Annotated in this window: 103 protein-coding genes, 2 tRNA genes and 1 pseudogene (1 of these 106 cut by a window edge); 74 read left to right on the top strand and 32 right to left on the bottom strand. The window is 70.2% G+C overall.

Annotated features, from left to right (window positions below):
• Positions 1-567 precede the first annotated feature (567 nt).
• Both AFR_RS45635 and AFR_RS40335 read left to right on the top strand, forming a co-directional pair.
• Complete coding sequence (locus tag AFR_RS45635) at positions 568-789, top strand: FmdB family zinc ribbon protein (protein ID WP_023562616.1); 222 nt, start codon at positions 568-570, stop codon at positions 787-789.
• Between the two features lie 1,547 nt (positions 790-2,336).
• Entirely contained in the window at positions 2,337-4,982 is a 2,646-nt protein-coding gene (locus AFR_RS40335) for a winged helix-turn-helix domain-containing protein (protein ID WP_041841512.1), read from the top strand.
• A 131-nt stretch (positions 4,983-5,113) separates the two neighbouring features.
• On the opposite strand, the gene AFR_RS40330 is transcribed toward AFR_RS40335, so the two are convergent.
• The gene (locus AFR_RS40330; RefSeq protein WP_023562614.1) at positions 5,114-5,650 is read right to left on the bottom strand and encodes a phospholipase; all 537 of its coding nucleotides are present in this window, start codon (positions 5,648-5,650) and stop codon (positions 5,114-5,116) included.
• A gap of 185 nt (positions 5,651-5,835) precedes the next feature.
• Here AFR_RS40330 and AFR_RS40325 point away from each other — a divergent pair, with 185 nt between their 5' ends.
• Positions 5,836-6,852, top strand: coding sequence for a potassium channel family protein (locus tag AFR_RS40325; RefSeq protein WP_023562613.1), 1,017 nt, complete (start codon positions 5,836-5,838; stop codon positions 6,850-6,852).
• Here the strand turns inward: AFR_RS40325 and AFR_RS40320 are convergent.
• Together AFR_RS40320 and AFR_RS40315 are read right to left on the bottom strand one after the other, a co-directional pair.
• Positions 6,849-7,895 (bottom strand): 2-oxoacid:ferredoxin oxidoreductase subunit beta, encoded by a 1,047-nt coding sequence (locus AFR_RS40320; protein WP_023562612.1) that lies wholly within the window; start codon positions 7,893-7,895, stop codon positions 6,849-6,851. The two genes, AFR_RS40325 and AFR_RS40320, sit on opposite strands and share 4 nt — an antisense overlap.
• Positions 7,888-9,666 (bottom strand): 2-oxoacid:acceptor oxidoreductase subunit alpha, encoded by a 1,779-nt coding sequence (locus AFR_RS40315; protein ID WP_238547430.1) that lies wholly within the window; start codon positions 9,664-9,666, stop codon positions 7,888-7,890. The genes AFR_RS40320 and AFR_RS40315 overlap by 8 nt, the downstream gene beginning before the upstream one ends.
• Before the next feature lie 274 nt (positions 9,667-9,940).
• Here AFR_RS40315 and ndhC point away from each other — a divergent pair, with 274 nt between their 5' ends.
• The 5 genes from ndhC (at position 9,941) to AFR_RS40290 (ending at position 12,723) form a co-directional block, all read left to right on the top strand.
• Positions 9,941-10,318: an NADH-quinone oxidoreductase subunit A gene (gene ndhC / locus AFR_RS40310; protein ID WP_023562610.1), complete on the top strand. Its 378-nt coding sequence runs from the start codon at positions 9,941-9,943 to the stop codon at positions 10,316-10,318.
• 83 nt (positions 10,319-10,401) lie between these two features.
• Positions 10,402-10,944, top strand: a complete 543-nt coding sequence (locus AFR_RS40305) for a DivIVA domain-containing protein (protein WP_023562609.1) — start codon at positions 10,402-10,404, stop codon at positions 10,942-10,944.
• Positions 10,941-11,438: an SRPBCC family protein gene (locus tag AFR_RS40300; RefSeq protein WP_023562608.1), complete on the top strand. Its 498-nt coding sequence runs from the start codon at positions 10,941-10,943 to the stop codon at positions 11,436-11,438. The genes AFR_RS40305 and AFR_RS40300 overlap by 4 nt, the downstream gene beginning before the upstream one ends.
• 34 nt (positions 11,439-11,472) lie before the next feature.
• Complete coding sequence (locus AFR_RS40295; RefSeq protein ID WP_023562607.1) at positions 11,473-12,099, top strand: DNA-3-methyladenine glycosylase I; 627 nt, start codon at positions 11,473-11,475, stop codon at positions 12,097-12,099.
• 66 nt (positions 12,100-12,165) lie between these two features.
• Complete coding sequence (locus AFR_RS40290; RefSeq protein WP_023562606.1) at positions 12,166-12,723, top strand: hypothetical protein; 558 nt, start codon at positions 12,166-12,168, stop codon at positions 12,721-12,723.
• 48 nt (positions 12,724-12,771) lie between these two features.
• Here AFR_RS40290 and AFR_RS40285 read toward each other — a convergent pair whose 3' ends face one another.
• The 3 genes from AFR_RS40285 to AFR_RS40275 form a co-directional block, all read right to left on the bottom strand.
• On the bottom strand, positions 12,772-13,569 hold the full coding sequence (locus tag AFR_RS40285) for a S1 family peptidase (protein WP_023562605.1): 798 nt from the start codon (positions 13,567-13,569) through the stop codon (positions 12,772-12,774).
• Positions 13,570-13,651: 82 nt separating this feature from the next.
• Positions 13,652-14,485 (bottom strand): enoyl-CoA hydratase-related protein, encoded by an 834-nt coding sequence (locus AFR_RS40280; RefSeq protein WP_023562604.1) that lies wholly within the window; start codon positions 14,483-14,485, stop codon positions 13,652-13,654.
• Positions 14,482-15,294 carry a PaaX family transcriptional regulator gene (locus tag AFR_RS40275; RefSeq protein ID WP_023562603.1) on the bottom strand — a complete coding sequence of 271 codons (813 nt, stop codon included), beginning with the start codon at positions 15,292-15,294 and terminating at the stop codon, positions 14,482-14,484. The genes AFR_RS40280 and AFR_RS40275 overlap by 4 nt, the downstream gene beginning before the upstream one ends.
• A 290-nt stretch (positions 15,295-15,584) precedes the next feature.
• Here AFR_RS40275 and AFR_RS45630 point away from each other — a divergent pair, with 290 nt between their 5' ends.
• Together AFR_RS45630 and AFR_RS40270 are read left to right on the top strand one after the other, a co-directional pair.
• Positions 15,585-15,752, top strand: coding sequence for a DUF3117 domain-containing protein (locus AFR_RS45630; RefSeq protein WP_015625691.1), 168 nt, complete (start codon positions 15,585-15,587; stop codon positions 15,750-15,752).
• A gap of 85 nt (positions 15,753-15,837) precedes the next feature.
• Positions 15,838-17,241, top strand: a complete 1,404-nt coding sequence (locus AFR_RS40270; protein WP_438829961.1) for a leucyl aminopeptidase family protein — start codon at positions 15,838-15,840, stop codon at positions 17,239-17,241.
• Between the two features lie 144 nt (positions 17,242-17,385).
• On the opposite strand, the gene AFR_RS40265 is transcribed toward AFR_RS40270, so the two are convergent.
• Positions 17,386-17,994 carry an O-methyltransferase gene (locus tag AFR_RS40265; protein WP_041843354.1) on the bottom strand — a complete coding sequence of 203 codons (609 nt, stop codon included), beginning with the start codon at positions 17,992-17,994 and terminating at the stop codon, positions 17,386-17,388.
• A 259-nt stretch (positions 17,995-18,253) separates the two neighbouring features.
• Between AFR_RS40265 and AFR_RS40260 the strand changes: the two genes are divergently transcribed.
• Positions 18,254-19,522, top strand: a complete 1,269-nt coding sequence (locus AFR_RS40260) for a S1C family serine protease (protein ID WP_041841510.1) — start codon at positions 18,254-18,256, stop codon at positions 19,520-19,522.
• Between the two features lie 77 nt (positions 19,523-19,599).
• Positions 19,600-20,040, top strand: coding sequence for a twin-arginine translocase TatA/TatE family subunit (locus AFR_RS40255; RefSeq protein ID WP_023562599.1), 441 nt, complete (start codon positions 19,600-19,602; stop codon positions 20,038-20,040).
• Between the two features lie 3 nt (positions 20,041-20,043).
• Here AFR_RS40255 and AFR_RS40250 read toward each other — a convergent pair whose 3' ends face one another.
• The 3 genes from AFR_RS40250 to AFR_RS40240 are packed head-to-tail and all read right to left on the bottom strand — an operon-like array spanning position 20,044 to position 23,036.
• A complete protein-coding gene (locus AFR_RS40250; RefSeq protein WP_023562598.1) occupies positions 20,044-21,195 on the bottom strand; it encodes an Mrp/NBP35 family ATP-binding protein in 1,152 nt (383 codons plus the stop codon).
• A gap of 21 nt (positions 21,196-21,216) precedes the next feature.
• On the bottom strand, positions 21,217-21,750 hold the full coding sequence (locus AFR_RS40245; RefSeq protein ID WP_023562597.1) for a DUF1003 domain-containing protein: 534 nt from the start codon (positions 21,748-21,750) through the stop codon (positions 21,217-21,219).
• Positions 21,747-23,036, bottom strand: coding sequence for a magnesium transporter MgtE N-terminal domain-containing protein (locus tag AFR_RS40240; protein ID WP_023562596.1), 1,290 nt, complete (start codon positions 23,034-23,036; stop codon positions 21,747-21,749). Before AFR_RS40240 ends, AFR_RS40245 begins: the two co-directional genes overlap by 4 nt.
• A 33-nt stretch (positions 23,037-23,069) precedes the next feature.
• Here AFR_RS40240 and AFR_RS40235 point away from each other — a divergent pair, with 33 nt between their 5' ends.
• Complete coding sequence (locus tag AFR_RS40235; RefSeq protein ID WP_041841508.1) at positions 23,070-23,942, top strand: PhzF family phenazine biosynthesis protein; 873 nt, start codon at positions 23,070-23,072, stop codon at positions 23,940-23,942.
• 96 nt (positions 23,943-24,038) lie between these two features.
• Here the strand turns inward: AFR_RS40235 and AFR_RS40230 are convergent, their stop codons facing one another.
• The gene (locus AFR_RS40230; protein ID WP_023562594.1) at positions 24,039-24,539 is read right to left on the bottom strand and encodes a hypothetical protein; all 501 of its coding nucleotides are present in this window, start codon (positions 24,537-24,539) and stop codon (positions 24,039-24,041) included.
• Positions 24,540-24,559: 20 nt separating this feature from the next.
• The gene (locus tag AFR_RS40225) at positions 24,560-25,258 is read right to left on the bottom strand and encodes an HAD family hydrolase (protein ID WP_023562593.1); all 699 of its coding nucleotides are present in this window, start codon (positions 25,256-25,258) and stop codon (positions 24,560-24,562) included.
• Between the two features lie 126 nt (positions 25,259-25,384).
• Between AFR_RS40225 and AFR_RS40220 the strand changes: the two genes are divergently transcribed.
• Entirely contained in the window at positions 25,385-26,326 is a 942-nt protein-coding gene (locus tag AFR_RS40220; protein ID WP_041841506.1) for a DMT family transporter, read from the top strand.
• A 44-nt stretch (positions 26,327-26,370) separates the two neighbouring features.
• A complete protein-coding gene (locus AFR_RS40215; RefSeq protein WP_023562591.1) occupies positions 26,371-27,006 on the top strand; it encodes a hypothetical protein in 636 nt (211 codons plus the stop codon).
• Here the strand turns inward: AFR_RS40215 and AFR_RS44410 are convergent.
• Complete coding sequence (locus AFR_RS44410; protein ID WP_023562590.1) at positions 27,003-27,620, bottom strand: DUF4190 domain-containing protein; 618 nt, start codon at positions 27,618-27,620, stop codon at positions 27,003-27,005. The two genes, AFR_RS40215 and AFR_RS44410, sit on opposite strands and share 4 nt — an antisense overlap.
• A gap of 129 nt (positions 27,621-27,749) precedes the next feature.
• On the opposite strand from AFR_RS44410, the gene AFR_RS40205 reads away from it, so the two are divergent.
• Positions 27,750-28,694, top strand: coding sequence for an SDR family NAD(P)-dependent oxidoreductase (locus tag AFR_RS40205; protein WP_023562589.1), 945 nt, complete (start codon positions 27,750-27,752; stop codon positions 28,692-28,694).
• Positions 28,695-28,746: 52 nt separating this feature from the next.
• Here AFR_RS40205 and AFR_RS48535 read toward each other — a convergent pair whose 3' ends face one another.
• From AFR_RS48535 to trxA, 4 genes are all read right to left on the bottom strand, one after another.
• Entirely contained in the window at positions 28,747-29,253 is a 507-nt protein-coding gene (locus tag AFR_RS48535; RefSeq protein WP_023562588.1) for a DUF4190 domain-containing protein, read from the bottom strand.
• A 144-nt stretch (positions 29,254-29,397) separates the two neighbouring features.
• Positions 29,398-29,805: a CoA-binding protein gene (locus tag AFR_RS40195; RefSeq protein WP_041841505.1), complete on the bottom strand. Its 408-nt coding sequence runs from the start codon at positions 29,803-29,805 to the stop codon at positions 29,398-29,400.
• Between the two features lie 1,252 nt (positions 29,806-31,057).
• Positions 31,058-33,037: an intein-containing Rv2578c family radical SAM protein gene (locus tag AFR_RS40190; RefSeq protein ID WP_023562586.1), complete on the bottom strand. Its 1,980-nt coding sequence runs from the start codon at positions 33,035-33,037 to the stop codon at positions 31,058-31,060.
• Positions 33,038-33,151: 114 nt separating this feature from the next.
• Positions 33,152-33,514, bottom strand: coding sequence for a thioredoxin (gene trxA / locus AFR_RS40185; RefSeq protein WP_023562585.1), 363 nt, complete (start codon positions 33,512-33,514; stop codon positions 33,152-33,154).
• A gap of 466 nt (positions 33,515-33,980) precedes the next feature.
• Between trxA and AFR_RS40180 the strand changes: the two genes are divergently transcribed.
• The 8 genes from AFR_RS40180 to AFR_RS40150 all read left to right on the top strand — a co-directional run bounded on the left by AFR_RS40180 (position 33,981) and on the right by AFR_RS40150 (position 40,478).
• Complete coding sequence (locus tag AFR_RS40180) at positions 33,981-34,643, top strand: TrmH family RNA methyltransferase (protein ID WP_023562584.1); 663 nt, start codon at positions 33,981-33,983, stop codon at positions 34,641-34,643.
• 137 nt (positions 34,644-34,780) lie between these two features.
• Positions 34,781-35,404, top strand: coding sequence for a DUF6758 family protein (locus AFR_RS40175; RefSeq protein WP_041841504.1), 624 nt, complete (start codon positions 34,781-34,783; stop codon positions 35,402-35,404).
• Between the two features lie 130 nt (positions 35,405-35,534).
• Positions 35,535-35,693 carry a hypothetical protein gene (locus AFR_RS47205; RefSeq protein ID WP_023562582.1) on the top strand — a complete coding sequence of 53 codons (159 nt, stop codon included), beginning with the start codon at positions 35,535-35,537 and terminating at the stop codon, positions 35,691-35,693.
• A gap of 9 nt (positions 35,694-35,702) precedes the next feature.
• The gene (locus AFR_RS40170; RefSeq protein WP_041841503.1) at positions 35,703-36,593 is read left to right on the top strand and encodes a PH domain-containing protein; all 891 of its coding nucleotides are present in this window, start codon (positions 35,703-35,705) and stop codon (positions 36,591-36,593) included.
• A 44-nt stretch (positions 36,594-36,637) separates the two neighbouring features.
• Positions 36,638-37,489: a PHP domain-containing protein gene (locus tag AFR_RS40165; protein WP_023562580.1), complete on the top strand. Its 852-nt coding sequence runs from the start codon at positions 36,638-36,640 to the stop codon at positions 37,487-37,489.
• A 51-nt stretch (positions 37,490-37,540) separates the two neighbouring features.
• Complete coding sequence (locus AFR_RS40160; RefSeq protein WP_023562579.1) at positions 37,541-38,158, top strand: MarC family protein; 618 nt, start codon at positions 37,541-37,543, stop codon at positions 38,156-38,158.
• 89 nt (positions 38,159-38,247) lie between these two features.
• Complete coding sequence (locus tag AFR_RS40155) at positions 38,248-39,081, top strand: RecB family exonuclease (RefSeq protein ID WP_084298520.1); 834 nt, start codon at positions 38,248-38,250, stop codon at positions 39,079-39,081.
• A 614-nt stretch (positions 39,082-39,695) separates the two neighbouring features.
• Entirely contained in the window at positions 39,696-40,478 is a 783-nt protein-coding gene (locus AFR_RS40150) for an IS5/IS1182 family transposase (protein WP_023562577.1), read from the top strand.
• A 634-nt stretch (positions 40,479-41,112) separates the two neighbouring features.
• On the opposite strand, the gene AFR_RS40145 is transcribed toward AFR_RS40150, so the two are convergent.
• Together AFR_RS40145 and AFR_RS40140 are read right to left on the bottom strand one after the other, a co-directional pair.
• Positions 41,113-41,955, bottom strand: coding sequence for an oxygenase MpaB family protein (locus AFR_RS40145; protein ID WP_023562576.1), 843 nt, complete (start codon positions 41,953-41,955; stop codon positions 41,113-41,115).
• A gap of 45 nt (positions 41,956-42,000) precedes the next feature.
• On the bottom strand, positions 42,001-42,435 hold the full coding sequence (locus AFR_RS40140; protein WP_023562575.1) for a Fur family transcriptional regulator: 435 nt from the start codon (positions 42,433-42,435) through the stop codon (positions 42,001-42,003).
• Between the two features lie 204 nt (positions 42,436-42,639).
• On the opposite strand from AFR_RS40140, the gene AFR_RS40135 reads away from it, so the two are divergent.
• Entirely contained in the window at positions 42,640-43,119 is a 480-nt protein-coding gene (locus AFR_RS40135) for a DUF2231 domain-containing protein (protein ID WP_023562574.1), read from the top strand.
• 45 nt (positions 43,120-43,164) lie between these two features.
• Here the strand turns inward: AFR_RS40135 and AFR_RS40130 are convergent, their stop codons facing one another.
• Positions 43,165-43,497, bottom strand: coding sequence for a hypothetical protein (locus tag AFR_RS40130; protein ID WP_023562573.1), 333 nt, complete (start codon positions 43,495-43,497; stop codon positions 43,165-43,167).
• A 58-nt stretch (positions 43,498-43,555) separates the two neighbouring features.
• On the opposite strand from AFR_RS40130, the gene AFR_RS40125 reads away from it, so the two are divergent.
• Positions 43,556-43,738 (top strand): hypothetical protein, encoded by a 183-nt coding sequence (locus AFR_RS40125; protein ID WP_023562572.1) that lies wholly within the window; start codon positions 43,556-43,558, stop codon positions 43,736-43,738.
• Positions 43,739-43,744: 6 nt separating this feature from the next.
• On the opposite strand, the gene AFR_RS48250 is transcribed toward AFR_RS40125, so the two are convergent.
• The 3 genes from AFR_RS48250 to AFR_RS40110 form a co-directional block, all read right to left on the bottom strand.
• On the bottom strand, positions 43,745-43,987 hold the full coding sequence (locus AFR_RS48250) for a hypothetical protein (protein WP_023562571.1): 243 nt from the start codon (positions 43,985-43,987) through the stop codon (positions 43,745-43,747).
• A gap of 409 nt (positions 43,988-44,396) precedes the next feature.
• Entirely contained in the window at positions 44,397-44,759 is a 363-nt protein-coding gene (locus tag AFR_RS40115) for an FmdB family zinc ribbon protein (RefSeq protein WP_023562570.1), read from the bottom strand.
• A 70-nt stretch (positions 44,760-44,829) separates the two neighbouring features.
• Positions 44,830-45,435, bottom strand: coding sequence for a 5-formyltetrahydrofolate cyclo-ligase (locus AFR_RS40110; protein WP_023562569.1), 606 nt, complete (start codon positions 45,433-45,435; stop codon positions 44,830-44,832).
• Positions 45,436-45,516: 81 nt separating this feature from the next.
• Here AFR_RS40110 and AFR_RS40105 point away from each other — a divergent pair, with 81 nt between their 5' ends.
• The 12 genes from AFR_RS40105 to AFR_RS40050 all read left to right on the top strand — a co-directional run bounded on the left by AFR_RS40105 (position 45,517) and on the right by AFR_RS40050 (position 55,863).
• Positions 45,517-47,625 (top strand): diguanylate cyclase, encoded by a 2,109-nt coding sequence (locus tag AFR_RS40105; protein ID WP_041841500.1) that lies wholly within the window; start codon positions 45,517-45,519, stop codon positions 47,623-47,625.
• A gap of 51 nt (positions 47,626-47,676) precedes the next feature.
• Positions 47,677-48,591 (top strand): UTP--glucose-1-phosphate uridylyltransferase, encoded by a 915-nt coding sequence (locus AFR_RS40100; protein WP_148308348.1) that lies wholly within the window; start codon positions 47,677-47,679, stop codon positions 48,589-48,591.
• Positions 48,588-49,898 carry a molybdopterin molybdotransferase MoeA gene (locus AFR_RS40095; protein ID WP_023562566.1) on the top strand — a complete coding sequence of 437 codons (1,311 nt, stop codon included), beginning with the start codon at positions 48,588-48,590 and terminating at the stop codon, positions 49,896-49,898. Before AFR_RS40100 ends, AFR_RS40095 begins: the two co-directional genes overlap by 4 nt.
• Positions 49,898-50,536, top strand: coding sequence for a GNAT family N-acetyltransferase (locus AFR_RS40090; RefSeq protein WP_023562565.1), 639 nt, complete (start codon positions 49,898-49,900; stop codon positions 50,534-50,536). The genes AFR_RS40095 and AFR_RS40090 overlap by 1 nt, the downstream gene beginning before the upstream one ends.
• Positions 50,537-50,677: 141 nt before the next feature.
• On the top strand, positions 50,678-51,460 hold the full coding sequence (gene sepX, locus AFR_RS40085; RefSeq protein WP_023562564.1) for a divisome protein SepX/GlpR: 783 nt from the start codon (positions 50,678-50,680) through the stop codon (positions 51,458-51,460).
• An 83-nt stretch (positions 51,461-51,543) separates the two neighbouring features.
• A tRNA-Ala gene (locus tag AFR_RS40080) sits at positions 51,544-51,617 on the top strand.
• A gap of 98 nt (positions 51,618-51,715) precedes the next feature.
• Positions 51,716-52,267 (top strand): hypothetical protein, encoded by a 552-nt coding sequence (locus AFR_RS40075; protein WP_041841498.1) that lies wholly within the window; start codon positions 51,716-51,718, stop codon positions 52,265-52,267.
• Between the two features lie 12 nt (positions 52,268-52,279).
• On the top strand, positions 52,280-52,852 hold the full coding sequence (locus AFR_RS40070) for a dihydrofolate reductase family protein (protein ID WP_023562562.1): 573 nt from the start codon (positions 52,280-52,282) through the stop codon (positions 52,850-52,852).
• 37 nt (positions 52,853-52,889) lie between these two features.
• A complete protein-coding gene (locus tag AFR_RS40065) occupies positions 52,890-53,279 on the top strand; it encodes a VOC family protein (protein ID WP_041841497.1) in 390 nt (129 codons plus the stop codon).
• Between the two features lie 74 nt (positions 53,280-53,353).
• On the top strand, positions 53,354-54,115 hold the full coding sequence (locus tag AFR_RS40060; RefSeq protein ID WP_023562560.1) for a phosphodiesterase: 762 nt from the start codon (positions 53,354-53,356) through the stop codon (positions 54,113-54,115).
• Between the two features lie 77 nt (positions 54,116-54,192).
• Positions 54,193-54,558 (top strand): VOC family protein, encoded by a 366-nt coding sequence (locus AFR_RS40055; protein ID WP_023562559.1) that lies wholly within the window; start codon positions 54,193-54,195, stop codon positions 54,556-54,558.
• 81 nt (positions 54,559-54,639) lie between these two features.
• Positions 54,640-55,863 carry a GAF domain-containing sensor histidine kinase gene (locus AFR_RS40050; RefSeq protein ID WP_023562558.1) on the top strand — a complete coding sequence of 408 codons (1,224 nt, stop codon included), beginning with the start codon at positions 54,640-54,642 and terminating at the stop codon, positions 55,861-55,863.
• Between the two features lie 47 nt (positions 55,864-55,910).
• Here AFR_RS40050 and AFR_RS40045 read toward each other — a convergent pair whose 3' ends face one another.
• From AFR_RS40045 to AFR_RS40035, 3 genes are all read right to left on the bottom strand, one after another.
• Positions 55,911-58,352 (bottom strand): bifunctional polysaccharide deacetylase/glycosyltransferase family 2 protein, encoded by a 2,442-nt coding sequence (locus AFR_RS40045; protein WP_023562557.1) that lies wholly within the window; start codon positions 58,350-58,352, stop codon positions 55,911-55,913.
• Positions 58,349-59,218, bottom strand: a complete 870-nt coding sequence (locus tag AFR_RS47345; protein WP_023562556.1) for a superantigen-like protein SSL4 — start codon at positions 59,216-59,218, stop codon at positions 58,349-58,351. The genes AFR_RS40045 and AFR_RS47345 overlap by 4 nt, the downstream gene beginning before the upstream one ends.
• Before the next feature lie 582 nt (positions 59,219-59,800).
• Positions 59,801-61,390: a dolichyl-phosphate-mannose--protein mannosyltransferase gene (locus tag AFR_RS40035; RefSeq protein WP_023562555.1), complete on the bottom strand. Its 1,590-nt coding sequence runs from the start codon at positions 61,388-61,390 to the stop codon at positions 59,801-59,803.
• Positions 61,391-61,463: 73 nt separating this feature from the next.
• Between AFR_RS40035 and rsmI the strand changes: the two genes are divergently transcribed.
• Positions 61,464-62,348, top strand: coding sequence for a 16S rRNA (cytidine(1402)-2'-O)-methyltransferase (gene rsmI, locus AFR_RS40030; protein ID WP_238547195.1), 885 nt, complete (start codon positions 61,464-61,466; stop codon positions 62,346-62,348).
• On the opposite strand, the gene AFR_RS40025 is transcribed toward rsmI, so the two are convergent.
• A complete protein-coding gene (locus AFR_RS40025; RefSeq protein WP_023562553.1) occupies positions 62,342-63,607 on the bottom strand; it encodes a hypothetical protein in 1,266 nt (421 codons plus the stop codon). The genes rsmI and AFR_RS40025 overlap by 7 nt on opposite strands.
• Before the next feature lie 110 nt (positions 63,608-63,717).
• Between AFR_RS40025 and metG the strand changes: the two genes are divergently transcribed.
• Both metG and AFR_RS46530 read left to right on the top strand, forming a co-directional pair.
• The gene (gene metG, locus AFR_RS40020; protein WP_023562552.1) at positions 63,718-65,514 is read left to right on the top strand and encodes a methionine--tRNA ligase; all 1,797 of its coding nucleotides are present in this window, start codon (positions 63,718-63,720) and stop codon (positions 65,512-65,514) included.
• A gap of 183 nt (positions 65,515-65,697) precedes the next feature.
• Entirely contained in the window at positions 65,698-67,005 is a 1,308-nt protein-coding gene (locus AFR_RS46530; RefSeq protein ID WP_023562551.1) for a PKD domain-containing protein, read from the top strand.
• A gap of 58 nt (positions 67,006-67,063) precedes the next feature.
• On the opposite strand, the gene AFR_RS40005 is transcribed toward AFR_RS46530, so the two are convergent.
• Positions 67,064-68,098: a hypothetical protein gene (locus AFR_RS40005; RefSeq protein WP_023562550.1), complete on the bottom strand. Its 1,035-nt coding sequence runs from the start codon at positions 68,096-68,098 to the stop codon at positions 67,064-67,066.
• 102 nt (positions 68,099-68,200) lie between these two features.
• On the opposite strand from AFR_RS40005, the gene AFR_RS40000 reads away from it, so the two are divergent.
• On the top strand, positions 68,201-69,109 hold the full coding sequence (locus AFR_RS40000; RefSeq protein WP_023562549.1) for a TatD family hydrolase: 909 nt from the start codon (positions 68,201-68,203) through the stop codon (positions 69,107-69,109).
• Here AFR_RS40000 and AFR_RS39995 read toward each other — a convergent pair.
• Positions 69,094-69,513 carry a hypothetical protein gene (locus AFR_RS39995; protein ID WP_023562548.1) on the bottom strand — a complete coding sequence of 140 codons (420 nt, stop codon included), beginning with the start codon at positions 69,511-69,513 and terminating at the stop codon, positions 69,094-69,096. The genes AFR_RS40000 and AFR_RS39995 overlap by 16 nt on opposite strands.
• Before the next feature lie 82 nt (positions 69,514-69,595).
• Between AFR_RS39995 and rsmA the strand changes: the two genes are divergently transcribed.
• The 6 genes from rsmA to AFR_RS39965 all read left to right on the top strand — a co-directional run bounded on the left by rsmA (position 69,596) and on the right by AFR_RS39965 (position 74,827).
• On the top strand, positions 69,596-70,495 hold the full coding sequence (rsmA, locus tag AFR_RS39990; RefSeq protein WP_041841495.1) for a 16S rRNA (adenine(1518)-N(6)/adenine(1519)-N(6))-dimethyltransferase RsmA: 900 nt from the start codon (positions 69,596-69,598) through the stop codon (positions 70,493-70,495).
• Positions 70,496-70,548: 53 nt separating this feature from the next.
• A complete protein-coding gene (locus tag AFR_RS39985) occupies positions 70,549-71,067 on the top strand; it encodes a Uma2 family endonuclease (RefSeq protein WP_238547194.1) in 519 nt (172 codons plus the stop codon).
• Positions 71,064-72,011: a 4-(cytidine 5'-diphospho)-2-C-methyl-D-erythritol kinase gene (locus AFR_RS39980; protein WP_023562545.1), complete on the top strand. Its 948-nt coding sequence runs from the start codon at positions 71,064-71,066 to the stop codon at positions 72,009-72,011. The genes AFR_RS39985 and AFR_RS39980 overlap by 4 nt, the downstream gene beginning before the upstream one ends.
• Positions 72,012-72,019: 8 nt before the next feature.
• The gene (locus AFR_RS39975) at positions 72,020-73,825 is read left to right on the top strand and encodes an ABC-F family ATP-binding cassette domain-containing protein (protein ID WP_023562544.1); all 1,806 of its coding nucleotides are present in this window, start codon (positions 72,020-72,022) and stop codon (positions 73,823-73,825) included.
• A gap of 76 nt (positions 73,826-73,901) precedes the next feature.
• The gene (locus AFR_RS39970) at positions 73,902-74,369 is read left to right on the top strand and encodes a DUF4383 domain-containing protein (RefSeq protein ID WP_023562543.1); all 468 of its coding nucleotides are present in this window, start codon (positions 73,902-73,904) and stop codon (positions 74,367-74,369) included.
• On the top strand, positions 74,369-74,827 hold the full coding sequence (locus AFR_RS39965) for a DUF4383 domain-containing protein (protein ID WP_023562542.1): 459 nt from the start codon (positions 74,369-74,371) through the stop codon (positions 74,825-74,827). Before AFR_RS39970 ends, AFR_RS39965 begins: the two co-directional genes overlap by 1 nt.
• Positions 74,828-74,871: 44 nt before the next feature.
• Here AFR_RS39965 and AFR_RS39960 read toward each other — a convergent pair whose 3' ends face one another.
• Positions 74,872-75,471 carry a TetR/AcrR family transcriptional regulator gene (locus tag AFR_RS39960; RefSeq protein ID WP_041841494.1) on the bottom strand — a complete coding sequence of 200 codons (600 nt, stop codon included), beginning with the start codon at positions 75,469-75,471 and terminating at the stop codon, positions 74,872-74,874.
• A gap of 378 nt (positions 75,472-75,849) precedes the next feature.
• Here AFR_RS39960 and AFR_RS39955 point away from each other — a divergent pair, with 378 nt between their 5' ends.
• From AFR_RS39955 to AFR_RS39840, 24 genes and pseudogenes are all read left to right on the top strand, one after another.
• Positions 75,850-82,908 carry a type I polyketide synthase gene (locus AFR_RS39955; RefSeq protein ID WP_023562540.1) on the top strand — a complete coding sequence of 2,353 codons (7,059 nt, stop codon included), beginning with the start codon at positions 75,850-75,852 and terminating at the stop codon, positions 82,906-82,908.
• 5 nt (positions 82,909-82,913) lie between these two features.
• Positions 82,914-87,923 carry a type I polyketide synthase gene (locus tag AFR_RS44395; protein WP_023562539.1) on the top strand — a complete coding sequence of 1,670 codons (5,010 nt, stop codon included), beginning with the start codon at positions 82,914-82,916 and terminating at the stop codon, positions 87,921-87,923.
• An 11-nt stretch (positions 87,924-87,934) separates the two neighbouring features.
• Positions 87,935-88,237 carry an acyl carrier protein gene (locus AFR_RS39945; protein WP_023562538.1) on the top strand — a complete coding sequence of 101 codons (303 nt, stop codon included), beginning with the start codon at positions 87,935-87,937 and terminating at the stop codon, positions 88,235-88,237.
• The gene (locus AFR_RS39940; protein ID WP_023562537.1) at positions 88,234-88,998 is read left to right on the top strand and encodes an alpha/beta fold hydrolase; all 765 of its coding nucleotides are present in this window, start codon (positions 88,234-88,236) and stop codon (positions 88,996-88,998) included. The genes AFR_RS39945 and AFR_RS39940 overlap by 4 nt, the downstream gene beginning before the upstream one ends.
• A 14-nt stretch (positions 88,999-89,012) precedes the next feature.
• Positions 89,013-89,942, top strand: coding sequence for a sulfotransferase (locus AFR_RS39935; RefSeq protein ID WP_023562536.1), 930 nt, complete (start codon positions 89,013-89,015; stop codon positions 89,940-89,942).
• Positions 89,939-91,648: a hypothetical protein gene (locus tag AFR_RS39930; protein WP_041841492.1), complete on the top strand. Its 1,710-nt coding sequence runs from the start codon at positions 89,939-89,941 to the stop codon at positions 91,646-91,648. Before AFR_RS39935 ends, AFR_RS39930 begins: the two co-directional genes overlap by 4 nt.
• Before the next feature lie 82 nt (positions 91,649-91,730).
• Positions 91,731-93,467, top strand: coding sequence for a hypothetical protein (locus tag AFR_RS39925; RefSeq protein ID WP_238547193.1), 1,737 nt, complete (start codon positions 91,731-91,733; stop codon positions 93,465-93,467).
• 45 nt (positions 93,468-93,512) lie between these two features.
• Positions 93,513-94,445 carry an extracellular catalytic domain type 1 short-chain-length polyhydroxyalkanoate depolymerase gene (locus tag AFR_RS39920; protein WP_052359910.1) on the top strand — a complete coding sequence of 311 codons (933 nt, stop codon included), beginning with the start codon at positions 93,513-93,515 and terminating at the stop codon, positions 94,443-94,445.
• Positions 94,446-94,613: 168 nt separating this feature from the next.
• Positions 94,614-94,684, top strand: a tRNA-Gln gene (locus AFR_RS39915).
• A gap of 73 nt (positions 94,685-94,757) precedes the next feature.
• Positions 94,758-96,370 (top strand): annotated as a pseudogene (gene glmU, locus AFR_RS39910) (bifunctional UDP-N-acetylglucosamine diphosphorylase/glucosamine-1-phosphate N-acetyltransferase GlmU).
• Positions 96,334-97,314, top strand: coding sequence for a ribose-phosphate diphosphokinase (locus AFR_RS39905; RefSeq protein ID WP_023562531.1), 981 nt, complete (start codon positions 96,334-96,336; stop codon positions 97,312-97,314). The pseudogene glmU and the gene AFR_RS39905 overlap by 37 nt, the downstream one beginning before the upstream one ends.
• A 295-nt stretch (positions 97,315-97,609) precedes the next feature.
• Positions 97,610-98,242: a 50S ribosomal protein L25/general stress protein Ctc gene (locus tag AFR_RS39900; RefSeq protein WP_023562530.1), complete on the top strand. Its 633-nt coding sequence runs from the start codon at positions 97,610-97,612 to the stop codon at positions 98,240-98,242.
• 69 nt (positions 98,243-98,311) lie between these two features.
• Entirely contained in the window at positions 98,312-98,899 is a 588-nt protein-coding gene (pth, locus tag AFR_RS39895; RefSeq protein WP_023562529.1) for an aminoacyl-tRNA hydrolase, read from the top strand.
• A gap of 139 nt (positions 98,900-99,038) precedes the next feature.
• Positions 99,039-100,838 (top strand): sugar transferase, encoded by a 1,800-nt coding sequence (locus AFR_RS39890; protein ID WP_023562528.1) that lies wholly within the window; start codon positions 99,039-99,041, stop codon positions 100,836-100,838.
• Between the two features lie 41 nt (positions 100,839-100,879).
• Positions 100,880-101,764 carry a 3'(2'),5'-bisphosphate nucleotidase CysQ gene (locus AFR_RS39885; RefSeq protein WP_023562527.1) on the top strand — a complete coding sequence of 295 codons (885 nt, stop codon included), beginning with the start codon at positions 100,880-100,882 and terminating at the stop codon, positions 101,762-101,764.
• A 47-nt stretch (positions 101,765-101,811) separates the two neighbouring features.
• Positions 101,812-102,723, top strand: a complete 912-nt coding sequence (gene cysD, locus AFR_RS39880; RefSeq protein WP_023562526.1) for a sulfate adenylyltransferase subunit CysD — start codon at positions 101,812-101,814, stop codon at positions 102,721-102,723.
• Positions 102,723-104,021: a sulfate adenylyltransferase subunit CysN gene (gene cysN, locus AFR_RS39875; RefSeq protein ID WP_023562525.1), complete on the top strand. Its 1,299-nt coding sequence runs from the start codon at positions 102,723-102,725 to the stop codon at positions 104,019-104,021. Before cysD ends, cysN begins: the two co-directional genes overlap by 1 nt.
• 157 nt (positions 104,022-104,178) lie before the next feature.
• Positions 104,179-105,156 carry a LacI family DNA-binding transcriptional regulator gene (locus tag AFR_RS39870; protein WP_023562524.1) on the top strand — a complete coding sequence of 326 codons (978 nt, stop codon included), beginning with the start codon at positions 104,179-104,181 and terminating at the stop codon, positions 105,154-105,156.
• A gap of 116 nt (positions 105,157-105,272) precedes the next feature.
• Positions 105,273-106,784: an arabinosylfuranosidase ArfA gene (arfA, locus tag AFR_RS39865; RefSeq protein WP_023562523.1), complete on the top strand. Its 1,512-nt coding sequence runs from the start codon at positions 105,273-105,275 to the stop codon at positions 106,782-106,784.
• The gene (locus tag AFR_RS39860) at positions 106,781-108,115 is read left to right on the top strand and encodes an ABC transporter substrate-binding protein (protein ID WP_023562522.1); all 1,335 of its coding nucleotides are present in this window, start codon (positions 106,781-106,783) and stop codon (positions 108,113-108,115) included. Before arfA ends, AFR_RS39860 begins: the two co-directional genes overlap by 4 nt.
• A 5-nt stretch (positions 108,116-108,120) precedes the next feature.
• A complete protein-coding gene (locus tag AFR_RS39855; protein WP_023562521.1) occupies positions 108,121-109,071 on the top strand; it encodes a carbohydrate ABC transporter permease in 951 nt (316 codons plus the stop codon).
• Between the two features lie 2 nt (positions 109,072-109,073).
• Positions 109,074-109,901, top strand: a complete 828-nt coding sequence (locus tag AFR_RS39850; RefSeq protein WP_023562520.1) for a carbohydrate ABC transporter permease — start codon at positions 109,074-109,076, stop codon at positions 109,899-109,901.
• Between the two features lie 4 nt (positions 109,902-109,905).
• Entirely contained in the window at positions 109,906-112,041 is a 2,136-nt protein-coding gene (locus AFR_RS39845; RefSeq protein WP_023562519.1) for a glycoside hydrolase family 43 protein, read from the top strand.
• Positions 112,035-113,057, top strand: coding sequence for a glycoside hydrolase family 43 protein (locus AFR_RS39840; RefSeq protein ID WP_063749564.1), 1,023 nt, complete (start codon positions 112,035-112,037; stop codon positions 113,055-113,057). Before AFR_RS39845 ends, AFR_RS39840 begins: the two co-directional genes overlap by 7 nt.
• Before the next feature lie 2 nt (positions 113,058-113,059).
• Here AFR_RS39840 and AFR_RS39835 read toward each other — a convergent pair whose 3' ends face one another.
• Positions 113,060-113,257: a hypothetical protein gene (locus AFR_RS39835; RefSeq protein WP_023562517.1), complete on the bottom strand. Its 198-nt coding sequence runs from the start codon at positions 113,255-113,257 to the stop codon at positions 113,060-113,062.
• A gap of 54 nt (positions 113,258-113,311) precedes the next feature.
• Here AFR_RS39835 and AFR_RS39830 point away from each other — a divergent pair, with 54 nt between their 5' ends.
• Together AFR_RS39830 and AFR_RS39825 are read left to right on the top strand one after the other, a co-directional pair.
• Entirely contained in the window at positions 113,312-113,635 is a 324-nt protein-coding gene (locus tag AFR_RS39830; protein WP_023562516.1) for an ArsR/SmtB family transcription factor, read from the top strand.
• Positions 113,632-114,111 carry an SRPBCC family protein gene (locus AFR_RS39825; protein ID WP_023562515.1) on the top strand — a complete coding sequence of 160 codons (480 nt, stop codon included), beginning with the start codon at positions 113,632-113,634 and terminating at the stop codon, positions 114,109-114,111. The genes AFR_RS39830 and AFR_RS39825 overlap by 4 nt, the downstream gene beginning before the upstream one ends.
• On the opposite strand, the gene galK is transcribed toward AFR_RS39825, so the two are convergent.
• A protein-coding gene (gene galK, locus AFR_RS39820; RefSeq protein WP_023562514.1) for a galactokinase crosses the window boundary here: on the bottom strand, positions 114,108-114,741 show its 3' portion. It continues 503 nt past the right edge of the window; only the last 634 of its 1,137 coding nucleotides appear in the window; the start codon falls outside the window, past its right edge; it ends in the stop codon at positions 114,108-114,110. The genes AFR_RS39825 and galK overlap by 4 nt on opposite strands.

Genomic DNA, 114,741 nt, shown 5'->3' with positions numbered 1-114,741 from the left:
CACTGCTTGCTTCTGCGGCGCCGTCGCCGAGCGAACTCTCCGCTGCTGCGGGGGCGGCCCTGCCCGGCTTGCCCCCTGCTGCAGTGGCGGGCTCATCAGGCGCTGAGGTAGCGCCGGCCTTGCCGGGACCATCGACCGGCTCGCCGCCCGGCGTCGAGCCCTTGTCGGTGGGTGCCTCGGGGCCGGCGTCCAGCGCCGGTGCGGGCGCTTCCGCTGCCGCGATCCCCGACTTACCCGAACGAGTCTCCCCAGGCGTAGGGCCGTCAGTCACGCCAGAGCCGGCCGCCGAGGATCCCTCGCTCGCCGAAGACGGCTGCCCGGAGGTGCGCTCGACCGTCTCGGGAACATCCTCAGGCGCAGCCCCCGAGCTCCCCAGAGGCCCGCCGAGATGCGGCGCCGGGGGTCGCTTCCCGCCCCGCGCCGAGGGTGTCTCCTGCCCGTCAGCCACGCGCACGAGACTACCGGGCGACGGCCAGTAGCGACCCCATGGACCTGGTCCGATATGTGCAGGCCACCAGGTGGGATGCGGGGCAGCAAAGTGTCATACCCAGCCCATACGCTTTGAAGATGCCGCGTTATGACTATCGGTGCCGCGCCTGCGGTGACACCTTCGAGATGAACCGGCCGATGGCCGAGTCCGCCGCCCCGGCCGCCTGCCCTCAGGGCCACGCCGACACGGTCAAGCTCCTCTCCACAGTCGCCGTAACCGGCCGCGGCGGAGCCATGCCCCCCGCCCCAGCCAGAGCCGCCGGCGGCGGAGGCTGTTGCGGCGGCGCCTGCGGCTGCTGACCCTGGCGCCGGTCACCCACCTCCGCTGCGACCCACCTGCAGGTCCTGCTGACCGGCCCGCCAACTTGCGCCATGGGGCTGCTCAACCGGGCACCAACCGGCCTGCCGGCTGACTCGCATGGGTCTCGCCGGTGCTCTGCGGGTGCAGCGGCCGAGCGCTACTGGACTGCGGGCGGTGGCTGCTGACTGGGCTGGTCCGGATCGAGCAGGCCTCGTGGGTGGCTCGGCCGAGGGGGCGGGCACGCGGGTGGCTCGGCCAAGGGGTCGGCACGTGGGCGGGTTCGATCGAGGGGTCGGGTTCGTGGGTGGCTTGGCCGAGGGGTCGGGTTCGTGGGTGGCTTGGCCGAGGGGTCGGGTTCGTGGGTGGCTTGGCCGAGGGGTCGGGTTCGTGGGTGGCTTGGCTTGGCCAAGGGTCGGGCTTGTGGGTGGCTTGGCCGAAGGGTCGGGCTTGTGGGTTTGGCTCGGTCACGGAATCGGGTTGTGGTTGGGCAGCGGCCTAGGTTGTGGTTCGCCAGCCGGACTCCGAGGTGATGTGGGGGTGCGCAAAGCGGATCTCACGCCTCTTGGGCAGCTCGCAACCGTGGTGGTCACGGGAGGACTGCCAGGGCTCTGCCCGGCTTCGACGGCAAGCCCGCCGGCGAAGCGACGTCGGCAGGCCCAATTACCGGCCGCCCCATGGACCGTTCCAAGCGCAGAACCCTTCAGTTGTCCCGCGGTGGATTGGCAGCGCGTGCCACGACGCGTACTCCGACGTGGCCGGGCTCCTGGTGGCAACCGCGGTTGTCTCAACCTCAGCCGGGACTGACGGGTCTGAGTGGTGCCGGCCTGGATGCCAGCCCGGGACCGCCGCGTGTCAGTCAACTCAGACCGCAGTGCCAGGCCGCCGAGGACCCCAGCGACGACCAGTTTGTGACGGGTTCGGTCCTGGAACCGGGGCCAGACCTATTCACTCTGGTCTCGATCCAAACTCCGGATCTGATCCTCGGACCGCAGACCCTGGGTTTCCAGATCTTGGACCTCAGCTTCTGGCAAGTGCAGAAATCGAATCTCGTGTCCCGGTAAGACGCCACATCGGGGCTATGGAAGACCTGAACAGGGCTATGCAGTCCAACCTGAGCGGGTCGGCAAGCCTCGGTTTCAGGCCACAGCTCGCCGGCTGGGCTGACCGGTTGTCGGGGACGATCGGTCCGTTCGGCAGGTATCAGTGGGGCGGGCCGGTGGATCTCTTGTTCTGTCGAGATTGGGCGGTTCATAGACGTGACGCTGTGGTGATTGTTCGGTGACCTCGTGGAGTCGCACAACGGTGACTCTTGCGGGGACGTACGAACGGGTCGGCGGAAATGACCTTCTGCAGCGCAACTAGAACGTGAACCGCGTCGTTACGTCACGCGTAGTGCCGTGCGTAAACGTCGATGACCACGACCGTGGGTCGCCCTTCCGGGGTCGGCGTGGCGGGAGGACGGTTACCGACCGTTCCTACGATGTGCCGTGTGATTGCGGTGCGGCAGCATGAAGCGCGACTTCCCAAGGGGGCGGAGGTTCTCACCGTGTCGGGACGGACCGAGCTGCCGAGTGGGCTTGTGACCTTCATGTTTACGGACATCGAGGGGTCTACGAGGCTCGCCCGGATGCTCAGCGAGGGTTATGGAAGCGTTCTCAACGCCCATCGAGACCTGGTGCGCGCTGCTCTGCGTAATCACGCCGGCGTCGAGCTTTTCACGGAGGGTGACTCCTTCTTTGTAGCCTTCAGCGATGCTGCGGATGCCGTTGCGGCCTGTGTGGAAGCGCAGCGGGCGTTGGCCGCGCATTCGTGGCCGAGCCCTGACGCGGCGCCTCGCGTTCGGATGGGGTTGCACACGGGCTGGGCGACACCGGGCAACAACGAGTACACCAGCGCGGAGGTCCATCGTGCTGCGCGGGTTGCGTCCGCCGCCCACGGTGGTCAGATCCTGTGTTCGGAAGCGACAGCCCTGGCCGTCACCACCTGGTCCACCGACCTCGTGTTTGCCGGAGCACAAGGCGGAAGAGCAGGCGGAAGAGCAGTAGGAGCGACAGACGTCGACTTCCTCGACCTCGGCCCTTTCCGCCTCCGCGGGTTCGATGACGCGGAACGCCTCTTCCAGCTGGTCGCACCCGGCCTGGGCCGCGATTTCCCCCGTCCGCGGACCCCTTGCGCACCGGCGCACAATCTCCCGGCGCCGGTCACCGGGTTCATCGGGCGGCAGGCCGAGCTGGCCGAGCTGCGGGACCTGGTCGGTAAGCACCGGCTGGTCACTGTGGCCGGTGCGGGTGGTGGCGGCAAGACGCGGCTGGCGCTGGCCGCCGCGGAGGAGCTGCTCACCGCGTACCCGGACGGGGTCTGGGTGGTGGATCTTGCCGCGGAGCTGCCGGAGGCGGCGCTGGCGGCTGCGATGGGGGTTCGGGCCGAGCCGGCGCGGCCGTTGCTGGACTCGATCGTGGAGCGTTGTGGTTCCGGTCGCACGCTGATCGTTCTGGAGACCTGTGAGGCGCGGCAGCCGGCCGCGCGGGAGCTGGTGAGGCGGCTGCTGGCCGGTTGCCGGCGGCTGGATGTGCTGGCGACGTCGCGGGTGCCGCTCGGTGTGCCCGGTGAGCTGGTCTGGCGGATTCCGTCGCTGGCGCCCGCCGATGCTTTTGCCCTGCTCGTTGCGCGGGCCGAGGCCGCACGGGGTGGCCGGCCGAGCGGGAGTGACGAGGCCGCCGACCTGGCGCGGATCGCGTCGAAGCTGGACGGTGTTCCGCTGGCGATAGAGCTGGCCGCCGACCGGCTGCGGCTGTTGTCCCCGGCGCAGCTCGCCGGCCGGCTCGACGATCCGATCGCCGCGCTGGACGCCGGGCGTCTCGACTCGCATCGGCACGGGAGCCTGACCGGCAATTTGGACTGGTCCTATCACGGGCTCAGTGATCCGGCCGCCGAGCTGCTGCGGCGGCTGGCCGTTTTTGCCGGGCCGGTTGATCTCAGCACGGTCGAGTGGTCGGACGTGGATGCCTTCGGCGCGCTCTCCGAGCTCGCCGACCGGTCGCTGGTCGAGGTCGTCGCCGGGTCGCGCTACCGGATGTCCGGGCAGGTACGCGCCTACGCCGCCCGCCGTCTCACCGCGGCCGGCGAGGAACCGGCTGCCCGGGATCGCCACGTCGACTGGGCGCTGCACACGCTGGCGGGTGTCGCCGTGGACACCGACGGGCAGCCGCGCACGGTGTCCCTCACCGAGCTCGCCCCGTACGTGGGGGAGTGGCAGGCCGCGCTGCGCTGGTCCGCGACGGGCGGCAGTGTCCGGGCCGGGTTGCGGCTCGCCGGTGCCCTCGACCCGTGGTGGCGTGAGCACGGCGGCACGCGGGACGGTCGTGACCTGCTCTTCCGGCTCTACGGCCGGGCCGAGGACGCCGACATCGCACCGGCCGAGCTGGCCTCTGCCTACCTGGTCCACGCCGGGCTCGCCGACGACCGCGACGAGCGGACCCGGTTCCTCGACCGCGCCGAGTCGGTCGCGCAGGACATCGGTCACCCTGCCCTTCTGGTACGCGCACAGGCCGGCCGCCGCGTCTCGCTCGTCGAGGCGGGACGGCTGCCCGAGGCCGAGCAGGTGTGCCGTGACGCCATCACGCTGGCCGAGCAGTCCGGGGTTCCGGGCGCCGCCCTGCCGTCGGTGGTGACACTGGCCGAACTGTTGTGGCGGCGGGACGCGCTCGACGAGGCGGCCGAGTTGCTGGGCAGTGCCCGTCAGCTGGAGGCGGGACGCCCGGAGGACCGCGGCACCCGTACCGTCGACTGGCTTCTCGGGATGGTGGCCCTGCGCCGCCGGGACCTGGTCGCGGCGCACGACCACCTGGTTGTGGCTCTGCGCTCGCGGTTGCGGCACGGTTTCCGGGGTGCGTCCGCGGACGCCGTGGCGGCTATCGCCGTGCGGTGCGCGATCGGCGGTGATCCGGTGACCGCCGCTGTCCTCTTCGGAGGTGTGGAGTCGGCGCGCGGTGCACGGCGGGCGGGACAGTTCGGGGGGTTCTGGTTCGCCCAGCAGGCCTCGCTGCGGCGGGCACTCGGTGATGCGGCCTTCGACGCGGCCTACGCCAGCGGCACGGAGATCGGTTTCGGCCGGGCGGTCGCGACGGCCCTGGCCGTCGAGCACCCCGACCTGGAGCACGGCTCGGTCCGCTTCGCCCAAACGACGGGCTGAGCCCGGGATGGGCTGAGCGCTGGGATGAGCTGAGCCCGGGGATGGGCTGAGCGCCGAGACGGGCTGAGCCCGGGGATGGGCTGAGCAGCGGAAAGCCCCGGATCAGCGAAGGTCCGGGGCTGCCGCTGTGCTTACTTGTCGTCGATCAGGGTCCGGGCCCGGTCGATGTCGGACGGGTTGACCGCCTCCAGCGAGCCGAAGATCCGCACCGCCTGGTAGTACGTCCACGCGAGGCTCACACACGCCGGCCGGACGACCGTGTTGTACGTCGCGCACTTGCGTTTGAGGTCGGCGTAGAAGGTGTCGTCCACGCGGGCCTTGTTGGCGTCGAACGCGCCGATGGCCTTGTAGTTGCGGTAGCCGAAGTCGTGGTGCCAGCACGAGTTGGTGAAGTCGAAGCCCAGCGGGTTGTCCGGGCTGGACGAGCAGTAGTCGGTGGTCCAGTCGAAGCCGTAGCTGACCCACTCGTCGCGGTTGACGCGGGCGTCGTTCCAGGATGCGGTGCTGGCCGAGGTCGGCTGGGTCCAGCGGGAGAGGACGGACGCCTTGCTCTCCGCCGAAGCGGAAGCGGCCGCAGCGGAAGCAGCCGAAGCGGCAGCGGCTGAGGGCGCGAGGAGGGCGGCGGCTGAGATCAGGACGACGACAAAACGGCGGACGAACCGGTTCATCAAACCTCCAGCGGTAGACCGCCAGTGTTCGATCCGTAACTTTCCGCATACAAGAGATTCGATGGATTTTCCTTAACGGTGACTCAACTTACCGGCGGGTATTCCATGGCAGGCCTGTCGTGTGCTGTCCTGGAAAGCGGTGTGGGTACAGGCCGCTATGGTGTGAACGTGCAGGCGGCCGTTCAGTGATCCGATTACCGCTGGTCCGACAGGGACCACTGCGGGCGCTCGCCATCCGGCTGGTGGCCGCGATCGTCCTTGTCCTGCTCACCGTGGCCGTGATCTACGCGGACCGGGACGGCTACCGGGATGTCAACGAGGACGGCCTGACGCTGCTCGACAGCTTCTACTACGCCGTCGTCTCGCTCTCCACGACCGGCTACGGCGACATCACACCCGTGACACCCGACGCCCGGTTCGTGAACATCGTGTTCATCACCCCGGCGCGGGTGCTCTTCCTGATCATCCTGGTCGGTACGACCCTCGAGGTGCTCACGGAGCAGTACCGGAAGAACATCCGGGTCACCCGGTGGAGGCGAAAGTTGAAGGACCACATCATCGTCTGCGGTTACGGCACCAAGGGCCGGGCCGCGGTCAGCGCGCTCCTCGAGACCGGGTACGACAAGTCCCGCATCGTCATCGTGGAGAGCCGCGACGAGGCCCTGCGCCAGGCCGCCGCCAACGGGCTGGTGGCCATCGAGGGCAACGCGACCCGGTCGGCGGTCCTCCTCGAAGCCGATGTGAAGAACGCCAAGTCGGTCATCATCGCCACCGACAGCGACGAGGCGTCGGTGCTGATCACGCTGACCGTGCGGCAGCTGACCGCGGGCCAGGTCCGGATCATCGCGGCGGTCCGGGAGCAGGAGAACGCCGCCCTGCTCAAGCAAAGCGGCGCCCACCACGTGATCGTGTCGTCCTCGACGGCCGGCCGGCTGCTGGGTCTGACCACCACGACCCCGCCGCTGATCGACGTGGTCGAGGACCTGCTCACCCCCGGTCAGGGAATGGCGCTGGCCATGCGGTCCGCCGAGCGGGCCGAGGTCGGACGCAACCCCCGTGAGCTGCAGACCCTCGTCGTCGCGCTGATTCGCCGGGGCAAGGTGCTGCCCCTGGGTGGTGAGCAGATCGTGACCATCGAGACCGGCGACATGCTCATCTACATCCGTGACGAGGAGAAGAGCGGCGTCGGAGTCGCGGTCTAGAGGATCGTCCAGGTGTCGCCGGCGTTGAGCAGCTCGCCGAGCATCTGGTCCGGCGTGCCGGTGACCTGCGCCTTGGCGTCCTCGAGCTGCTTCTGGATCAGCTCGTCGTAGGACGGCCGCTGCACGTTGCGGAAGACCCCGATCGGCGTCGTGCCCAGGTCGGAGCCCGACAGCCGGCTCAGCGCAAACGCGTACGCGGGGTCGTCGACGGTGGCGTCGTGGATCACCGGGGTCTCGCCGCCGAGTTCGGCACTGTCCCGCACCGACAGGCCGAAGCCGCCGGACGGGTGCACGACCGAATACTGCGCCTCGGCACCGAAGGTGATCGGCTGGCCCTGCTCCAGGCGGATCAGGTGGTCGTCGCGGGTGCCCGGGTCCTTGAGGACCTCGAACGCGCCGTCGTTGAAGATGTTGCAGTTCTGGTAGATCTCCACGAACGCCGAGCCCTCGTGCTCCGCCGCCGCACGCAGCACCGACTGGAGGTGCTTGCGGTCGGAGTCGATCGTGCGGCCCACGAACGTCGCCTCGGCGCCGAGCGCCAGCGACAGCGGGTTGAACGGCGAGTCGGCCGAGCCCGCCGGCGTCGACTTGGTGATCTTGCCGAGCTCGGACGTCGGGCTGTACTGCCCCTTGGTCAGGCCGTAGATCCGGTTGTTGAACAGCAGGATCTTCATGTTGACGTTGCGGCGCAGCGCGTGGATCAGGTGGTTGCCGCCGATCGACAGCGCGTCGCCGTCACCGGTGACCACCCAGACCGACAGGTCGGGGCGTGAGGCGGACAGTCCGGTCGCGATCGCCGGCGCACGGCCGTGGATCGAGTGCATCCCGTACGTGTTCATGTAGTACGGGAAGCGCGACGAGCAGCCGATGCCCGACACGAAGACCGTGTTCTCCCGGGCGATGCCCAGCTCCGGCATGAACTGCTGCACCGCGGCCAGGATCGCGTAGTCACCGCAGCCGGGGCACCAGCGGACCTCCTGGTCCGACTTGAAGTCCTTGGCCGTCAGCTTCACCGGCGTCAGCGGGATCGTCGAACTAACCATTCTTGACCACGTCCTCGAGCATGTTCTCCAGCGTCGCGGCCGTGAACGGCAGACCGCTGATCTGGTTGAAGGGAACCGCGTCGACCAGGTACTTCGCCCGGATGACGTGGGCCAGCTGGCCCAGGTTCATCTCCGGGATCACCACCTTGTCGTAGGCCTCGAGCACCTCACCGAGGTTGGCCGGCAGCGGCGAGAGGTGACGCAGGTGGGCCTGCGCGATCGGCAGGCCACGCTGGCGCAGCGCCCGGCAGGCGGCGCCGATCGGGCCGTAGGTGGAGCCCCAGCCCAGCACGAGTACGCGGGCGTTCTCGTCCGGGTCCTCGATCTCCACGTCCGGCACCGGGATGGACTCGATGCGCTCCGCGCGGATGCGGACCATGAACTCGTGGTTCGCCGGGTCGTAGGAGATGTCACCGGTCTTGTCGGCCTTCTCCAGACCACCGATGCGGTGCTCCAGGCCCGGCGTGCCGGGGATCGCCCACGGCCGGGCCAAGGTCTCCGGATCCCGCAGGTACGGGAGGAAGCGCCCGTCCTCGCCGTTGGGTTCGGTCGTGTACTCCACCGAGATGTCCGGCAGGTCGTTGACCTCGGGAAGGAGCCACGGCTCGGAACCGTTCGCCACGTAGTTGTCCGAGAGCAGGATCACCGGCGTGCGGTACTTCAGGGCGATCCGGGCGGCCTCGATCGCGGCGTGGAAGCAGTCCGACGGCGACCGCGGGGCGATCACCGCGAGCGGCGCCTCGCCGTGCCGGCCGTAGAGGGCCATGTTGAGGTCGGCCTGCTCGGTCTTGGTCGGCAGACCGGTCGACGGCCCGGCGCGCTGCACGTCGACGATGACCAGCGGCAGCTCGAGGGCGATCGCGAGCGAGATCGTCTCGCCCTTCAGCGCCACACCGGGGCCGGAGGTCGTGGTGACACCGAGCGCACCGCCGTACGAGGCGCCGAGGGCCGCACCGATCGCGGCGATCTCGTCCTCGGCCTGCATCGTCGTGATGCCGAACCGCTTGTGCTTCGACAGCTCGTGCAGGATGTCGGACGCCGGAGTGATCGGGTAGGCGCCGAGGAAGACCGGCAGCTTCGCGCGCACACCCGCCGCCACCAGGCCCAGGGCCAGGGCGGCGTTGCCGGTGATGTTGCGGTAGGTGCCGGGCAGCATCTTGGCCGGCTTCACCTCGTAGCGCACCGAGAAGTCCTCGGTCGTCTCGCCGAAGTTCCAGCCCGCCTGGAAGGCCGCCTTGTTGGCCGCGACCAGGTCGGGGCGCTTGGCGAACTTGCGCTCCAGGAACCGGATCGTCGACTCGAACGGCCGCGAGTACATCCAGCTCAGCAGGCCGAGGGCGAACATGTTCTTGGCGCGCTCGGCGTCCTTCTTGGCCACGCCCAGCTCGGCCAGGGCGCCGATGGTCATCGACGTCAGCGCGACCGGGTGCAGGGCGTACTCCCCGAGGGAGCCGTCCTCGAGCGGGCTGGCGGTCCAGCCGACCTTGGCCAGGTTGCGCTTGGTGAACTCGTCGGTGTTGACGATGATGTCCGCGCCGGCCGGCAGATCGGCCAGGTTGGCCTTCAGCGCCGCCGGGTTCATCGCCACCAGCACGTTCGGCGAGTCGCCGGGGGTGAGGATGTCGTAATCGGCGAAGTGCACCTGGAAACTCGAGACACCCGGCAGGGTGCCCGCAGGTGCCCGGATCTCCGCCGGGAAGTTCGGCAACGTCGAGATGTCGTTGCCCAGCTGAGCGGTCTCCGACGTGAACCGGTCACCGGTGAGCTGCATACCGTCACCGGAGTCGCCGGCGAACCGGATGACCACGCGGTCGAGCTGCTCGACACGCTTCGCGGGAGCGGCCACGTTCCAACCTCCTGAGGGCGCGGGCCGGCGGGTACGCACGTCGATGAGCCGGCCCGCAATAGTCACTTCCAGCCTACGTCGGCACTCCTTACCACCGAGGTTTCGGGGGCGTGTCCGACTTCAGACCGTTGACCACAGTAGCCAGGTAAGGCTTGCCTGAGCCAACCGAGTCCATCCTTCGGTTCGCTACGCTGCTCGCGTGGACGGGTATCTGGGTTCGTACGCCACGCTGGGGCTGCTGCTGGCCGCCGGCGTGCTCGTCTTCGTGGGTGCGTTCGGGGCGAACAAGCTGCTCAGCCCCGCTCATCCGGCGGAGCCCGCGGGTAAGCGGATGACCTACGAGAGCGGCGTCGACCCGGTCGGCGGCGACTGGGCGCAGGCCCAGATCCGCTACTACGTCTATGCGTACCTGTACGTTCTGTTCGCGGTCGAGGCGGTCTTCCTCTTCCCGTGGGCGGTGATCTTCGACCGGCCCGGTTTCGGCCTGGTGACGGTGGTCGAGATGGCCATTTTCGTGGCTGTTCTCGCGCTGGGCATCGCGTACGCCTGGCGTAAGAAGATCCTCACCTGGACCTGACACCCCTCGATCGAGCCCGGCGTTTACCCGTGGGCGGGGTGGCGGGCTCGCCAGGTGGAGAGCGTCGTGCCACGATCGTGCCCATGGGTCAGCTTTTCCTCTTCATCGTCGTGGGCCTCGTGGTCGCGGCGATCGTCTTCGGTGTGACCGTCCTGGTGAGCGGCGGCGACTCCGGGCTGACGCCCGTCGAGCCCGACGGCAGGTCCCTGCCGCTGCCCAGCGACCGGCCGCTCGGCGAGGAGGACATCTTCCGCACCCGGTTCGACACCGGCTTCCGGGGATACCGGATGGCCCAGGTCGACCAGGCGCTCCAGCGGGCCGCCTATGACATCGGTTACAAGGGTGAGCTGATCGGGGTCCTCGAGGCCGAGGTCGCCGCACTGCGCGAGGGCCGGACGGCCGACGCGGACGTGCTGCGCCGCGCCCGTGAGGCCGCGGTGGCCCCGCCGCCGCCGGCCCCGGCCGAGGATGCGCAGCCCGAGGGCTCGCTGCCCGAGGCGCCACCGCCGCCCGGTAAGCCGGTCACGGAGGCCGAGCCCGCTGCCACTGCGGTCAAGGACGATCCCACGCCCGAGGAAGCCACTGCACGGGCCGCGGGCGACGGCGAGCCGGCGGAGCGTCGATGAGCGAGACCGGACCGATCAACAATCTCGGTGATGCCGCACGCCCGGGCACCGGTGAGGTGACCGCGACCGTCATCGTCAACGCCCCCGCGCCGCAGGTGTTCGCGGCGTTCATGAACTGGGAGCGCCAGTCCGACTGGATCCCGCTCACCAAGGTCCGGGTGGTCGAGGGTGACGGCGGCGAGGGCAGCCTGATCGAGGCGATCACCGGTGTCGGACGCGCCGGCCTGCGCGACGAGATGCGCGTGGTCCGGGTCGACGCGCCGTACGAGCTGCGGGTCGTGCACTGCGGCAAGGTGCTGCGCGGCCCCGGCTCGATGCGCTGCACGGCCATGGGTGGTGACCGCACCCAGGTTGTCATGCACGAGTGGTTCCACCTGCCCGGAGGCGCGGCGACGAAGGTCGCCTGGCCGCTGCTCTGGCCGGGTTCCAAGCTGAGCCTCAAGGCCTCCCTGAAGAAGTTCGGCCGGCTCGTCGAGGAAGGCCGCCTCCGCTGAGATTCTGCCGGTGGCAGCTCGTACGGTTGTCCGCATGACGGATGTGGTCGACGAGGCCGGCACCGACGGCCTGGTGATCGGCGCCGACGGGCGGGCCCGGTGCGCCTGGGGTGGCAGTACGCCCGACTACGAGCCCTACCACGATCTCGAGTGGGGCCGGCGGGTCGACGGTGACGACGCGCTCTTCGAGCGGATGTCGCTGGAGGCGTTCCAGTCCGGGCTCTCGTGGATCACGATCCTGCGCAAGCGGCCGGCCTTCCGGGCGGCCTTCGCGGGCTTCTCGATCACTGCGGTCGCTGCCTTCACCGAGCAGGACGCAGCCCGGCTGATGGCCGACACCGGCATCGTCCGCAACCGCATGAAGGTCGACGCCACGCTGCACAACGCCCGGGTCGCGGCCGGGCTGCCGGACGGCCTCGCGGCGCTGCTGTGGTCCTACGCCCCGGCACCGCGGCCCCGCCCGGCCTCGCGGGCGGACGTCCCGGCGATCACCCCCGAGTCGACTGCGCTGGCCAAAGACCTGAAAAAGCGGGGCTTCAAGTTTGTCGGCCCGACCACGGCCTACGCCCTGATGCAGGCGACCGGCATGGTCGACGATCATCTGGCGGGTTGTTTTGTGGCACCCACCCGCGAGCCCGCTGACGGCCTCCCGGCGGCCTGACGAGCCTCTGAGGGGCGGCGTGGGCCACCTGAGTCACCGGCGTGCGCCCGTGATGAGATGGTGCGCATGGCGCACTGGGCTGTGATCATTCCAGCGGATCGATGGGCGACCGAGCGGTTGTTCCATCACGACACCCTGACCGTGGCCGGTCTGGCCGGCGTGTCGCCGGAAGCGGGCGACGAGGTGCTGCTCGTGGCCGGTGAGGAGACGCCGCACGTCGTGGCGCTCGGCACGGTCGACGGCGCACCCGCGCGGCGCGGCGCCCACGGCGTTCCCGAACTGGTCGTGACCTACACCCGGCGGGCCTTCGACGAGCCCGTGCCGGCCGACGAGCTCAAGCTGGCCGAGCCGGTGGCCGAGGTCGACGGGGAGCTGTTCCGGCGCCTCGCGACGCGGCTGACCGGGGGTTTCGAGCGGCGCACCTGGCTGGTCAGCCTGGACCTGCCGATCGAGGCCGCGACACCCGCCGAGGCGGTACGCCAGTTCTGGTCGTACGTGCTGGAGCTGGGGCCCGCCGAGCTGCCGGCGTTCGTCTCGCCGTCCGGTGACGAGCTGGCCATGCAGGCGTTCGTGCTGGGCGCCGAGGCCAACCTCGACCCGGAAGAGGACGAGGACGACGACTGACACGAAGGGCCCGGAGCTCGATGCTCCGGGCCCTCCGTGGTGCAGAAGTCAGCCGCCGAGACTCGCCGCTGCCGAGGCGATCGCGGAGGAGAAGTAGCTCACCTGGGTGTAGACGCCGGGCTTGTTGGGCCGGGCACAACCGTCGCCCCAGCTCACGATGCCGACCTGGATCCAGGCGTTGGACGCGTTGCGGCGGAACATCGGGCCGCCCGAGTCGCCCTGGCAGGTGTCGACGCCACCGGCGGTGTAACCCGCGCAGATCTCGTCGGTCGCGACGATCTGCCCGTTGTACATCGAGCTCGAGTTGCAGGTGCTGTCACTGACGAACGGCACCGTGGCCTTGAGCAGGTACCGCTGCTGGCCGCCGCCCTCGGTCGCCGCACCCCAGCCGGCGATCGTGAAGGTGCCCGAGTCGAACGCCGTGGTGGTGGCGATCGGCAGGGTCGCGAAGCCGGTGACCGGGCTGGACAGGCGGATCAGGGCCCAGTCCTTGCCGTTGCCGTTGTACCCGGGCGCCCGGTAGACGTAGTTCGACCGGCGGGTGACCTTGCTGGTCGAGTTGAGGTCGACCACACCGATGGTCGCGGTGATCGACGTGGTCGCGCCGGTGCGGTTCACACAGTGGGCGGCCGTCAGCACCAGCGTCGGGCTGTAGAGCGCGCCGCCGCAGCCCATCGACAGCCGGACCATGAACGGGAACTCACCCTGCGTGGCCCGGGTGCCTCCGACGACCTTCTGCGGACCGTCGGGCTCCGCCGAGGCGGGCGAGGCCGACACCAGGGTGCCCATCGAGGCCACCGTGAGTGCGGCCGCCAGCCCACCCAGGATCCTGCGCCATCTGACCATCCAGACCTCCCCAGCCCGAGAACTTGATGCTGAGGAGTCAAACATTTACCGGCATGTATGGGGCTATCCCGAAAGACTCATATCATCGGCCCTCGAAGACCGGCCTTTCTTTCGCGACGAAGGACGCGACCGCGGCCTGGTGGTCCGCCGTCGCGCCGCAGATCGCCTGGGCCTGGGCCTCGGCGGCCAGCGCGTCCGACAGCGAGCCCGCGGTGCCGATGGAGAGCTCGCGCTTGATGGCGGCGTACGCGACGGTCGGGCCGGCGGCGAGCCGGGCGGCGAACTCCTGCGCGGTTGTCAGCACCTGCTCGTCGTCCTCGACCAGCTGGGTGAGCAGGCCGTACTCCATGCTCTCCTGGGCCCGCAGCGGCTGGGCGAGCAGCAGAAGCTCCAGGGCCCGGGCGCGGCCGACGATGTGCGGCAGCGACCACGAGATGCCGGTGTCACCGGCCAGCCCGACGTTCGCGAACGCCATCAGGAACGTGGTGCGCGGCCCGCCGATGCGGAAGTCGGCGAGCAGCGCCAGTGACGCGCCGGCGCCCGCCGCGGTGCCCCGGACGGCCGCGACGACCGGCTTCGGCAGGCTGGCCAGCCGCTGAGCGATCGGGTTGTAGTGCTGCCGCACGGTGTCCAGCTCGGTCGCGCCCTTCTTCAGGTCGCGTTCGTGCTCCCGCAGGTCCTGACCGACGCAGAACGCCTTGCCCGCGCCCGCCAGCACCACGGCCCGGATCGAGCGGTCCGTCTCGATCGACGCCAGGGTGTCCCGCAGCGCCTCCTTGAGGTCGACCGTGAGGGCGTTCATGGCGTCGGGGCGGTTCATGGTCAGGGTGACGACCGCGTCGGTGCGGTCGACGAGCAAGGAATCGGTCTTCAGTCCGATCGTGGGCGGTGGGTGGGGCGGTTGGATGGCGGTCATGTGTCTGAGAATCCCACACGGCCGCCCCTTGTCACTGAGGCCAGGCAGCGCTCGACGAAGCGATCGGCCGGGGGACGCAGGCGAGTGGCGTGCCGGTCGAAGAACGTCGCGGCGCTGGCGCCGGGCCACCGGGCCGGAAGCAGGGACGCCGGCAGCTGCGGATCGCGGAAGAGGAACGAGCGCCAGGCGTGAACGAGCTGGAAGCGGGCCGCGTACGCCTCCTCGTCGGAGCTGCGGGCGTTCACGGCGGTGACGATCGGGCGCTGGACTTCGATGAACTCCTCGTACGCCCGGCCGATCTCGGTCAGGTCCCACGCCCGTCCGACCACCTCCGCCGCACCGGGCGAACCGGCGGCGTGGCTGGCGCTGAACCGCTCGAAGCCGACCGCCGCGTCGGTCAGGACGGCGTCGATCTCGTCCGCGGCGCGGGGCGCGACCCAGGCAAGTTCGCCGAGCATTCCGTACCCGAGAAAAGTCAGTCGTTTGGCCTCGCGGCGCGGAACCGGGGCATTTGTCAGGACGAGGTCGAAGCGTCCGTCCCAGCCGTTGCGGCCGGTCCGGTAGATCCGGGCCGACGCCTCGTCGAGGCGGCGGGCGGCCTTGGGTGTCAGCAGATAGCCCGGGCCGGACACCAGTCGCATAGGGTGCAACCAGCCCTGACGCACCATCCGGGACACCGCGGTGCGCACCGCGGGCGGCGCGATCCCGACCGGAGCGAGCAGTTTGACGAGGGCTGCGACCGGCGCGCGGCCCCCTCTCGGGCGCAGATAGTCGCCGTAGAGGTCGAAGAGTGCCGACCGCGCCTGCATGACCGCACATTGTGACAGCCGGAAAGGCGATATGCTAGACGCTGTCACATCAGCCCGGGCTGGGTTTGGGTTCGCCGGTGTTCATCAGGGAAAATGTTTGATCGGCACGGTGAGCCACGTCGCGTGACGTTGGGCGAGGCTCGCAGCGCTGCGGTCTCGGGTCGGTCCAGCGGGGGCGACTCCGCCGGTCGGAAACGAGGTACGGCGCATCGTGGGGCTGAGCACGGTGCGTTGACGAAGTGGCTGTGGGGTAACCCACCGACCCTGATGTAGGTCTGAGGGGAGACAAGATGGCGGCGATGAAGCCGCGGACGGGCGATGGTCCGCTGGAGGTCACCAAGGAAGGGCGCGGGATCGTCATGCGCGTCCCGCTGGAGGGTGGTGGCCGTCTCGTCGTTGAGATGACTCCGGACGAGGCCAACGCGCTTGGTGACGCGTTGAAGGCGATCGCCGGCTGACGTTTCACGTGGCCCGCCGGTACGGTACCTGCCGTACCGGCGGGCTTTCCACGTCCTGAGGAAAGGTCATCCTCCAGTGTTCGCGATCCGTCTCTCCGCCGACGAGGGCCCCGGCACCCGGGTGCTTCTGGTCGACGACTCCGCGGTGCTCGCGGGCGGCGACGACGAGACCGCCGAATTGCGGTCGACTGCCGAAGACGCAGGTCGGGCGGGTGCGGTGCAGATTTTCCCGCGCCCTTTGCGCGTCCCGGCCAAGGTGCTGCTGGCTGGTGCCGGTGCCGCCGACGAGACCTCGCTGCGGACGGCCGGAGCCGCGATCTCCCGGTCCGCAGCCGACGACGAGCCACTCACCGTGCTGCTCCCCGACAACTTCCCCCCGGCTGCGGTCCGTGGCCTCGCCGAGGGGCTCTGGCTCGGCGCCTACCGCTTCCACGAGGCCCCGCGACCGCCACGCTCGGCGCCGGTCACCCTCACCACGACCACCCCTGACGCGTACGCCCGGAGCCTCGAAACCGCACGGGTGACCGCCGCGGCGACCTGGCTGGCGCGCGACCTGACCAACACGCCGTCCGCGGTGAAGAACCCGGCCTGGTTCGCCGCGCAGGTGGTCGCCGAGGCCGCGACACGCCCGGGCGTCACCGTGACCGTACGCGGGCCGGAGCGCCTCACCGCCGAGGGCTTCGGGGGCATCCTGGCGGTCGGTGGCGGCTCCGCCACACCGCCGCACCTGGTCGAGCTGAGCTGGAATCCACCGTCCGCGTCCCGCCATGTGGTCCTCGTCGGCAAGGGAATCACCTTCGACACCGGCGGCATCTCGATCAAGACGCGCGACGGCATGAAGCTGATGAAGAAGGACATGGGCGGCGCCGCGGCGGTCGTCGCGGCCACGCTGGCGGCCGCCGACCTGTCGCTACCGGTCCGGGTCACCGCGCTGGCGCCGCTGGCCGAGAACGCAGTGAGCGGCTCCGCGTTCCGCCCGGGTGACGTCATCACGCAGTGGGACGGCACCACCACCGAGTCCACCAACTCCGACGCCGAGGGCCGCCTGGTTCTCGCCGACGCGCTCGCTTACGCCGTCGCCGAGCTGGAGCCGGACCTGGTGATCGACCTGGCCACGCTGACCGGGGCCAACGCGGTCGCGCTCGGCAAGCGCACAGCCGCCCTCTACAGCCACAACGACGACCTGGCCGCCGCGCTGGCGGCCGCGGGTGAGGCGGCCGGCGAGCGGATGTGGCGGCTGCCGCTGCCCGATGAATACGTCGACTACCTGCACAGCGACATCGCCGACCGGCACAGCTCACCGTCGATGGGTGCCGGCTCGGTCGTCGCCGCCCTCTTCCTGCAGGAGTTCCTGGGCGACCGGGCCGACCGCTGGGCCCACCTCGACATGTCCGCCCCGAGCTGGGCCGAGAAGAACGAAGCCGACCTCACCAAGGGCGCCACCGGCTGGGGCGCCCGCATGCTCCTGCGCTATCTCCTTACCGCCTGACTGAGTCATGGCCGCGCCTCCGGCACGGCGGGATTGCGCCCCTCGAGGTCGTTGCCGAGGTCACCGAAAATGACCACGGCAAAGGGCGCCTAGTCCTTTTCGGCGCCCTCGACAACGACGGGCGCAATCCGACTCTGGTTGCGGTTACCGCCTGACGGCGGCGAGGAGGCCGGCGCCGGTGGGGATGAGGGCGGGGGTCCAGTCCTCGGATTCGCGGAGGGCCTTGACGGTTTCGCGGATGGTGATGGTGTCGACGTCGCGGGCGGCCGGGTCGCTGATGCGGCCGCCGGCCAGGGCGCCGTTGACGATCAGGATGCCGCCGGGGCGCAGCAGGCGGAGGGCGGCCTCGGCGCAGGCGCCGAACTCCGTGGCGTCCGCGTCGACGAAGACCAGGTCGTAGACGCCGTCGGCCAGGCGGGGCAGGACGTCCAGCGCGCGGCCGGTGATGATGCGGGTGCGGGACGAGGCGAAGCCCGCCTCCTGGAAGATGCGGCGGGCGATGCGCTGGTGCTCGTTCTCGACGTCGATCGTGGTCAGGACGCCGTCGGCGCGCATGCCACGGAGCAGCCAGACGCCGCTGACGCCCGTACCGGTGCCGATCTCGACGACCGCCTTGGCGCTGCCCGCCGCGGCGAGCAGGCTCAGCACGGACCCCGCGCCGGGGGTCACGGCCGCGAGGCCGACCTCCTGGGCCAGGCTCCGCGCGGTCTGCAGGACGATGTCCTCGGCGGCGTACGCCTCGGCGAACTGCATCGACTGCGCGGTCGGGGTGCCGAGCGATCGGGCTGCGGTGACGATGACAACCTCCGTCGGGGGGAGAGGATGAGCAGTCCGGAACCGGTGCACATCGGGTATGAGCGTAGAGCGATGCTCACCCTTCGCGCACCGGGACTTCGGCGGCGGAAAGCGACGGCGGACCGCCTCGCGTCCCACTGAGCGGATGATCGGTGCCGATCCGTGTCATCCTGGATGCGGAGCCGGGGGTTCCAGTGCGACGAGTGGAGGCATCGACGTGACCGACGGTTGGAACTGGCGCCAGCCTCAACCGCCGCCGTCCCCCACGCCCGGAGCATCGACCGGCTCACCGTGGTGGTCCGATGCGATGTCCGATCCGTGGCGGGACCCGTACGCACCGTCGGCCGTGGTGGTGCCGACCGCGCCGGTGAGCACGGGCCCGCAGCTGGAGCCCATCGCCGACCCGGACGCACCGCGCCGATCGATGACGCCGATCCTGCTGATCTGCCTGGTCACGGCCCTGCTCGCCGGTGGTCTGGGCGGCACCCTGGGCTTCGTCTTCGCCACGCGCAGTGGTGTCGGCGGCGGCGGTACGCAGCTCGGCGGCACCCCGCTGGCAGCCCCGTCGGCGGCCCAGCGGGCACCCGAATCACTGGCCGGTGTGGCCAAGCAGGTGCTGCCGAGCGTGGTCACCGTGCGGGTCACGGGCGCCATCGGATCCGGCTTTGTCATCTCCTCGGACGGTTACGTGGTGACCAACGACCACGTCGTCGAGAGTGCCGACAAGACGCTGTCGGTGTCGTTCAGCGACGGCTCGACGGCCTCCGCAACGGTGGTCGGCCGCGATCCCGAGTCCGACCTGGCAGTGATCAAAGTCGCAAAAGACGACATGACCGCCGTGCAGCTCGGCGACTCCGACTCGATCGCGGTCGGCGACCCGGTTCTGGCCTTCGGCTCGCCGCTGGCACTGGTCAACACCGTCACCTCCGGCATCGTCAGCGCGCTGGACCGCACGATCCAGGCCGGCGACCCGGGTGGTCAGGTCCGCTACTACGCGGCGATCCAGACCGACGCGGCCGTCAACCAGGGCAACTCCGGTGGGCCGCTCGTCGACGCGGCGGGCCGGGTGGTCGGGGTCAACTCCGTGATCCGTTCCGTCGGTGGCAGCGACACCGAGGCGGGCAACATCGGCCTGGCCTTCGCCATCCCGATCAACCAGGCCAAGCGCATCGCCAAGGACATCATCGACTTCGGCAAGGCCCGGCGTACGGTCATCGGCGCCGAGGTCGCGACCGGAGGCTCGACCGGGTCCACGGGTTCGGTGGGCGCCCGGCTGCGCTCGGTCGAACCGGCCGGTCCGGCGGCGACGGCGGGCCTGAAGTCCGGCGACGTCATCACCAAGATCAACGGTCACGTCCTCGAGGACGGCACTGACCTGATCGCCCTGGTCCGCAAGTACGCACCGGCCTCGGTGGTCGCGGTCGAGTACCGCCGCGGCACCAAGATTCAGTCGGCGTCGGTCACCCTGGCGGCCGACGCGAAGTGAAACGTCCTCACGGGCGGGCGGCACGCGCACAGCGAACGTGCGTAGTCTTGCCCGGGTAGGGACGAGGGAGGTCGGCCGTGTTCGAAAACCTGAACTGGTGGGAGATCGGCGCGCTGCTCATGCTCGCGCTGCTGATCTTCGGTGAGCGCCTGCCCAAGGTGATCGGCGACGGGCTGCGCATGCTCCGAGGTCTGCGGGCCATGGCGCAGAACGCGACCACCGACCTGAGCCGCGAGCTCGGCACCGACATCCAGCTCCAGGACCTGCACCCGAAGGCCTTCATCCGCAAGCATCTGCTGAGCGAGGAGGACGAGCAGGCGATCCGCAAGCCGCTCCAGGGCCTCTTCGAGGACGTCAAGAGTGACCTCGACGGTGTGAAGTCGGATCTGAGCGACGTCGCCTCCGCGGCCGACCTGAAGGCCCGCCGCAACGACATCAGCCCCGCCTCGAACGGCAGCGGCGCCGCAGTGGAAAAGTCCACCCCGGCGCCGCGCACGTTCGATCTCGACGCTACCTAGGCCCTACCTCCGGGCGCTGACCGTCAGGCCGAGCGGCTTGCCGACCAGCGACTCACGCCGGATGGCCAGGCGGTCCGCGACCGCGTCCAGCGCCTTGGCGGCCGGGGCGTCCGGTTCGGCCAGCACGACGGGCGTGCCCGCGTCACCCGCCTCGCGCACCCGGGTGTCCAGCGGGATCTGACCCAGCAGCGGCACCGAGGCACCCATGGTCTGCGTGAGCGAGTCGGCGACCGTCTGGCCGCCACCCGCGCCGAAGACCTCCATGCGGGAGCCGTCGGGCAGCTCGAGCCACGACATGTTCTCCACCACACCCACGAGGCGCTGGTGGGTCTGCATCGCGATCGCGCCGGCCCGCTCGGCCACCTCGGCGGCGGCCATCTGCGGGGTGGTCACGACCAGGATCTCGGCGTTCGGGAGCAGCTGGGCCAGCGAGATCGCCACGTCGCCGGTGCCCGGCGGCAGGTCCAGCAGCAGCACGTCGAGCTCGCCCCAGAAGACGTCGGCGAGGAACTGCTGCAGCGCGCGGTGGAGCATCGGCCCGCGCCAGACGACGGCGGCGTTGCCCGCGGTGAACATCCCGATCGAGATGACCTTCACGCCGTGCGACTGCGGCGGCATGATCATGTCTTCGACGCGGGTGGGACGGCCCTCGACGCCGAGCATCCGGGGCACCGAGTGGCCGTAGATGTCCGCGTCGACCACGCCGACCGACAGGCCCCGCTTGGCCAGGGACGCGGCCAGGTTCACGGTGACGCTGGACTTGCCGACGCCGCCCTTGCCGCTGGCCACGGCGTACACCCGGGTCTTGGAGCCGGGCTGGGCGAACGGGATGACCGGCTCGGCGGGCTGTTCGCCGCCGCCGCGCAGCGTGACCTGGAGGGCCTTGCGCTGCTCCTCGGTCATCACGCCGAAATCGATGTCCACCGAGGTGATGCCCGGGATCGTGGTGACCGCGGCGGTGATGTCGGAGGTGAGTTTGTCCCGCAGCGGGCAGCCGGCGACCGTGAGCAGCAGCTCGACCTTCACGCTGCTGCCGGAGACCGTGAAGCCCTTGACCATGCCGAGATCGGTGATCGGCTTGCGGATCTCGGGGTCGTCGACGGTGGCGAGAGCCGCCTGAATGGCGTCTTCGATGGTGGGGGCAGGTGCGGACATGCCGACCATGCTACGTCGGTGTCAGGTCCGCTCCTCCTCCCACTCCTTGCGTTCCAGCTTCTGTCGTCGATGCGCTGCCTCGTCCAACTCGTCGGCCAGCCGGGCCAGCTCGGAGCGGACGAAGTCACGGGTCGCCACTTCACCCACGGCGATCCGCAGCGAGGCGATCTCCCGGGCCAGGTACTCCGTGTCGGCCTTCTGCATCGCCGCCCGCCGGCGGTCCTCTTCCATGGTCAACCGGTCCCGGTCGGCCTGCCTGTTCTGCGCGAGCAGGATCAGCGGCGCCGCATAGGACGCCTGCAAGGACAGGACCAGAGTCAGGAACGTGAACGTGTACGGGTCGAAGCGCATCCCCGACGGCGCGAGGGTGTTCCACAAGAACCACGCGGCGATGACCAACGTCATGTAGACGATGAACTTGGCCGTGCCCATGTACCGGGCGATGCTCTCCGACCAGCGGCCGAACGCCTCGGGGTCGAAACGGGGCAGGCGGACCCGGCCCGGCTCGACGGGCTGGTCGAGGCGGTCGAGCCGGTCGCGACGCGGGTCGGTCATGCCGAGGCCCCGGGCAGGATCGGCGTCGGCGTCTCGTCCTGGATGTCACGGTCACGCCAGTCGCGGGGCAGCGAGTGGTCCAGCACGTCGTCCACCGTCACCGCCCCCACCAGCCTGTACGCGCTGTCGACCACGGGCATTGCCACCATGTCGTAGGTCGCCATCCGTCGGGTTATCTCGGTGAGATCCGTCTCGGGGCTCAGCGGGTCGAGGTCGGTCTCGATGATGCCGCCGAGGATCGAGGACGGGGGTTCGCGGAGCAGTCGCTGGAAGTGGACCATGCCGAGGTACTTCCCGCTCGGTGTGGCCGACGGCGCGCGGGCGACAAAAACCTGGGCCGCGACGACCGGCGACAGCTCGGGCTCGCGGATCCGGGCCAGCGCCTCGGCGACCGTGGCGTCCGGCGGCAGGATGACCGGCTCCGAAGTCATCACCGAGCCCGCGGTGCCGGGGGTGTAGCTCATCAGCTGGCGGACCGGCGCCGCCTCCTCGGGCTCCATCAGGTCCAGCAGGACCGCCTGTTCGGCCTTCGGCAGCTCGGCCAGGAGGTCGGCGGCGTCGTCCGGGTCCATCCGTTCGAGGACGTCCGCGGCCCGTTCGCGGTCCAGCTGGACCAGGATCTCGACCTGGTCGTGCTCGGGGAGCTCCTCGAGGACGTCGGCCAGCGTCCGGTCGCTCAGGGCGTGCGCGACCTCGTTACGCCGGGAGTCGGAGAGGTCCTGCAGGGCATTCGCCATGTCGGCCGGCCGCATCTGCTCGAGCAGCGCCACCAGGTTGGAGGTGCCCTGGGTGTCGGTCGGCCCGACCAGACCGCGTACGCGGTCGTACTCGACCTGGTAGGTGTGCCCGCGGCGGGTGAGGCGGCCGGAGTGTTCCCGGACGGCGACCCGGGTGATCAGCCACTCGTTGTTGCGGTTGAGCTCCATGCCGAGGTCGACCACCGAGCCGGGCTGGCCGGGGCCCTGGCGGTCCTCCGGCTCGACGGTCACCCGGCGGTCCAGCACCTCCTCGAGGACGAGCAGCTCGTTCGGCCGCTTCTCGAAGCGGCGCAGATTGAGCATGCCGGTGCTCAGCACGACGGATTCGGCGTCCATCGACGTGAACCGCCCGATGGGCAGAAAGATGCGCCGGCGCAGCGCCATCTCGGCGACCAGACCGACCACCTGCGGCGGTCTGTTCGTGGTGCGTAGACGGATGACGGCGTCGCGAACCCGGCCGACACGATCGCCGTTGGGGTCAAAAACGGGCAGCGCCGCGAGCCGCGCCAGGTAAACCCTGCTCCCCATGGTCACGGCTCCAGCCTAAGTTAGCGTCGACCCATGTCTACCGTGGCGTACGAGATCGTGGATGTGTTCACCGACCGCCCGTACGCGGGAAACCCGCTGGCGGTCGTTTTCGGTGGTGAGGGGCTCGCCGGGGATCAGATGCAACTGCTGGCCCGCGAGTTCAACCTGTCGGAGACCATCTTCGTCCTGCCGTCCACGGCCGGGGCGACCTACCGCGCCCGGATCTTCACTCCCGAGACCGAGCTGCCGTTCGCGGGGCATCCGAGCATCGGTGCGGCGGTGACGTCGGTACGGCGTGGTCTGGCCGAGGCCGGCGAGATCGTGCAGGAGTGCGGTGCGGGTCTGCTGCCGATCTCGGTGACGCCGGCCTCCGCGACGCTCACCGGGGGCACACCGACGCTGAGTGCGGGTCTGCCCGCCGACGAGCTGCTGGACCTGGTCGGGCTCGACGCCGAGGACTTCGCCGGCGGCTCGGCCCTGCCCGCGCGGGCGGGGTGCGGGCTGGAGTTCGTTCTCCTGCCGGTGCACCGGGACGCTCTGGCGCGGGCGTGGGCCCATTCCGAGCGGGCCCGGGCGTTGAAGGTCACCGGGATCAGTGTTTTCGCCTGGGACGCCGACACGCGTACCGCCTATGTCCGGGTGTTCTGTCCGGGTGTGTCCGTGCCGGAGGATCCGGCGACCGGGTCGGCGGCGCTCGGGCTGGGTGTGTGGCTGGTCGGAAACGGCTGGCTGCCCGGCGACGGGACGTCGTCCTACACGGTCCATCAGGGCGTCGAGATGCACCGGCCGTCGCTGCTGGAGTGCACGGTGACAGCCTCGGGCGGCGCGGTGACCACCGCCACGGTCTCCGGCCACGTCGTGGCGATCGCGCGCGGCGAGATCGCGGTGCCACCGTTCATCGGCTGAAGATCTGTCGGAAGCACGGGCCCGGCAGGGACGCGCAGCGACCGGTGTCCGCGGGAGCGACGGCCCGTACCCCCGCTGAGCTGGGACATCCTGGGTCTAGAGATTTCTTTTGCGGGCCCGGTGCAGCTTGAACGGACTCCGGACCCGGATGCGCGCCGGGGTCTCGCGCGGAGGTGCCGCGGCCGAGTCGGACGGCAGGCCCGGCGCGGCGACCAGGTCCTCCGTCGGGGTCAGGCGCAGGACCGCGCAGCCGGTCTCGGCCCACCGGGCGACCACCTGCTCGGCCGTTCCCGAGGCGTTGAGCCGCTTGCCGGCGAGCTGCGGGGCGATCTCCGCCCACGCCTCGCTGCCCGGTGTCAGCCGCTCGACCTGCGCCTCGACGATGAGGATGAGACCGCCGTTGTCGCCGCGCAGGCGCACCTCGGCCCGCGTGGCCTCGGCCAGGCCCGGCGCCGCCTGCTCGCCGAGCCCGCAGACCACGATCAGCGCGCCGTCGAGCGGCATGACCCAGAGGCCCCGCGCCGGACCGCCCCCGGCCGCGCCGATCCAGGCGATGCCGGCCTTCTTGATCGCCTCAGCCACCAGCTCGGTCGTCACCGGGCCATCCTCGCATGCGCTCAGGTCAGTGCCGGGACGCGATCCAGCAGGTCCAGGACCGCCGTCAGCGACGGCACGGTGAGCCCGGCAAAATCCTCGTCCGCGTCGAAGACCAGGTGGTCGCCGAGGTCCGGCGCAGCCAGGCGTACGGGTGTCATGCCGACCGCCGCCGCCCCGGTGAGCTCGTGGCTGCCGCCGTCACCGACGTAGAGGCAGTCCTCGGGGGCGACGCGCAGGCGCCAGCACGCCTCGAGGTAGATCAGCGGGTCGGGTTTGCACCGGCCGACCTCGACCGAGAAGACGTTCACGTCGAGCAGCGGGGCGATCGGCATGCTCGGCAGGAAAGCGGGCAGTTCGTGAGTGCAATCACTGATCAGCGCGGTGCGGAGGCCGCGTCGCTTGATGGCCTCGAGAACGCTTTCCGCGTCGGGGCGCAGCCGGGTGTCGGCTTTCAGGGCATTCACGCGGGCAGGCACCGCGGCCTGCAGTTGTGCTGTTCGCGGGCTGCCACCGGCCTGCTCGGTGACCCATCGTAGGGTGGCTTCGGCCGAGCCGAAATGACCTCGTGCCCGGACCTGAAAGGTGCGGTCCAGAACGCTGAGCACCGCGTCGGGATCACAGCCGAGTGCCCGGGCGATCTCGGCGTGCTGAGGCCCCCTCCGAACGGAACGGGTCAGAGTGCCGAAAAAGTCGAACACCACCGCTTGGTACGCGGCCATGGAAAACCACTCTCCAGAGGGATTGACGAAAATGCATCGGCGGCGAGCGTAGCGAGTGGCTCACTTTCCGTACAACTGAGGTCAACAAACTGTGATGTGTCGATATGCAAGAAGCGACGGCGGGGGATGAATATGCGTTCAACACCCGCATTGCTCACGGGAGCCGCACTGACCGTGGCGGTCCTGGCGGTGTCCTCGTCGGCGCCACTGATCGCGTTCGCGGCCGCTCCGGCCCTGGCCGTGGCGTTCTGGCGCAACGGGCTGGCCTTCGCGGCCCTGACGCCGATCACGGTCGGGCCGCGCCGGTTCGAGCTGGCGACCCTCCGCAGCCGTAGTGGCGTCTTCGCGGTGCTCGCCGGGGTCGCCCTCGCGCTGCACTTCGCCACCTGGATGCCGAGCGTGCAGCTGGGGTCCGTGGCGACCGCCACCGCGCTGGTGGCGACGCAGCCGGTCTGGCAGGGCCTGATCGCCGCGGCGCAGGGCAAACGGCCGTCGACCGCCGGCTGGGTCGGCATCGGCCTCGCCGTCGCCGGTGCGGCCTGGGCGACCGGCATCGACATCGGCGTCTCGGGACAGGCCGTCCTCGCCGACGTCCTCGCCCTGATCGGCGCGATCGCCGCCTCGATCTACACCGCGTACGGCGAACGGGCGCGCGCCAGTCTCAGCACCACGACGTACACGTGGGTCTGCTACGGCACGTGCGGCGCGTTGCTGCTGGTCGTGTGTGTGGTCGGGCGGGTGCAGCTGCACGGGTACGACAACCGGACCTGGGCCGCGATCCTGGCGCTGGTGGTCGGGGCGCAGCTGCTCGGGCACTCGATGTTCAACTACGCGCTGCACCGCACGTCCGCGACGACGGTGAGCGTGCTGATCCTGCTGGAGGTCCCCGGCGCGGCGCTGCTGGCCTGGGCCTGGCTCGGACAGACACCCCGGGTCGCCGCCCTCCCGGGCCTGGGCCTGCTGGTCGTCGGCGTGGCAGTGGTGGTGCTCGGCGGTGCCCGCCGCCGTGCCGCCCTGGGCTCCCCGGCCGCGCCGGCCGATGTGGCCGATCCCGCCCCGCCTCGTTGAACCTTGGCGAACTGCCGCCGCCCGCGGTAGAGAGGTGGGATGAGATGCGCAGCGATCGATACCGGCTCTGTCTGCTGCTGCTCGGGGCGGTGCTCGTGACGAGCGCCTGCGGCGAGCCCGAGACCCCCGAAACCGGCCTCACCGGCGGCTGGACGACCGCGGGCTGCGAGTTCTCGCGTACGCCCGAGACGGTGACGATGGGCGGCCGCATCCTCCCCGCGACCCCGCCGGCGCTGGAAGCAGCCATGGCCCGGATCGACGCCGGCGGCCGGGCCGACTTCCCGACGAGCTACGCCGGCCTGGAAGTCGACCAGGAACGGGTGCGCGCGATCGTCTACCGCGTGCCGTCGGCCCCCTTCGACGACTTCATCCGGAACAGCGCCGAAGACACCTGCATCGTGGTCCGCGACGCCGGGCACAGCCTGGCCGAGCTGATGGAATGGAACGACCGCCTCGTCGCCGACATCCCGGCCTGGCAGGCCCACGGCGTCCGCATCTCGAGCATCGCGGCCCGCCACGACGGCGTCGGCGTGGAGATCGGCACCGGCGACGTCGACCTGGCCCGCTCGGAGATGTCCCGGCGCTACGGGCGTACGGCCCCGCTGGTCTTCGTCGAACAGGGCCCGGTGGTGCCGCTGGCGGTCCCCGGCGTGCCGACGGCGCCCCAGCCGGGTGGCTAGTAGGTCGTCCGTCCGGAGTCGGATATGACGGCGGCGAAGAGGAAAATCGCACCGAGCACCGCCACGCCGGTCACAGCCCAGCCGATGATGATGCCCGCCAGGGCCAGACCACTGCCGTTGTTGCCCGTGGTGCGGATCCGGCGCCGGGCGACATGCCCGAACACCGCGCCGACGATGCCGAGGAGACCGCCGACACCCCAGAAGCAGAGCCCGGCGACGCTCGCACAAGCCACCACCAGCGAGGCGATGGCCATACCTTCCGTCGGGCGGGTGGGCGGATAACCACCGTTCGGGTACGAGTAAGGGCTGCCGGGCAGGCTCCCGTAGCCCTGCTGCTGGAGCTCGTAGCCCGGCTGCTTGCCGTAGTCGGGGGTGGCGCCGTAGCTCGGGGTGGTGCCGTAGCCGCCGCTCTGTCCGTAGCCGCTCTGTCCGTAGCCGCCGCTTTGTCCGTAGCTGGGTGGCTGGTAGGGCTGCGGAGGCTCGTAGGCCTGCGGCGGCGGGTAGCTCTGGTTGTGCGGTGGCTGGTAGGGCTCCGGCGGCTGGTAGGCCTGCACCGGCGGGTCCGGTGGCGGCGGGTAGGTGCCGTCCGGCCCGGGCGTCGGCGGATAGGTCATGACTTCCTCCTCCGGCGCGTCGTGTCCGCCCGCCAGAATACTTGCCGCTGTCACGGCCGTCGCCTGTCCGCGGTGCGCCACGGGTGTTCGATGTTTGCCCCGGCAGGCGGGAGCGGGCAGGATCGCCGCATGGTCTTCGACGCCCGTTCCGCCAGCGGCAGCCGGTCGAGGCGGGATGCCACCCGCCCCGCCGCCGGCCGCCGCCCCAGGTCTGCCGCGCCCAGTTCCGAGCCCGAGCAGGACCAGGAGCCGGATCCCGTCGATCTCACCCAGGACGAACCCGCGACCGAGGTCGAAGCCGAGGAGGGCCCCGTGACGCTCCGCCTGGACGGAAAGGTCGCCCTGGTGACGGGCGCGGGCAGCCCGGACGGCATCGGGTACGCGACGGCTCGCCGCCTCCGTGACCTGGGCGCCCGCGTGGCGATCGTCTCCACGACCCGCCGCATCCACGAACGCGCGTCGGAGCTCGGCGTGACCGGTTTTGTCGCCGACCTCACCGACGAGGCCGAGGTCGGTGCCCTCGCTGACGCGATCGCCGACCAGCTCGGTGACGTGGAGGTTCTGGTCAACAACGCCGGTCTAGCCAGCCGTACGAGCCCCGAGGTGCTCCGGCCGGTTGCACAGCTAACCTACGACGAGTGGCGCGCGGAGATCGACCGGAACCTGAGCACGGCGTTCCTGTGCAGCCGCGCGTTTGTCGGCGGCATGTCGGAGCAGGGCTGGGGCCGCATCGTGAACCTCGCGGCAACGGCCGGCCCGATCAACGCACTCCCCACCGAGGCGGCCTACGCGGCTGCGAAGTCGGGCGTGGTCGGTCTGACCCGCGCACTGGCGATGGAACTGGTCGCCGACGGCATCAACGTCAACTGCGTCGCCCCCGGAACGATCTACACGGCGGCGTCGACGGTCACGGAGATCAAGCAGGGTCTCGGCACCCCGATCGGCCGCCCCGGCACCCCGGACGAGGTCGCCGCGGCGATCGCGTTCCTCTGCTCGCCGGCCGCGTCCTACATCACGGGCCAGATGCTGGTCGTCGACGGCGGCAACAGCGTCCGCGAGGCGGAATTCCGCTGATCCGCAGCTTGCGCAGGCCCGGCGGACCGTGGTCCACCGGGCCTGACCGGCATCAGTAGGTCGTGCCGCTGCTCGAACCGATCGCGAAGATCGCGACGATGATGTAGAACGCGCAGATCAGCACGTAGATGCTGGTGAAGATGTAGCCCAGCCACAGACCGGCCGTGGCCAGCCCCTCACCGGACTCACCCGTCTGACGCATCTGCTTCTTGGCGATGTGCCCCATGACGATCGCGGCGGGCGCGAACACAAAGGCGAACACCAGGCTCAGAATCGCCATCGTGTTGGTCGGCGGCGCCTGGTTGAACGGCTGCTGCGCATACGGCTGGCCGTAACCGGGCTGCTGCCCGTAACCAGGCTGCCCGTAGGGCTGCCCGCTCGACGGGGCACCGTAGGGCGGAGGCTGGCCGTAAGGCTGCCCGCTCGACGGCGCGCCGCTGGCCGGAGCCGCATAGGGGTCCTGCGAATACGGCTGCGAAGGGTCGTAGCCCGGCTGCTGCCCGTAGGGCTGCTGGGGCTGATATGGGTCCGGCGTGCCACCGGGCGGCGGGTAAGTCATTAAAGGTCCTCCTCGTTCACCCCGGCACGGTACTAGCCGCCGCCCATTCCGGGGCACCCGCTGCTGCGTGTCCGACCGTCCCGCCGCATGTCACGGCCCGTTCGAGTGCCTCCGGTGCGGTCCTGGCCGCCCTCGGAACCGGGCTCAGGTGAGCTTGGTGAGCCTCGCAACGGCCCGCTCGACGGCCAGACAGCGATCCTCGACGTAGTCGATCCCGGCCTCGGTCGCGATCCGCCGCGCCTCCGCGGAAACGATGCCGCTCTGCAGCCAGACAGCAGGAGCCTTGATCGCCACCGCCTGCCGGACGATCTCCACGGCATCGGCCGAGGGCCGGAAAATATCGACAAGGTCGACAGCCTCGGCCAGGTCAGCCAGGGTCGGAACGGTCTTCACCCCGAAAACCTCGTCGACAAACGGGTTCACCGGAATGATCTTCCACCCGTGCCGGAGCATCTGCAGCGGCACGGTGTGCGACGGCTTGGAGGGATCCCGTGAAGCCCCCACCACAGCAATGACATCGGCCTCCGCCAGGATCTGCTCTGCACTCCTCATGCCGTTGACTCTATCGACGGGGGTGGGGGTGGCGGCGATGAAGTTCCAGGCCTGTGGACAACCGACGGCCCATCCTTCCTCGACCTGGATGCATGTTCCAGCCCCGACCCAAACGGTGCACGCGGGCACGTTGCTTCCCCTCCTCGTCACGACGCTTTGCGGTCACCGAACTCTGTGGCTGAGCACCCGACCAGCCCGGCCAATGGCCACGGGCACCCGGCACCGCGGCACGGCCACCGGCCACCCGGCCACCGGCCACGGGCACCCAGCCAGCGGCCACCCGCCATCCCGGCCACGGCCACCGGCCACCCGCCACGGGCACCCGGCCAGCGGCCACCCACCACCCCGACCACGGGTCACCAGACATCCGGCCACTGGACACAGGGCAGCCCGGCCGCCGGCCGCTCGCCGCCGGGACACCGGTCACCCGCGCCCGGGACACCATTCGCGGTGCCGGACCGCCACCGCGCCGGCGCGGGCGACGCCTGCCTCCCAGGTCGACGCCTTGACGCCGGCCAGCACCCCTGTCCAGTCCGGCACTCCGCTGGCGTGGCTGACACCCTGCCGACCCGGCCGGTCAACCCGAAACGGCGTTCCGTCTCACCCCTCGGCAACGACCCGGGCCGGGTTCATACGGCTGGCATTCCCGCACCCATCGCGGGAGGCCAGCGGCCGCCGCTAACACGATGACCATGATCAGCGGCACGCCGATAGCCGGTTTCCGCCGGTGGTTCGGCGCCGTCTTGGTTGTTAGGTCGGCCGCTGACCACCCGGGTATCAGCCCGTGCGTCAGCGGATCCGGTCACCGACGCCTGAGCTTCCGAACGTTCGCGCCTCCCCGTCCAACAGCCGTTCTGCCGGCCGAAGCCCTCCGCCCGGACGTCAGGTCCGCCAGTACCTTCCGCACGGTCGATGCCGACCGGTTCTGCGCTGCAAGGTGATGCCGGAGGTCCCGGTATCCGGGTCTTCGGGCTATCCGTGTGGTCCCGGTGTCCCGGAGCTCTGGGGTCCGGACAGCGGGGGTGCTCCTGGTGGTCAGGGCCGCCTGCGGACGGTCAGCGCGCTGCTGTAAGCCGGGTCCGACCTGGCCGTCACCTCCATCTGACCGTTCGGCGTCTGGCCCGCGCTGGCGGTCCAGATGTCGATCATGAGAACGCGTGTGAGGCGCAGGCTTCAGCTCCGCTTGGCCCATCAGCTGGTGGTCGGCGAGCCCTGAACCCCTGGCGGGGCTCGGGCCGTCCAGCCCTGCGGGTTACAAGAGGGTCAGTTGCTGGGGCTCTGGGTGGCGTGGGGCGAGCGGCGCGTTGTCGGTCGGGTCTGCGTCGGCGTAGGCCGTGGCGGGGGCTGCGTTGGGGCCGGACATCCGGGCCTCGCCCGCCCCCGCGCGGTGCAGGCCGTGCCGACGCGCGGCCATGCGGACGCGGGCGGTGATTTCGTGTTGGTAGGTCTTGGGGAGGTAGGAGCCGTTGCCGTACAGGTCGCGGTAGCGGGAGGCCAGTTCGGGGTGTTCGCGGGTCAGCCAGGAGGCGTACCACTCGCGGGCGCCGGGGCGGAGGTGGAGGGCCAGGGGGGTCACGCTGGCCGCGCCTGAGGCTGCGATGGCGGAGACCGTTTCCTCGATGGATTCGTCGGTGTCGGTGAGGCCCGGGAGGATCGGGGCCATCAGGACACTCACCCGGAAGCCGGCGTCGGTGAGCTTGCTGACCGCGTCGAGGCGGCGGCGCGGGCTGGGGGTGCCGGATTCGACCGCGCGCCACATGTGTTCGTCGACGAAGCCGATCGACATGGAGAGGCCGACGTCCGTGACTGTGGCTGCCTGGCGGAGGAGGGGCAGGTCGCGCAGGATCAGCGTGCCCTTGGTGAGGATCGAGAACGGGTTGGCGAAGTCGCGGAGCGCCGTGAGGATCTGGGGCATCAGGCGGTAGCGGCCTTCCGCGCGTTGGTAGACGTCCACGTTGGTGCCCATGGCGATTGATTCGCCCTGCCAGCGGGGTGCGGCGAGTTCTTTGCGGATCAGTTCGCCGGCGTTGACCTTGACGACCACCTTGGAGTCGAAGTCGTGGCCGGCGTCGAGGTCCAGGTACGTGTGGGTGTTGCGGGCGAAGCAGTTGTGGCTGACCACGCCGTCGGCGATGAAGTCGCCCGTACCGGTGGTGATGTCGAAGAGGGGGAGGGTCAGGCCGAGGTCTTCGATGTCGGCCACCGTGAGCTGGGACTCGCTGCGGACGCCGACCCCCGAGGCGTCGAGGGGTGCTTCGGTGACGCCGGTGAGGTGGCGGAAGCGCAGGGCCGCCCACAGGTCGCGGGCGATCTCGACCGAGTAGACGCCGCCGAGCTGGGCGTTCGGTGGGCGGCGGCTGGGGAGGCCCAGGTGGGTGAGGGCGTCGGTGATGCGGTCGAGGTAGCCGAGGTCGCGGCTGGTGAAGACGACCGCGAGGCGGTCGGCGTAGCCGGTGGCACCGAACGCGCCGGCGAGGAAGCCTCTGAACCAGCTGCCGGTGGGGAGCTCCGGCCAGCGGAGGGCCACGTGCATGGGGATGTCTTCGAGGTAGGTGTCCGCGCGGACCCAGGCGTCGCCCTCGCGGGAGCCGGCGGGGGCGCCGGCGTCGCCGCGGACCAGCCCGCACAGGTAGCCCGTGCGGTAGTCGGGGGACTCCTTGGGCGGGTCGGCGAAACGGCCCACGCCGGACATGCGGTCGCCGACGGCGAGGGCGGGCAGGCCGGGCTCGGCGGGGCTGACGTGGCGCCAGCCGCGGTCGGTGAGGAAGCGGTGGTCGCCACTGGACACCAGGCGGGTGCCGTCGGCCAGGGTGACGCGGAAGGCGCGTTTCGACGTCGTCCAGTGATCCAGCACTGTGGTCGGGACGTAACGCCGGTGGGGGCCGGCGCCCATCGTGCCGAGGACCGCGTCGCCGGGCCGGAGCTGGGACAGGGGACGCGTCGAGCCGTCGGCGAGCAGGATCGGGGTGTCGCCGCTCAGGCAGTAGGAGCAGGCGTGTGAGCAGCCCCGGTAGGGATTGATCGTCCAGCCGAAGGGAACGCGGGACGCCCCGGGAACGCGATTGATCAGGGACTTGGCGCGGACCTCGTAGAAGGTCATGCCGGCGAAGCCCGGTGTGTCGAACGTGCGGACGGTCGCTCCGGGCAGCGCCAGCGGCAGGGGTGGGGCCGCCGGCGCTGCGTTCAGGAGCGACTCGTCGTCGGGGGAGGCCGACAGGTTTGACCATCGCATGGCGAAGATTCGAACACACGTTCGATCAACCTGTCCACCCGTACCCGGAAGACGTACCAAAAAGGAGCACCGCGGACCGGAAGCCGGTCCGCGGTGCTCCTTCGGAACTGAAAATCAGTGGTTGTGCGCGGCGAGCTGCTTGCGCACGTCTTCCATGTCCAGCTTCTCGACCTGGTCGATCAGGGACTCGAGCGCCGACTCGGGGAGGGCGCCGGGCTGCGAGAAGACGATGACGCCATCGCGCACAGCCATGATCGTCGGGATCGAGGTGATCTTGAACTTGGCCGCCAGGTCCTGCTGGGCCTCGGTGTCGACCTTGCCGAACGTGATCTCGGTGTGCTTCTCCGAGGAACGCTCGTATGTCGGCGCGAAGCGGACACAGGGCCCGCACCAGCTGGCCCAGAAGTCGACCAGGACGATGCCGTCCTTGCCGGTCACCTCGTCGAAGTTCTCTGTGGTCAGCGCAACTGTCGCCATGATCTCTCCGTCCACGGGAAAAAGGCCACGGGAAAGAGGCCTACGAGCGGTGTCAACCCATCGTCCAGGTACTTGATTCCCGCCCTCGGGCCGGCCGACACGTGGCCTGCGGCACCATTTGCGGCCCGGGACGTTGACCATGGGCGACTCATCGTAACGCAAAGTAGGGAGAGTGCTCTCAATTGTTAAGCCCCGTGTGACGTCCAATTTGGGGCGAGAGCAGCATCGGTGGGCGCTCTGGCCGACGCCTACTGCAGCTCGATAACGACAAGGTCACCACCGAAGGTAATAGGTAACAAAGTTAAATGTGATTTGGGTCACTCTTGAAACCCCTTCACATCGATACGCAGGGTAAGGCAAACTCTTCTCCAACAGAGCGTGGGCGGCGGGTGCCGGGGAGGGCCCCGCCGCTCATTGCGTCTCCCCCCAGGTGCGGCCCGCGGGCCCCTGGTTAGCCTCCTCGACCATGGTCGACGAAATTCCCGGTGCCGTAGAGACGACGGACGAACCCGTAGCCACGGATGGGATCGGTGTCGGTCCCTGGCCGGGTGAGTGGCCCGAGGATGAACATTACGACCCCGAGTTGCTGGCGCAGGGCGATCGACGCAATGTGGTCGACCGCTACCGCTACTGGCGGCGCGAGGCGGTGGTCGCCGATCTTGATCTGCGCCGGCACCGCTTCCACGTCGCGATCGAGAACTGGCAGCACGACTTCAACATCGGCACGGTGGTCCGCAACGCCAACGCGTTCCTCGCGGCCGAGGTCCACATCGTCGGGCTCCGGCGGTGGAACCGGCGCGGCGCGATGGTCACCGACCGCTACCAGCACGTGCGTCACCACCCGACGATCGAGGACTTCACGACCTGGGCGGCCGAGGCCGGCCTGCCGGTCATCGGAATCGACAACCTGCCCGGCTCGCGGCCCATGGAGTCGGTCACCCTGCCCCGCGAATGCGTCCTGATCTTCGGCCAGGAGGGGCCCGGTCTCTCCGAGGCCGCCCGCGCTGCCTGCAGCGCACTCTTCTCGATCGCCCAGTACGGGTCCACGCGCTCGATCAACGCCGGCGTGGCGAGCGGCATCGCCATGCACTCCTGGGTACGCGCTCACGGCGAGCCGCCGCCCGGATGATCGGACGGGCGAACCGCACGATGCGCCCGGGTTCTGCCGATTCGCTTGACGAGGGCCCCGCCGACCCGCACCTTTAGGGGGTGGGTGTCACAGTGAGTTGCCCCCGTTGTGCTGCGCAGGTCCGGCCGCCGGACCTGATGCACAGTGATTGGCGCTGCGACAGCTGTGGCGACGTCTCTCCGTTCCACGTGGCGGAGCACATCGGCCCCGAGATCATCGAGAGCGCGCTGAGTCAGCCCGCGCCGACCGTCGACCACCTGCCGCTCTGGTGCCCCTGGCCGCTGCCGCCGGGCTGGATGGTCACCGGTGTCGGCTGGGCGGGTGACGATCGCAGCGGCGTACGCGCAACGGCCCTGTCGTGCAGCGGGCCGGAGCCGCTCGGCGGTGGCCCGGCCGATCTTGTTCTGATCGCGGAGCAGCCCGGCGTCGGGCTGGGCACGCGTTTTGCGGGCATCCCGGGCATCGATCCGGGCCACCTGCTGGCCGACGCGCTGGGTGACTGTGACCCGGGTGGACACTCGGGTCCGCACGCCAAGATCAGAGCCGGCGGGCATCCCACTCCACTGTGGTGCGTCAAGTCCCCGGAGGATCGAAGCGCCTATGTGAGTGAAGCCAAAGGAATGTGGCTCTATGCGGTAGCGTGGCCCGCGAGCGCGGGTTACTTCCTCGCCGAGCATGTCGTCCTGCACGACCTGTCCGACGGGGTGCCGCCCGAGCTCGTGTACGGAGCGCCGTCTCCGTACCTGCACGGCCGGGCCTGAACACAAAGGTCTGAACTCGCAGGTGCGGTATCGGCTTTTCAGCCACATTGTTCACACTGAGCCACGAAACTGATACCGTGAGTGTTGCCGCGGCGATGACCGTCACCCGCAACGGAGGAGAAGGCCCGCCATGATCAAGAAGGTTCTCACCTGGCTTGGCATTGCATTCTTGATCTTCTTCATTGCGTTCAACCCGAACTCGGCTGCGGCCGTGTTCGAGTCACTGGGAAGCACCATCGGGGACATTGCCCGCGGTTTCGGAACGTTCTTCACCAACCTCGTCGCTTAACATCACCTGATGGGTCCTGGTGAGCCGCGTCAACCTGAAGATGAGGGTGCGCGCCGCCCTCAGGACGACGACGAGACTTTCGGATACAACGATCCGGCGTTTCGTGACGACCGTCCCGAGTATGCCCGGGGTGTGGCCTCGTCAGGCCCCGGCTACTCCGCCGACGCCGGTTACTCGGCCGATGCCGGATATTCGCCCGACGCCGGTTACGCCGGCTACGGCACTGATCCCCGCGACGAGGACTACCGCGACCCCGGTGAGTACGACGATCCTGTCTTCACGCCGGAGGAGCTCGAAGGCCTCGGCGGCGAGGGTGCGGGCGTCGCGGGTGGACCCCGGCGTGTGCTGCCGCTCGAGGACGAACCGACCACTCTGGTCTCGCGCTACCTCTTCCCGACCGAGCGATATCGCGGCGAGTGGAAGAGGCACTGGATCCACCTCTCGACGCCGCTGCTGATCGGCATCGGGGCGACGCTGGCGCTCGGCTATCTGGCGGGCTTCCTGACCCGGCAGAACATCGACGGCCTGGTCACCGCGGCGGTGCTGATCTGGCTCGGCGTCATGGGCTGGGTCGCGTGGAAGGTCGGCGACTGGTATTTCGACCGCTTCATCCTGACCAACAAGCGCGTCATGGTGGTCAACGGCATCATCACCCGCAAGGTGGCCATGATGCCGCTGCTCCGGGTCACCGACATGAAATACGAACAGTCCGCGCTCGGCCGCATGCTGAGCTACGGCACGTTCGTGCTGGAGTCGGCCGGTCAGGACCAGGCCCTGCGCGAGGTCAAGCACCTGCCGAACCCGAACGAGCTCTATCTCCGGGTCGTCGAGGAGATGTACGAACCGCAGGCCGTCGAGGCCCGGCTGGGCAAGGACGGTGACGCGGGCGACGATGCCTGACGTCCACATTCCTGCCGCGGGCCTGCACCCGGTAGCGTTTTCGAGTGACCAGAATCGACCTGCACTGCCATTCGACCGCCAGTGACGGCACACTGACCCCGGCCGAGCTGGTCCGTGCGGGCTCCGAAGCCGGTCTCGACGTGATGGCCATCACCGACCACGACACCACCGGCGGCTGGGCGGCGGCCGCGGCAGCGCGACCCTCCGGCCTGACTCTGGTGCGAGGCGCCGAGCTGTCCTGCCGCTGGTTCGGCGTGGAGCCGGCGATCCCGTTGCACCTGCTCGCGTACCTCTTCGACCCCGAGGAGCCGCAGCTCGCCGCCGATCTGGTGCGGCTGCGGACCGACCGCGAGCACCGTGCCGAGAAGATCGTCGAGCTGCTGCGGGCGGACGGCGTCGACATCTCGTGGCCCGAGGTCCACGGTTACGCCGCAGGTGGCTCGGTCGGCCGGCCGCACATCGCCCAGGCGCTGATCCGAGCCGGGCTGGTGCGCACCACCAACGAGGCGTTCGCTTCGCGGTGGCTGGGCGCCCGTTACTTCGTACCGAAGGCGGATCTTGATGTTTTTGAGGCCGTGCGATCGGTGCGGGCAGCCGGTGGGGTTGCGGTGTTCGCCCACCCGAACGCGACCGTGCGGGGCCGCATCGTCCCCGACAAACTGATCGTCGAGCTGGCCGCCGCGGGCCTCTTCGGGCTCGAGGCCGACCACGAAGATCACACCCCGGAGCAGCGGGCCCACGTGCGCGCGCTCGCCGACGACCTCGGCCTGGTCGCCACCGGATCTTCCGACTTCCACGGTACGCACAAGACGGTCCGGCTGGGTGCCTTCACCACCGCCCCCGACGCGTACGCGCAGATCGTGACCGCCGCCACCGGAGTGCCCGTCCTGGGGTGACGATCGACGCAGTCCCGGGCGTCCCCGAGGGCCGCGGCCTAGGTTGATCCCGTGAATCTGAAGCTGTTCGGCGAGGTCTTCGTGACCCTCCTGGTGATCGTGGACCCACCGGGCATGGTGCCCGTCTTCCTGGCCCTGACCGGGACGTTGCCCGTCAAGGAGCGCATCCGTGCGGGCACCCAGGCGGTGCTGCTGGCCCTCGGCGTCATCGTGATCTTCGCGGTGGCCGGCCAGACACTGCTCGACTACCTCCACGTCCAGCTGCCCGCGTTGCAAGGCGCCGGTGGTCTGCTGCTGGTCCTCGTGGCGTTGCAGCTGCTCACGGGCAAGACCGACGAACCGTCCGAGCAGGCCGGCACCAGCAACGTCGCCCTGGTGCCCCTCGGTACGCCTCTGCTGGCCGGCCCCGGCGCGATCGTGGCAACCATGCTCTTCGTGCAGCGTGCCGACGGTCTCAACGACTACACAGTCATCGGCCTCGGCATCATCGCAGTGATGGCCACGGTCTGGCTGGTGCTGCGCTTCTCCGGCGGCATCGTCAAGCTCCTCCGCCCGGGCGGCATCGAGGTGCTGACCCGCATCGCCGGCCTCCTCCTCGCCGCCATCGCGGTCCAGCTGATCGCCGACGCCGTTGCCGCTTTTGTGGAGTTGTACACCGCCGCGGCCTGATTCTTGTCGGAGGGTGCTGGCAGGATTACTTCGTGCCCAGGACCTCCCCCCGATCGGCCGCGGTGCCCGAGCAGTTGGGCTTTGCCGGCATGCCCGAGCGCCTCTTCGTCTGCACGCCGAGCAAACTCGGCTCCTACGCCGACTGCCCGCGCCGCTACCGCTACACCTACATCGACCGGCCGTCACCGCAAAAAGGCCCACCCTGGGCCCACAACTCCCTCGGCGCGAGCGTCCACACGGCCCTCAAGAACTGGTACGCCGTAACCCCCGACCGCCGCGTGCCGGAGTCCATGCCCATGCTGCTCAAGTCGACGTGGGTCCGCGAGGGTTACCGCGACGTCGACCAGGAACGCATCGCCTACCGCAAGGCGCTGGGGTGGCTCGACACCTACGTGACCGGCCTCGATCCTGAGGACGAGCCGCTGGGCGTCGAGCGGGTGGTGGCGACCAAGACCGCGGTGCTCGCATTCAACGGCCGCGCCGACCGCATCGACTCCCGCGTCGGCGACGATGGCCCGGAGGCTGTGATCGTCGACTACAAGACCGGCCGCTCCGGGCTCGACGCTGACGACGCGCGGGGGTCCCAGGCTTTGGCGCTCTACGCGTACGCCGCCGAGCGAGTCTTCCGGCGGCCGTGCCGCCGGGTCGAGCTGCACCATTTGCCTACGGGCACCGTTGCCTCGCACGAGCACACTGAGGAGTCGTTGGCTCGGCAGGTGGCGCGGGCGGAAGACACAGCTCGCGACATCATGGCGGCGGAGAAGGCGGTGGCGGCGGGGGCTGATCCGGACGCTGAGTTCCCCACTAATCCGGGGACGCTGTGTAGCTGGTGTGACTTCCGCCGTAGCTGTCCGGCGGGGCAGGAGGTCGCGGCCAAGGAGCCTTGGGCTTCGGTCGAACACCTGGAACGCCCGCCGGCCTGACCCAGGCTGCGCTTCTGTCTGAGCTGGGTCGCGTGCTGGAAGGACCGGTCGTGCCCGGGCGCTGGGCTTCTGCGGCCGGGCCCAGGGCTGGCCTGGCCGGGGCTACCTAAGGCCCGACTTCCTTGAAGTTGGGCTTTACGGGCTTGCGGAGTGCCCGACTTCCTTGAAGTTGGGCTTTACGGGCTTGCGGGAGTGCCCGACTTCCTTGAAGTTGGACTCCACGGGCTTGCAGAGAGCCCGACTTCCTTGAAGTTGGGCCTTCCGAGGTTGCTTTAGGCCCGGCTTCCTTGAAGTTGGGTTCGTGGGCTCCCGTGGACCTGACTTCTTTGAAGCTGGGCTGCGTGGGTTCGCCGTTGGCCCAGTTTCCTTGAAGTGGGCCTTGTGGGCTTGCTGCAGGGCTGACTTCCCCGGAGTTGGGGTTTGTGGGGCTGTGGTGGGCCCGACTTCTTCGAAGGTGGGCTTTCCGGGCTTGCCGTAAGCCCGACTTCCTTGAGCCTTTTTCATCGTGTTGGTGCTGGTCACGATGGCGGGTGTGGGTCGGGTATCGATGAAGGTGAGGCTCCCGGTAAGACAGCAGTCGACCAAGATCCGATGCCCCAACCGGGAGCCTCACCGTGCTGTCTTACCCCGCGACGATCTCTCTGTCCAGCCAGTCCCTGAACCACCTGGCCACCCTCATCCGTCACCACCGCCGGCAACTACGGTCACGGTGGCGGCGGCTGAACCCGGCCCGGCAAGCCCTGCTCGCCCTGGCCCACCTGCGCAACGGCGACACCTACCACCGCCTGGCCACCGGCTTTTCCATCAGCACGACCACGGCCTGGCGATACGTCCGCGAAGCCATCGACCTACTCGCCTGCGCAGCACCGGATCTGACCACCGCGATGACCCGGATCCGGCGGCTCTGTTTTGTGATCCTTGACGGCACGCTGATCCCGATCGACCGGGTCGCCGACGGCAAGGCTTACTACTCCGGTAAACACCGACGGCACGGCATGAACATCCAAGTCGTCGCCGACCCCGCCGGCCGGCTCATCTGGGCCTCACCCGCACTACCCGGCAGGGCACACGACCTGACCGCGGCACGCACCCACGGCCTGATCGACGCCCTGACCCACGCCGGTGTGATCACCTTCGCCGACCGGGCCTACCAAGGCACCCAAAGCCCGTTGATCACTCCGTACAAGAAACACAAAGGCCGCAGAGTTTTCACCGCCTGGAACAAGCAATTCAACCGCGACCACGCTGCGATCCGCGCCAACGGTGAACGCGCCAACGCCACTCTCAAGCAGTGGAAAGTCCTGGTCCAGGTCCGCTGCAGCCCTGGCCGGACCACCGCGATTTTGCAGGCCATCCAGGTTCTGCACAGCATCGAGGCAGCTGATCACCCACGATGAAAAAGGCTCCTTGAAGTTGGGCTTTGGCGGTTCGTGGTAGGCCCGACTTCGTTGAAGTTGGGCCTTCCGAGGTTGCTTTAGGCCCGGCTTCCTTGAAGTTGGGCTATGCCGGCTCGCCGTAGGGCCGACTTCCTCGGAGTTGGGGTTGTGGGGCTGCCGTGGGCGCGACTTCCTTTGAAGTTGGGCACTGCGGGCTTGGTGTAGGGCCGACTTGGTTGAAGTTGGGCCTACCAGGTCTGCCGTAGGGCCGACCTCCCCGGAGTTGGGGTTGTGGGGCTGCCGTGGGCGCGACTTCCTTTGAAGTTGGGCACTGCGGGCTTGGTGTAGGGCCGACTTCCTTGAAGTTGAGCCTAATAGGTCTGCTGTAGGGCCGACTTCCCCGAGGTTGGGGTTCTTGAGCGGCCGAGAGTCCGACTTCCTTGAAGTTGGGCTCTGGGGGCTTGGCGTAGGGCCGACTTCCTTGGAGTTGGGCCTGTTGGGCTTGCCGAAGGGTCCCGCGTGCGCAGGGCTGTGAACTGCTGCGTCGTGGTGCGTTACCTGCGGGGTGGGGCGGGACAGCGTGTTGGGCGCAGTTGCTTTGTCTGGCCGAGCTGGCCTGGGTTGAGTGCGGTGGTGGAGGCGGGCCGGGCTGGGGTTAGGTGAGGCCGGCGCGGTCGAGGGCGGCTCGGCGCATGGGGGCTTCGCGGTATCGCTCGGGCATGGCGGCGAGTAGGGCGCTCAGGAAGAGGCGGAGGCCGCGGAGTGAGAGGTCGGCGGAGAGGTCCGTGGTGGGCCAGCCGAGACCGCCGTACATCTTGCGGGCCCAGGCTGGGAGCAGGGCCACGGCGGTGCCGGCCACGCCGAAGTAGGCCCAGCGGGTCGGGCCGAGGGTCAGGCCCAGGCGGAGGGCGCGGCTGCCCCAGTTGCTCGGCACCGGGGGGACGGTCAGGAAGAAGGCTGTTTCGGCGGCGTCGCGGGTGATGCCGAGTTCCGGCTGCATGCGGTCGTAGTAGGCCGCGACCTCGGCGGCCGTGCCTGGGACGGTTGACGGGTCCAGGCCGACCAGCTCTGCGGCGCGCAGCTGCTCGGTGTAGTAGCCGTCGACTTCCTCGTCGGTGAGTTTCAGGCCGGCGCGGCGGGCGGTCGACAGGAACGACTCCACCTCGGCCACGTGGACCCAGCGCAGGAGGTCGGGCTCGTCGATGCGGAACTTTTCGCCCGTACGCGGGTCGGTGGCTGTCATGCGTGAATGCAGGCGCCGGATGCGGCTGGCAGCCAGCTCGACCTCGTCGGTGGTGCCGTAGATGACCGTGCCGACGTATTCGGAGGTGCGGTTCAGGCGGCCCCACGGGTCGGAGCGGAAACCCGAGTTCTGGGCGATCCCGGCGACCGCGCGCGGGTGCAGGGCCTGGAGGTAGAGGGAACGCAGGCCGCCCAGCAGCAAGATGGGCTCCTTGTGCACCTTCCACGTGACCGAATCGGGGCCGAAGAGTCCCATGTCCATGCCTCCAGCGTGCCACGCCGGGAGGGAAGTTGAACAGGTTCAGGCAGCGCGATCCGCGCCTCTTCGGCGCTGGCACGACGGGCACAGGCCCCAGAAGGTGACTTCGGCCTCATCGACCTCGAAGCCGTGGCCGGTGCCCGGATCCAGGCAGGGGCGCTCGGCGACGGCGCAGTCGACGTCCTCGATCGTGCCGCAGCTGCGGCAGACGATGTGGTGATGGTTGTCGCCGACCCGGGACTCGAAACGGGCCGGGCTGCCGGCCGGTTCGATGCGCCGGGCCAGGCCGGCGCGGGACAGTGCGCCGAGCACGTCGTAGACCGCCTGGGTCGACACCGAGTCGAGGCGTTCCCGGACCTGGCGGGTGATCTCCTCGACCTCGAGATGACCGCCCTGGGTCAGCACGTCGAGCACCGCCATGCGGGGCCGCGTCACGCGCAGACCGTTCGCGCGCAGCAACTGCTCACCGGTCGGCATCACACCATGACAGCACGCGACACCGGCGGGCTCAACCTCGTCCCAGGCGCGGGAACGGTCGGGAGGGCACGTTTTCGAGAACATGCGTGTGGCCGGTGAACCGGAATGGTCGACTGCGCGTAGGCGGAAACGGGGGGATGTTTGCGGCGTCAGATAACTCTAGGCTGACGTCCCTGGGTCCCGAATCGTTCCAAGGAGGTGACCGTGTTCGACCAGATCAACGGCATGCCCGTACACGCTCTTGTGATCCACGCGGCGGTGGTCTTCGTGCCGCTGCTGGCGCTGCTGGCCATCGTCTACGCGGTCCTGCCCCGGTGGCGATCGAAGATCGGCTGGGCTGCGGTCCTGCTCGCGATCGCGGCACCCGTGACGGCCGGGGTGTCCATGGCCTCCGGCGGCAAACTGCGCGAGCGCCTGATCGGCAACGGCATGAGCGGCCCGCCGCTCGAGGCCATCGATGACCACATGGGCTTCGGGACGTTGACGTTCTACTTCTCGCTCGGACTCGGCGTTGTGACTCTCGTCATGGTGTTCCTGACGCTCCGTAAGTCCAGTCGACCGCTACCGCGCGCAGCGGAGCTGGGACTTGCAGTGATCATGGTGGCGCTCGCCGCGGTTTCCGGCTATTACGTCTTCAGGACGGGGGACTCGGGAGCCCAGGCAGTCTGGGGAACGAGTTCCTGACGGTCCGCCGTCCCGGCCGCCATGTGGGGTGGTGGCCGGGACGGGTCAGAAGATCGCGCGGGCGCAGAGCAGGCACATCAGGATCAGCGCGATCGCGCCCGCGACCAGGCCGACGCCGTACGTCACCGTGCGCGCCGAACCCTCGGTCTCGTCCAGGGAGTCCATGTCCTGGCCGGGCATGGACCGCGGCGGCGGAGGCTTCTGCACCAGCGGCGGTCGCCAGTACGGCGAGGGCGGCGGAGTGCGCGGCGGCCCCTCGTAGCGGGGTGTGGGTGCGGGCTGGGGCACCGGGCGGCCGGCCCCGAAGGGCTCCGGCTCGGAACCGGGGCGCTGCCAGTACGCGTCGTCATCGGATCCGGTCGGGGCGCTCACGTTCATCGACGCTACATCTATCCGGTGCGGACAGCGCACCGCGACGCGGCCTACCCTCAATACCGTGGACATCCTGGACGAGCCTGAACGTGATGCCGACGCCGAGCGCACCGTGGACTTCGAGCCCGAAGAAGCGCCGTTGCTGCCGGAACAGACCCGCGACGACACCGAACGGGGCTGGGGTTCGAGCGCCGACGACTCGAACGACGACCGCCTCCTGGAGGACCGTCCCCCGCACTGGGGCTGACCGGCGTCAACCGTCCGGGCGGATGAGGACCGCGTAACCGCGGCCGGCGCCCGTCACTGTGCGCTGCGCTTCTGCGGGTGTCAGCGCCAGGAGGAGCCCGCCCAGCGACGGGTCGTCCGCGCCGGTCACGTCGAGCACCAGGGCGGCGGTGGCTATCGCTTCGGCGTCCTCGTCCACCCGGAAAAGATCGACGTGGTCGCCCGGGCGGATGAGCCCGAGAGCCGACGGCTCCGCCAGCCGGACCGGCACGCCGACCCTCCCTGGCGGCACGGCAGGCCGACCCGGAGCTGAAGGCTGCCCCGGCACCGACGAGCGGGGCTGTCCGGCACCCTTCGGCGGCGGCCTGCCGTCTGCGACTGGGCAAATGGGGGCCTCCGCAGGCCCGGCGAGGGCTGTCGAGGGTGTGCAGGTCTCTGGGCGTGACCACAGCACGATGGCGGCCGTTGCCAGGAGGGCGGCGACGACCGAGAGCTTCAGGAGGGTTGCCCGGCCGGGGCGGCGCCAGCGGACCGGGTCCAGGCGTGGTTCGCCGCGCATTTTCCGCCCCCGTCCCGCCTGGTTGTCAGGGGCAGGACGGTAGGCGGATGCGGCACATCCCGGTGGTCGTCCTGTGGACAACCCCGGGATGTGGACAACTCGGCGGCAAGCGCCGGGTCTGCTAAGACGAAGAAGAAGACGACGTCGACGAAGAAGCCGACGACGTCGACGAGGAAGAAGACGACGAGGACGCGGGTGTCGTCGACGCCGGGGTGGTCGACGACGACGAGTCCGACGACTTGCTGTCGGAGGACGAGGAAGAGGCGGCCGCGGCCGGCTTCTCCGCCTTCTCGGCGCCCACGTTGCCGGAGCGGGAGTCGTTGCGGTAGAAGCCCGAGCCCTTGAAGACGATGCCGACCGAGTTGAAGACCTTGCGGAGCTTGCCGCTGCAGTTCGGGCATTCGGTCAGTGCCGGGTCGGAGAAGGACTGCACCGCTTCGAGCTGCTCGCCACACTCGGTGCAGGCGTACTGGTACGTGGGCACTGGTCGTCCTCCGCATTGCTCATGGCTTGGCACTCGCCGTCTAGGAGTGCCAATGCTCCGTCATCGGAGTTTATTTCGTCCAGTCGGTGGTGTCGCTGAGACCCTCGGACGGTGTGACGACGGCGTGGACGCGGCGGTCGTGCGGCTCGCCCGGGACCGAGGCCAGGAGCTCGCCGTCGTGCAGGAGGGCAACCTTGAACGCCCTGCGTGCGCGGGCCAGAGCCCGGTCGTAGGAGCCGCCGCCCCGGCCCATCCGCAGGCCGGACCGGTCGACGGCCAGGGCGGGCACCACCAGCAGTGCTGCCTGGGCGATCGCGTCGGCGCCGAGGCGGGGTCCGACGGGTTCCAGCAGGCCACGGGGGCCGGGTCGCAGGGACTCCGGCCCGTCGTAGCGCACCCAGTCGAGGTCGTTGTCGGGGAGCAGGACGGGTAGCAACAGGTGGCCGGCCAGTACGGAAGGCAGATCGGGTCCGCCGGGTTCGGAGCCCACCGGGACGTAGCCGCCGATGATCGTGGGCTGCTGTACGCGTACCAGATCGGTGAGGACGGCTTGGACCGCGGCCGCGGCGGAAACGCGGGTTTCCGGGGGGAGTGATCTACGGGCTGCGAGCAGCTGATTGCGGAGCGCGACCTTCGCGGTTCGAGATTTTTCCGCTCCACCGGGGAAATCCGGCATGCAACACCCCCTTTTGAAAAGCGGCAAACGGTGCACACTATGTCAGCATCGCTCCAAAGAAGGCCACTTCCAGGAGGACGTGTGACTCTGCGTGGCCGACTTACTACCGCTTTTTTGGCGGTCGTGCTCGGTCCTGTTCTGCTCGGGTCCTTCTTTGTCGGGATGACCGTCGCCACGGTGAGCCAGGATCGGACGGTCGAGCGACTCGATCATGCCGCGACGACGGTGCGGACCGCTGTCGGGGCGATGTGCCGGCAGTTGCAGGCTGCCGCCGACGCGGTGGCCGTGCTGCCCGAGGAGGCCCGGCGGCCCGCTGCCGACCAGCTCGTCACGCGCGGCCTGGCGTCGGAGATCCGGATCGGTCCCGAGGGTTCGGCCGATCAGCGTGACTGCGCCGCCCCGGCTGCCGGTGGGTCCGTCACCGCGATCGTCGCGCGGGCTCGCCAGGGTGAGATCACGGTGTCCGCCGCCCAGCGTCTCGACGCGGGCTTCGTGAACAGGCTGGCCGCGTCCAGCGGGGCCGAGGTGACCTTGCTGGCCGGCGACAGTCCGGGAGCCGGGCCGGCGCTGAGTTCCGAGACCGACCGGGTGAGCAGACGGGTTGCGGCGGCGCTGCCCGGGAGCATGACCAGACGCGGACATCACCATGTGCGGGGCATCCCGGCCGAGCCCGGTCAGCCGCTGCCGCTCGCGGTCTCGGTGCCGAGCTCCGACCCGATGTCGCTCTACGCGTTCCTGCTCGGCGGGGTGGTGATCGTCGCCTGTGGGGCGATCGTGGTCGCCCGCCGGCTGGCCCGGTCGACGACCCGGCCGCTCGAGGAGCTGGTCTGGGCCGTCGGCAAGGTGGCCGACGGTGAACTGGGCACCCGGGTGCCGGTCGGTCGCGACGACGAGCTCGGCAAACTGGCCGGGACGTTCAACCGCATGACCCGTGAGCTGCAGTCCTACGTGCAGGCGCTCACCGCCAGCCGGGACCAGCTGCGCGGCCACCTGGCGATCCTCGGCGACACCCTCTCCAGCACCCACGACCTGCACCGGATCCTGCAGGTGATCCTGCAGACCGCGCTGTCCGCGACCGGTGCGCGTGCGGGCATCGTCCTGCTCCTCGACCCGGTGGACGGCCGGCTCGTGGCCCGCTGCGCCGAAGGGCTGACCGGTCGCTGGGACGTGCCCGAGGCCGACCTGCCGGCGCTGCGCATGACTCCGGGCGCGGGCGTCCTGGGTGCGGTCGCGGCCACCGGTGAACCGCGGCGCGGCAGCTTCGGGCCGGGTGCCGGCGCTCTCGACGAGCCGGCCTGCCGGACCTACGTGGCCGTGCCGATCTGCGCCCCGGCGACCGTCGGCGACCCGCTGGTGCCTGGTGACGCCCTGGTCAGCGGGCAACCGGCGACGCTGGGGGTGCTCGCCCTCTACGACCGGCTCGGCGGCGACGAGTTCGACGACGCCGACCTGCTCACCCTGCGGACCTTCGCGGGTCAGGCCGGTGTGGCCGTGCACAACGTCCGGGTGCACGAGGAGGCACAACGGCTCTCCCTGACGGATCCCCTGACCGGGCTCTGGAACTACCGCTACCTGCGGGAATCGCTGCGCCGCGAGGTCGAGCGGGCCAGCCGGTTCGGGCGGATGCTGACCGTCCTCGTGCTCGACCTGGACCACTTCAAGGCCGTCAACGACACGTACGGGCACGCCGCCGGCGACACCGTGCTGGGTGAGTTCGCCCGGCGGATCCGGATCGGGCTGCGCGAGGTGGACGTGGCGTTCCGGCAGGGTGGCGAGGAGTTCGTGGTGCTGCTGCCGGAGACCGACGCGTACGGCGGGGTGATCGTGGCCGAGCGGCTGGGTGCGGCTGTCCGGGACATCCCGGTGCCCATCGATCCACGGCGGCAGGATTCGGTGACCGGATTGCCCCTGGATCGGGTCTCGATCAGCGTGTCGATCGGCATAGCCGTTTATCCCGAGCACGGAACAACGGCACAGCAGGTCCTCGATGCGGCAGACGACGCCCTTTATGCGGCGAAGAATGCGGGAAGAGACACGTATCGACTGGCCGAGAGTGTGCCGTTGCCGGCAACAGGTGTGACGGAAACCGCGGTTTCGGCAGGCGTACCGGAAGGGCAATTCGATCAAACGGCCGGACCAGACGTGTCGTCCGGCGGGCCACAACCGCCGCGACAAGGCCGTGGCCGATAGTCTCGCGGCATGTCCGGGCATGACTTGAGCGAAGGTGCGGTGACCCCTGCGATGACGACCAAGGCCCAAACGAGCGGCCGTCGAGCGGTGAAGGCCGTCATTCCGGCAGCCGGGCTTGCGACCCGTTTCCTGCCGGCGACAAAAGCCGTCCCCAAGGAGCTCCTGCCCGTTGTGGACCGCCCGGTTCTGCAGTACATCGTGGAGGAAGCCGCCGCGGCGGGCATCTCCGACGTACTGCTGGTGACCGGTCGTGGCAAGACGTCGATGGTGGACCACTTCGACCGGCGACCCGACGTCGAGGCGCGGCTCGAGGAGAAGGGCGACCTCGAACGGCTCGCGGCTGTCCGGCGTACCAGTGAGCTCGCCGACATCTACACGTGCCGTCAGGGTGAGCCGCTCGGGCTCGGTCACGCCGTGGGCGTGGCCGCCTCGCACATCGGGGACAACGCCTTCGCGGTGCTGCTCGGCGACGAGTTCGTCGAGGAGGACAAGCCGCTGCTGCCCGCCATGCTGGATTTGCAGGCCCAGACCGGTGGCATCGTGCTCGCGTTCATGGAGGTCAAGCCCGAGGAGACCTCCCGGTACGGCATTGCTTCCGTCTCGCCGTCCGACCTGGGCGAGGACGTCGTCGAGGTGACCGGGCTGGTCGAGAAGCCGTCGCCGGAGGAGTCGCCCAGCAACCTCGCCGTCCTCGGCCGCTACATCCTGCCCGCGAAGATCTTCGACGCGATCAAGGACACCAAGCCGGGCAGCGGCGGTGAGATCCAGCTGACCGACGCGATGGCCACGCTCCTCGCCGACGGGACGCCGGTGCACGGCATCATCTACCGCGGACACCGCTACGACACCGGCATGCCCCTCGGCTACCTGCAGGCGGTTGTCGAGCTGGCGGCCAAGCGCGAGGACCTGGGCGAGGAGTTCCGGGCCTGGCTCGGCGAGTTCGTCGCCGGCGGTGCCCGGGGATGACCGCTACGGCCGATGCCGAGGCGGCCGCCAACGAGCTGATGCCTCTCGCCGAATACCTGGGCAGCGTGCTGCGCAGGTTACGGCCGCTGCCTCCGCTCGACCTCGACCTCACCCAGGCGCACGGCAACGTCCTCGCGAACGACGTGCTGGCCCCGCACCCGTACCCGGCCTTCGACCAGTCGGCCATCGACGGGTACGCGGCCCGCTGGGAGGACCTTGCCGCCGCCGGGCGGATCGGATCACACCCGTCGTTCGGCGCGTTCGAGGGCGGGCCGCGACCGGTCCGCCTGAACGTCGTCGGTGACCTCGGCGCCGCCAGCTGGCGACCGGTGCGGCTGACGCCGGGAACGTGTTTTTCGGTGGCGGCCGGTGCGCCGCTGCCGATCGGCGCCGACGTCGTCGTGCCGGTGCACTGGACCGATCAGGGCATGGCGGCCGTCGAGATCATGCACGCGCCCAAACGGGGTTCCGGCGTCCGGCGGGCGGGCGACGAACTGCCCGTCGGCCGGGTGCTGGCCCCCGCCGGCTCGTACGTGACGCCGTCGATGGTCGCGGTTTTTGCCGCCTCCGGCATCGGGCACGTGGTCGTCCGCCCCAGCCCGCGCGTCGTGGTCGTGGCCACCGGTGACGAACTCGTCGACGTCGGCCGGCCCAGCCAGCCCGGGCAGGTCGTGGACGCCAACTCCCACGCGCTGACCGCGGCGGCCGTCGAGGCGGGTGCTCTCGCGTACAGGATCGGGATCTGCGACGACGACCCCGAAGGACTCCGGGGGTTGCTCGAGGACCAGACGCTGCGGGCCGATCTCATCATCACCACCGGAGGCACCGGTACGGGTCCGGGCGACATGTTGCGCCGCGTCCTGTCCCGCCGTGACCACGGGCGCGGCACGGTCGAGTTCACCGACGTGGCGCTCTGCCCGGGTGCGACCCTCGGCTTCGGCACCGTCGGCGGTGAGGAAGTGCCCGTCGTCTGCCTGCCCGGCGAGCCCGGTGCCGCCCTCATCGGCTTCGAGGTGCTCGCCCGGCCCGTCATCCAGCTGCTCGCCGGCTCCGAACCGGTGTTCCGCACGAGCGTCAAGGCACACCTGCTCGAAACCGTCTCCTCACCCGGCGGGCTCCGCGAGTTCCGGCCCGCGCACGTCGCCGAACGGCGCGGCGGCGGTTACACTGTGCAGCCGCTCGCCGGAGGGCCGTACACTCTGTCCGGCCTCGCCGAAGCCAACGGACTGCTGGTGCTCGGGGAGCGGGTCACCTCGGCGGCAGCCGGGTCGACCGTCGACGTGTTGCTGCTCGACCGGAGGCGATGATGCTGGGGTCCACCCCCGGATGGCCTGCCGTCCTGGCGGACGGGCCCGTGCTGCTCAGGCCGTACCGCCGCAGTGACGCGCGCGCCTGGGCCGAAGTCCGCATCGCCAATCAGGCGTGGCTGAGCCCGTGGGAGTCGTCCCCGCCCGGCCCCTGGGCCGAGATGAACTCCGCCCGCGCCTACCTCTACGTCTACCGCGACATGAAACGTGCGGCCCGGCGCGGCGACAGCATGCCGTTTGCGGTCTGCCTGCGCGAGAACGGCGACGAACGCCTGGTCGGCCACATCAACCTCGGCAGCATCGTCCGGCGGGCGTTCAGTTCCGCGTACGTCGGGTACTGGGTCGACGCCCGGGTCGCGGGTCGTGGTGTCATCCCGACCGCCCTGGCCCTCGCCGTCGACCACGCGTTCGGGGCCGGTGGCCTGCACCGCGTCGAGATCAACATCCGCCCCGAGAACGGCCCCAGCCGGCGTGTCGTCGAAAAACTGGGCTTCCGTGAAGAGGCGTACCACCCGCGGTACATGCATATCGACGGCGCCTGGCGCGACCACCTGGGATATGCCATGACCAGCGAAGAGGTGTCGGCCGAAGGTGGCCTGGTCGCCCGCTGGCGAAGGTTGCGCGCCGACGCAAAATGATCATCGGGACGGTACCGCCCCGGCGCGGCGCGCCGATATAGGCAGCTCCCGCCCGTAGCCTCGGGGAGATTAGGACTTTTGTGCGTCCGGGCCACCCGGACGTGTCAAAGCTGACCTGTAAGGCTGACGGGAGGAGTGAGGGTGCCGACCTCGGTACTCCTCGCCGTCCTCGCCGCAGCCGGGCTGCTCGCCCTCGCACCGGCGCTCGTTCGCCGTTACGACGCCACCGAGCGCCTGGCGGCGGAGCGGGCGTCGTCGACGGCTCGGGTGCTGCAGCGCCGCCGTCGGCTCCGCAGCGTGCCCGGACGCCGACCGGTAAACCCCGGCCGCCAGTATCTGGTTACGTCGCGGACCCTAACGGGTGATCCTGCGCCGGTCTCCGCCGCCCCCGTCTCGGCTCCACCGGCCCGGCGGCTCCGCCTCGTCCCGGCCCGCGGACGGGTCCGCCGGCCGCCCGTCCGCAAACGCCAGACCCCCGCGGTGGTCCGCCGCCGCCGCGTCTTCGCCGCGCTCCTCCTCCTGAACCTGATCGAGCTGGTCGGCGTCCTCGCGGTCGGCCCGGGCTTCTGGATCAGCTTCGCCGTGACCGGCACCCTGCTCGGCATCTACCTCGTCCACCTGCGCAACCGCGCCATCGCGGACAGGCACCGCCGCCGCCTCGAAGCCCGCGAGGCCGCCTGGCTCGCGGCCCGGCAGGCCGAGGTACGCCGCGAGCAGGCCCGCCGTGCAGCCGCCCGCCGCGAAGCTCAGCGCCGCCTCGCCGCCCAGAAGGAAGCGGTCCGCCGCGCGGCCATGGGCCTCGACCGCGACCCGTCCGACCTCCCGGCGGCCGTCAACGGCGGCTCTGTGTCCTACCGGCGCGGCGGCGGCCTCCGCGGCCGCGCCTACGAAGCCGGCGGCCGCGGCTCCTCCCACCCCGCCTGACGATCTCTCCCGGCGTGCCGGGGAGGGTGATTCGCAAGCCGGCCGGGAGACCTGTTAGCCTTGCTGCGGTCCTGAAGGACCGGGGGGCTGTGGCGCAGTCTGGTAGCGCACCTCGTTCGCATCGAGGGGGTCTGGGGTTCAAATCCCCACAGCTCCACCCCGAAAAAGAGGCTGTTTCCGGTGACGGAAGCAGCCTTTTTTGTGTCCCGGGCAATCGTCCGGTGTCTGCAACCAAGTGGGTTCAGGCTGGTGGCTGTGTCTATCCGTGGCTGGCAGCTTGCGGGGGCGGGGCTGGTGGTCCTGGCGCTCGTGGCCGCTGGGGCGTTCGCCCTCCGGCCCCGGGGCTCGACCGAGGCGGTTGTCTCGACGTGCCTGCGTCTTGAAGCGTCCGATGAGCAGCAGGCCGCCGCAGAAGAGGCGTTGTGTGACCGGCGAGCGTTGGACGAAGCTCGGCGGGCGCCGGTGCCGGCCGGGGCCGTGCAGGACTCTTCCGCGACGGACATCTACAAGGCGTTGAACAAGGCGATCTGCCATCCGCCCGGCGGGTCGATCTGCCGCCGGGGGAGCCGGCCTCAGCCGGCCACCGACGCGGATGTGGGGGTGGTTCGACAGATCATCGCGGATCTGCGTTTCGGCGATGCCGTGGTTCGCCTTTCGGGTCCCGGGGATCCCGCGCCGGATGGTGCGGTGGTCTACGGCGTGCGTCTCGGTGGGTCTTACTGCGCGGTCTCCTATGTGCAGATGGGAGTGGGCGCTTACCCGGGGGACGTGCGCGGGCTGCTTCCGAACGGGCAGTGCCTGGCGTGACAGCATGGTGCGATGCGAAAGCTGACCTACTACATCGCGACGTCGATCGACGGGTTCATTGCCGGGCCGGGTGGGGAGTTCGACTTCTTCGGGTTCGAGGGTGATTTTGCCGCTGCGATTCTGGAGGAGTTTCCCGAGACCTTGCCGGCGGCTGCGCGGGAGCCTCTCGGGCTCATCGATGTGGCGAACAAGCGGTTCGACACCGTTCTCATGGGGCGGGGGACCTACGAGCCCGGCCTGGCGGTCGGCATGACCAGCCCGTACTCGCAGCTGCGGCAGTACGTCTTCTCGCGGACGCTGACCAGCGACGCCCCGGATGTGGAGATCGTCGGTGGGGATCCGGTCGGGTTCGTGCGGAAGCTCAAGCAGGAGGACGGGCTCGGGATCTGGCTGTGCGGTGGCGGGAAACTCGCGGCCGAGCTGCGCGACGAGATCGACGAGCTGATCGTGAAGATCAATCCGCTGGTGCTCGGTGCGGGGATCCCGCTCTTCGCCGGGGACTTCCGGCCCGATCAGCTGCGACTCGTCGAGTCCCGGACCTTCGAGACCGGCACCATCATCGCAACGTATGCGAGACGTTCCTAGCGATGCGCTGCCGCGCGTACGTTGGCAGACTGGCTTGATGTTGGGACGGAATTCATCGCATTTCTGGGGCGTGGTCCTCGAGGCCCGCGAACCGCTGGAGCTCGCTCGCTTCTATGCCGCCTTGATGGAATGGGAAATCGTCAAGGACGAGCCGGATTTTGTCGGTGTCGCGCCGATGGGCAGTCATGTCGAATATCTGGCTGTGCAGCGGTCGGCGGGCTACGAGCGGCCGACCTGGCCCGACGAAGCCGGCCACCAGCAGATGATGATGCATCTCGACATCGAGGTCCCGGATCTCGAGCGGGCGGTCACGGCGGCAGTGTCGGTCGGCGCGACCGAGGCGGCCCATCAGCCCCAGAAGAGCGTCCGGGTCATGATCGACCCGGCCGGTCATCCGTTCTGCCTGTACGTGGACGGCAGCTCCTGATCGTCCTGTTGCCGACGCTGTAGGAGTTACGACCTTTTGGTTGTGCCGGACGCGCAGCGCCGGATCATGGCGGCATGACGTCGTTCATCGCGCAGCTCAGCGACTCGCACATCACCACCGGGCCGTTGAGCGGGGGGCCCGCCGCCGGGTTGCAGCTCGCCCTTGCCCGGGTCATGGCCCTCGACCCCCGGCCGGACTGCGTCGTCATCACCGGGGACCTCACCGATCACGGCCGGCCGGACGAGTACGCCGCCCTGCGCGAGATCATCGGGAGTTTCCCGCTGCCGCTGCACCTGACCACCGGCAACCATGACGACCGGGTGGCGCTGCTCGATGTCTTCGGCGGGGAGGCGTACTACCTGGTCGAATACCCGGAGTTCACCGTCGTGGCGCTGGACTCGCTGATTCCCGGATCGCCGGCCGGTGAGCTCGGTGCGGAGCAGCTCGCGTGGCTCGACCAGGTGCTCGGGCGGCGGCCCGGGATGCCCGTGCTGATCGGTCTGCATCATCCGCCGGTGCCGGTCGGCATCCGGTTTCTCGACAACATGCGGCTGCGTGACGGTGAGACCCTGCGCGAGGTCGTCTCCGGGCACTCCAACGTCGTCCGGGTGATGGCCGGGCACGTGCACCGGACGATCACGACGGGCTTCGCGGGCAGTCTCCTGACCATCGCGCCCAGTCTGTGGCGGCAGGCGGGACTGCTGTTCAATTCGGACGAGCCGCCCGGTTACCTGGCCGAGCCCACGGGTTTTCTGCTGCACATGATCGACGGTCCTGACTGCGTCACCCACACCGTGCCGGTCAGTCACACGGCTGCTCTGCTCGGCGCATATTGACCACCGCTCGGCGCACCGGATCAAGAAATGTCGCACGTCGGATATACGGTCGTCATGGGCTGTGAGAGGGGCTGATCATGATCGACCATGTCATCCTCGGGGTGCATCACCTCGACGAGAGCAAGCATTTTTACGAGAATGCCCTGCGTCCGCTCGGGTGCAAGGTCGTGGCGGAGAAGCCTGAGCTCATCGGTTTCGGTGACGACAGCGGCCGTCCGTTCTTCTGGCTGGCGGTGCGGGAGCCCTCGCACCGGGTCCATGTCGCCTTCACCGCCCCCGACCGGGCCGCCGTCGACGCGTTCCACGCCGCGGCGCTGCTCGCCGGGGGTGTGGACAACGGGCCGCCGGGCCTGCGGCCGGACTATCACGAGAACTACTACGGCGCGTTCGCCTTCGACGCCGACGGCAACAACATCGAGGCTGTCTGCCACCGGCCGGCCTGAGCCTCCGGGCAGAAGTTGGCAAAAGGCGAGGATCGCTACTTTTGGGTGGTATTCCTGGAGTGTCTCCAGGAGGTGACAGTCATGCCAGCACTCCTGCCCGGCAACGAAGCCGACCGGCTCGCCGCCCTCTACGAACTCAACGTGCTCGACAGTCCGCCCGAGAAGGACTTCGACGACATCGTCAAGCTCGCTTCGACCGTGTGCGGCGTCCCGATGTCGCTCGTCAGCCTGATCGACGTCGACCGTCAGTGGTTCAAGGCCAAGATCGGCACCGATCTGACCGAGACCCCGCGCGACCTGTCGTTCTGCTCGCAGGCGATCCTCGGCCGTGACCTGCTCGTGGTGCCGGACGTCAAGGAGGACGCCCGCTTCGCCGGGCACCCGGCGGTCGGGGACGGTCGCGGTGTCCGGTTCTACGCCGGAGCGCCGCTGATCACCAGCGACGGGTTCGCCCTGGGCGCGCTGTGTGTGCTCGACTCCGTGCCGCGCCGGCTGGACGACGAGCAGTTGCAGGCGCTGCGCGCGCTGGCCCGGCAGGTCACGTCGCAGCTGGAGCTGCGCCGATATGCCACTGCGCTGGTCAACACCACCGCGCGGCTCCAGGAGCTGGAACGTCGCAAGGACGACCTGGCCGGGCTGGTCGGCGGCAAGCTGCGAGCGCCGCTGCGGCTGATGCGCTCCTATCTGTCCGAACTCGGCAACACCGGCTTCCACAACGCCGAGATGGCCGATCTGGTCGGCCGGGCCACCTCGGCGCACGTCCGTGGTCTCACCGACCTGCTCGACCACCTGTCGTCGATGGCGGACGCCGGTCACGGCGCTGACAGCTTGCACATGCGCGAGATCGATCTGACCCGGCTGACCCAGCGCGCGGTCGAGGCGGTCCGGCCGATCGCGGCGACGAAGCAGATCTGGATCCTCAACCAGGCCGGCGGGCCGTCCCTCCCGATCATCGCCGATCCGGTACGCCTGGAGCAGGTCCTCATGCACCTGCTGTTCGCGGCGGTCAAGTACACGCCGGAGGGTGGCCGGGTGCGCGTCGGCACGGAGATGGAGTCCGGCCCGACCGTGCGCCTGGACGACATGGACATGCCCGACGGGATGCGCCCGGACCTGTTCCCGCACCTGTACTACGGCGCGATCGCCAATCCGGCTGTCGTTCCCGATCCCGACCGCGGTCTGGCTGTCGCGAAGCGGATCCTGGACGCCCACCACGCGACGGTGGCCCTCTCGGACCGCCCCGGCGACGGCACGTCCCTGCACGTGGTGTTCCCGACGGCGGAACGCGAACTGATCGACGCGTGAAGGCCCTGCACCCGCCCGGCTGCAGTTCGGGCGGGTGCAGGACCCTGTTACGCCCCGCGTGTGAACACGGGACCGGATCCGCCGGCCGGGGGCGAGCCGGCTGACGGCAGATCATCGGGGTCGTACGCGGCGTCGGGGTCGTACCGCGGGAGGCTCTGCGTAGGCACCGGCGGGCGAGCGGTGGCCCGTCCCGCGGCCGGGTGTGCCGGATCCTGGAGCTGATCCAGCACCGGCGGCCAGGTGTCGACGGCGGGTGCGACACCCTGGCTGGGCACGACGGGTGACTGGGGAATCATGGCGGCCTCCGTGGCGGCGTTCCGCGCACCGGTGAGCCCGGCGCGGTGCAGCTTGTGCCAGCGCAACCGGCCGCCGGTCATGGCGGTCAGCGCCGACTGGATCAACACCAGATACATCAACTGCCGGTACGCGAACTGTTGCAACGGCAGTCGCCACAGCGGCCGCAACGACTCGTGGTCGAAGCGGAACGCCACCGCGGCGGTGAACATCTGCAGTGCGAGCATCAGGCCCCAGGCCTTCAACGTCGCACTGAGCTCCCAGAACACCAGCCCGTAGACGAGCATGATGTCGACGACGGGTGCCAGCAGCGGCAACGCGACCCCGAACAGCGCCAGGAACGGCAGCCCGACGCGGCCGAAACGACCGGAGTCGCCGGAGTCGGTCAGCGCCTTGCGGTGCTTCCACATCGCCTGCATGGTCCCGTAGCTCCACCTGTAGCGCTGGCGGTAGAGCTGTTCGAGGGTGGTCGGCGCCTCGGTCCAGGCCTTGGCCCGCTCCTCGTAGACGACCCGCCAGCCGGCCCGGCACAGCGCCATCGTCACGTCGGTGTCCTCGGCCAGCGTCTCGTCGCTGACCCCGCCGACCTCGGCCAGGGCGGAGCGGCGGAACGCGCCGATGGCACCCGGCACGGTGGGCATGCAGTTCAGCACCTCGTAGAGACGCCGGTCGAGGTTGAAGCCGATCACGTACTCGATGTGCTGCCAGCCGGCGACCAGCGTGTCGCGGTTGCCGACCTTGACGTTGCCGGCCACCGCGCCGACGGCCGGGCTGGCGAAGGGCTGCACGAGCATCCGTACCGAGTCGGGCTCGAAGATCGTGTCGCCGTCGACGGTGACGATGAGATCGTGCCGGGCCAGGGCGATTCCGGTGTTCAGGGCATTCGCCTTGCCGCCGTTCGGCACGCGGATCACGCGGACGTTGGGCAGGCGCAACTGCTCGACGATCGCCGCCGTGCCGTCGGTGCTGCCGTCGTCGACGACCACCACCTCGATGTCCGGGTAATCGCCGCCGGCCAGCGAGCGGACGGCAGCCTCGATGCCCTCCTTCTCGTTGTAGGCGGGCACGATCACCGAAACCGGTTCGGTCACCGGCGGACCCCAGGTCCAGCCGGGCTTGCGGCGCTGCCGGGCGTGCCGGGTGGCGAGCAGCAGGAGCAGTGTCGTACGCCCGATGGTCAGCAGCCCGACGATCAGGAAGAGGCCTGCGAGCCCCCACACCATGCCGTCCGCCAGCCGTACGGTCCAGAGCAGACCCGCCCCCCGCAGCCGGTCCGTCGAACTGGCCTGCGGATTGACCGGCAGCGGCGGCACCGCCGCGGCCTTGCCCCGCTCCTGCTCGGCGATGGAGACGTTCAGGCCCTCGGTGACCGTGGTGAAGCGGTACCCGCGGGCCTTCATCATCGGGATGAAGACCTTGAGCGCCGCCAGCGTCTGCGAGCGGTCGCCACCGGAGTCGTGGAACAGGATCACCGCGGAGGTGTCGTCGGGCGGGGTGGCGTTGCGGACGATCTGCGCGACGCCGGGACGCTGCCAGTCCTCGCTGTCCATGTCGTTCACGACGACCAGGTAGCCCTGCTTGCCGGCGTCCTTGATGATCTTCCAGTTCACCTCGTCGATCGCCTGCGGTTTCGACGAGTACGGGAACCGGACCAGATTGGTGTGCACGTTCGCCGCCTGCGCGATCGCCACCTGGGTCTGCGACAGCTCGAAGTTGCGCCGCCACGGCGCGATGCGCTGCATGTTCGGGTGGGTGAACGTGTGCAGCCCGAGCTCGCTGCCCTCGGTGGTGATCCGCCTGGTCAGTTCCGGGTGGCGTGCGACCTCGGAGCCGACGACGAAGAACGTGCCGTGGGCGTCGTTCTCCCTCAGCACGTCGAGGACCTTCGGCGTCCAGTTCGGGTCGGGCCCGTCGTCGAAGGTGAGCGCGATCGTGCGTTCCGGGAGACGGTTGGAGCTCTCCTGGCCGCCGGTCGTGTTGATGATCGGGCCGCCGTTGCGGATCGCCGCGGGCACGCCGGCCTGGTCACCGACCTCGGACTCGACGTGGTCGCTGGTGAACTCGGCGTTGATGTACGCCTGCACCACCAGCACACCGACGAAGAGGCTGATCAGCAGGATGCCGAGGACCACCCGGGGGCGCGGCAGCAGGCGGCGCCGGGAACGGTTGGGTCTGCGGTTACGGCGACCCGTCATGCCGCGCCCTCGCCGCTGCTGGGTTCGGGCTCGGGCTCGGGCTCAGCGGCCGGCGGCTTCGGGGCGGGCGCGTCGTCGGCCGGCGCACTGACAGGCGAACCGCCCCCACCGGAGCCGCTCGAGCCGCCGGAGCCGCCAGAGCCGCTCGAGCCGCCGGACCCGGACCCGCCGGACCCGCCGGACCCGCCGGACCCGCTGGAGCTGTCAGAGCCGCCACCGGAGCCGCTCGAGCCACCGGATCCACCGGACCCACCCGAACCGCTTCCGGAGCCTTCGGAGCCGCCACCCGAGCCACCCGAGCCGCCGCCCGTACCGGGAACGGCCGGGGGAGCGGGCGGGACCGGCGGCGGGATCACCGGCGGGTTGTCCGGCGCGGGCGTCGTCTCGCTGGGCTCCGGTTCGGCCGGCTTGGTCGTCCCCGACTCGGCCGGCTTCGGCGTGGCCGAGTTGCTGGGCTTGGGGGTCACGCCCTTGGTCGGGGTCCTGGTCGCCCGCGGGGTCGCGGACGCCGACCGCGGTGTGACGGTCCGCGCCTCGGTCGTCCGGGTGACCGGTGCTCCCCGGCGGGGGAAGACCTCGAGGATGGGCTGGGTGCTCGCCTTGGTGGCGACCGGCTCCGGTGTGGGGCTGGGCCGGGCCACGACAAGGTCCTCTTCGTCCTTGTCGTCCGTCAGGTCGGGCAGGGGCAGCACGGCGCTGGAGCTGACCGGTCCACCGGCCAGGCTGACGCTGATGAGTCCCCCGTAGACCATGCAGAGGGCGCCGAAGCCGTAGGCGACCCGCTTCAGCAGGCGCCGGCGGCGTCCGGTCGAGTCCACGAACACCGGCGAGGGGTGCGCGACGACGATCACCTCGGTGTCAGGCATGTCGACGTCAGCGAATGGCGGGTTATTGGGCTCCTGCACTGTCACGCGGCGAGCTTAAGAACATCTTCCGCAGATCTTGGGACGTGTCACCGGAATGAATGACGTCCGAAGGTGGGACCGGAATCAGCCGAAACGGTGACCATTCACGTTTGACCTGATGGCGATGCTGTGCACCACTATTTCGGTGCCCCTTGCTGACCTGCGGAAGGCGGCCCGGATGGTAAAGGTTACGCCGTTTCCGGCCGCTATTTGCTGTCTCATTGCCGACTCATCCGGGCGCCATTATCCGAATGCCATTCACGAGGTGTTAAGTGGCATTGAACCCAATTAAACCCAATGTGCGGTTTGTCGCATTGGAACGACGCGTGCTTGCCTGGTCACAGTCTGATCTCCGACCGGCGGCAAGTTTCCGGACAACTGAGTAAGTCCACCCGTTGTGTCCACCATCGGCGGTCGTTAAGCTTCACCTGCGCGCTCCTATCGCCCGCTTCCCCCGTGGCAGGCGATCGGGGCGCGCACCTAATTCCACAAGAAACGCCCGCCGCTACGAAGCGGCGGGCGTTTCTGTGTTCGAGCAGGCGATCAGATCCAGCGTCCGCCCAGCCACATGCGGGCCGACCAGTCCTGATAGGGCAGAAGCTGGCCCACGAAGATCGGATAGAAGTAGGCAAAACACAGCGCGACCAGCAACACGTAGACGCCGACCACCACGGTGCCGATCAGCTGTCTGTCGGTGCGTCCCGAGCCGGTGACCAACCCCGCCGGTGGCGTCATGATCGCCCCGAGGGCGTAGACGACGGCCAGGATCAGGAACGGCAGCGCCGGCAGCACGTAGAACGCGAACATCGTCCGGCCGTCGGCCACCGCGTAGTAGAACCAGGGCAGCAGGCCGGCAACGACGCCCGTACCGATGGCAAAAGCGCGCCAGTCACGCCGGGCGATGCCGAACCAGACGAGCGCGGCCAGGGCGGGCAGGAACGACCACCAGAGGATCGGCGTCCCCAGCAGCAGGATCTCGGCGGCGCAGCTGGGCGCCCCGCAGTTGCCGTTGCCGTTCCAGTAGAAGGCCACCGGGCGGCCCAGCAGCAGCCACTGCCACGGCCACGACTGGTAGACGTGCCGGTCGGTCAAGCCGCTGTGGAAGCTGTACGCCTGGGCGTGGTAGTGCATGAGGTTGAGCAGGGCGCCCAGGACCGGCGGCTCGCTGAGGCCGTTCGCCTCCCGGTAGTGCCGGAAGTAGCCGGTGTCGGTGACGAACCACCCGATCCACGTGGCCAGGTAGAAGACGATCGACAGGGCGAAGCTGAGCAGCAGGTAGCCCAGGTCGCCGAGGATGCCACCGAGGAACGGCCGCCGGACACCTGCGGACCGCCGGGCCTGGACCCGCCACACGACCACGAGCATGGCGAAGAACGGTGCGAAGAACAGCGCGCTCCACTTGACGCCGCAGGCGAGGCCGAAGAGCACACCGGCGGTCAGCAGCCACCCCGGGAAGACACGGGGCAGCCGGCGCGCGGTGGCCGGGTCGTAGCCGTTCTCCAGCGCATGCAGCCAGCGTCTGCGGTAGTGGTCACGGTCCAGCACCAGCGCTGCGAACGTGGCCAGCACGAACAGGCCGAGGAAGATGTCGAGCAGCGACGTGCGCGAGAGCACCAGCTGGAAACCGTCGAGCGTCATCAGCAGACCCGCGACACCGGCCAGGACGATCGAGTGGAACATCCGGTAGGCGACGCGGATCAGGATGAGGACCATCAGCGTGCCGGCGATCGCGCCGGAGATGCGCCAGCCGAACTCGTTGTTGCCGAAGATCTTCTCGCCGAGCGCGATCATCCACTTGCCGAGCGGCGGATGCACCACGTACGCCGGGCCGTTGGTCTTCTCGTCCCACTCCACGCCGTGCTGGAGCATGTCCCAGGCGTCGGTCGGGTAGTAGACCTCGTCGAAGATGTAGCCCTTGGGCCGGTCGAGGCCGACCAGCCGCAGGATGGCCGCGACGGCCACGATCAGGCCCGTGATCAGCCACGAGTACGGGTTCCACCAGTTGTCCAGCGTTGCCAGCCGGCGGCGGACGGCATCGGGCACGCCCCGCAGCCCGGTGGCCGCCGCCTCGTCCGGCGGGGCCTCCGCGGGAGCGGGTCCGGTGGTGTCAGTCTCAGCCGTCGCCGAAGTCACTCCGCGATCGTAGGCTGCCGGGGAAGAGCACGGCGCCCGGAGCCCGCGCGTCTTCGTGTGATGCACTTCTTCCGTGGCTGAGACCGTGGCGGAGACAGGTACGGGCCGGGTGGTCCTGGTCGGCGCGCCGCTCGGCAACGTCGGTGACGCGTCCACGCGCCTGCGCGAGGTGCTGGCGACGGCCGACGTGGTCGCTGCCGAGGACACCCGCCGGCTGTTGCGGCTGGCCCGCGACCTGGACGTCACCGTCGCGGGGCGCATCGTGTCGTACTTCGAGGGCAACGAGGAGCGGCGGACGCCGGACCTGGTCGAGTCCCTGCGGGGTGGTGCCGTGGTCGCGGTGGTCACCGACGGCGGCATGCCGAGCGTCTCAGACCCCGGATATCGCCTGGTCAGGGCCGCTCTCGATGCCGGGTTCCCGGTCACTGCGGCACCCGGGCCCAGCGCCGTCACCACCGCCCTGGCGCTCTCCGGGCTCCCCAGCGACCGTTTCTGCTTCGAGGGCTTCTTACCGCGTACGGGATCAGGGCGGCGGTCCCGCCTGCGGGAGTTGATCGCCGAGCCACGCACGCTGGTCTTCTTCGAGGCGCCGCACCGGATCACCGCTGCGCTGAAGGACTTCGCCGCGACCTTCGGGGCCGACCGGGACGCCGCGGTCTGCCGTGAGCTGACGAAGACCTACGAGGAGATCCGCCGCGGCCCGCTCGGTGAGCTCGCGGAGTGGTCGGCCGAGGCCGGGCCGCGCGGCGAGATCACCGTGGTCGTCGCGGGTGCTCCCGCCGGTCCGGCCGAGCGGCCCGCCGACGAGGACCTCCGCGCCGAGGTCGCCGAGCGGGAGGCCGCCGGCGCCACCCGGCGCGACGCGATCCAGGCCGTGGCCGACGTCCACGGGCTGCGTAAACGAGAGGTCTACGCGCTGGTCCACGCGGAGGGAAGCGCTCCGAGGACCGCTCAGTAGGCGACGAAGAGGAAACCGCCGAGCAGCACCAGCGGTCCCGCCATGCTCATCAGCAGCGCACCCCGCCGGGCCCGGGCGGTCTCCAGGCGGCGCGCACCGGTCAGCCCGGCGATGCCCAGCCCGCAGAGCAGCACGAGCACAAAACTCAGCGCCCACCGCAGGTGGACGAGCACACCGGTGTCACCCACGTATGCCTGGCGGCTCTCGCTGCTGACCATCCGGGCAGGCGCGGTCGAGCCGGTGGCCCGCTGAGCGGGATCGACCCCGAGCAGAGCAAGATCATCGACCCGGTACGCGCCACTGGCGGCGATGAACTGCCCCGAGCAGCGCTGCGTGACGCCGGAGCCGGTGCACGCCGACACCGTGACCGCACCCTCGTCGCCGTGTCCGACGGCGAGCCAGAACGGTTCGGCGCTGACCCACGCGAAGAACGCCGCGACGAGCCCCAGCGCGACGAGCCCGAACAGGCCGGGTGCGGGCCGGCGCGGATCGCGGGGGCGCCGGCGCGGCGGCTGCCCGGCGTTCGCGAGCTTCTCGCGGGTCTCCGGCGGCGGCCAGGCCTGCGTCGGGTTCTCCTCGGTGCGGTTCTCGCCGCCGGCCTGCCAGAAGGGTGAGGTCTCGAGGAGAGCTGAGGCGCGCTCCTGGCGTACCCGATCCTGCAGTGCGCGGTCCGCCCGGGCCCGGTCGGCCCGGGCGCGGCCCAGCCGGGAGAGGCCGGAGGGCGGCTGGCCGGGCACGGGGCCGCGTTCCAGGGCCACCGTCGGCCGGTTGCGGTCCGGCTCGGGCAGGATCATGACCTCTTGTACGGGCTCCGGCCGCGGCTGTTCGGTCGCGACGGGCTGTTCCTTCGGGATGGCGGCGAGCAGGTCGATGATCGTCGGCTCGTGCTCCGGCCCGGTCGCCCGCGGCTGTTCCTTGCCCCTGGCGGTGTAGACCGTGCCGTCGCCGGCGGTGTTGAAGCGCTCGTCGTCCACCTTGTGGTGGTCCTGCTCGACGGGTTTGCGGGACTCACCGCTCAGCGCCGCGGCGACGTCCTGCGCACCGGCCTGGTGCGCCTCGGCGGCCTCACCGGAGTGGTCGGCGGTCCGGGGCGGTTCGAGCACGGGAGCACCGGCCGGGCGGCGGCGCGGGTGCCGGGGGCTCTCGGCCGACGGGTCCTCGGAGTCACCCCGCCAGAAGGCGGTCTCGGGGTCGGCGTACGACCACGGGTTGGCCTCGTTACGAGGAGTTTCCCCAGGCTGTGGCGCGTCACCCGTCATGTCTCCCATTGGACTACGGCTTCCCGCAGTGATCAGGGAGATCACGGGGCGTGTCGGGACAAAAAGGGTGGCCTGCGAGCCGGGCTCCCCGGTCACTACGCTTGGTACCCATGAGTCACGTTCTCGCCGCGGTCGCCTGGCCCTACGCCAACGGTCCGCGCCACATCGGTCATGTCTCCGGCTTCGGAGTCCCCTCCGACGTTTTCAGCCGGTACATGCGGATGTCCGGTCACGACGTGCTCATGGTCTCGGGCACGGACGAGCACGGCACGCCGATCCAGGTCCAGGCGGACGCGGACGGTGTCACGCCGCGTGAGCTCGCCGACCGCTACAACCGTGTGATCGTCGAGGACCTGCACGGCCTGGGCCTCTCCTACGACCTGTTCACCCGGACCACGACCCGCAACCACTACGCGGTCGTGCAGGAGCTGTTCACCGGTCTCTACGACAACGGGTACATCGTCGCCAAGACCACGCTGGGCGCGATCTCGCCGTCGACCGGCCGCACCCTGCCGGACCGCTACATCGAGGGCACCTGCCCCATCTGCGGGTACGACGCCGCCCGCGGTGACCAGTGCGACAACTGCGGCAACCAGCTCGACCCCGAGCAGCTGATCAACCCGCGCTCGCGGATCAACGGCGAGACCCCGAAGTTCGTGGAGACCGAGCACTTCTTCCTCGACCTGCCGGCGTTCGCCCAGTCGCTCGGCAAGTGGCTCGACGCGCGGGAGGGCTGGCGCCCGAACGTCCTCAAGTTCTCCCGCAACCTGCTCGACGACCTGCAGCCCCGGGCCATCACCCGCGACCTCGAGTGGGGCATCCCGATCCCGCTGGAGGGCTGGGAGGACCGTGCCGACAAGCGCATCTACGTGTGGTTCGACGCCGTCATCGGTTATCTGTCGGCGTCCATCGAGTGGGCCCGCCGTTCCGGTGACCCGGAGGCCTGGCGGCAGTGGTGGGCGGCCGACGCGCAGGGCAAGGACGCGCTCGGTTACTACTTCATGGGCAAGGACAACATCGTCTTCCACTCGGTGATCTGGCCGTCGCTGCTGCTGGGTTACTCCGGGGCGGGCGACAAGGGCGGCGAGCCGGGCTCGCTCGGTGCCCTGAACCTCCCCACCGAGGTGGTCTCCAGCGAGTACCTGACGATGGAGGGCAAGAAGTTCTCGTCGTCGCGCAAGGTGGTCATCTACGTCCGCGACTTCCTGGAGCGGTACGACGCCGACGCGCTGCGCTACTTCATCGCGGCCGCCGGGCCGGAGTCCAACGACACCGACTTCACCTGGGCGGAGTTCGTCCGGCGCAACAACGACGAGCTGGTCGCGGGCTGGGGCAACCTGGTCAACCGGTCGATCTCGATGGCGGCGAAGAACTTCGGTGAGATCCCGCCGGCGCTCGACCTGACGCCGGAGGACCTCGCGCTGCTGGAGACCTCGAAGGCCGGCTTCACGTCGGTCGGCGAGCTGATCGGCAAGCACCGGCAGAAGGCGGCGATCGGCGAGGCCATGCGGATCGTGGCGGAGGCCAACAAGTACCTCTCCGACCAGGCGCCGTGGAAGCTCAAGGACGAGGCCACCAAGCCGCGCATGGGCACGATCCTGCACGTGGCGCTCCAGGCGATCAGCGACGCCAACACCCTGCTGACACCTTTCCTCCCGCACTCGGCGCAGAAGGTGCACGAGCTGCTCGGCGGTACGGGTGTGCACGCGCCGATGCCGTCCATCGTGGAGGTCGACGATCTGGACGGCGGCCCGGGTTACCCGGTGTTGACCGGCGACTACACCGTCGGCGCGCGCTGGGAGTCGGTGCCGCTGGTGGCCGGAACGCCGCTGGTCGCGCCGAAGCCGGTCTTCCGCAAGCTCGACCCCTCGGTGATCGAGGAGGAGCTGGAACGCCTCGAATCCTGAGGTGTGAACTAACGCACGTCCATGCCTGACCCGAAAGTGGATTGATCCCTGTTGTGGGTGTCGGGTACCTTCAGCGCCGGACCACGGGGGATACACACGCGTTTCATCGGTACGGTTGCGTCCTGACGCAGCCGCACCGATGTCATGCGTCTCCTTCGTAGGCCACCCCCTCGAAGGAGATCGATGAACCCACGTCTCACGCGTCCGCTCCTGGCCATCGCCATCAGCGGCGCGATGTTCGCGGGCGGTGCCGTTGTCGCCTCGCCCGCCTTCGCCGACCCGAGCGGCGCCCGCGAGTCCTCCACCGACGCCCTTTCGGTGCTGGAGGACCCGACCGGCGAGCCGACCCCGGAGCCGACGGCGACCACGGAGCCCACCCCGGAGCCGACCGCCACCACGGAGCCGACCCCGGAGCCCACGGCCACCACGGACCCGACGCCGGAGCCCACGGCGACGACCGACCCGACCCCGGACCCGACGGTCACGACCGACCCGACCCCGGAGCCAACCGCGACGACGACCCCGGCCCCGGACCCGACGGTCACGACCGACCCGGCGGACACCACCGCGCCGGTCGGCAAGTTCTCGCTGAACACCACGGCCCTGTGGATCGGTCAGGTCGTCTCCCTCACCCAGGGCGCCGTCACCGACAACAAGAGCGCGGCCACCCAGATCACCCGCACGGTGAACTGGGGCGACGGCACGTCCAGCACGCTGCCGGCGAACACCTCGGCGTTCAAGCACAAGTACGCGAAGAACGGCCGCTTCACGGTTGTCGTCACGCTGAAGGACGCCGCGGGCAACACCAGCAAGGCCACCGCGCCGAGCTCGACCGTCGCGGTCACCACCCCCGGCAAGTTCAAGCTCAGCAAGTACTCGGTGTGGAGCGGTGAGTCGTTCAAGCTCACCATCTCCAACGTGCCGGCCGGCACCACCAAGCTCACCCTGGACTGGGGCGACGGCTGGGTGCAGAACCTCAAGGCCCGCAACCAGACCGTCAGCGGGTACTACTACCACCGCAAGAACGGCGGTCTGATCAAGGGTGCGATCACCCTGAAGACCACGTTCACCAACAAGTACGGCGCCACCTCGGCGATCTACTCCGGCAAGGTCACGGTCAAGACGGACTCGTGGAAGCCGGTCGTCAAGGTCAAGAAGCCGTCCAGCTCGGACCGCATCAAGTCGTGGAAGACGGTCACCGGTACCTCGTCCGACAAGGGCTCCGGCGCGCCGTACGTCTACGTCTGGGGCACCCGGATCAGCGGCAGCAAGGTCTACTGCACCAACTCGAAGAAGAAGTGGGTCCGCGTCAACTCGGACGCCGACTTCGGCAAGTGCACCGCGATCACCGTCAAGGTGTCCAAGGGCAAGTGGAAGATGTCGCTGCCCGGTGTCGCCAAGGGCACGCTCTACATCGATGCCCGCACCTGGGACTGGGCCGACAACGCCAGCAAGTGGTCCACGGTGAAGGCCAAGATCACTCGTAGCTGACGCTCCGGAACACCATGAGCCGGTGCCGCCCCTCGGGGTGGCACCGGCTTCGTGCTGCTCAGAGCTCGTACGCCAGCTCGGCGACGTGGTGGTCGACCAGCTCGCGGACGGGCGCCCACACCTCGTAGACGCCGCGCTCGTAGCAGCGGGCACCCACGGCGGAGACCGTGTCGGCGTCCGGGCGGATCAGCCGCAGCCGCGCCCAGCTGTCGTCACGCTGCAGCACCCAGCACGGCACGGTCCGCCACAGGGCCTGCTCGGCCCGGCGGCTCAGCGTCGTCACCGGGTAGCGGGCGGCCCGGGTCAGCGCCCGCACCCGGAACTCCTCCGGCGGGTCGGCGACGGCCTGGTACTCGTGCTCGTTGATGCGGCCGACCAGACGCGCCGAACCGGCATCGGTGCACGGGACGTACTCGCGGTCGGGGCTCACCCCGGGCACACCGTCGAGCAGGTGCCGCCAGCGTGGACCGGCCAGCCGCAGCCAGCCGTGCTGCTCGGGCTGGTACGTGTACAGCACAACCTCGTCACCCGTACCGGGGTAGGCGAGGAGCTGGGCGTTCGCGGGCAGCGGCAGGTCGGCAAAGCCGGCGGTGACGAACTCCGGGATGAGGTCGTCGGTGCTCGGTGTGAAACCGGTGCCGAGCACCATCGGGCCGACCCGCGAGTGTGCCGGCAGCGCCGACAGTCCGCTCTGGACCTCTGCCATCGGGGTCTCGTAGTCGACCGGATCCACGGCACGCCAGCGCAGCGCGTAGGCCACGTCGGAGTCCGAGGCGCCGTCCGTGCGCAGCAGCGACAGCTCGGCCGGCGTCCGCAGGTGGGCGATGTCGCAGGCGCGGTAACAGAAGCCGTACGGGAGCCAGCCGGCCAGATGACCGGCGAGCTGGGCCGCGGAGAGGACCTTCATCATCCGGGTGCCGCGGCGGACCGCGGCGGTCGACCGGATCCGCTGCAGGACGGCGTCGTCCCGGTGACCGGCGGACTGCGTCATCGACTGGACCCTGTCCCAGGTCAGGTCGCGGCGCAGCGGCGCCATCAGGGGCGGCTCCAGAGGGTCGGTGCCGACAGCGGTTTCCTCACCGGTCACGGTCACGGGTGGAAGCTAGGCCCTGAGGGTGGACTTCAAGTGAACGCAGGGTTACTCCCGGTCCGGGTGAAAAAACTCTCACCGACGGATATGTGATCCTGAACGACGATGAACAGCACTCCACCTTCCGAATCGCGCAAGGCGCGGGCCGCCCGGCGTGCGGGGGAGTTCCCTCCCGCACCCGAGCCGCTGGCCGTACCCGTCTTCGACAGCCACACCCATCTCGACATCACCGTGCACGAGGCCGGCGTTCCCGGCGGGGCGGACGCGGGTGACCCGGTCGAGGCTCTGATCACCGCGGCGGCGAAGGCCGGTGTCGACCGGCTGATGCAGGTCGGCGTCGACGTGGTGTCCTCCCGCTGGGGCGCCGAACTGGCCGCCCGGCACCCGTCGGTGCTCGCCGCCGTGGCGCTGCACCCGAACGAGGCGCCCCGGCTGTCCGATCTGGACTCGGCACTGCGGGAGATCGAGGCGCTCGCGGCCGAGCCCCGGGTGCGGGGCCTGGGTGAGACCGGGCTCGACACCTTCCGTACGGGCGACGAGGGCCGTGCGGCGCAGGAGCTGAGCTTCCGCGCCCACATCGCCATCGCCAAGCGGTACGCCAAGCCCCTGATCATCCACGACCGCGAGGCCCACGCCGACGTGCTGCGCGTGCTCGACGAGGAGGGTGCTCCCGACGTCGTGGTGCTGCACTGCTTCTCGGGGGACGCCGACTTCGCGGCCGAGTGCGTACGCCGGGGATACCTGCTCAGCTTCGCCGGGACGGTCACCTTCGCCAGCGCCACCAACCTGCGTGAGGCGGCCGTGCTCACCCCGCCGGAGCAGATGCTGGTGGAGACCGACGCGCCCTACCTGACACCGGTGCCGCACCGGGGACGCCCGAACGCGTCCTATCTGATCCCGCTGACCATGCGCGCCCTGGCCGAGACCACCGGCCGGGACCTCGACACCCTGTGCGCGGCCGTCTCGGCCAACGGCGAACGTGTCTTCGGCCCCTGGACTCAGTCCAGCGGGTAGGCGGCGCAGTCGAGCTGCTCGCCGAGACCACCGAGCAGCTTGGCGAACGCCGTGGGCGCCGCCGCGAGCGGACCCCGGGAGACGAACCGGACCGCCCAGCGGTGCCCCGGCGCGACGTTGAAGATGCGGTGGACCACCAGCGACCCACGGTCGTCGGCCTCGACGTTGGTGACCCCGCGGTACCACCACTCGCCCTGCTGGGCGATCGAACGCGCCCCGCGGTCCAGGGTGACGGTGATGGTGCTGCCCTCGAGCGTGACCGTGAACTCGTCACCCCGGGCCGGGCGGGCGGAACCGGTGCCGGCGAGCGGCGACCGCCCGCCGGGCCGCGCGTCGAGCAGCACGTCGGCGACCTTGTCCGGTGTCGCCTCGACCACGCCCCGCAGCGCGAGCAGCTCCGTCATGTCCTCGTTCTACCGTGCCGGACCCGGTCACCGCTGCCCCGTGACCGACCGTCACCCCCGGGCAGCCGTAGGCTCTGACCTCATGGCTGACGCACTCCTCGGCCCGGCGGAGATCCGGGAGCTCGCCGCGCGCCTCGGTGTCGCGCCGACCAAGAAGCTCGGCCAGAACTTCGTGCACGACCCGAACACCGTCCGCCGCATCGTCGCCGCGGCCGGGCTGACCGCTGCCGACGTGGTCCTCGAGGTCGGCCCCGGGCTCGGCTCGCTGACCCTGGGCCTGCTCGGTGCGGCCGCCCACGTCCACGCCGTCGAGCTGGACCCGGTCCTGGCCGCCGCCCTCCCGGAGACCGTCGCCGAGCGCTCCGACCCGGCCAAACTGACCGTGCACCACGCCGACGCCCTGCGCATCAAGGGCAGCACGCTGAGCCCGGCGCCGACCATGCTGGTCGCCAACCTGCCCTACAACGTCGCGGTCCCGGTCGTGCTCCACCTGCTCGCCGAGCTCCCCAGCCTCCGCGGCGGCCTGGTGATGGTCCAGAAGGAGGTCGCCGACCGGCTCGTCGCCGGTCCCGGCTCCAAGGTGTACGGCGTCCCCTCGGTCAAGCTCGCCTGGTACTCCACCGCGCGCGCCGCCGGCAAGGTCCCGCCCGCGGTGTTCTGGCCCGTGCCGAACGTCGACTCCGGGCTGGTCGCCTTCACCCGCCGCGACGTGCCCGCCGACGTCGAACGCCGCCTGGTCTTCCAGATCGTCGACGCGGCCTTCGCCCAGCGCCGCAAGACCCTGCGGGCCGCCCTGGCCGGCTGGGCCGGTGGCGCCGAAACAGCCGAGAAGCTGCTCGTGGCGGCCGGCGTGAGCCCGCAGGCTCGCGGCGAGTCCCTCACGGTGGAGCAGTTCGCCGCAATCGCGGCTGCCGCCGTCACGGCAGGCCACACCGGTAAGCTCAGCCCGTCCAGCAGACGCCACGAGGAGGTGGACTCATGACCGCGCAACCAGCCGCTCACGTCATGTGGACCCCCGACCCCATCAGGCAGCGCTTGGCCGACCACACCGTTGAGGACGTCCTCCACCTGCCCGACGACGCTCCCCGCGTCGAACTTCGTGACGGAGTCATGATCGTGGTCCCCTCGCCGACCATCGGCCACCAGAACATCGGCAATCTGCTGTGGTTCTGGCTGCGCCAGCACGCCCCGGACACCTTCGAGTCCGTGACAGCGGTCGGCGTCGCGATGGGCCTGCGTGACAGTCTCGAGCCCGATGTGCTGCTGATCCGCCAACCGGTCACGCTGACAAATCACTTCGTTCTTCCCTCACAGGTGGTTGTCGCTGTCGAGGTGGTGTCGCCGGGCACGAGGCGCCGTGACGGGCTGGAGAAGCCGGCGGAGTACGCAGCGGCCAGGATTCCGCACTACTGGCGTATCGAGCAGGATCCGATCCATGTTTTTGCCTATGACCTCGTCGGCAACCAGTACGAGCCGGTTGCGGACTCGGACACGGAGCTGGTGTTGAGCGCGCCGTTCGATATTCGGCTGCCGATCTCGGAGATCACTCCGTGACGGAGGCGTGGGGGCCGGACGACGACAAGCCGCGGCGGTTTGCCGGGCCGGTCAAGGTGCGGGTGCCCTCGAAGATCAATCTGCATCTCGGGGTCGGGCCGCTGCGGGAGGACGGCTATCACGAGCTGAACACCGTCTATCACGCCATCAGCCTCTTCGATGAGCTGACCGCGCGGCGGGGGGACACCCTCACGCTGACGATGGAGGGTGAGGGCGCCGGTGAGCTGGCCCTCGACGACAGCAACCTGATCATCCGGGCGGCCCGGGCGCTGGCCGCCAGGGGGCGGGTGCCCGCGCACGCCCGGCTGCACCTGCGCAAGTCGATCCCGCTGGCGGGTGGGCTGGCCGGTGGCAGCGCCGACGCCGCCGCCACGCTGCTGGCCTGCGACCTGCTCTGGGGTACGGGCTTCTCGCGGGAGGAACTGGCCGAGATCGGCGCCGAGCTGGGTTCGGACGTGCCGTTCCTGCTGCACGGGGGCACCGCGCTGGGCACCGGGCACGGGGAGTCGGTCAGCCCGATCCTGGCCCGGCCGACCACCTGGCACTGGGTGCTGGCGATCGCCGACGGCGGGCTCTCCACCCCCGAGGTCTACCGGGAGCTGGACCGGCTGCGCGAGGGCCCGTGGCCGCCGGCCGCGCTGGAGAACGCCGACGAGCTGATGACCGCCCTGCGGCAGCGCAAGCCCGAGGTGCTCGGTGCGACGCTGGCCAACGACCTCCAGCCGGCCGCGTTGTCACTGCGTCCGGCGCTGGCGGACGTGCTCAAGGCCGGGTACGACGCGGGTGCCGTCGCCGGGATCGTCTCCGGCTCCGGCCCCACCTGTGTCTTCCTGGCGGCCGACGGTGCGCACGCCGAGCAGGTCGCCGCGGAGCTGACCGAGGCCGGGGTGTGCCGGTCGGTGGTCACCGCCCGTGGGCCGATGCCGGGCGCCCGGGTAACCTAGGAAGCATCGTGGCCAACATCATCAATCTGGACCGGGTGAACAAGGGCTACGGAGCCGCCGGTCAGCTTCTCACCGACGTGTCCCTCGGGCTCGACGACGACGCACGCGTCGGCATCGTCGGCCTCAACGGGGCCGGAAAATCCACTCTTCTGCGGATGCTCGCCAAGCTCGAGGAACCTGACTCGGGCCGGGTGACGCACCGCCGTGATCTGCGTGTCGCCGCACTGCCGCAGACCCTGACCCTCGCCCCCGAGGCGACCGTGCGTGATGTTGTGCTGGGCACCGCCTGGCTCAGCGAGGGCATGGGCGCCGAGCACGAGTGGGCCGGTGACGCCGGTGTGCGCACCATCCTCGACGGTCTCGGCATGGGCCACCTCGGGCTGGAGACGCCCGTCGGGCCGATGTCCGGTGGCGAGCGCCGCCGGGTCGCCCTCGCCGCGCTGCTGGTGCGCGAGTCCGACCTGCTGATCCTCGACGAGCCCACCAACCATCTCGACGTCGCCGGTGTCGACTGGCTGGCCCGCTACCTGCTGGGCCGCCGGGGTGCACTGGTGGTCGTCACGCACGACCGCTGGTTCCTCGACGCCGTCTGCACCGCGACCTGGGAGGTCGTGGACGAGCAGGTGTACGCGTACGAGGGCGGTTATGCGGCCTGGACGCTCTCCCGGGCCGAGCGGCTGCGGGTGGCCGCCGCGGTCGAGTCGCGCCGGCAGAACCTGCTCCGCAAGGAGATCGCCTGGCTGCGCCGGGGCCCGCCGGCCCGGACGTCGAAGCCGCAGTTCCGCATCGACGCCGCGAACGCCCTCATCGCCGACGAGCCGCCGGTGCGTGACCAGGTCAGCCTGCAGCGGCTGGCGACCACGCGGCTGGGCAAGCAGGTCTACGACCTCGAGGACGTCACCCTGCACGCCGGCCCGAAGCCGATCTTCGCGAACCTGACGTTCCAGGTCGGTCCCGGTGACCGGATCGCCATCCTGGGTGCCAACGGCGCCGGCAAGACCACGCTGCTGCGGATGCTGGCCGGGGTCACCCGGCCGGACGGCGGGCGGCTGGTCACCGGCTCGACCGTGCGCGCCGCGTTCCTGTCCCAGGAGCTCAAGGAGCTGCCGGGGCACATGCGGCTGCTGGAGGCGGTCGAGGACGTCGCCCGGCGCGTCAAGCTGGGTGACCGGGAGCTCTCGGCCGGTCAGCTCGCCGAGGTGTTCGGGTTCACCGACAAGCGCATCTGGACGCCGGTCAGCGACCTGTCCGGTGGTGAGCGCCGGCGGCTCCAGCTGCTGCGCCTGCTCGCCACCGAGCCGAACGTCCTGCTGCTCGACGAGCCGACGAACGACCTCGACACCGACACGCTCGCCTCGCTCGAGGACCTGCTCGACTCCTGGCCGGGCACGATGGTCGTCGCCAGTCACGACCGTTACCTGGTCGAGCGGGTGACCGACACGGCGTACGGCATGTTCGGCGACGGCCGGCTGGTGCACCTGCCCGGCGGCATCGACGAGTACCTGTCGCGCGTCGGCAATCCGGCGGCGCCGCCGTCGGCGCACACGGCCGGCGGCAAGGCCCCGGCCGCGCCCACGGCCGACGGCATGTCCGCGGCCGAGCTGCGGGTGGCCCGCAAGGATCTCTCCCGCCTGGAACGTCAGGTCGCCAAGCTCGACGAGCGCATTCTCAAGATCAACGAGAGCCTCGCCGTGCACGGGAGCGACTACGACAAGATCCTCGAGCTGGACGCTCAGCTCAAGGCGGTCCAGGAGGAGCGTGGCCAGGTCGAAGAGGCCTGGCTGGAGCTGGCCGAGCGGCTCCCGGAGGCCTGATCCGGGGGTGCTCCTGCGCGGGCTCCGGGGATGCGCGAGAATCGGACGACACAAACCGACGTTGGAGACGGAAACCATGGCGCACAATCCGGTCAATCACCCGCTGCGGCCGCTCTACCGCGCCCTGAGCGCGCTGACCGGCGTCTACCTTGTGCTCTTCGGGATCCTGGGCATGATCCAGACCGCCGACAACGGGCTCTTCGGCAACGGTGACGACCGGGTGCTGGGTCAGCGCACCAACCTCTTCTGGTCGCTCGTCGCCGCGCTGATCGGCGTGATCGTGGTGATCGCCACCGCCATCGGCCGCAACTCCGACACCGAGGTCGACAAGTACTTCGGCTGGGGTCTGCTGGTGGTCGGCAGTTACGGCCTGGCCGTGATCCGGACGGACGCCAACTTCTTCAACTTCAGCATCTCGACCGTGGTCGTGACCTATCTGGCCGGGCTGTTCCTCATCACCGCCGGGCTCTACAGCAAGGTCGCGCCGGAGTCCGAGGCCGGTGCGCCGCGACAGGCGCGCGAACGCCAGGCACAATCTGCCTGATGGCGCACTACCCCCTGAACCATCACCTCCGGCAGCCCTACCGCTGGCTCACCGCCGCCTCGGGGCTGTACCTCACACTGTTCGGCATCCTCGGCATCGCCTTCACGTGGGGCGACCCGTTCTTCCACCGTGGTTCCGACTGGGTGCTGGGGCTGCGGACCAACCCCGCGGCGGCCTGGCTGTCCACCGTGCTCGGGCTCGTCGTCCTGGCGGCGGCACTGGTCGGCGGCAACCTGCACCACCGCGTCAACCTGGTGCTCGGCTGGGGCATCCTGGGTGTCGCCATGACACTGATGGCGATGATCCAGACCGACGCCAACGTGCTGAACGTGTCGATGGTCAACATCATCGTGCTCACGGTGCTCGGGCTCTTCGTCCTCGTCGGCGGCCTCTACGGCAAGGTCGGCTCGGACGAGGAGAGCCGGCACGAGCGCGAGGCCGGGCTCCTGCACGGCTGACGGCCGGACCGGCCACCCGCCTCCCCGCTTGCCGCACCGGACGGTCAGCGGGGGCGGGTGATCAGCGTGGGTTTCGGCTCCAGGTGGGACAGGCCGTTCCAGGCCAGGTTGACCAGGTGCGCCGCGACCATTTCCTTCTTGGGCTTGCGGGCCTCGCGCCACCACTGGCCGACCAGCGCCACCATGCCCACCAGCGCCTGGGAGTAGAGCTCCGCGAACTTCGGGTCGATGCCGCGCGACTTGAACTCCGCGCCGAGGATGTGCTCGACCTGGTGCGCCACGTCGTTCATCACACTGGAGAAGTTGCCGGCCGGTGAGAGCACCGGCGACTCGCGGACCAGCACCTGGAAACCGTGCGGTTCCTCCTCGATGTAGTCGAGCAGAGCCAGCGCCGCCTGCTCCAGCAGGTCACGGGGATGCCCCGCGGTCAGAGCCGCGGCGATGCGGTCCAGCAGGGACCGGACCTCACGGTCGACCACGACGGCGTAGAGGCCTTCCTTGCCGCCGAAGTGCTCGTAGACCACCGGCTTGGAGACCTTGGCGCGCGAGGCGACCTCCTCCACCGAGGCAGCCTCGTAACCACGCTCGGCGAAGAGCTGCCGCCCGGTGGCGATCAGCTGCTCACGGCGCTGGGCGGCCGACATGCGGACGCGGGAGGTCGCCGGAGCGGCCCGGCCCGGCGCCGCGGCCGCACGTGCCCGCCTGCCCCGGGGCGGATCGGTCTCGCTCTGGTCTGTCACCCGGCCATCCTGCCAGGGGAGTGCCCGTCACACCGGCCTCGCGCGGCGGCCGAGTTTGACAACTTGTGGAATCGTGAGTTTTTCGTCAGCGGGGCCAGATGCAGGAGATTCGGAAAAGTGCACCGAGCACGAAAGAATCTGCACTTTTTCCATCGACATGGTGTAACGCCGTCGTAACTAGCTCCCGCTAACTTCTGCTCCGAACCAGATTCACGTATTGACATGTTTACTTCCGCCCCGTGCCCTGTCCCGAACGGGAGTCCGATGAAGACTGTCCGGCAAATGCGTTCCCTGGTGCTCGCCGTCAGCGGTGGTACCGGTCTGGAAGCGAGTCCGCACCAGGTCACCGCCGCTGTCCAAGCCGGCGGGACGGGGGTGCTGGACCTCGGTTCCGGCGACGCCTGGAGCCTGCGGGTGCTGGCGCGAACGGCCCGGCGTGCGAGCGAGGGCTTCGGTGTCCGCGTCACAGCCGCCTGCGCCGCCACACCGTCCGATCTGGACCGCCTCGGTGGCTCCACCGTGGACCTGGTGGTGCTGACTGCCGACGCCGGCTGGGACGTCACCGCCCTGGCCGAGCGTTATCGCGTGCTCGTCGAGGTCACCGATCTCGCCGAGGCGCAGGCCGCCGCGGACGCCGGCGCCCACGGTGTGATCGGCCGCGGCATGGAGTCCGGCGGACGGGTCAGCGCGCTGAGCTCCTTCGTGCTGCTCCAGCAGCTGGCCGGCATCGGCCTGCCGGTCTGGGTGGCCGGTGGCATCGGTCCGCACACCGCGGCCGCCTGCGTGGTCGGCGGTGCGGCCGGCGTCCTTCTGGACACCCAGCTGCTCCTGCTGCCCGAGTCCGCGGTCGCCGACCAGGTCACCGCGGTCGTCCGCCGCATGGACGGCACCGAGCCGGTGCTCCAGGACGGCCACCGGGTCTTCGTGAACGCCGGTGAGCCGCTGCCGATCGGTCAGGACGGCTGGCTCGCCGCCGACTTCGCCGGCCGGTACGCCGACACGGGTGCTGCCGTGCGCGGTGTCCGTGACGCCGTCGTCGACGCGCTCGGGCACGCCGACGCGGGTGAGGCGCTCAGCCCCGGATCACCGCTGGCGCAGGCTCTGGGCGTACGCCTGCCTGTGGCGCAGGGACCGATGACCAGGGTGAGCGATGTCGCGGGTTTTGCCGCCTCGGTCGCCGACGGCGGCGGTCTGCCGTTCATCGCGCTGGCCCTGGCCAACGCCGAGCAGTCGCGGCGGATGCTGACCGAGACGGCCGCCGCGCTCGGCGACCGGCCGTGGGGTGTCGGGGTGCTCGGTTTTGCGCCCGAGCAGCTGCGCAACGCCCAGATCGACGTGATCCGTGAGATCAAGCCCGCTGTGGCGATCATCGCCGGCGGGCGTCCGGCCCAGGCCAAGGGTCTCGAGGCCGACGGGATCAGCTCGTTCCTGCACGTGCCGTCGCCCGGGCTGCTGCGGCAGTTCCTGCAGGCGGGGTCGCGCAAGTTAATCTTCGAGGGCGCCGAGTGCGGCGGCCACGTCGGCCCGCGCGCGAGCTTCCCGCTCTGGGAGGCACAGCTCGGGGTGCTCACGGAGTTCCTGACCGGGCGCGGCGACGACGTGGCCGCGGAGCTGCAGATCTTCTTCGCGGGTGGCATCCACGACGAGCGGTCCGCCGCGATGGTCGCCGCGATGGCCGGTCCGCTGACCCGCCGTGGCGTCCGGGTCGGTGTGCTGATGGGCACGGCCTACCTCTTCACCGAGGAGGCGGTGACCCACGGCGCGATCCAGCCGCTCTTCCAGCAGCAGGCCATCGACGCGACGGCCACCGCGCTGCTGGAGACCGCTCCCGGTCACGCCACACGCTGCCTGCAGTCCGGCTTTGTCGACGACTTCCACAGCCTCCGCGACCAGCTCGAGACCGCCGGTGTGGAAAACCGCGTGGTCTGGGAGCAGCTGGAGATGCTCAACGTGGGCCGGCTGCGGATCGCCAGCAAGGGCCTGACCCGCGACGGCGACCAGCTGGTCACCGTGGACGACGACACCCAGGCGGCCGAGGGCCTCTTCATGGCCGGTCAGGTGGCGGTGCTGCGCGAGGCCGCCACCACGGTCGCCGCGCTGCACGACCAGGTGACGACCGTGGCCGCCGCCGGGCACGCCGACCGGGTCACCGAGCTGCGTGCCGACCTCGGCCTCGACCCGGTGCTGGAGCCGGTGACCGCCGACCCGCTGGACATCGCGATCGTCGGCATGGCCTGCGTCTTCCCCGGCTCGCCCGACCTGGCCAGCTTCTGGGAGACCGTGGTCAGCAGCGCGAACGCCGTGGGTGACGTGCCTGCCGACCGCTGGGACGTGGAAACCTACTACGCGCCCGAGGTCGGGCCCGGGCAGGCCGGCCGGATCACCGTCTCCAAGTGGGGCGGCTTCATCGACCCGGTCCCGTTCGACGCGATCAAGTACGGCATCCCACCGGCCGCCCTGGCCAGCATCGACCCGACCCAGCTGCTCGCGCTGGAGATCTCGCACCGGGCGCTCGTCGACGCGGGGTACGCGTACGACTCCGGTGCCGACCACTCGAAGACGGGTGTGGTCTTCGGCGCCGAAGCCGGCAGCGACATGAGCCAGACGCAGACGCTGCGGACGCTGCTGCCCGGTTACCTCGGCGACGTGCCCGCGCAGATGGAAGACCTGCTGCCGACGGTCACCGAGGACACCTTCCCGGGTGTGCTCGCCAACGTCATCGCCGGCCGGGTCGCCAACCGTCTCGACCTCGGTGGCCCCAACTACACGGTCGACGCCGCCTGCGCGTCCTCGCTGGCCGCCATGGACTCCGCCTGCAAGGAGCTGCTGGCCGGCGACAGCGACCTGATGATCTGCGGTGGCGCCGACCTGCACAACGGCATCAACGACTACCTGATGTTCACCTCGGCGCACGCGCTCTCGCCGACCGGCCGCTGCCGCACCTTCGACAGCACCGGTGACGGCATCGCCCTCGGTGAGGGTGTCGCCGCCGTTGTCCTCAAGCGACTCTCCGACGCCGAGCGTGACGGCGACCGCGTCTACGCCGTGATCAAGGGCCTGGGCGGGGCCAGCGACGGACGTGCCCTCGGTCTGACCGCCCCTCGCGCCGAGGGACAGCGCCGGGCTCTGGACCGCGCGTACGCCGGAGCGGGTGTCACCCCGAGCCAGGTCGGCCTGGTCGAGGCGCACGGCACCGGCACGGTGGTCGGCGACCGCACCGAGCTCGAGACCCTGACCCGGCTCTTCACCGAGTCCGGGGCACGCCCGGGCGGCGCGGTGCTCGGCTCGGTCAAGTCGCAGATCGGCCACACCAAGTGCGCCGCGGGCATGGCCGGTGTCATCAAGGCCGCGCTGGCGCTGCACACGGGTGTCAAGCCGCCGACGATCGGCCTGACCCGGCCCAACCCCGCGTGGAACCCGGAGACCAGCCCGTTCGCGTTCCACACCGAGACCCGGCCCTGGGCCGCGCCCGCGGAGGAACGCGTCGCCGGGGTGAGCGCCTTCGGTTTCGGCGGCACCAACTTCCACGTGGTGCTCGGCGCGCACGCCCCCACGGCCGACCCGCGGCACTCGCAGCAGCAGTGGCCCGTCGAGTTGTTCACATTTCGCGGTGCGACGGTCGAGAACGCGCGGCGCGGGGTGCGGAAGCTCCTCGACAAGCTGCCCGCCGGTGGTCGTCTGCGGGAGCTCGCCGCGACGACCGCGAAGGAGTCCGACCCGCGTACCGGACCGGTCCGCATCGCGGTTGTTGCCACCGACATCGACGACCTGGACACCCTGCTGCGCCGGGCGCTCGACGGCGAGCACGACCCGCGCAAGGGGCTGATCCAGCCGCCGGCTGCCGCCGGCCCGGGAGAGGTCGCCTTCCTGTTCCCGGGGCAGGGCAGTCAGAAACCCGGTGCGCTGGCCGACCTGTTCGTCGCGTTCCCCGAGCTGCACGAATATCTCGAGCTCGGCCGTGACTGGGCCGACCTGCTGTTCCCGCCGACCGCGTTCGACGACGCGACCGAGCAGGCCCAGCAGGACCGGATTCGTGACACCCGCGTCGCTCAGCCCGTGCTCGGCATCGGCGGGCTCGCCGTCGACCACGTGCTGCGGCGGCTCGGTGTCCGTCCCGACATGGCCGGTGGTCACAGCTACGGCGAGCTGGTCGCGCTCTGCACCACGGGAGCGTTCGACCCGGCCACGCTGCTCGACCTGAGCCGCGAGCGGGCCGCCGCGATCCTGGCCGCCGCCGGTGACGACCCGGGCACGATGGCCGCAGTCAGCGGCACCGCGGAGGAGATCCGGGCCGCGCTGACTGCCGCCGGGCTCGACGGCGAAGTGGTGCTGGCCAACCACAACGCACCCACCCAGGTTGTCATCTCCGGTCCGACCGCGGCGATCGGCCGCGCGATCCCGGCGCTCAAGGAGGCCGGCCTGCGCGCCCGGGGCATCCCGGTCGCCGCAGCCTTCCACAGCCCGGTGGTCGCCGGTGGCTCGGCGACCTTCGCCGGCGTGCTCGCGGACCGGCCGATCGGCACACCCGACGTCCCGGTCTGGTCGAACACCACCGCCGAGCCCTATCCCGGCGACGCGGACGGTGTCCGGGCCGGGCTCGCCGCCCAGATCGGTGCACCGGTCCGCTTCGTCGAGCAGATCGAGGCCATGTACGCCGCCGGCGCCCGCACCTTCGTCGAGGCGGGACCCGGCCAGGTGCTGGCGAACCTCGTCGGCGCGGTGCTCGGCGACCGTGACCACCTGGTCGTCACCGTCGACGGCCGCCCCGGACAGGGCCTGCGCGCCCTGCTCACCGCAGCCGCCGAGCTGGCCTGTGCGGGTGTCCCCGTGCAGACCGGCTGGCTCTTCGCCGGCCGCGACGTCACCGGCCCGGTGTCGCCCGGCACCGGCAACCGTCCCACCTGGACCGTCGACGGCCAGGTCGTGCGTGACCGGAACGGGGACTGCCTGCCCGGCGGGATGACCCCGGCCCGGCGCATCGAGATCGAGGAGTTCACGATGACCGCAGTGCAGGGGCCCGAGAGTGCCCGCGACAGCCGCAGCGACCTGGTGAGCGAGTTCCTGCGGACGAGCCGGGACCTGATCGCGACCCAGCGCGACGTGCTGCTGGCCTACCTCGGTGACGCTCCCGCCGCCGGCCGCATGGTCTGGCAGCCCGCCGAGGTGACCGCGGTCGCCGCGACGCCGGCAACGCCGGTCACCCAGGTGGCGCCCGTGTCTCCCGCACCCGCACCCGTGTCCATGCAGGTGGCGGCGGTCCACTACCCGACCGTGGCCGAGACCGAGGCGGTGCTGACCGGCCTCGACGTGCAGGGCGCGGTGCTCTCGGTGATCAGCGAGCGGACGGGTTACCCCGAGGAGCTGATCGAGCTCGACCTCGACCTGGAAGCGGATCTGAGCGTCGACTCGATCAAGCGTGCCGAGGTTGCCGGTGAGGTGGCCAACCGGCTGGGTCTGTCGGTCGAGGGTGACGAGTCCGAGCTGGAAGAGCTGGTCAAGGCTCGCACTGTCCGCGCGATGGTGTCCTGGCTCGACCTTCGCATCAACGTGACAGTGACCCCGGTTGCCCCCGTTGTCGCCGTTGCTGCTCAGCCCGCCGCGATCGTGATGGACGTGCAGGGTGCCGTCCTCACCGTGATCAGCGAGCGCACCGGATATCCCGAGGAGCTGATCGAGCTCGACCTCGACCTCGAGGCGGACCTGAGCGTCGACTCGATCAAGCGTGCCGAGGTTGCCGGTGAGGTGGCCAACCGGCTGGGTCTGTCGGTCGAGGGTGACGAGTCCGAGCTGGAAGAGCTGGTCAAGGCCCGCACGGTCCGCGCGATGGTGTCCTGGCTCGACCTGAAGATCAACGCGCCGGCGGAGACCGTCGCGGCGTTAGAGGTCAGGGCCGCGGAAAGCGAGGCACCGCCCCCGCTGGGCATCGCCCCGCAGCGCCTCGTGTCCCGGCTCGACGCCGTCGCCGCTACCGGTGACACCGAGCTGACGGGCGCCCGGTTCTTGATCACCGGTGGTGACGCCGAGACGGCCGCACTGGCCGCGCTCCTGGCCGACGCGGGTGCGACCGGCGTGACCGGTTCGACCGCCACCGACCCGGCGGGCTTCGACGGCATCGTGCTGCTCGACGGCCTGACCGAGGGCGCCGGCAACCTGCTGCCGGACGCGTTCGGCTTCCTCAAGAACGCCCTGACCGGTGCCCCGCGCTGGCTGGTGGCCGCCGGTCCCGAGGGCGGCAGCCCGCAGACGGACGGGATGACCGGGCTGTTCCGCACGATCGCCCGCGAATACCCGGAGACCATCGCCCGCTACGTCGAGGTGCCCGACGCCGGTGCCGTGCTGGCCGAGCTCACCGACTCGACCACCGCACCGGTGGTGCTGCACCGCGGTGGCGAGCGGCTGGTCGGAGAGCTGACCCCGGTGGGCCTCGGCATGCTCGCCGACGGCGGCGCCGGACCCGCCGGTGAAGGCGCGGCCGAGGCGCAGGCGATCGGCCTCGACCAGGACTCGGTCGTGGTCCTGATCGGTGGCGCCCGCGGGATCACGCCGTGGTTCGCGCGGACGGTGGCGGCGACCGCCCGGTGCCGTGTCGAGCTGGTCGGGCGTACCCCGCTGCCGCAGACCGACGAGGACCCCGAGCTGGCCGCCGCGCCGGACAAGGCCGCGCTGCGGTCGGCGCTGGCCCGGCGGGGGATGCGCTCACCGGCCGAGATCGACCGGACCGCCTCGGCGATCCTGGCCGCCCGCGAGGTCAACGCCACGGTCGCGGAGCTGGGCGAGCTGGGCGCCGAGGTGCGCTACCACTCGCTCGACGTCCGCGACGACGAGGCCACCCACCGGCTCATCAAGCAGATCCACGACGAGTACGGCCGCCTCGACGGGCTGGTCTACGCGGCCGGGATCATCGAGGACAAGCTGGTCGCCGACAAGGACCCGGCCTCGTTCGACCGGGTCTTCCGCACCAAGGTCGACGGCGCCCGGTCGGTGCTGGACGCGCTCGACGCCTGCGGTGCCGAGCCCCGCTTCGTGGTCATGTTCGGCAGCATCGCGGCGGCGTACGGCAACCGCGGCCAGAGCGACTACGCCGCGGCCAACGACGCGCTCGACGCGATGGGCGCCCGGTGGTCCGCGACGACGGGACACCGTGCGCTGACCGTGCACTGGGGACCGTGGGCACCGGTCGGCGCGCACGGCGGCATGGTCACACCGGAGCTCACCGCCGAGTACGCCCGCCGCGGCATCGGCCTGATCGACCCCGAGGAGGGCGCGCTGAGCCTGCTCCGCGAGCTGGCCTGGGGTGACGCCGCGACGACCTCGGTCGTCCTGACCGCGTCGGGCTGGTAGGGCCGATGGAGCAGATCGCGATCGTCGGGATGGCGGCGCTCTTCCCGGGCGCCGGCAACCTCGACGAGTACTGGCGCAACCTCGTCGCCGGCCAGGACAACATCAGCGACGTCCCCGAGGACCGTTTCGACGCCCTCTTCTACGACCCGGACAACGCGCACCGGCCCGACCGGCTCTACACCCGGCGCGGCGGGTTCCTCGACGACGCCACCTTCGAGCCGCTGAAGTTCGGCATCATGCCGAACTCCGTCGGCGACATCGAACCGGACCAGCTCATCGCCCTCGAGGTCGCGTCCGCGGCCATCGCGGACGCGGGCGGCCCGGAGAAGATGCCCGACGCGGACCGGATCGGCGTGATCCTCGGCCGCGGCGGCATCCTCAGCCCGGCCGCCGCCCGGTACGCCCAGCGTGTCCGCATGTCCAGCCAGGTCATCGGCATCCTGCGTGAGCTGTTCCCCGACCTCGACGAGGACCGCCTCGACCTGGTCCGGGCGCGCTTCGACGAGCGCCTCGGCAAGCACCAGCCCGAGGGCACGATCGGCCTGGTCCCCAACCTCGCCGCCTCGCGGGTCGCCAACCGTCTGAACCTGCGCGGGCCGGCGTACACGATCGACGCCGCCTGCGCCTCGTCGCTGCTCGCCGTCGACCAGGGCATGACCGAGCTGTCCAACGGCCGCCTCGACGCGGTGCTCGCCGGTGGTGTGCACCACGTGCACGACATCAGCTTCTGGTCGGTCTTCAGCCAGCTGCAGGCGCTCAGCCGCAAGGGGACCATCCGCCCGTTCGACGCGGACGCCGACGGTGTGCTCATCGGCGAGGGCACCGGCATGGTCGTCCTCAAGCGCCTCGCCGACGCCGAGCGCGACGGCGACCGGGTCTACGCCGTCATCCGTGGGAGCGGCACCTCCAGCGACGGCCGCTCGGCGAGCATGTTCAACCCCGCCAGCTCCGGGCAGACCCTGGCGATCCGCCGCGCCTGGGAGATGGCCGGGCTCGACCCGACCGCCCCGGACGCCCTCGGCCTGCTCGAGGCCCACGGCACGGCGACACCGACCGGTGACGCGGCCGAGCTCACCACGGTCGCCGAGGTCTTCGGCCCGCACGTCACCGGGGACAGGCCCGTCATCGGCTCGGTCAAGTCGATGATCGGCCACGCGATGCCCGCGGCCGGTGTCGCCGGCCTGATCAAGGCCACGCTGGCGGTCTACCACGGGACGCTGCTGCCGACCCTGAACGTGACCAACCCGCGCAGCGAGATGGCGGCGACCCGCTTCCAGCCGATCCCCGCCGCCCGGCCCTGGGAGAGCGAGGGTCCCCGCCGCGCCGGCGTCAACGCGTTCGGCTTCGGCGGCATCAACGCCCACGTGATCATCGAGCAGCACGCCGCGCCGGTCGGCGCCGTCCAGGTCCGGGAGCCGGAGCGGGTGCTGCGGCTCGCGGCCGGTTCGGTGCCGGAGCTCGCCGCGCTGCTCGACCGCCCCGACGTCCGTGACCTGCCGCAGGACACCGAGGCCGGCCCGGTCCGTCTCGGCCTGTTCGACCCGAGTGACCAGCGCCTGGGCATCGCCCGCAAGATGGTCGCCCGCGGCGAGGCCTGGCGGGGCGGGCGTGACATCTGGTTCACACCCCGGCCGCTGCTCGGCGCCGGCGGCGGCAAGCTCGCCTTTGTCTTCCCCGGCGTCGAGGCCGAGTTCGCGCCGCGGACCGCGGACGTGGCCGCACACTTCGGCCTGCCGCACCGCGAGTGGACGGCCGCGGACCTCGGACAGCACGGCACCGGACTCGTCGAGGTCGGCCGCCAGCTCGACATCGCCCTGCGCCGCATGAACATCAAGCCGGACGCGGTGGCCGGTCACAGCATCGGTGAGTGGACGGCGGCGGCGGTCACCGGCCAGATGAGCACGCAGGGCGTGGACGCCTTCCTCGGCATCTTCGACGCCGACAGCGTGGAAGTCTCCGGGTACGCGTTCGCGGCGATCAGCGCCGGCGTCGAAAGCATCGAACCGGTCCTGGTCGACTACCCGGGCGTGGTCCTGTCCCACGACAACGCGCCCCACCAGTGTGTGGTCAACGGCCCTCGTGACCAGGTCCAGCGCCTGGTCGAGGACCTGCGAGCGCGAACGATCCTGTGCCAGCTCCTGCCGTTCCGGTCGGCGTTCCACACCCCGGTCTTCGCCGAAGGTCTGCAGGCGATCGGTGCCGCCCTCGGCCACTGGGAGGTCCACCCGACCGAGGTGCCCGTCTGGTCCGGCACGACCTCGGCGCCGTTCCCGACGGACCCCGACGAGGTCAACGCCCTCTTCATCCGCCACATGATCGAACCCGTCCGCTTCCGCCAGACCGTCGACGCGATGTACGCCTCGGGCATCCGCGTCTTCCTCCAGGTCGGCGCAGGCCAGCTCGCGTCGCTGATCGACGACAACCTCCGCGACCGCGAACACCTCGCCATGCCGGTGAACGTGTCCCGCCGCAGCGGCCTCGAACAGCTCCACCGTGTCGCCACGGCCCTGTGGGTCGACGGCGGCGCCCCGGACCTCGCGGCCATCACACCGGCCGCGGCCCCGGCCCGGGTCAACACCGTGGCCGGCCCGGCCGCCCGCAAGGGCCCGGCGATCAAGCTCGACCTGGGCGGCCCGCTGGTCAAGCTCGGCGAAGGCGCCGACCGCCTCCTGGCCCCCTCCGGTACGCCCACAGCCCAGCGCCCGATGTCACCCGCACCGACCTCCGCGCTCCCCACGCAGCGTCCGGCGATTCCGGCCCAGCGCCCGGCAAGCACGACCCAGCGCCCGCCGGTTCCGGCTCAGCGCACGGCGACCGCGGCCCAGGGCCCGGCGGTTGCAGCCCAAGGCGTGGCGGCACCGGCTCAGCGTGCGGGTGTTGCGGCCCAGCGGCCGGCACCTCCGGCCCAGCGGCCGGCGAATCCGGGCCAGCGCCCGGCGGTTCCGGCTCAGGGTGCGGCTGCACCGGTTCAGCGGCCTGCCGGGAGCACCCCGCGCACGGTCGTGCCCGCGCAGCGACCGCCGGCTCCGGCTCCGAGCCATGTGGCGCCGCGTCCGGAGCCGCAACGGCCGGCTGTGCCTGCGGCTTCGGCGGGGGCGTCGGCCGAGGCGCATTCGGCTGCGCTGTCCGCGCTCGGCAAGCTGGCCGGCAGTTCCAAGGCCGCCGCCGAGCTCGCCGCGCTGCTCCAGGAGACCGCCAACGACGCGGTCACCGTGATGACAGCAGCCACCACGACCAACCGCGCAACCCCCGCCGCGCCGCCACGCGTGCCACCGGCCGCACCGCCGCGTGGTGTCCCGGCCACGCCGGCGCGCGGCGTCCCGGCCGCGCAAACCCGCACAGCCCCGGCGGCGCCGAGCCGCACGGCCCCGGGCGTGCCGGGCCGCGTGGGTCCGGCGGCGCCGGGCTCGGGCCACGCGTCGCTCCCGGGCTCGGGCAGCGACGGACCCGGCAGCAGGGCCTCTGCCGTTCCGGCGACTGGCCGGCTCGGTGAGCCAGGAACGTCAACTCGGCCCGTACCGGAAAAGGTCTTCAAAACCACCCTGGACGTCTCGGTGGAGACCATGCCCTACCTGCGGGATCACTGCTTTTTTGTGCAGCCGGACGATTGGCCGCAGGTCGAGGACCGCTGGCCGGTCGTGCCCGCCACGACCGTCGTGCAGCACATGATGGACGCCGCCGAGCAGGCCGTGCCCGGGCTCAAGGCTGTTGCCGTGCTGGAGGCGAAGTTCCATCGGTGGCTGATCGCGGCGCCGGCGCAGCAGGTCGAGATCACGGTCAAGACGATCGCGCCGAACCGGGTTGCCGTGGTTTTCGGGGGTTACGCCAAGTCGATCGTGGAGCTGGCGGCGGACTATCCCGAGCCGGCCGAGGCGCCCTGGACGCACGATCCGGCGACCGAGCGTCCGCCGACAACCAGCGCCGAGACCATGTACGCCGAGCGGCTGATGTTCCACGGGCCGCAGTTCCAGGGCGTCACCGCTGTGCACGCCCTCGGCGACATGCACGTACGCGGTGTGGTCACGGCTCCCGTTCCGCCGGGCGCGCTGCTCGACAATGCCTTGCAGCTCATCGGGAACTGGCTGATCACCACGCAGCCGTTCCGGACGGTGGCGTTGCCGGTCGGGCTGCGGCACGTGAAGTTCTACGGGCCGCCGCCCGCGGCCGGGACCGCGTTCGAGTGTGTGGCGCGGGTCCGGGAGATCACCGACGGGGAACTGATCGCCGACACGCAGCTGTCGGTCGGTGGCCGGGTGTGGGCGCAGATCGACGGTGCGACGGACCGGCGCTTCGACAGTCATCCGACCGCGCGGGCCTGTGAGCGTTTCCCCGAGAAGTTCCCGATGTCGCAGCGCCGGCCGGAGGGCTGGACGCTCGTCTTCGACGCGTGGACCGACCTGGTCACGCGGGGGATGGCGGCGCGGGGCATCCTCGGCGGGGAGGCCGCGGTCGAGTACGAGCGGATGCCCGGCGCCCGGAAGAAGCAGTGGATGCTCGGGCGGATCGCCGCCAAGGACGCCGTGCGGTTCCGGCAGTGGGACGCCGGGCACACCGACGTCTACCCGATCGAGCTGACCGTCCGGAACGAGCCGTCCGGGCGCCCCTACGTCGAGTTGCGACCGGGCCGCGGGCTGGTGGAGTCCGAGGTCTCGATCGCGCACACGGCCGAGATCGGGGTCGCGATCGCCGGTGACAAGGGCTCCGAGGTCGGGATCGACGTCACCGAGATCGTCGCCCGTGACGACAGCACGATCCGCTACGCGCTGACCGACGCGGAGATCGCCGCGCTGGGCCCCGACCGGGAGCTGGCGTTCGCCCGGATGTGGGCGGCCAAGGAGGCCGTCGGCAAGGCCCTCGGCACCGGTCTCGACGGGGCGCCGCGCCGGTTCGTGACCGACATCGAAGCCGGCACCGTCACTGCCGGTGATCGCACTTTCCGGGTCGGGACCACTGTGGTCGAGAACCCGCCCGAGCTGCCACCCCGCCGCTATGTCGTTGCCTGGACAACCAACTAAGGAGCACCGCCATGCCCTCGGACCAGAACGCGATCCTCGCCGACGTCTCCGCCATGCTGCGGTCGGTGCTGGGAGATTTCGGCGACGACGCCGAGGTCACCATGACCAGCACGTTCCGTGACGACCTCGGCCTGGAGAGCATCGACGTCGTGTCGCTCGCCGGGCGCCTGCAGGCCCGGTACGGCACCAGTGTCAACTTCGCTCAGTTCGTCGCCGGCCTCGATGTGGAATCGGTCGGTGAGCTGAAGGTGGGTCAGCTGGTCGCGTACATCGCGGCGTCGCTGGACCGCCGGGACCCGGTGCCCGTCTCGTGAGCCACGTCCACGCCAACGGGATCTCCCTGCACGTCCAGGAGGTGTCACCGGCGGGCGAGCAGACGGGCACCGTGGTCCTGATCCACGGCATGGCGTCCGACAGCATGGCGAGCTGGTTCCTCACGCTCGCCCATCCGCTGGCGCAGGCCGGTCTGCGGGTTCTGCTCTACGACCTGCGCGGGCACGGCCGGAGTGAACGCCCGGCCACCGGCTATGGCCTCGACACTTTCGTGGCGGATCTCGACGCGCTCCTGGACCACTGGGACGTGACGGGTCCGGTGCAGTTGTTCGGCAACTCGTTCGGCGGCACGGTCGCGTTCGCCTACGCGGCGTACCACCCGGACCGGGTCGCCGGTCTGGTCGCGATCGAGTCGGCGCCGCCGACAGCGACCTGGTTCGCCCGGTTGAAAAAGCGGCTCGGGCAGGCGCGCAACGGCGGGTTCTCGGCGGCCGGTCGCGGTCCGCTGTTCGCCCGCAAGCTGCGGGACACCTCCGCCCTGCTGAACGACACCAGCCTCGCCGCCGAGCTGCCGGCCAGCCGGTTGCCCGCGCCCGAGCTCATCTCGGGGATCAGCTGCCCGGTGCTGTGCCTCTACGGCGCCGAGTCGGCCGTTCACGAGCTGGCTCCGGAGACCGAGGCGCTGCTGCCGCAGACCGAGACCGTGATCTTCCCCGGTGCCCGGCACACCCTGCTCATCGACGAGTCCGACCAGGTCCGCAGCCACGTGCTGCGCTGGCTCGACCGCATCCCGGCCCGCTGAACTCAGGAGACCGCATGGATCGCTCGATCATCATCAGCAACGGCCGCTGTGGCTCGACTCTGCTGTCCGACCTCATCGTCGAGGAGCCGGAGACCTGTTCGGCGCAGGAGTTCTTCATGTCCGTCGCCCCCTGGGTACGCGGCGACGGCCTGCTCACCGGCGCCGAGTACTGGTCGGTGCTGAGCAGCCCCAAGGAGGAGATGGCCGCGCTGCACCGCGTGGGCCTGCCGCCGAAGGAGATCCGCTATCCCGCGACGGGCCGCTGGGCGGACAACATGGTCAACCTGCCGCGCATCCTCGGCATCACGCTGGCGAAGCTGACCGACGACCCGGACACGCTCTACGACAAGCTCGCCGCCCGGGTGCCGGACTTCCCGTCGCAGACCGTCGGCGCCCACCACCAGGCGTTCCTGGACCTGCTGGCCGAGCAGACCGGCCGCAAGCGCTGGGTCGAACGGTCCGGCGGCTCCAGCCAGATCGCGCCGTTCATCCTGGAGAACTTCCCGACGGCGAAGATCGTCTACCTGACCCGCAACTGGGCGGACACCGCCGCGTCGATGAGCAAGCACTCGGTCTTCCAGCTCATCCAGCTGCGCATCGAGGCCCTGGGCCGGTACGGCGTGGACCCGTTCCGCGTCGCCCCGGGGCAGGACGTGCCGGCGGAGCTGGAGGCGTACCTGCCGGACCGGCTCACCGCGGAGCTCGTGCGGGAGCGCGGCTCGGATCCGAAGAAGTTCATGGCGCTGTGCGCGTTCATGAGCAGCCAGGCCGAGCAGGTGCTCAGTGATCACCCGCCGGCGCAGCTGCTGACCATGGCCTACGAGGACCTGCTGGTCGACCCGGTCGGTGAGCTCACGAAGCTCGGCTCGTTCCTCGGTTTTGCCGACCCGGCCGGCTGGGCCGATGGTGTCGCGCACCGCGTCAAGTCGCCCGTCCGCGCATGAGAGCGAGACGAATTCTGCGCCGTGCCACCGCGGTGCTTGCTCTGGCTGTGCTCGCCCTCGCAGCGGCGGTCAACCCGGCTGCCGCTGCCGGCGACGACGACAGCTACTGGTTCCAGCTGCTCGCCAAGGCGCAGGCCGACGAGTGTTTCAACGGCATCGGGCTGCCCTATCCGGCCGGCCCGCCGTGCGCCGAGGGGCAGCCGAAGGTCAACCAGGCGTACGTCTGGGGGCTGACCCGGATCGGGAGCCACGTCTGGTTCGGCACCGGCGCGCAGCCGAACTGCCTGACCAGCGGGGCCACCCTGGACGTCCTCAAGCCGACGGTCAACGACAACTACGTCTGCGAGTACGGCGAGAGCCAGACGGTCAAGAACGACCCGACGTGGCCGGCCGAGATCGGCGACCAGCGCCCGCCCGAGGTGTGGCTCTACGACGCGCGGACCCAGCGGTCGGTGAACAAGTCCCGTGAGATCTCGGCGCGTTCGGCCGCCGACGCGGAACGGCTGCGGACGACCATCGGTCTGCGAGCCGCCGGCAACCTCGACGGCGTGGTGCTGCTCGGTGGGCCCGCACTGAACGACTCGATGAACCTGTTCGCGTTCGACAACCGGACGCGGCGGTTCCTGGGGTCGGCGACGCTCACCGCGTACGGGAACATCCGGACCTTCTTGCAGGCCGAGGGTGGGCTTTATCTCGGGGTGGGTGTCGGGACGAACGGCATCTCGGGCGGTGCCGTGCTGCGCTGGACCGGCAGCAGGCGGGCGCCGTTCACCTTCGATCAGGTGGCGACGCTGCCCGTGCAGGCCGCCGACCTGACCTACCACGACGGCCGGATCGCGACCACGAGCTGGCCCGCCGAGCAACCCACCACCGTGGACCGGCTGGCCGGGGTCTGGATCAGCCCGGTGCTCGCCGACGGTGCACCCGGCCTGACCACCGAGGACGCCACCGGCTGGAAGCAGGTGTGGCATGCGCGGCTCTACGAGACCGACCGGGTTGTCGCCGCGACCTACGGTGGTGGTGGTGTCGCGTCGTTCGGCGGTTACCTCTACTGGGGCACGATGCACGTGCCGATGAAGGCCACCAAGGTGCACCAGTCGGTCTACCCCCAGACCACCGACGAGGCCAAGGTCAACCAGGTCGTCAACACCCAGCGCGGCATCTCCATCTGGCGGGGCAAGGACCTCGGACTGCCCACCCAGCAGATCGATCTCCTGTACGGCGAGACGGAACTGCCGACGTACGACCCGGCCACCGCGACGTGGTCGAAGGTGTCCACCGGCCGGACACCGCTGTACGGCAAGTCCGGCTTCGGGTACCCGTTCAACAACTACACGTGGCGGATGGCCGTGGCCGGCGGGCGCCTCTACGTCGGAACCATGGACTGGAGTTACATCGCCCAGGACCTGCTGGCCCAGGGTTCCGGCTTCACCACCGCCGACCGGTCGGGGGTCGGCGCCTCGGCCATCGATCCGGCGGCCTTCGGCGGGGACCTGTGGATGTTCCCGTCCGCGTCGGAGCCGGCCCAGCAGGTCAGCATCACCGGTCTCGGCAACTACCTCAATTACGGGATCCGCAACATGGTCCCGGACGGCGACGACCTGTACGTCGGCATGGCCAACCCGATGAATCTGCGTACCGATCCGACCGACGACGTTCCGGAGGGTGGCTGGGAGCTGATCAAGCTCACTGCTCCCTCGAGCTAACTCCGCGTGGGCGGGCGGCGCATCCCACGGCGCCGCCCGCCCGCTTCACCCCGTGCGCCCCCGCATCCGCGGTGGCGCTCGTTTGCGTATCCGGAAGGAAATCACGTTGATCAATATAAGAAGACTTCTCGCGGCAGCGGCCATCGCTGTCGTGTCGGCGGGCGTGGCGGTGTCACCGGCCGCGGCGGCAGCCCCGCAGTACAAGTTCACGCTGCTCGCCAAGGCCAAGGCCGACCAGTGTTTTGCCGGTGTCGGTCAGCCGTACCCGGCCGGCCCTCCCTGCCGCACCGGCCAGTCCAAGGTCAACCAGGCGTACGTGTGGGGCCTGACCCAGGTCGGCAAGATGATCTGGTTCGGGACCGGCGCCAACGTGCACTGCCTGGTCAGCGGCGCGACGCTCGACTACGTCAAGCCGACGGCCAACGACAACTGGACCTGTGAGTACGGCGAGAGCCAGCACGCCAAGACGGACCCGGCGATCCCGGAGTACCTCGGTGACATGCGCGCACCCGAGGTGTGGACGTACGACACCGCCACCGGGCGCAGCGTCAACAAGAGTGCCGAGATCCGCGCGAAATCACCCGAGGACGCCACGCGCCTCGCCCACACCCTCGGTCTGCGCGCCGCCGGCAACTTCGGCAACGTCGTGCTGCTCGGCGGCCCGGCGCTGGAGAACACGCTCAACATGTTCGCCTTCGACGCCACCACCAAGCAGTACCTCGGCTCGGTCAACTTCCCGGACTACGGCAACATCCGGACGTTCCTGGTCGCCGAGGACGCGCTCTACCTCGGTGTCGGCATCGGCCGTAACGGTTCCGCCGGTGGTGCCGTCTGGCGCTGGAACGGTTCCACGACCGACCCGTTCGCCTTCCAGACCGTGGCGGCCCTGCCCGTGCAGGCCGCCGACCTGACCGTCTACGACGGCCGGATCGCCGCGACCAGCTGGCCCGCCGAGCAGCCCACCACCCAGCAGATGCTCGCCGGTCTCTGGATCAGCCCGAAACTCGCCGACGGCACTCCCGGCCTCAACCCCGAGGACTCGGCCGGCTGGAAGCAGGTCTGGAACGCGCGCCTCTACGAGCCCGACCGTGTCATCTCCGCGACCTACGGCGGCGGTGGCATCGCGGCCTTCGACGGGTACGTCTACTGGGGCACGATGCACGTCCCGATGAAGTCCAGCACCGTGCACGCGACCGTCTACCCGCCCGTCGACGACCAGGCCGCCAAGGACCAGGCCGTGAAGACCCAGCGGGCGGTCAGCATCTGGCGCGGCAAGGACCTCGGGCTGCCGACCCAGAAGATCGAGCTCCTGTACGGCGAGAAGACGCTGCCCGCCTGGGATCCCGCCACGTCCACCTGGTCGGACAAGTCCACGAACTACACGCCGCTGTACGGCAAGTCCGGCTTCGGTCAGCTGTTCAACAACTACACGTGGCGCATGACCGTCGTCGACAACAAGCTCTTCGTCGGCACGATGGACTGGAGCTACCTGGTCAAGGATCTGCTCGCCGGTGCCGCCCCGCCGGTCAACGCCAAGGCCCGCAAGGCCCTCGCCGACCCCGACAACTGGCACAAGCCGCTGGTCAGCCCGGCGAACTTCGGCGGCGACCTCTACATGTTCCCGTCCTCGACCGAACCGGCGACGGCGGTGAACACCCGTGGCCTCGGCAACTACCTCAACTACGGCATCCGCAACATGATCCCGAACGGCAAGGGCGGGCTCTACATCGGCATGGCCAACCCGATGAACCTGCGGACCAACAAGACGGACGCCCGTCCCGAGGGCGGCTGGGAGCTGCTCGAGATGAACAAACGCTGACCCTGCCCGTACGCAACCCGAACATCGAAGGTGAACGGTGACGAGATGAAGCGCCTGCCCGCCCTGGTGGCTGTCGTACTGCTCGCCCTCTCCGGCTGCACCCGGAACGCCCCGCAGCCGGCACCTTCGCCGTCCGCCGCCCTGCCCGTCGGCAAGTCGAGCGCCAAGCTCGCTGTCGACGGGCGGGACCGGACCTATCTGCTGTACCGCCCGGCCTCGGCGCGGGCGAACGCCCCGCTGGTGATCGTGCTCCACGGCGCGGTCGGCACCGGCCGCCAGGCCGAGGAGTCGTACGGGTGGGACGCCGAGGCCGACAAGGGTGGCTTTGTCGTCGCGTACCCGGACGGGGTGAACCGCACCTGGAACGCGAGCAAGGACTGCTGCGGGGTGGCGGCCCGCGACGACGTGGACGACGTCGGTTTCATCACGCAGCTGGCGGGGGCGGTGCCGGCGGTGGACCCGCAACGCGTCTACGTCACGGGAATTTCGAACGGCGCGCTGCTCGCGTACCGGCTGGCCTGTGAGACGAAGATCTTCGCCGCGATCGGCCCGGTGGCCGGCACGATGATCAATTCTTGCGACTCCCCGTCCCCGATCTCGATCATCCACATCCACGGCAAGGACGACCCGACCATCCCGTACGCGGGCGGGCCGGGCCGGCGCAGCAACGACGGCAAGGGCCGGCTCCCGGCGCGGATCGACGGGCCCGCGGTCCCCGATCTGATCGCGGAGTGGCGCCGGATCGACTCCTGCGCGGCGCCGACCGAGAAGACGGCCGGAGCGGTCACCACGTCGATCGCGACGTGCCCGGACGGGCGCGCGGTCGAGCTGATCTCGGTGGCCGGAGCGGGTCATCAGTGGCCGGGGTCCCGTCCGGCGCCGATCGCCCAGAAGCTCCTGAAGCTGGACCCGCCCTCGGACGCGGTCGCGGCGACACCGGTGATCTGGACCTTCTTCGCGGCGCACCCGCGGTCCTGAATTCACGGGGTCACCCGCGGAAAACGCACAATCCGTCCCGGCTCCGGCGTGTGGTCGGAGATCCTTGTCGGGTCGGGCTTGTCGCGTCGCATTGCCGCGCGACCGGTTGTTCCGGAGACGCTAGTATGTGAGCCGCGAACATGACCTCGCGTTATGTCCGCCAAGCCCTCCCGGGTCGTCTAAGGGTAGGACCACGGCTTTTGGTGCCGTTTATAGGGGTTCGAATCCTCTCCCGGGAGCTCCGAGTCCGCGGTTGAGCCTGACGCCGCTGTTCTGCATAGCCGCCGCTGTTCTGCATAGCCACTGCGATCGATGGAGTCCCGCGTGAGCCAGGCCCAGAGCCGTACCGTTGTCGTTCTTGCCGCCGGTGAGGGCAAGCGGATGAAGTCCGCGACGCCCAAGATGCTGCACCCGCTGCTCGGCCGCACACTGCTCGGTCACGTGCTGCATGCCGCCGAGGCCGCGCAGGCCTCCCGCACGGTCGTGGTCGTCGGTCACAAGGCCGACCAGGTGCGCGCGCACCTCACCGAGATCGCCCCCGGCGCCACCCCGGTCCTGCAGGCCGAGCAGAACGGCACCGGTCACGCCGTCCGCATCGCCCTCGAGGCGATCCCCGAGGCTTCCGGCACCGTGGTCGTGCTCAACGCCGACGTGCCGCTGCTGCGCCCCGGCACGGTCGCCGACCTGGTCGCCGCGCACGAGTCCACCAGCCGGGGCGCCACCGTGCTCGCCGCCGAGGTCCCCGACCCGGCGGGTCTGGGCCGGATCGTGCGGGACAGCGCCGGCAACCTCGAGCGCATCGTCGAGGAGCGCGACGCCTCACCCGAGGTGCGCGCGGTCCGCGAGGTCAACGCCGGCATCTACGCCTTCGACGCCGTGCTGCTGCGCGAGGCGCTGGGCAAGCTGTCGACCGACAACGACCAGGGCGAGGAATATCTGACCGACGTCTTCGGCCTGCTCGCCGCCGTGGGTCACGCAGTCGGCGTGCACGTCGCGGCCGACGCGCTGGAGACCCTCGGGTGCAACGACCGGGCCGAGCTGGCCCGGCTGCGGGCGCTGCTGCGCGACCGGATCAACACCGGCTGGATGCGCTCGGGAGTGGCGATCCACGACCCGGCGACCACCTGGATCGACGTGACGGTGACGCTCGAGGCCGACGCGGTCGTCGACCAGAATTCCCAGCTCCAGGGCACGACAACCGTGGCCACCGGCGCCGTTGTCGGCCCCGACACGACGCTCGTCGACACCGTGGTGGCGGCCGGCGCGACGGTGCTGCGGACCCACTCGATCGGTGCGGAGATCGGGCCGGACGCCACGGTCGGCCCGTACTCGTACCTGCGCCCGGGCACCCGCCTGGGCCGCAAGGCCAAGATCGGCGGTTTTGTCGAGGCGAAGAACGCCGAGCTCGGCGCCGGCGCGAAGGTGCCGCACCTGACCTACGTCGGTGACGCGACGATCGGGCCGAAAGCGAACATCGGCGCGGGCACGATCTTCGCCAACTACGACGGTGTCACCAAGAGTCACACCACGGTGGGCGAGGCGGCCTTCGTCGGCAGCGACACCGTGCTCATCGCGCCGGTGGAGATCGGCCCGGGGGCGTACGTCGCCGCGGGCAGCGCGGTCACCAAGGACGTTCCGGCGGGCAATCTGGGCGTCACGCGCGCACCGCAGCGCAACGTCGAGGGGTGGACGGCGCGCAAGCGTCCCGGCACCGTCTCGGCCGATGCTGCGGAGCGCGCCGGGAAGCCGCAGACCGATGACACCGGCGCCTGATCAGCGCAAGCTGGGGTGAGGCATCCCACGCCCTGGATCCGGCACGTGGCGCCGGGACGGCCGCGGGTAATACTTCAGGTGACAACCCCTCGATTGCACGGGAGCGGACGAGCCGATGGGCAGCATCGTCGCGGAGAACCGTAAGAGTTTGATGCTTTTCTCCGGCCAGGGCTTCCCGGAGCTGGCGGAGGAGATCGGACAGGTGCTCGGCGTCGCGCCGACCCCGTCGGATTCGTATGAGTTCGCCAACGGCGAGATCTTCGTCCGGTTCAGGGACTCGGTCCGCGGCTCGGACGCCTTTGTCGTCCAGTCGGTCACCGAGGGTGTGAACCGGTGGGTCATGGAGACCCTGATCATGGTCGACGCGCTCAAGCGCGGATCGGCCAAGCGGATCACGGTGGTCCTGCCGTTCTACCCGTACTCCCGGCAGGACAAGAAGCACCGCGGTCGCGAGCCGATCTCGGCGCGGCTGGTGGCCGACCTGCTGAAGACCGCGGGTGCCAACCGCATCCTGACGGTCGACCTGCACACCGCGCAGATTCAGGGCTTCTTCGACGGGCCGGTGGACCACCTGTTCGCGATGGACATCCTCGCCGAGCACGTGATGCACAAGTTCGAGGGCCGGCCGATGACGGTCGTGGCCCCGGACTCCGGCCGGGTCCGGGTGGCGGAACGGTGGACGGACCGCCTGGGCGGTTGCCCGCTGGCGTTCATCCACAAGACCCGCGACCCGCTGAAGCCCAACCAGGTCGTGGCCAACCGTGTGGTCGGTGAGGTCGAGGGCCGGGTCTGCCTGATCGTCGACGACATGATCGACACCGGTGGCACGATCACCAAGGCCGCGGACATCCTGTTCGACTCGGGCGCCGCCGACGTGATCGTCGCGTCGACCCACGCCCTGCTGTCGGACCCCGCGACCGAGCGTCTCAAGAACAGCCGGATCAGCGAGCTCGTGGTGACCAACACGCTGCCGCTGCCGCCGGAGAAGCAGCTCGACAAGATCACCGTGCTGTCGATCGCGCCGCTGCTGGCGCGGGCGATCCGCGAGGTCTTCGACGACGGTTCGGTGACCACCCTCTTCGGTGGCCTGAGCTGACCCCGGGCGGGGTCTGACCTGGGCCTGCAACTTGCATCGTGCGGGTGAAATTTTCGCAGGGAGAGTGATCCGGCGGGACCCGCCGGTTCGGGTGCGGGCGCGGCAGGTAAGCTGGTGCGGTTGCCACGGCGAGGGTGCCACGCGGTCTGCTGCAGTTTGCAGAGTTCGCTTGAGGCACCGTGATCGACGCGGTGCTCCGGGCCTGTGCCCTGCGCGCCCCTTCGCCGAGCGCCGATTTGCCCGCAGCCCCGCCGACTTAGACGCCGCCCGTTCCAACGTTTTCAGGAGTTTCCCCGTGTCCGAGGTAAAGATCAGCGCCGAGCCCCGTACCGAGTTCGGCAAGGGTGGTGCCCGCCGCACGCGCCGGGCCGGCCTCGTGCCCGCCGTGCTGTACGGCCACGGCGAAGCCCCCGTCCACATCGCGGTCCCCGCGCGTGAGTTCGCCGCGGCGATCCGCCACGGTGGCCTCAACCAGGTCTTCACGATCGACGTCGTCGGCAGCGCCGGCCCGACGCTCGCCCTGCCGAAGGCCATCCAGCGTGACCCGATCAAGGACACCTACGAGCACATCGACCTGATCATCGTCAAGCGTGGCGAGAAGGTCCAGGTCGACGTCCCGGTGACCCTGGTCGGCGAGGCCGCCCGCAACACCCTGGTCGTCAGCGAGTCCAACACCCTGGCCGTCGTGGCCGAGGCGATGCACCTGCCGAACGGCTTCGAGGTCTCGATCGAGGGCCTGGAGGCCGGCGCGCAGGTCACCGCCGGCGACGTCAACCTTCCGGAGGGCACCGAGCTGGCCGTCGAGCCCGACTTCGTGCTTGCTCTGGTCTCCGCCGCGCAGACCGCTGAGCAGCTCGAGGGCGACACCGGCGACTCCGCCGAGGCCGGCGCCGAGTCCGAGGCTGCTTCCGAGGAAGCCGCTTCCTGACCCGCAGAACCGCGATCTGAGAGGGAAAGTGCCCGAGGGGCACTTTCCCTCTTGTCGTAAGGAGAACCGATGACGGACGAGGCGCCCTTCCTGGTGGTCGGTCTGGGCAACCCCGGCCGCGAGTACGCCGGCAACCGCCACAACGTGGGCTTCATGGTGGCCGAGCTGCTGGCGTCCCGGGTGGGCGGCAAGTTCGGCCGGCACAAGCGTGCCGTGGCCGAGGTCGCCGAGGGGCGGCTCGGGTTCGGCGGGCCGAAGCTGATCCTGGTCAAGCCGTTGACGTTCATGAACCTCTCGGGTGCGCCGGTGGTGGCGCTGTCGCAGTTCTTCAAGGTGCCCGTGGAGAACGTCATTGCCGTCCACGACGAGCTCGACGTGCCGTACGGGCAGGTGCGGGTGAAGCGCGGCGGTGGTGAGGGTGGTCACAATGGGCTGCGCTCGATGTCAAAATCGCTCGGTAGCAAGGAGTACGCGAGGGTCCGGTTCGGCATCGGCCGGCCGCCCGGCCGGCAGGACCCGGCGGACTACGTGCTGTCCGACTTCGCCGGTGCGGAGCGCAAAGAGCTGGACTTTCTGGTCGATCGAGCCGCCGACGTGGTGGAGGCGGTCGTGCTGGAGGGTGTCGAGTGGGCGCAGAACAAATACCACGGAAGCTGATGAAACGGTGGCCGATCAGATAGATCGTTACGGCCGTTTTGTCCGTCTATCGATCCCGTGACGCTGCCCCCGGTTAGCGCGTTGGTCACGTAGCGCACCGAAACGGTGCGCGGAAACGCGCGGCACGGGGGAGGTTCGGATGCACCAGGACCTGTCCGAAGGCCACGAGGCGACACTGGGTGAGCCGACGGTGCTGCTGCCGACGGTTCAGCGCCGTGACGTCCAGCCGGTGGACCCGCATCCGGAGAACTACGGTCCGGCCAATCACCCGCCGGCCAACCACGGCCCGCGCCCGCACCGGCCGTCGCCGCACCGGTCCCGGAACACCAAGATTCCGGCGCCGGCCCGGCCGCCCGGTGACGACACGGGCGAGATCGTCGACAACGCACCGCCGCTGGCCGGTGCCGGCGGGCACGATCCGGCCGAGCGGGCCCGCAACCGGGCCGTGGAGCGGCACTGGTCGCCCGAGCGGAACAAGCAGTCCGCCGCCCGGCCGCCGACCCGCCCCTTCATCCGCGTGCGGGGCAGGCACGCGGCGATGTCGCGGCGCCAGCGCTGGGAACGCCGGTACGTCCGCACCCTCGTCCTCTGCGACCTGCTGGCGGGTGTGGCAGCGGGTGCGGTGACGTTCGGCCTGCGCTTCGGCGACGAGGTGACCACCTACAACCGCTCGTACCTGTTGCTCTCGGCGTTGCTGCCGGTCGTGCTGCTCGCCGTGCTGGTGGTGAGCCGGGCGTACGAGCGCCGGTTCCTGTTCGTCGGCACGGACGAGTACCAGCGGGTGTTCCGGGGCGGGGTCGGCCTGATCGCGGGTGTGGCCGTCGTGTCGTACGCGCTGGATCTTGATCTGGCCCGGTCCTACGTCCTGGCCGCGCTGCCGACGGCTATCGGGACCGCCGTGGTCCTGCGCTTCGCCCTGCGAAAACGGCTGCACATGTCCCGGGCGCGCGGCGAGAGCCTGCGCCGGGTGCTGGTCGTCGGGCACGAGCTGTCGGTCATCGGCATCACGCGCCAGCTGCGCCGCGAGAAGTACCACGGCCTGGAGGTGGTCGGCGCCTGCCTGCCGCCGAACCACGACGGCGTCATCGACCTGCCCGTCTTCGGCACGTTCGACAACGTCGCGAACGCGGTTGACCTCGCCGACGCGGACACCGTGGTGGTGCTGAGCTGCCCCGAGCTGGACGGTGCCGTCCTGCGCCGCCTGGCCTGGCGACTCGAACGCGACGAGGTCGACCTGGTCGTGGCCAGCGCGCTCATCGACGTGGCCGGCGCGCGCACCACCATCCGGCCGTTCGACGGGCTGCCGATGCTGCACGTCGACCATCCGCGGCTGCACGGCGGCGCGCGGATCGTAAAGGACCTCGTCGATCGGTTCGGAGCGCTGGCCCTGCTCATTCTCTTCGGACCGCTGCTGCTGGCCGTCGCACTCTGCGTCCGGGTGACCTCACGCGGACCGGTACTCTTCCGTCAGGTGCGGGTCGGTCGTGACGGGTCCGAGTTCCGCATCTTCAAGTTCCGCAGCATGTACGTCGATGCCGAGGCCCGGCTGGCCGAGCTCCGGCATCTCAACGAGTACGACGGTGTGCTCTTCAAAATGCGTGACGACCCGCGTGTGACGCCGGTCGGACGGTGGTTGCGGAGGCTCTCGCTGGACGAGCTTCCGCAGTTGCTGAACGTCCTGGCCGGGCAGATGTCGTTGGTCGGGCCGCGTCCGCCGTTGCCGTCGGAGGTGGCCGCCTACGCCGACGACGTGCGTCGCCGCTTGGCCGTCAAGCCGGGCATGACGGGCCTTTGGCAGGTTTCCGGACGATCGGACCTCCCGTGGGAGGAGGCGGTCAGGCTGGACCTGCGCTATGTGGAGAACTGGTCGCTGAGCTTGGACTTGGTGATCCTTTTGCGGACGATGACCGCCGTGGTTCGCTCCTCCGGGGCGTACTGAGCGGTTCGCACCAGAGGAAGCAGCGGAGAGGATTCAAGACGATGGGCGAGCAGACAGGGACGTCGGCGCGCATTGCCGGTCAGCGTGACCCTTCCGAGGGCGGCACGCCACCGGTCATCGACGCCGCGTTCGCGCGCTGGCTGGCCGACCGTGCCGGGCAGGTGCTGCTCCAGGTCCGCGAGGACGTGGGGTACGCCGACGGCAAGGCACTCAAGGCCGCCGGTGACAAGGCCGCGCACGATTTGCTGACGGCCGAGCTCGCCCGCTGGCGTCCCGCCGACGCCGTGCTGTCGGAGGAGGACGACCACTCCCGCGTCGCGTGGCAGGAAGGCGAGCACGGCACCGTGCGCCCCGACCGGCTCGACGCGTCCCGGGTCTGGATCATCGACCCGCTCGACGGCACCCGCGAGTTCTCCGAGGAGGGCCGCTCGGACTGGGCCGTGCACGTCGCGCTCTGGACGGCCGACTGCTCCAGCCCGAACTGTCTGGCCGCCGGAGCCGTCGCGATGCCCGCCCGGCACCGGACGTTCGCCACCGACAAAGCGCCGGCCTATCCGCCGCTGCCGCTGGCCGCCGCGACGGGTGGACCGATGCGCATCGCCGCCAGCCGCACCCGGCCGCCGGCGTTCGTCACGGCCCTCGCCGAGGACATCGGCGCCGAGCTGGTGCCGATGGGTTCCGCCGGTGTGAAGATCGCCGCGGTGATCAACGGCGAGGCCGACGCGTACATCCACGCGGGCGGTCAGTACGAGTGGGACAGTGCCGCACCGGTTGCTGTGGCGTCGGCCACTGGTCTACATGCTTCCCGAATCGACGGAAGTGCGTTGAAATACAACCAGGCCGATCCGAAGTTGCCGGATCTGGTGGTCTGTCGTAAGGATCTCGCTCCCCGACTGCTCGCAGCGCTGCAGCGGCACCTCCCGTAATCGACCCCCGGCATTGATCGGCTGACACACGAAAGGTCTGGGATTCCGTGAGCCAGACGAAGCCCTACCGCGTCTCGCATCTCGACGCTCTCGAAGCCGAGAGCATTTTTGTCATGCGCGAGGTCATGGCCGAGTTCGAGCGGCCCGTGCTGCTCTTCTCCGGCGGCAAGGACTCGATCGTCATGCTCCGCCTGGCGGAGAAGGCGTTCGCGCCGGCGCGCATCCCCTTCCCGGTCATGCACGTCGACACCGGTCACAACTTCCCCGAGGTCCTGGAATACCGCGACACGCGGGTCACCGAGCTGGGGCTCAACCTGGTCGTGGCGAGCGTGCAGGAGGCCATCGACTCCGGGACGGTCCGCGAGCTGCCGGACGGCACCCGCAACCGGATCCAGACCCCGGTGCTCCTCGCGGCCGTCGAGAAATACCGCTTCGACGCGCTCTTCGGCGGCGCCCGCCGCGACGAGGAGAAGGCCCGGGCCAAGGAGCGGATGTTCAGCTTCCGCGACGAGTTCGGCCAGTGGGACCCCAAGAACCAGCGCCCCGAGCTGTGGTCGCTCTACAACGGCCGGCACCACCCGGGCGAGTCGATCCGCGTGTTCCCGCTCTCCAACTGGACCGAGCTGGACGTGTGGCACTACATCGCCAAGGAGGAGATCGCGCTCCCGAGCATCTACTACGCGCACGACCGTGAGGTCGTCGAACGCGACGGGATGTTCTACGCGGTCAACGAGTTCATCGTTCCCCGTGCCGGCGAGACCGTCGAGACGCGGACGGTGCGCTACCGCACGGTGGGCGACGCGTCCCAGACCGCCGCGGTGCTCTCCGACGCCGACACGGTCGAGAAGGTCATCGACGAGGTCGCGGCGACCCGGATCACCGAGCGGGGCGCCACCCGGGGCGACGACAAGGTCAGCGAGGCCGCGATGGAAGACCGTAAGCGGGAAGGCTACTTCTGATGAGTCAGGCAACGCTGGAGTCCGAGGAAGCTGCCGCCCGCAGCATGGACCTGCTGCGGTTCGCGACCGCCGGCAGCGTCGACGACGGCAAGTCGACCCTGATCGGCCGTCTGCTCTACGACACCAAGTCGCTCTTCTCCGACCAGCTCGAGGCGGTCGAGGCGGTCAGTGCGGCGCGTGGTGACGAATACACCAACCTGGCGCTGCTCACCGACGGCCTGCGGGCCGAACGCGAGCAGGGCATCACGATCGACGTGGCGTACCGCTACTTCGCGACGCCGCGGCGCAAGTTCATCATCGCGGACACCCCGGGGCACATCCAGTACACCCGCAACATGGTCACCGGCGCTTCGACGGCCGACCTGGCGCTGATCCTGGTCGACGCCCGTAAGGGTCTCGTCGAGCAGTCCCGGCGGCACGCGTTCCTCACCTCGCTGCTGCGGGTCCCGCACCTGGTGCTCTGTGTCAACAAGATGGACCTGGTCGACTGGGACCGCGAGGTCTACGAGAAGATCGCCGACGAGTTCACCTCGTTCGCGGCGAAGCTCGACGCTCCCGACCTGACGGTCATCCCGATCTCGGCGCTCGAGGGTGACAACATCGCCTCCCGCTCCGAGAAGAGCCCGTGGTACGAGGGCCCGTCGCTGCTGCACCACCTCGAGCACGTGCACATCGCCTCGGACCGCAACCTGGTCGACGTGCGCTTCCCGGTGCAGTACGTCATCCGTCCCCAGTCGACGGTGGTCACCGACTACCGCGGCTACGCCGGTCAGGTCGCCTCGGGTGTGCTGAAGCCCGGTGACGACGTGATGGTGCTGCCGTCCGGGATGACCAGCAAGATTTCGGCCATCGACACCGCGGACGGCCCGGTCGACGAGGCTTTCCCGCCGATGTCCGTGACGGTGCGGCTGGCCGACGAGATTGACATCTCCCGCGGCGACATGATCTGCCGGCCGAACAACGCCCCGGCGGTCGCTCAGGACGTCGAGGCGATGGTCTGCTGGATGGACGAGACCGCCCCGCTGCGGGTCGGTGCGAAATACACGATCAAGCACACGACCCGGACGGCCCGCGCCGTGGTCCGCGGCCTGCAGTACAGGCTCGACGTGAACACGCTGCACCGCGACGAGACCGCGCCTCAGCTGGGCCTGAACGAGATCGGCCGGGTCAAGCTGCGCACGACGATCCCGTTGCTGGCCGACGAATACCGGCGCAACCGCACGACGGGTGGCTTCATCCTGATCGACGAGGCGACCAACCGGACGGTCGGCGCAGGAATGATCATCGAAGCTCAGTAGGACCCTGCAAAGCCCCATCTTGCTGCCGGAAGGCACCGAGGTGGGGCTTTTCGGTGCGAAACAATCGCTTGCAACGTTGTAGAGTGCGGCCAGTCGGTCTAGAGAAAGGGCGACGAGGGTGCCTCCGGGTCTGAAGGACGTGGCCGCACGGGCAGGCGTGTCCATCAAGACCGTCTCGAACGTGGTGAACGGCTACGTACACGTCGCGCCGGACACCCGTGCCCGGGTGCAGCGCGCCATCGACGACCTCGGGTACCGCCCCAACGCCGCCGCCCGGCAGTTGCGCAGCGGCCGTTCGGGTGTGATCGCCCTGGCTGTGCCCGAGCTCCAGTCGCCGTATTTTGCGGAGCTCGCCGGTCGTGTCGTCCAGGCGGCGGAGCGGCGCTCGTGGACGGTGCTGATCGATCAGACCGACGGGCAGGCCGAGCGTGAGCGCAATCTGGTGGCCGGGCTGCGGCGGCACGCGATCGACGGCCTGATCTTCAGTCCGCTGGCGCTCGCCGGCGAGGAGCTCGCCCGCGGTGGTGACGAGACGCCCATGGTGCTGCTGGGTGAGCGGGTGTGGCACGGCCCGGCCGATCACGTGGCGATCGACAACACCGCGGCGGCGGCCGACGCGACCCGGCACCTGTGCGAATCGGGCCGGGTGCGGATCGCCGCTATCGGCGCGCAGGACAGCCCTTCGGCGGTCACCGCCCATCAGCGTCTCGCCGGCTATCAGGCGGCTCTGCGGGAGGCCGGTCTGCCGTTCGACCCGGCTCTGGTGGCCGAGGTCGAGATGTTCCACCGGGCCGACGGTGCTGCCGCCATGGCCCGCCTGCTCAGCGGCCCCGCCCGGCCGGACGCGGTGTTCTGCTTCAACGATCTGCTGGCGCTCGGTGCGATCCGCACCCTGCTGGAACGCGGCTGTTCGGTGCCCGGTGACGTGGCGGTGATGGGTTTCGACGACATCGAGGACGGGCGGTTCAGCACCCCGACGCTGAGCACCGTCGCGCCTGATCTCGGCCGCATCGCGGACCTGGCCGTCGACCTGCTGGCCGAGCGGCTGGGCGAGAGTGACGGCGTCGCGGAACCGCCCCGGGAGCTGCGGGTGAGCCATCACCTGGTGGCCCGGGAGAGCACGCTCGGCCGCTGACCGGCCCGCACCTTCTCGATTCTTCCTGGTAACGCTCTTGTGTCGACCTCTTTACAACGTTGGTTCCAACGTTGTAAACAGTGTGAGACGGCACACACGGGCGACAGGAGTGACACGTGGAACTGGCTCGGCTGACCCTCGATCCGGCCTTTGCCATCGGTCCGGTGGACCGGCGGCTCTTCGGCTCGTTCGTCGAACACATGGGCCGGTGCGTCTACACGGGCATCTTCGAACCGGGCCACCCGGCCGCCGACGACGAAGGGCTACGCGGCGACGTGGTGGACCTCGTCCGCGAGCTCGGCGTCAGCCTGGTGCGTTACCCCGGCGGCAACTTCGTGTCGAACTACCGCTGGGAGGACGGCGTCGGCCCGGTCGGCGACCGCCCGCGGCGACTCGACCTGGCCTGGCGCTCGCTGGAGAGCAACGCCTTCGGCCTCAACGAGTTCATGCGCTGGAGCGAGCGGGCCGGCGTGGAACCGATGATGGCGGTCAACCTCGGCACCCGGGGCATCGCGGAGGCGGCCGAACTCGTCGAGTACTGCAACGTCCCGGACGGCACGGCTGCCGCCGACCTGCGCCGCAAGCACGGTGTCGCCCAGCCGCACGACGTCAAGCTCTGGTGCCTCGGCAACGAGATGGACGGGCCCTGGCAGATCGGCAGCATGACGGCCCACGAGTACGGCCGCCTGGCCACCCGCGCCGGCCAGGCGATGAAGCGGGTCGACCCCTCGATCGAGCTCGTCGCCTGTGGCAGCTCGAACGCCGACATGCCGACGTTCGCCGCGTGGGAGGCGACGGTCCTGGAGCTCGCCTACGACCAGGTCGACTACGTGTCGCTGCACCACTACTACGACCCCGAGAAGCACGACGAGGCCAGCTTCCGCGCCTCGGCGGTCAACCTCGACGGATTTGTCGACGACGTGGTCGCCACCGCCGACCACATCCGCGCCAAGCTGCGCCGCAGCAAGCGGATCAACCTGTCGCTGGACGAGTGGAACGTCTGGTACCAGTCGCGGTTCACCGAGCCGGAGGACCGCGGGATCGAGGACACCCCGGCGCTGATCGAGGACACCTACACCGTCACCGACGCGATGGTCGTGGGGAACCTGCTGATCAGCATGCTGCGCCACGCCGACCGGCTGACGGTCGGCTGCCTGGCACAGCTCGTCAACGTCATCGCGCCGATCCGGACCGAACCCGGTGGACCGGCCTGGCGGCAGACGATCTTCCACCCGTTCGCGCACACGGCCCGGCTCGCCCGGGGCACCGTGCTGCGGGCCGGGATCCAGTCACCCACGATGCCCACCGGCCGCTACGGCGACGTGCCGGCAGTGGACGCCGTGGCCACGATCGACGAGAACAGCGGCCAGGTCGTCGTTTTTGCCGTCAACCGCGGCACCGAACCCGTCGCCCTCGAACTGGACCTGCGGGCCTTCCCGCGGGTGCGGGCGGGGGAGCGGATCAGCATCGGCGACGACGATCCGGCCGCGGTGAACTCCGCTGCTGCTCCTGATCGCGTCTGTCCGCGTACGGAAAAAATGCCCGACCTCGACGGCGGTCGCACGACCGTCGTTCTTCCCCCCGTCTCCTGGCACGCCCTGAGCTTCACCCCCGAGGAGAAAATGTGAAACCACACCTGACCCGTCGCGGCCTGCTCGGGCTCGGCGTCGGCGCCGGTGGCGCCGTGCTGCTCGGCGCCTGCAGCGACGACGGACCCAACCCGGTCGTCGGAGGCGGCGGCGAGAACGCGCAGCCCGCAGCGACCAACTACACCGGACCCAACGTGGCCCTGGCCTTCTGGAACGGGTTCACCGGCGGTGACGGCCCGGTGATGAAAGCCCTGGTGGACAGGTTCAACAGCGAGAACCCCAACATCAAGGTCACCATGAACGTGTACGAGTGGGCCGACTACTACCAGAAGGTGCCCGCCGCGGTCTCCACCGGCAACGGCCCCGACCTCGGCATCATGCACGTCGAGCAGGTCGCCACCAACGCCGCCCGCGGGGTGGTGCTGCCGCTGGACGACGTGGCCGCGTCGCTGCAGCTCAACGAGGCCGACTTCTCGCCGCCCGTCTGGCGTGCGGGTGTCTACAACAACAAGCGGTACGCGATCCCGCTGGATGTCCACCCGCAGGGCATGTTCTACAACAAGGCCGTCCTCGAGCAGGCCGGGCTCGACCCGGAGAAGCCGCCGACGACCGGCGAGGAATACCTGGCGGCGCTGGACAAGCTCAAGAGCAAGGGCATCCAGGGGCACTGGGCCACACCGTTCCCGTTCACCGGTACGCACCAGTTCGAGTCGCTGACCTGGCAGTTCGGCGGGCAGCTGTTCGACGAGCAGGCCACCAAGCCGCTGTTCGCCGAGGAGCCCGGTGTCAAGGCGCTGACCTGGCTGACCGACCTCGTCAAGAACGGCTACAGCCCCAAGAACGTCGCCCAGGACGCCGACCTGATCGCCCTGCAGAACGGCAAGGCGGCGTTCAACTGGAACGGCATCTGGACGATCAACACGCTCCGCGCGGTGAAGAACCTCGAGTGGGGTGTGAGCGCGCTGCCGACGATCGGCAGCCAGCCCGCGGCGTGGGCCGGCTCGCACAACTTCGTGCAGTTCAAGCAACGTTCGCAGGACCAGAACAAGCTCCAGGCCGGCAAGGTCTTCATCAACTTCATCAGCAAGCAGTCGATCGAGTGGGCCAAGGGCGGTCAGGTGCCGGCCCGCAAGGAGATCCGCGACGGCGCCGAGTTCAAGGCGCTGCCGGAGCAGGCCGCGATCGGCTCGCAGATCGACAACCTGCACTTCCCGCCGTCGGTGCCCGGCATCCCGGATGCCATGGCCACGATCGACACCGCCGTCAACGAGGCGATCCTGCTGCGCAAGGAGCCGGCCAAGGCGCTCGCCGACGCGGCGGGCAAGGCCAACCAGATCCTCGAGCAGAACCGCAAGAAGTACGGCGGCTGAGCACCGTGGTGGAGCAGACCGTCCGCGCCGAGTCCGCGACCGCTGCGCCGGAGCCGGCACCCGCCGGCCCGGTGAAGCGGCGCGGGCCCGGCGCCACGCCGTACCTCTTCCTGCTGCCGTACCTGCTGCTGTTCGTGACGTTCACGCTGGTGCCGGCGGTCTACGGGCTGTGGGTGAGCCTGCACGAGTGGGACTACCTGCTGCCGGGCAAGCCGTTCGTGGGGCTGGACAACTACACGGCTCTCTTCGACAGTGCCTCGCCGGTGTTCGACTTCTTCTGGCAGAGCATGGAGGCCTCCGGGATCTTCACGGTCTTCAGCGTGCCGCTGCTGGTGGTCGTGCCGCTGGGCATCGCGCTGTTGCTGAACCGCTCGTTCAAGGGGCGCACTTTCTTCCGTGCGGTCTACTTCGCGCCGTACGTGCTGGGTGTGGCGGTCATCGGCCTGCTGTGGCGCTTCCTGCTGGACCCGAACCTCGGCGCGGTCAACAGCCTGCTGGGTGCGATCGGTCTGCCCGACGACACGGCGTGGACGACAGGTCTGCCCTGGGCCTGGATCTCGCTGGTCGGGGTCACCGTGTGGTGGACGCTCGGCTTCAACGCGGTCATCTACCTCGCCGGTCTGCAGGACATCCCGCGGGAGCTCTACGACGCGGCCAAGGTGGACGGTGGCGGGCGCTGGGCGGAGTTCCGTCACGTGACCCTGCCGGGGCTGCGGCCGGTCCTGCTCTTCGTCGTGATCAACACCGTGCTGGCGTCGAGCAACATGTTCGGCCAGTCGTACCTGATCACCCAGGGCGCACCGGGTGTGGAGACCCGCACGGCGATCATGTACATCGCCGAGGAGGGCCTGCGCGGGTACCGCATGGGCAGCGCGTCCGCGATGAGTTACCTGCTCACCCTGGCCCTGCTCATCATCAGCATGACGATTTTCCGGCTGTTCCGGACGAAGGACTGATCATGGGCCGACTCCGCGGTATCGCCTGGTACACCCTGCTCGGCGGGCTCAGCCTCGTCTTCATCGCGCCGCTGGTGTGGATGCTCACCACCTCGCTCAAGACCGCGGGTGAGGCCACCCGCATCCCGCCGTCGATCCTGCCCGAGGACCCGACCACCGGCGCGTACGCCGAACTGTTCGGTGGCAACACGCAGGCGCCGGTGCTGCGGTGGTTCCTCAACAGCCTGCTGGCCGCCAGCGGGCAGGCCCTGCTGGTGCTCTTTGTCGCCTCGACCGCCGCCTACGCGCTGGCCCGGATGAACTTCCGCGGCAAGAACGTCATCTTCGCCATGATCATCGGGACGTTGTTCATCCCGATCTTCACGCTGATCATCCCGAACTTCCTGATCATCGACCGGCTCGGCTGGCTGGACAGCCTGTGGGCGCTGATCGTGCCCGGGGCGGCGAGCGCCTTCGGCGTCTTCTTCCTGCGGCAGTTCTTCCAGGGCCTGCCCCAGGAGCTCGAGGAGGCCGCGGTCATCGAGGGCGCCAACGCGTGGCAGATCTTCACCAAGGTGATCCTGCCGCTCTCCAAGCCGGCCCTGGCCACCCTCGCGGTGATCAGCTTCCTGTCCAACTGGAACGACTTCATCTGGCCGGTCTACGTGCTGTTCAGCCCCGAGAACTACACGCTGCCGCCCGGTCTCGGGCAGCTGCAGGGCGCGTACAGCATCAACTATCCGGTGATCATGGCCGGCGCCGCGCTGGCCAGCATCCCGGTGCTGATCCTGTTCGTGATCAGCCAGCGCTACATCATCGAAGGTGTCTCCCGGTCCGGCCTGAAGGGCTGATCCCATGCGACGGTTCACGGCGGCGCTGGCCGCGGTCTTACTCCTGCTCACCCCCGCACCGGCCCGCGCGAACCCCGTCTCGGCCTCGTTCGCCGACACGTTCGCCGACCCGATGGTTCTGCGGGGCGACGACGGCTACTGGTACGCCTACGGGACCACCGATCCGCTGCGGGAGGGCGAGAAGGTGGCCCACCGGATCCCGACGGCCCGGTCGAGCGACCTGACCTCGTGGACCTACCTGGGTGACGCCTTCACCGCGGGACAGCGGCCGGCTTTTGCCGCCGAGAATGCCGTCTTCTGGGCGCCGGACGTCCGCCGGTCCGGCGACCACTGGATCATGTACGTCACCGTCACCGAGACGACCGTGGCACCGGGCGCCTCCGCGATCGGGGCGGCCACCGCGCCGACCCCGGCCGGACCGTGGACCTTCGCCGACGAGCCCGTCGTCGCGCCCCGGCCCAGCGGCGACGGCGGCTGGCTGTGGACGTTCGACCCGGCCCAGCTGACCACTCCGGACGGCCGCCAGTACCTCTACTACGGCAGCTACTTCGGCGGCATCTGGGTCAGCGAGCTGAGCGCGGACGGCCTGCGCATCACCGGTACGCCCACCCGCGTCGCCATCGACAACAAGTTCGAGGGCGCCTACGTCGTGCGCCGCGACGGCTGGTACTACCTCTTCGCCTCGTCCGCAAACTGCTGCGCGGGCCCGACCACCGGTTACTCGGTGTCCGCCGGTCGCTCCCGGAGCCCGCGCGGACCCTTCACCGACCGCGACGGCCTGCGGCTGGACGTCTCCCGCGCCGGTGGCACACCGGTCATCGCGCCGAACGGTAACCGCTGGGTCGGCACCGGCCACAACGGCCTGATCACCGATCTGGCCGGGCAGGACTGGCTCGCCTACCACGCGATCGACCGGGCCGACCCGTACCTCGACGAGCCGTTCGGGATCAACGAGCGGCCGATGCTGCTCGACCGTCTCGACTGGATCGACGGCTGGCCGACCGTCCGCGCCGGCGCCTGGGCATCGGATCGGCTGGTCACCGAGCCGGTCACCCGCACGCCGCTGCAGGACCGCTTCGACACGCTCTCCGCCCGCACCTGGCAGGTCGTCGACGGTCGCTGGGCGGTCGCCGACGGTCGCCTGCGCGGCCAGGGCACGCTGGTCGCCCGCAAGCCGCTGCCGGGAGACCTCCGCGTCGAGGCCGACCTCCGCGGCCCGGCCGGTCTCACCATCGACACCCTCTCGGTACGCGCAGAGCACAGCACCCTGGTCATCAGGTCCGGCCGCCGAACCGTGGCACAGACCCACATCGCCCCCTCGACATCGTTGCGCCACCTCAGCGTCGAACGTCGTGGCGGGCAGGTCACCGCGATGCTGGACTCCGTTCGGCTCGACGCGCGGGTGCACGGTCGCGGTCCCGGGATCGTCGGCCTCACGGCCACGGCCGAGGCCGAGTGGGACAACCTGAGCGCCGGGCGGCCCGCCGATCCCGTACGCCGGGCAGTCGCCGTGCCACAGCCGGGACGGGCGCTGAACGCGTACTCGGACGACTTCCGCGGCACGGCCCTCGGCGCCGGCTGGTCCTTCGTGCGGCCCGACGCCGCCGCGACCGTGTCCGGTGGCGCGCTGCGCTGGCCGGTGCAGAACGCCGACCTCACCGGCGACTCGAACACCGCCGGTGTTCTGCTGCGCGACGCACCCGCCGGCCGGTGGATCGCCGAGACGAAGGTGACCCTCGACCTGGGTGAGGACACCGTCCGCAACTACCAGCAGGCCGGGATCGTCGCGTACGCCGGGGACGACGAGTTCGCCCGGCTCTCCGCGGTGGCGATCTGGAACACCCGCCAGGTCGAGTTCGGCCACGAGATCCCGTACGCCGGCGCCACGTCGTACGGCGGGACGATCGTGGGCGCCCCCGGGCTCACCACCACCTGGTTGCGGCTGGCGCACAGCATCGACCCGCGCAACGGCGAGCACGAGTACCGGGCCGGGGTGAGCCGCGACGGGCGTACCTGGACCTGGGGTGGCGTGTGGACGCTGCCGGCGGATTCGGCTCCGCGGATCGGCCTCGTCGCGCACGGCGGCGCCGAGCCTCCGGTCACCGCCGCCTTCGACTACCTGCGGTTCAGCCGATGGTGAGGCGTCTCGCCGGCATCCTGTCCCTGTGTTTGCTCGCCGCCGGATGCAGCAGCAGCGGCGGCAGCGGAGAGCCGGCCCGGCCGGCGGAAAAGGAGCCCCCGGCCGTGGCGACCTTCACCAACCCGGTCTTCACCGACAACTTCCCCGATCCGGGCGCGATCCTCGTCGACGGCACCTGGTACGCCTACGGCACCAACAACGCGGCCGCGAACGTACCGGTCCTGACCTCACCCGACCTGGTCACCTGGACGGGTGCGGGTGACGTGCTGCCCGAGGTCGGCAAGTGGGCCGAGGCCGGCAACACCTGGGCGCCCGAGGTCATCGCGGCCGACGGCGGTTACCTGCTCTACTACACCGCGCGCAGCCGGGCCACGAACCGTCAATGCATCGGGGTCGCCCGCGCCACCGAGCCGCAGGGGCCGTTCGTGGACGACGCCGACGAGCCCCTGATCTGCCAGGCGGACGAGGGCGGCTCGATCGACGCCAGCCCGTACGCCGACGAGTCCGGCGCCCTGTGGCTCCACTGGAAGAACGACGGCAACGCGCTCGGCCGGCCGACTCACCTGTACGGCAGTCGGCTGAGCAAGGACGGCCGCACTCTCGAGGGCAAGACCGTGCGCCTGCTGACCAACGACGCCGCCTGGGAGGACCATGTCATCGAGGCGCCCCAGCTGGTCCGTCACGACGGCAAGCTGTTCCTCTTCTACTCGGCCAACGCCTTCGACAAGGACGTCTACGCCGTGGGGTACGCCGAGTGCGACAGTCCACTGGGGCCGTGCCGCAAGGCGTCCGAGAACCCGATCCTGCGTACGTCACCGGCGGCGGCCGGCCCGGGTCACAGTTTCCTGGTCACCACACCGGCGGGCGAGACGTGGTTGCTCTACCACGCCTGGCCGCCCGAGGCGATCGGCAGCGTCGTCCCCGGCCGGCAGCTGTGGCTCGACCGGGTCGACTGGATCGACGGCCGCCCGGTCGTGCAGGGACCGACCACGGACCCGCAGCCGGTCCCGCGCTGACCTCAGCGGTTGTCGTCGCCGGAGCCGGTGGCTTCCTCGATGCCGCTGGAGATGGCACCCGTGAGGTCGTCGGCCGGCACTGCGATCTTCTCCCCGTCGACTTCCTCGACGGGCTTCTCGGTCCTGTCGGGCTCGGGTGCGGTGCCGTCGCCGGCAAATCCGAACTCGTTGGGCCGGTTGGACTCGGACTCAACAGTCATGCGGGCTGCATACCCACTCTTGACGGTGTGAAGCGTAAGTCGTAGCTTTCGTTAGTGGCGACTTTCAAAGAGCATCAGGGCTGGGAAGCACTGGGCGATCCCAGCCGGTTCGCCATCGTGAAGTGCCTGGCCGAGGGGCCCCGCGCCGTCGGTGAGATCGCCGACCAGCTCCCGATCAGCCGGCAGGCCGTGTCCCAGCACCTGCGGGTGCTCAAGGACGCCGGGCTCGTCGCCGACCGGGCACAGGGGACACGCAGGGTCTACCGGCTCAACCCGGCCGGCGTGGCCGCGCTCAGGGATCAGCTGGACACCTTCTGGCGCCGGGCGCTCGACAGCTATCAGAGCCTCGCCGAGGACACGACCGAGGAGAAACCATGACGCAGGAAGACCCCACCGCGGTGCGCCGGCAGGTTGTCATCAACGCGCCGCTCGAGAAGGCTTTTGCCGTGTTCACCGACCGGTTCGGCGACATCAAGCCGCCCGAGCACAACCTGCTGCAGGTCCCGCTGGCCGAGACCGTGTTCGAGCCCAAGGTCGGCGGGCACATCTACGACCGCGGCACGGACGGCAGCGAGTGCCGCTGGGCGCGGATCCTCGCCTTCGACCCGCCGAACCGGGTGGTGTTCAGCTGGGACATCGGCCCGACCTGGCAGATCGAGACGGACCCGGACCTGACCAGCGAGGTCGAGGTCACGTTCACCGCCGAGACCCCGGACCGCACCCGTGTGGAGCTCGAACACCGCAACCTCGACCGGCACGGCCCCGGCTGGCAGTCCCTGCGCGACGGCGTCGACGACACCGAAGGCTGGCCGCTCTACCTCCAGCGTTACGTCGCCGCCTTCGAGGGGCTCTAGGGGAGGCGGGTCGCTCCGGGGCCGGGGGTGGCCATCCAGGCGGTCGGGGCCGTGAAGGAACGCTCCGCATAGGCGCGTTCGACCGCGGCCGTGGTGGTGTCCGCGTCGGCCGCGTCGATCAGCGCCAGGACACACCCGCCGAAGCCGCCCCCGGTCATGCGGGCGCCGTACGCGCCCGCGGCCAGGGCGGCCTCGACCGCCACGTCGATCTCCGGCACGGTGATCTCGAAGTCGTCGCGCATCGAGGCGTGGGACGCGGTCATCAGCGGGCCGATGTCCCGGATGCGGCCGGCGCGCAGCAGCTCCACCGTGTCGAGGACCCGCTGGTTCTCGGTGACGATGTGCCGGACGCGGCGGCGCATCACGTCGTCGTCGAGCTTGCCCAGGGCCTCGTCGAGCGCGTCCGGGGTCACGTCGCGCAGCGCGGGCACACCGAGGATGCGGGCGGCCTCCTCGCAGGACTTGCGCCGGGCGCCGTACTCGCCGTCGACGTGCTGGTGGGGCGCGTTGCTGTTGATGATCAGGATGGCCAGGCCGGCCGCTGCCAGGTCGAACGGGATCTGCTCGACCGCCAAGGAACGGCAGTCCAGGAACAGCGCCCGGCCCTCCTCGCAGCGGATCGAGGCGGAC

It is taken from the genome of Amorphoplanes friuliensis DSM 7358 (assembly GCF_000494755.1).
GTDB classification, from domain to species: domain Bacteria; phylum Actinomycetota; class Actinomycetes; order Mycobacteriales; family Micromonosporaceae; genus Actinoplanes; species Actinoplanes friuliensis.
The sequence above is the reverse complement of the archived record's forward strand: the minus strand, read 5'-3'. Positions and strand labels throughout refer to the sequence as shown.

Excerpts from the sequence above, each read along its gene's own strand:
- AFR_RS40170 (WP_041841503.1), top strand. The coding sequence starts at position 35,703 with ATGGGTCCTGGTGAGCCGCGTCAACCTGAAGATGAGGGTGCGCGCCGC.
- AFR_RS40195 (WP_041841505.1), bottom strand. The coding sequence starts at position 29,805 with ATGAGGAGTGCAGAGCAGATCCTGGCGGAGGCCGATGTCATTGCTGTG.
- AFR_RS40140 (WP_023562575.1), bottom strand. The coding sequence starts at position 42,435 with ATGCCGACCGGTGAGCAGTTGCTGCGCGCGAACGGTCTGCGCGTGACG.
- AFR_RS39995 (WP_023562548.1), bottom strand. The coding sequence starts at position 69,513 with ATGACGGAGCTGCTCGCGCTGCGGGGCGTGGTCGAGGCGACACCGGAC.
- AFR_RS40155 (WP_084298520.1), top strand. The coding sequence starts at position 38,248 with ATGCCCGAGCGCCTCTTCGTCTGCACGCCGAGCAAACTCGGCTCCTAC.
- AFR_RS40275 (WP_023562603.1), bottom strand. The coding sequence starts at position 15,294 with ATGCAGGCGCGGTCGGCACTCTTCGACCTCTACGGCGACTATCTGCGC.
- AFR_RS40315 (WP_238547430.1), bottom strand. The coding sequence starts at position 9,666 with ATGCAGCTCACCGGTGACCGGTTCACGTCGGAGACCGCTCAGCTGGGC.
- AFR_RS40100 (WP_148308348.1), top strand. The coding sequence starts at position 47,677 with ATGACGACCAAGGCCCAAACGAGCGGCCGTCGAGCGGTGAAGGCCGTC.
- AFR_RS40145 (WP_023562576.1), bottom strand. The coding sequence starts at position 41,955 with ATGGGACTCTTCGGCCCCGATTCGGTCACGTGGAAGGTGCACAAGGAG.
- AFR_RS40280 (WP_023562604.1), bottom strand. The coding sequence starts at position 14,485 with ATGACCGCCATCCAACCGCCCCACCCACCGCCCACGATCGGACTGAAG.
- AFR_RS39890 (WP_023562528.1), top strand. The coding sequence starts at position 99,039 with ATGCACCAGGACCTGTCCGAAGGCCACGAGGCGACACTGGGTGAGCCG.
- AFR_RS40045 (WP_023562557.1), bottom strand. The coding sequence starts at position 58,352 with ATGACGGGTCGCCGTAACCGCAGACCCAACCGTTCCCGGCGCCGCCTG.
- AFR_RS40295 (WP_023562607.1), top strand. The coding sequence starts at position 11,473 with ATGACGGATGTGGTCGACGAGGCCGGCACCGACGGCCTGGTGATCGGC.
- AFR_RS40190 (WP_023562586.1), bottom strand. The coding sequence starts at position 33,037 with ATGCGATGGTCAAACCTGTCGGCCTCCCCCGACGACGAGTCGCTCCTG.
- AFR_RS40180 (WP_023562584.1), top strand. The coding sequence starts at position 33,981 with ATGGTCGACGAAATTCCCGGTGCCGTAGAGACGACGGACGAACCCGTA.
- AFR_RS40240 (WP_023562596.1), bottom strand. The coding sequence starts at position 23,036 with ATGGGGAGCAGGGTTTACCTGGCGCGGCTCGCGGCGCTGCCCGTTTTT.
- AFR_RS45630 (WP_015625691.1), top strand. The coding sequence starts at position 15,585 with ATGGCGGCGATGAAGCCGCGGACGGGCGATGGTCCGCTGGAGGTCACC.
- AFR_RS39920 (WP_052359910.1), top strand. The coding sequence starts at position 93,513 with ATGAAGCGCCTGCCCGCCCTGGTGGCTGTCGTACTGCTCGCCCTCTCC.
- AFR_RS39965 (WP_023562542.1), top strand. The coding sequence starts at position 74,369 with ATGGCGCACTACCCCCTGAACCATCACCTCCGGCAGCCCTACCGCTGG.
- AFR_RS45635 (WP_023562616.1), top strand. The coding sequence starts at position 568 with ATGCCGCGTTATGACTATCGGTGCCGCGCCTGCGGTGACACCTTCGAG.
- AFR_RS40025 (WP_023562553.1), bottom strand. The coding sequence starts at position 63,607 with ATGACGGGTGACGCGCCACAGCCTGGGGAAACTCCTCGTAACGAGGCC.
- AFR_RS40205 (WP_023562589.1), top strand. The coding sequence starts at position 27,750 with ATGGTCTTCGACGCCCGTTCCGCCAGCGGCAGCCGGTCGAGGCGGGAT.
- AFR_RS40110 (WP_023562569.1), bottom strand. The coding sequence starts at position 45,435 with ATGCCGGATTTCCCCGGTGGAGCGGAAAAATCTCGAACCGCGAAGGTC.
- AFR_RS39930 (WP_041841492.1), top strand. The coding sequence starts at position 89,939 with ATGAGAGCGAGACGAATTCTGCGCCGTGCCACCGCGGTGCTTGCTCTG.
- AFR_RS39945 (WP_023562538.1), top strand. The coding sequence starts at position 87,935 with ATGCCCTCGGACCAGAACGCGATCCTCGCCGACGTCTCCGCCATGCTG.
- AFR_RS40300 (WP_023562608.1), top strand. The coding sequence starts at position 10,941 with ATGAGCGAGACCGGACCGATCAACAATCTCGGTGATGCCGCACGCCCG.
- AFR_RS39845 (WP_023562519.1), top strand. The coding sequence starts at position 109,906 with ATGCGACGGTTCACGGCGGCGCTGGCCGCGGTCTTACTCCTGCTCACC.
- AFR_RS40000 (WP_023562549.1), top strand. The coding sequence starts at position 68,201 with ATGAACAGCACTCCACCTTCCGAATCGCGCAAGGCGCGGGCCGCCCGG.
- AFR_RS40330 (WP_023562614.1), bottom strand. The coding sequence starts at position 5,650 with ATGAACCGGTTCGTCCGCCGTTTTGTCGTCGTCCTGATCTCAGCCGCC.
- AFR_RS40265 (WP_041843354.1), bottom strand. The coding sequence starts at position 17,994 with ATGCAGTTCGCCGAGGCGTACGCCGCCGAGGACATCGTCCTGCAGACC.
- AFR_RS40055 (WP_023562559.1), top strand. The coding sequence starts at position 54,193 with ATGATCGACCATGTCATCCTCGGGGTGCATCACCTCGACGAGAGCAAG.
- AFR_RS39905 (WP_023562531.1), top strand. The coding sequence starts at position 96,334 with ATGGGCAGCATCGTCGCGGAGAACCGTAAGAGTTTGATGCTTTTCTCC.
- AFR_RS39960 (WP_041841494.1), bottom strand. The coding sequence starts at position 75,471 with ATGTCGGCCGCCCAGCGCCGTGAGCAGCTGATCGCCACCGGGCGGCAG.
- AFR_RS40305 (WP_023562609.1), top strand. The coding sequence starts at position 10,402 with ATGGGTCAGCTTTTCCTCTTCATCGTCGTGGGCCTCGTGGTCGCGGCG.
- AFR_RS39885 (WP_023562527.1), top strand. The coding sequence starts at position 100,880 with ATGGGCGAGCAGACAGGGACGTCGGCGCGCATTGCCGGTCAGCGTGAC.
- AFR_RS39955 (WP_023562540.1), top strand. The coding sequence starts at position 75,850 with ATGCGTTCCCTGGTGCTCGCCGTCAGCGGTGGTACCGGTCTGGAAGCG.
- AFR_RS40215 (WP_023562591.1), top strand. The coding sequence starts at position 26,371 with ATGCGCAGCGATCGATACCGGCTCTGTCTGCTGCTGCTCGGGGCGGTG.
- AFR_RS40070 (WP_023562562.1), top strand. The coding sequence starts at position 52,280 with ATGCGAAAGCTGACCTACTACATCGCGACGTCGATCGACGGGTTCATT.
- AFR_RS39840 (WP_063749564.1), top strand. The coding sequence starts at position 112,035 with ATGGTGAGGCGTCTCGCCGGCATCCTGTCCCTGTGTTTGCTCGCCGCC.
- AFR_RS44395 (WP_023562539.1), top strand. The coding sequence starts at position 82,914 with ATGGAGCAGATCGCGATCGTCGGGATGGCGGCGCTCTTCCCGGGCGCC.
- pth (WP_023562529.1), top strand. The coding sequence starts at position 98,312 with ATGACGGACGAGGCGCCCTTCCTGGTGGTCGGTCTGGGCAACCCCGGC.
- AFR_RS40220 (WP_041841506.1), top strand. The coding sequence starts at position 25,385 with ATGAATATGCGTTCAACACCCGCATTGCTCACGGGAGCCGCACTGACC.
- AFR_RS40175 (WP_041841504.1), top strand. The coding sequence starts at position 34,781 with ATGCACAGTGATTGGCGCTGCGACAGCTGTGGCGACGTCTCTCCGTTC.
- AFR_RS40095 (WP_023562566.1), top strand. The coding sequence starts at position 48,588 with ATGACCGCTACGGCCGATGCCGAGGCGGCCGCCAACGAGCTGATGCCT.
- AFR_RS47205 (WP_023562582.1), top strand. The coding sequence starts at position 35,535 with ATGATCAAGAAGGTTCTCACCTGGCTTGGCATTGCATTCTTGATCTTC.
- AFR_RS40285 (WP_023562605.1), bottom strand. The coding sequence starts at position 13,569 with ATGGTCAGATGGCGCAGGATCCTGGGTGGGCTGGCGGCCGCACTCACG.
- AFR_RS40130 (WP_023562573.1), bottom strand. The coding sequence starts at position 43,497 with ATGAACGTGAGCGCCCCGACCGGATCCGATGACGACGCGTACTGGCAG.
- AFR_RS44410 (WP_023562590.1), bottom strand. The coding sequence starts at position 27,620 with ATGACCTATCCGCCGACGCCCGGGCCGGACGGCACCTACCCGCCGCCA.
- AFR_RS40245 (WP_023562597.1), bottom strand. The coding sequence starts at position 21,750 with ATGACCGACCCGCGTCGCGACCGGCTCGACCGCCTCGACCAGCCCGTC.
- cysN (WP_023562525.1), top strand. The coding sequence starts at position 102,723 with ATGAGTCAGGCAACGCTGGAGTCCGAGGAAGCTGCCGCCCGCAGCATG.
- AFR_RS40250 (WP_023562598.1), bottom strand. The coding sequence starts at position 21,195 with ATGTCCGCACCTGCCCCCACCATCGAAGACGCCATTCAGGCGGCTCTC.
- AFR_RS40290 (WP_023562606.1), top strand. The coding sequence starts at position 12,166 with ATGGCGCACTGGGCTGTGATCATTCCAGCGGATCGATGGGCGACCGAG.
- AFR_RS40090 (WP_023562565.1), top strand. The coding sequence starts at position 49,898 with ATGCTGGGGTCCACCCCCGGATGGCCTGCCGTCCTGGCGGACGGGCCC.
- trxA (WP_023562585.1), bottom strand. The coding sequence starts at position 33,514 with ATGGCGACAGTTGCGCTGACCACAGAGAACTTCGACGAGGTGACCGGC.
- AFR_RS40060 (WP_023562560.1), top strand. The coding sequence starts at position 53,354 with ATGACGTCGTTCATCGCGCAGCTCAGCGACTCGCACATCACCACCGGG.
- metG (WP_023562552.1), top strand. The coding sequence starts at position 63,718 with ATGAGTCACGTTCTCGCCGCGGTCGCCTGGCCCTACGCCAACGGTCCG.
- AFR_RS40225 (WP_023562593.1), bottom strand. The coding sequence starts at position 25,258 with ATGGCCGCGTACCAAGCGGTGGTGTTCGACTTTTTCGGCACTCTGACC.
- AFR_RS39850 (WP_023562520.1), top strand. The coding sequence starts at position 109,074 with ATGGGCCGACTCCGCGGTATCGCCTGGTACACCCTGCTCGGCGGGCTC.
- AFR_RS40050 (WP_023562558.1), top strand. The coding sequence starts at position 54,640 with ATGCCAGCACTCCTGCCCGGCAACGAAGCCGACCGGCTCGCCGCCCTC.
- AFR_RS40065 (WP_041841497.1), top strand. The coding sequence starts at position 52,890 with ATGTTGGGACGGAATTCATCGCATTTCTGGGGCGTGGTCCTCGAGGCC.
- rsmA (WP_041841495.1), top strand. The coding sequence starts at position 69,596 with ATGGCTGACGCACTCCTCGGCCCGGCGGAGATCCGGGAGCTCGCCGCG.
- AFR_RS40320 (WP_023562612.1), bottom strand. The coding sequence starts at position 7,895 with ATGGTTAGTTCGACGATCCCGCTGACGCCGGTGAAGCTGACGGCCAAG.
- AFR_RS39970 (WP_023562543.1), top strand. The coding sequence starts at position 73,902 with ATGGCGCACAATCCGGTCAATCACCCGCTGCGGCCGCTCTACCGCGCC.
- AFR_RS39835 (WP_023562517.1), bottom strand. The coding sequence starts at position 113,257 with ATGACTGTTGAGTCCGAGTCCAACCGGCCCAACGAGTTCGGATTTGCC.
- AFR_RS46530 (WP_023562551.1), top strand. The coding sequence starts at position 65,698 with ATGAACCCACGTCTCACGCGTCCGCTCCTGGCCATCGCCATCAGCGGC.
- AFR_RS48535 (WP_023562588.1), bottom strand. The coding sequence starts at position 29,253 with ATGACTTACCCGCCGCCCGGTGGCACGCCGGACCCATATCAGCCCCAG.
- AFR_RS40235 (WP_041841508.1), top strand. The coding sequence starts at position 23,070 with ATGTCTACCGTGGCGTACGAGATCGTGGATGTGTTCACCGACCGCCCG.
- AFR_RS39825 (WP_023562515.1), top strand. The coding sequence starts at position 113,632 with ATGACGCAGGAAGACCCCACCGCGGTGCGCCGGCAGGTTGTCATCAAC.
- AFR_RS47345 (WP_023562556.1), bottom strand. The coding sequence starts at position 59,218 with ATGCCTGACACCGAGGTGATCGTCGTCGCGCACCCCTCGCCGGTGTTC.
- AFR_RS39935 (WP_023562536.1), top strand. The coding sequence starts at position 89,013 with ATGGATCGCTCGATCATCATCAGCAACGGCCGCTGTGGCTCGACTCTG.